This is a genomic window from Trichloromonas sp. (genome assembly GCF_034006665.1).
Taxonomy (GTDB): Bacteria; Desulfobacterota; Desulfuromonadia; order Desulfuromonadales; family Trichloromonadaceae; genus Trichloromonas.
The window spans coordinates 1-115343 of sequence record NZ_JAVESI010000003.1 but is presented as its reverse complement, the minus strand read 5'-3'; the positions used below and the strand labels follow the sequence as shown (position 1 = coordinate 115343).

At 61.6% G+C, this 115343-nt stretch carries 95 protein-coding genes, 3 tRNA genes, 1 other RNA gene and 1 riboswitch (1 of these 100 running past the window's edge); of the genes, 63 read left to right on the top strand and 36 right to left on the bottom strand.

The window, feature by feature from the left end; all coding sequences use genetic code 11:
• From RBR25_RS02550 to RBR25_RS02515, 8 genes are all read right to left on the bottom strand, one after another.
• A protein-coding gene (locus RBR25_RS02550; protein WP_432817955.1) for a DEAD/DEAH box helicase crosses the window boundary here: on the bottom strand, positions 1-901 show its 5' portion. It extends 374 nt beyond the left edge of the window; the window shows 901 of its 1275 coding nt (coding positions 1-901); its start codon is at positions 899-901; the stop codon falls past the left edge of the window.
• A 12-nt stretch (positions 902-913) separates the two neighbouring features.
• Positions 914-1528 carry a phosphoribosylanthranilate isomerase gene (locus RBR25_RS02545; RefSeq protein WP_432817954.1) on the bottom strand — a complete coding sequence of 205 codons (615 nt, stop codon included), beginning with the start codon at positions 1526-1528 and terminating at the stop codon, positions 914-916.
• Positions 1529-1580: 52 nt separating this feature from the next.
• On the bottom strand, positions 1581-2933 hold the full coding sequence (locus tag RBR25_RS02540) for a TrpB-like pyridoxal phosphate-dependent enzyme (RefSeq protein WP_432817953.1): 1353 nt from the start codon (positions 2931-2933) through the stop codon (positions 1581-1583).
• Positions 2934-3011: 78 nt separating this feature from the next.
• A complete protein-coding gene (trpC, locus tag RBR25_RS02535) occupies positions 3012-3812 on the bottom strand; it encodes an indole-3-glycerol phosphate synthase TrpC (RefSeq protein WP_432817952.1) in 801 nt (266 codons plus the stop codon).
• A 40-nt stretch (positions 3813-3852) separates the two neighbouring features.
• Positions 3853-4902 (bottom strand): anthranilate phosphoribosyltransferase, encoded by a 1050-nt coding sequence (gene trpD, locus RBR25_RS02530; RefSeq protein WP_432817951.1) that lies wholly within the window; start codon positions 4900-4902, stop codon positions 3853-3855.
• Between the two features lie 23 nt (positions 4903-4925).
• Entirely contained in the window at positions 4926-5492 is a 567-nt protein-coding gene (locus tag RBR25_RS02525; protein ID WP_432817950.1) for an anthranilate synthase component II, read from the bottom strand.
• Between the two features lies 1 nt (position 5493).
• Positions 5494-6975: an anthranilate synthase component I gene (gene trpE / locus RBR25_RS02520; RefSeq protein WP_432817949.1), complete on the bottom strand. Its 1482-nt coding sequence runs from the start codon at positions 6973-6975 to the stop codon at positions 5494-5496.
• A 146-nt stretch (positions 6976-7121) separates the two neighbouring features.
• The gene (locus RBR25_RS02515; protein ID WP_432817948.1) at positions 7122-7976 is read right to left on the bottom strand and encodes a hypothetical protein; all 855 of its coding nucleotides are present in this window, start codon (positions 7974-7976) and stop codon (positions 7122-7124) included.
• 198 nt (positions 7977-8174) lie between these two features.
• On the opposite strand from RBR25_RS02515, the gene RBR25_RS02510 reads away from it, so the two are divergent.
• Positions 8175-9182, top strand: coding sequence for a DUF3187 family protein (locus RBR25_RS02510; protein ID WP_432817947.1), 1008 nt, complete (start codon positions 8175-8177; stop codon positions 9180-9182).
• Positions 9183-9301: 119 nt separating this feature from the next.
• Here the strand turns inward: RBR25_RS02510 and RBR25_RS02505 are convergent, their stop codons facing one another.
• From RBR25_RS02505 to RBR25_RS02495, 3 genes are read right to left on the bottom strand one after another with little or no spacing between them, the layout of a single operon-like run.
• Positions 9302-12022: a hypothetical protein gene (locus RBR25_RS02505; RefSeq protein ID WP_432817946.1), complete on the bottom strand. Its 2721-nt coding sequence runs from the start codon at positions 12020-12022 to the stop codon at positions 9302-9304.
• A 32-nt stretch (positions 12023-12054) separates the two neighbouring features.
• Positions 12055-12906 carry a cytochrome c3 family protein gene (locus RBR25_RS02500; RefSeq protein ID WP_432817945.1) on the bottom strand — a complete coding sequence of 284 codons (852 nt, stop codon included), beginning with the start codon at positions 12904-12906 and terminating at the stop codon, positions 12055-12057.
• Positions 12907-12921: 15 nt separating this feature from the next.
• A complete protein-coding gene (locus RBR25_RS02495; RefSeq protein ID WP_432817944.1) occupies positions 12922-14151 on the bottom strand; it encodes a hypothetical protein in 1230 nt (409 codons plus the stop codon).
• 566 nt (positions 14152-14717) lie between these two features.
• Here RBR25_RS02495 and RBR25_RS02490 point away from each other — a divergent pair.
• Positions 14718-14978: a cytochrome b5 domain-containing protein gene (locus RBR25_RS02490; protein WP_432817943.1), complete on the top strand. Its 261-nt coding sequence runs from the start codon at positions 14718-14720 to the stop codon at positions 14976-14978.
• A gap of 38 nt (positions 14979-15016) precedes the next feature.
• Here RBR25_RS02490 and RBR25_RS02485 read toward each other — a convergent pair whose 3' ends face one another.
• Positions 15017-17056 (bottom strand): ATP-dependent helicase, encoded by a 2040-nt coding sequence (locus tag RBR25_RS02485; protein ID WP_432817942.1) that lies wholly within the window; start codon positions 17054-17056, stop codon positions 15017-15019.
• A gap of 136 nt (positions 17057-17192) precedes the next feature.
• On the opposite strand from RBR25_RS02485, the gene RBR25_RS02480 reads away from it, so the two are divergent.
• Positions 17193-17321, top strand: coding sequence for a hypothetical protein (locus RBR25_RS02480; RefSeq protein ID WP_432817941.1), 129 nt, complete (start codon positions 17193-17195; stop codon positions 17319-17321).
• 159 nt (positions 17322-17480) lie between these two features.
• Here the strand turns inward: RBR25_RS02480 and RBR25_RS02475 are convergent, their stop codons facing one another.
• Positions 17481-18398 carry a TIGR01212 family radical SAM protein gene (locus RBR25_RS02475; RefSeq protein ID WP_432817940.1) on the bottom strand — a complete coding sequence of 306 codons (918 nt, stop codon included), beginning with the start codon at positions 18396-18398 and terminating at the stop codon, positions 17481-17483.
• Positions 18399-18564: 166 nt separating this feature from the next.
• Here RBR25_RS02475 and RBR25_RS02470 point away from each other — a divergent pair, with 166 nt between their 5' ends.
• The 7 genes from RBR25_RS02470 to RBR25_RS02440 all read left to right on the top strand — a co-directional run bounded on the left by RBR25_RS02470 (position 18565) and on the right by RBR25_RS02440 (position 31711).
• Positions 18565-20208, top strand: coding sequence for an ATP-binding protein (locus tag RBR25_RS02470; protein WP_432817939.1), 1644 nt, complete (start codon positions 18565-18567; stop codon positions 20206-20208).
• Positions 20186-20548, top strand: coding sequence for a response regulator (locus RBR25_RS02465; protein WP_432817938.1), 363 nt, complete (start codon positions 20186-20188; stop codon positions 20546-20548). The genes RBR25_RS02470 and RBR25_RS02465 overlap by 23 nt, the downstream gene beginning before the upstream one ends.
• A 21-nt stretch (positions 20549-20569) precedes the next feature.
• Positions 20570-23089, top strand: a complete 2520-nt coding sequence (locus tag RBR25_RS02460; RefSeq protein WP_432817937.1) for a sugar phosphate nucleotidyltransferase — start codon at positions 20570-20572, stop codon at positions 23087-23089.
• Positions 23090-23153: 64 nt separating this feature from the next.
• A complete protein-coding gene (locus RBR25_RS02455; RefSeq protein ID WP_432817936.1) occupies positions 23154-25274 on the top strand; it encodes a glycoside hydrolase in 2121 nt (706 codons plus the stop codon).
• Between the two features lie 74 nt (positions 25275-25348).
• Positions 25349-26389 (top strand): galactose-1-phosphate uridylyltransferase, encoded by a 1041-nt coding sequence (locus tag RBR25_RS02450; protein ID WP_432817935.1) that lies wholly within the window; start codon positions 25349-25351, stop codon positions 26387-26389.
• Between the two features lie 118 nt (positions 26390-26507).
• On the top strand, positions 26508-31430 hold the full coding sequence (gene glgA, locus RBR25_RS02445; protein WP_432817934.1) for a glycogen synthase GlgA: 4923 nt from the start codon (positions 26508-26510) through the stop codon (positions 31428-31430).
• Between the two features lie 50 nt (positions 31431-31480).
• The gene (locus RBR25_RS02440; protein ID WP_432817933.1) at positions 31481-31711 is read left to right on the top strand and encodes a hypothetical protein; all 231 of its coding nucleotides are present in this window, start codon (positions 31481-31483) and stop codon (positions 31709-31711) included.
• Between the two features lie 163 nt (positions 31712-31874).
• On the opposite strand, the gene RBR25_RS02435 is transcribed toward RBR25_RS02440, so the two are convergent.
• Positions 31875-32807 carry a multiheme cytochrome-associated LysR family transcriptional regulator gene (locus tag RBR25_RS02435; RefSeq protein WP_432817932.1) on the bottom strand — a complete coding sequence of 311 codons (933 nt, stop codon included), beginning with the start codon at positions 32805-32807 and terminating at the stop codon, positions 31875-31877.
• A 299-nt stretch (positions 32808-33106) separates the two neighbouring features.
• Between RBR25_RS02435 and RBR25_RS02430 the strand changes: the two genes are divergently transcribed.
• The 4 genes from RBR25_RS02430 to RBR25_RS02415 all read left to right on the top strand — a co-directional run bounded on the left by RBR25_RS02430 (position 33107) and on the right by RBR25_RS02415 (position 37698).
• Complete coding sequence (locus tag RBR25_RS02430) at positions 33107-34117, top strand: GSU2203 family decaheme c-type cytochrome (RefSeq protein ID WP_432817931.1); 1011 nt, start codon at positions 33107-33109, stop codon at positions 34115-34117.
• Positions 34118-34132: 15 nt separating this feature from the next.
• Entirely contained in the window at positions 34133-36487 is a 2355-nt protein-coding gene (locus tag RBR25_RS02425; RefSeq protein WP_432817930.1) for a GSU2204 family CXXCH-containing (seleno)protein, read from the top strand.
• 145 nt (positions 36488-36632) lie between these two features.
• Positions 36633-36920, top strand: a complete 288-nt coding sequence (locus tag RBR25_RS02420; protein WP_332925399.1) for a HesB-like selenoprotein — start codon at positions 36633-36635, stop codon at positions 36918-36920.
• 172 nt (positions 36921-37092) lie between these two features.
• Entirely contained in the window at positions 37093-37698 is a 606-nt protein-coding gene (locus tag RBR25_RS02415) for a 50S ribosomal protein L11 methyltransferase (RefSeq protein WP_432817929.1), read from the top strand.
• A gap of 276 nt (positions 37699-37974) precedes the next feature.
• On the opposite strand, the gene RBR25_RS02410 is transcribed toward RBR25_RS02415, so the two are convergent.
• Positions 37975-38958 (bottom strand): serine/threonine protein kinase, encoded by a 984-nt coding sequence (locus RBR25_RS02410; protein ID WP_432817995.1) that lies wholly within the window; start codon positions 38956-38958, stop codon positions 37975-37977.
• 186 nt (positions 38959-39144) lie between these two features.
• On the opposite strand from RBR25_RS02410, the gene RBR25_RS02405 reads away from it, so the two are divergent.
• From RBR25_RS02405 to RBR25_RS02395, 3 genes are all read left to right on the top strand, one after another.
• Positions 39145-41289: a hypothetical protein gene (locus RBR25_RS02405; RefSeq protein WP_432817928.1), complete on the top strand. Its 2145-nt coding sequence runs from the start codon at positions 39145-39147 to the stop codon at positions 41287-41289.
• A gap of 211 nt (positions 41290-41500) precedes the next feature.
• Entirely contained in the window at positions 41501-42085 is a 585-nt protein-coding gene (locus RBR25_RS02400) for a hypothetical protein (protein ID WP_432817927.1), read from the top strand.
• Positions 42075-42905 carry a class I SAM-dependent methyltransferase gene (locus RBR25_RS02395; RefSeq protein WP_432817926.1) on the top strand — a complete coding sequence of 277 codons (831 nt, stop codon included), beginning with the start codon at positions 42075-42077 and terminating at the stop codon, positions 42903-42905. The genes RBR25_RS02400 and RBR25_RS02395 overlap by 11 nt, the downstream gene beginning before the upstream one ends.
• Before the next feature lie 18 nt (positions 42906-42923).
• Here the strand turns inward: RBR25_RS02395 and RBR25_RS02390 are convergent, their stop codons facing one another.
• Positions 42924-43226 carry an HNH endonuclease gene (locus RBR25_RS02390; protein WP_432817925.1) on the bottom strand — a complete coding sequence of 101 codons (303 nt, stop codon included), beginning with the start codon at positions 43224-43226 and terminating at the stop codon, positions 42924-42926.
• A 172-nt stretch (positions 43227-43398) separates the two neighbouring features.
• On the opposite strand from RBR25_RS02390, the gene trkA reads away from it, so the two are divergent.
• Positions 43399-44751 (top strand): Trk system potassium transporter TrkA, encoded by a 1353-nt coding sequence (gene trkA / locus RBR25_RS02385; RefSeq protein WP_432817924.1) that lies wholly within the window; start codon positions 43399-43401, stop codon positions 44749-44751.
• Positions 44752-46194, top strand: coding sequence for a TrkH family potassium uptake protein (locus tag RBR25_RS02380; RefSeq protein WP_432817923.1), 1443 nt, complete (start codon positions 44752-44754; stop codon positions 46192-46194).
• Positions 46195-46467: 273 nt separating this feature from the next.
• Here RBR25_RS02380 and RBR25_RS02375 read toward each other — a convergent pair whose 3' ends face one another.
• The 7 genes from RBR25_RS02375 to RBR25_RS02345 form a co-directional block, all read right to left on the bottom strand.
• Complete coding sequence (locus RBR25_RS02375; protein ID WP_432817922.1) at positions 46468-47115, bottom strand: response regulator; 648 nt, start codon at positions 47113-47115, stop codon at positions 46468-46470.
• A 48-nt stretch (positions 47116-47163) separates the two neighbouring features.
• The gene (locus RBR25_RS02370) at positions 47164-47385 is read right to left on the bottom strand and encodes a hypothetical protein (RefSeq protein ID WP_432817921.1); all 222 of its coding nucleotides are present in this window, start codon (positions 47383-47385) and stop codon (positions 47164-47166) included.
• Between the two features lie 102 nt (positions 47386-47487).
• Positions 47488-50745: an AAA family ATPase gene (locus tag RBR25_RS02365; protein WP_432817920.1), complete on the bottom strand. Its 3258-nt coding sequence runs from the start codon at positions 50743-50745 to the stop codon at positions 47488-47490.
• 194 nt (positions 50746-50939) lie between these two features.
• On the bottom strand, positions 50940-51734 hold the full coding sequence (gene pgeF, locus RBR25_RS02360; RefSeq protein ID WP_432817919.1) for a peptidoglycan editing factor PgeF: 795 nt from the start codon (positions 51732-51734) through the stop codon (positions 50940-50942).
• Entirely contained in the window at positions 51731-52750 is a 1020-nt protein-coding gene (locus tag RBR25_RS02355; RefSeq protein WP_432817918.1) for an RluA family pseudouridine synthase, read from the bottom strand. The genes pgeF and RBR25_RS02355 overlap by 4 nt, the downstream gene beginning before the upstream one ends.
• Positions 52751-53020, bottom strand: coding sequence for a hypothetical protein (locus RBR25_RS02350; RefSeq protein WP_432817917.1), 270 nt, complete (start codon positions 53018-53020; stop codon positions 52751-52753).
• Between the two features lie 130 nt (positions 53021-53150).
• Complete coding sequence (locus RBR25_RS02345) at positions 53151-53894, bottom strand: HAD family hydrolase (protein WP_432817916.1); 744 nt, start codon at positions 53892-53894, stop codon at positions 53151-53153.
• A 178-nt stretch (positions 53895-54072) separates the two neighbouring features.
• On the opposite strand from RBR25_RS02345, the gene RBR25_RS02340 reads away from it, so the two are divergent.
• The 5 genes from RBR25_RS02340 to lipA all read left to right on the top strand — a co-directional run bounded on the left by RBR25_RS02340 (position 54073) and on the right by lipA (position 56937).
• Positions 54073-54669, top strand: coding sequence for a helix-turn-helix domain-containing protein (locus tag RBR25_RS02340; RefSeq protein ID WP_432817915.1), 597 nt, complete (start codon positions 54073-54075; stop codon positions 54667-54669).
• Between the two features lie 221 nt (positions 54670-54890).
• Positions 54891-55553, top strand: coding sequence for an isoprenoid biosynthesis glyoxalase ElbB (elbB, locus tag RBR25_RS02335; protein WP_432817914.1), 663 nt, complete (start codon positions 54891-54893; stop codon positions 55551-55553).
• Between the two features lie 26 nt (positions 55554-55579).
• Positions 55580-55738, top strand: a complete 159-nt coding sequence (gene rd / locus RBR25_RS02330) for a rubredoxin (protein WP_432817913.1) — start codon at positions 55580-55582, stop codon at positions 55736-55738.
• Between the two features lie 13 nt (positions 55739-55751).
• Positions 55752-55943, top strand: coding sequence for a ferredoxin (locus tag RBR25_RS02325; protein ID WP_432817912.1), 192 nt, complete (start codon positions 55752-55754; stop codon positions 55941-55943).
• A gap of 109 nt (positions 55944-56052) precedes the next feature.
• The gene (gene lipA / locus RBR25_RS02320; protein WP_432817911.1) at positions 56053-56937 is read left to right on the top strand and encodes a lipoyl synthase; all 885 of its coding nucleotides are present in this window, start codon (positions 56053-56055) and stop codon (positions 56935-56937) included.
• A 196-nt stretch (positions 56938-57133) separates the two neighbouring features.
• Here lipA and RBR25_RS02315 read toward each other — a convergent pair whose 3' ends face one another.
• From RBR25_RS02315 to RBR25_RS02305, 3 genes are all read right to left on the bottom strand, one after another.
• Positions 57134-57580: a hypothetical protein gene (locus tag RBR25_RS02315; RefSeq protein ID WP_432817910.1), complete on the bottom strand. Its 447-nt coding sequence runs from the start codon at positions 57578-57580 to the stop codon at positions 57134-57136.
• 139 nt (positions 57581-57719) lie between these two features.
• The gene (gene metX / locus RBR25_RS02310; protein WP_432817994.1) at positions 57720-58841 is read right to left on the bottom strand and encodes a homoserine O-acetyltransferase MetX; all 1122 of its coding nucleotides are present in this window, start codon (positions 58839-58841) and stop codon (positions 57720-57722) included.
• 96 nt (positions 58842-58937) lie between these two features.
• Positions 58938-59070, bottom strand: a riboswitch (SAM riboswitch).
• Between the two features lie 266 nt (positions 59071-59336).
• Positions 59337-59780 (bottom strand): RrF2 family transcriptional regulator, encoded by a 444-nt coding sequence (locus RBR25_RS02305; protein WP_432817909.1) that lies wholly within the window; start codon positions 59778-59780, stop codon positions 59337-59339.
• Positions 59781-59950: 170 nt separating this feature from the next.
• Here RBR25_RS02305 and gluQRS point away from each other — a divergent pair, with 170 nt between their 5' ends.
• The 28 genes from gluQRS to RBR25_RS02165 all read left to right on the top strand — a co-directional run bounded on the left by gluQRS (position 59951) and on the right by RBR25_RS02165 (position 86924).
• Positions 59951-60886 carry a tRNA glutamyl-Q(34) synthetase GluQRS gene (gene gluQRS / locus RBR25_RS02300; protein ID WP_432817993.1) on the top strand — a complete coding sequence of 312 codons (936 nt, stop codon included), beginning with the start codon at positions 59951-59953 and terminating at the stop codon, positions 60884-60886.
• Positions 60874-62088 (top strand): MFS transporter, encoded by a 1215-nt coding sequence (locus RBR25_RS02295; protein WP_432817908.1) that lies wholly within the window; start codon positions 60874-60876, stop codon positions 62086-62088. Before gluQRS ends, RBR25_RS02295 begins: the two co-directional genes overlap by 13 nt.
• Positions 62089-62142: 54 nt before the next feature.
• Positions 62143-62940: a hypothetical protein gene (locus tag RBR25_RS02290; protein ID WP_432817907.1), complete on the top strand. Its 798-nt coding sequence runs from the start codon at positions 62143-62145 to the stop codon at positions 62938-62940.
• 443 nt (positions 62941-63383) lie between these two features.
• On the top strand, positions 63384-64631 hold the full coding sequence (gene rho, locus RBR25_RS02285; protein ID WP_432817906.1) for a transcription termination factor Rho: 1248 nt from the start codon (positions 63384-63386) through the stop codon (positions 64629-64631).
• A 135-nt stretch (positions 64632-64766) separates the two neighbouring features.
• Positions 64767-64976, top strand: a complete 210-nt coding sequence (rpmE, locus tag RBR25_RS02280) for a 50S ribosomal protein L31 (protein ID WP_432817905.1) — start codon at positions 64767-64769, stop codon at positions 64974-64976.
• 141 nt (positions 64977-65117) lie between these two features.
• Positions 65118-65807, top strand: coding sequence for an FAD-dependent thymidylate synthase (gene thyX, locus RBR25_RS02275; protein WP_432817992.1), 690 nt, complete (start codon positions 65118-65120; stop codon positions 65805-65807).
• Positions 65808-65872: 65 nt separating this feature from the next.
• Positions 65873-66940, top strand: a complete 1068-nt coding sequence (prfA, locus tag RBR25_RS02270) for a peptide chain release factor 1 (protein ID WP_432817904.1) — start codon at positions 65873-65875, stop codon at positions 66938-66940.
• 2 nt (positions 66941-66942) lie between these two features.
• Positions 66943-67833, top strand: coding sequence for a peptide chain release factor N(5)-glutamine methyltransferase (gene prmC / locus RBR25_RS02265; RefSeq protein WP_432817903.1), 891 nt, complete (start codon positions 66943-66945; stop codon positions 67831-67833).
• Entirely contained in the window at positions 67826-69079 is a 1254-nt protein-coding gene (gene murA / locus RBR25_RS02260) for a UDP-N-acetylglucosamine 1-carboxyvinyltransferase (protein WP_432817902.1), read from the top strand. The genes prmC and murA overlap by 8 nt, the downstream gene beginning before the upstream one ends.
• A gap of 82 nt (positions 69080-69161) precedes the next feature.
• Entirely contained in the window at positions 69162-69824 is a 663-nt protein-coding gene (hisG, locus tag RBR25_RS02255; protein ID WP_432817901.1) for an ATP phosphoribosyltransferase, read from the top strand.
• A 58-nt stretch (positions 69825-69882) separates the two neighbouring features.
• Positions 69883-71175 (top strand): histidinol dehydrogenase, encoded by a 1293-nt coding sequence (gene hisD / locus RBR25_RS02250; protein ID WP_432817900.1) that lies wholly within the window; start codon positions 69883-69885, stop codon positions 71173-71175.
• Positions 71176-71228: 53 nt separating this feature from the next.
• Complete coding sequence (gene hisB, locus RBR25_RS02245; protein WP_432817899.1) at positions 71229-71819, top strand: imidazoleglycerol-phosphate dehydratase HisB; 591 nt, start codon at positions 71229-71231, stop codon at positions 71817-71819.
• Position 71820: 1 nt separating this feature from the next.
• Positions 71821-72441 (top strand): imidazole glycerol phosphate synthase subunit HisH, encoded by a 621-nt coding sequence (hisH, locus tag RBR25_RS02240; RefSeq protein WP_432817898.1) that lies wholly within the window; start codon positions 71821-71823, stop codon positions 72439-72441.
• A 76-nt stretch (positions 72442-72517) separates the two neighbouring features.
• Positions 72518-73249: a 1-(5-phosphoribosyl)-5-[(5-phosphoribosylamino)methylideneamino]imidazole-4-carboxamide isomerase gene (gene hisA / locus RBR25_RS02235; protein WP_432817897.1), complete on the top strand. Its 732-nt coding sequence runs from the start codon at positions 72518-72520 to the stop codon at positions 73247-73249.
• 54 nt (positions 73250-73303) lie between these two features.
• The gene (gene hisF, locus RBR25_RS02230; protein WP_432817896.1) at positions 73304-74071 is read left to right on the top strand and encodes an imidazole glycerol phosphate synthase subunit HisF; all 768 of its coding nucleotides are present in this window, start codon (positions 73304-73306) and stop codon (positions 74069-74071) included.
• Between the two features lie 97 nt (positions 74072-74168).
• Positions 74169-74861 (top strand): bifunctional phosphoribosyl-AMP cyclohydrolase/phosphoribosyl-ATP diphosphatase HisIE, encoded by a 693-nt coding sequence (hisIE, locus tag RBR25_RS02225; protein WP_432817895.1) that lies wholly within the window; start codon positions 74169-74171, stop codon positions 74859-74861.
• A gap of 55 nt (positions 74862-74916) precedes the next feature.
• On the top strand, positions 74917-75360 hold the full coding sequence (locus RBR25_RS02220; RefSeq protein WP_432817894.1) for a GatB/YqeY domain-containing protein: 444 nt from the start codon (positions 74917-74919) through the stop codon (positions 75358-75360).
• Positions 75361-75371: 11 nt separating this feature from the next.
• Complete coding sequence (locus RBR25_RS02215; RefSeq protein WP_432817893.1) at positions 75372-75899, top strand: CvpA family protein; 528 nt, start codon at positions 75372-75374, stop codon at positions 75897-75899.
• A 19-nt stretch (positions 75900-75918) separates the two neighbouring features.
• Complete coding sequence (locus RBR25_RS02210; protein ID WP_432817892.1) at positions 75919-78282, top strand: endonuclease MutS2; 2364 nt, start codon at positions 75919-75921, stop codon at positions 78280-78282.
• Complete coding sequence (dnaG, locus tag RBR25_RS02205; RefSeq protein ID WP_432817891.1) at positions 78279-80096, top strand: DNA primase; 1818 nt, start codon at positions 78279-78281, stop codon at positions 80094-80096. Before RBR25_RS02210 ends, dnaG begins: the two co-directional genes overlap by 4 nt.
• A gap of 62 nt (positions 80097-80158) precedes the next feature.
• A complete protein-coding gene (gene rpoD, locus RBR25_RS02200) occupies positions 80159-81916 on the top strand; it encodes an RNA polymerase sigma factor RpoD (RefSeq protein ID WP_432817890.1) in 1758 nt (585 codons plus the stop codon).
• 51 nt (positions 81917-81967) lie between these two features.
• Positions 81968-82043 (top strand) — tRNA-Ile (locus RBR25_RS02195).
• Positions 82044-82148: 105 nt separating this feature from the next.
• Positions 82149-83279 carry a Nif3-like dinuclear metal center hexameric protein gene (locus RBR25_RS02190; RefSeq protein ID WP_432817889.1) on the top strand — a complete coding sequence of 377 codons (1131 nt, stop codon included), beginning with the start codon at positions 82149-82151 and terminating at the stop codon, positions 83277-83279.
• A gap of 57 nt (positions 83280-83336) precedes the next feature.
• Positions 83337-84047: a zinc ribbon domain-containing protein gene (locus RBR25_RS02185; RefSeq protein WP_432817888.1), complete on the top strand. Its 711-nt coding sequence runs from the start codon at positions 83337-83339 to the stop codon at positions 84045-84047.
• A gap of 47 nt (positions 84048-84094) precedes the next feature.
• An RNA gene (gene rnpB / locus RBR25_RS02180) (RNase P RNA component class A) lies at positions 84095-84490 on the top strand.
• 85 nt (positions 84491-84575) lie between these two features.
• Complete coding sequence (locus RBR25_RS02175) at positions 84576-85106, top strand: hypothetical protein (protein ID WP_432817887.1); 531 nt, start codon at positions 84576-84578, stop codon at positions 85104-85106.
• A 68-nt stretch (positions 85107-85174) separates the two neighbouring features.
• Positions 85175-86206 carry a TIGR00730 family Rossman fold protein gene (locus RBR25_RS02170; RefSeq protein WP_432817886.1) on the top strand — a complete coding sequence of 344 codons (1032 nt, stop codon included), beginning with the start codon at positions 85175-85177 and terminating at the stop codon, positions 86204-86206.
• A gap of 127 nt (positions 86207-86333) precedes the next feature.
• Positions 86334-86924 (top strand): Slp family lipoprotein, encoded by a 591-nt coding sequence (locus tag RBR25_RS02165; protein ID WP_432817885.1) that lies wholly within the window; start codon positions 86334-86336, stop codon positions 86922-86924.
• A 94-nt stretch (positions 86925-87018) separates the two neighbouring features.
• On the opposite strand, the gene RBR25_RS02160 is transcribed toward RBR25_RS02165, so the two are convergent.
• The 8 genes from RBR25_RS02160 to RBR25_RS02125 form a co-directional block, all read right to left on the bottom strand.
• On the bottom strand, positions 87019-87879 hold the full coding sequence (locus RBR25_RS02160; protein WP_432817884.1) for a cytochrome c3 family protein: 861 nt from the start codon (positions 87877-87879) through the stop codon (positions 87019-87021).
• A gap of 44 nt (positions 87880-87923) precedes the next feature.
• Positions 87924-92516 carry a cytochrome c3 family protein gene (locus RBR25_RS02155; protein WP_432817883.1) on the bottom strand — a complete coding sequence of 1531 codons (4593 nt, stop codon included), beginning with the start codon at positions 92514-92516 and terminating at the stop codon, positions 87924-87926.
• 201 nt (positions 92517-92717) lie between these two features.
• On the bottom strand, positions 92718-92942 hold the full coding sequence (locus RBR25_RS02150) for a DUF2835 family protein (protein ID WP_432817882.1): 225 nt from the start codon (positions 92940-92942) through the stop codon (positions 92718-92720).
• A gap of 2 nt (positions 92943-92944) precedes the next feature.
• Positions 92945-93829, bottom strand: coding sequence for an SDR family oxidoreductase (locus RBR25_RS02145; protein ID WP_432817881.1), 885 nt, complete (start codon positions 93827-93829; stop codon positions 92945-92947).
• A 17-nt stretch (positions 93830-93846) separates the two neighbouring features.
• Positions 93847-96492, bottom strand: coding sequence for an aminopeptidase N (gene pepN, locus RBR25_RS02140; protein WP_432817880.1), 2646 nt, complete (start codon positions 96490-96492; stop codon positions 93847-93849).
• A gap of 177 nt (positions 96493-96669) precedes the next feature.
• Complete coding sequence (gene fusA, locus RBR25_RS02135; protein WP_432817879.1) at positions 96670-98736, bottom strand: elongation factor G; 2067 nt, start codon at positions 98734-98736, stop codon at positions 96670-96672.
• Between the two features lie 77 nt (positions 98737-98813).
• Positions 98814-99602 (bottom strand): GPMC system MBL fold metallohydrolase, encoded by a 789-nt coding sequence (locus RBR25_RS02130; RefSeq protein ID WP_432817878.1) that lies wholly within the window; start codon positions 99600-99602, stop codon positions 98814-98816.
• On the bottom strand, positions 99599-101977 hold the full coding sequence (locus tag RBR25_RS02125) for a methyl-accepting chemotaxis protein (protein WP_432817877.1): 2379 nt from the start codon (positions 101975-101977) through the stop codon (positions 99599-99601). The genes RBR25_RS02130 and RBR25_RS02125 overlap by 4 nt, the downstream gene beginning before the upstream one ends.
• A 554-nt stretch (positions 101978-102531) precedes the next feature.
• On the opposite strand from RBR25_RS02125, the gene RBR25_RS02120 reads away from it, so the two are divergent.
• From RBR25_RS02120 to RBR25_RS02090, 7 genes are all read left to right on the top strand, one after another.
• Complete coding sequence (locus RBR25_RS02120) at positions 102532-104040, top strand: leucyl aminopeptidase (RefSeq protein WP_432817876.1); 1509 nt, start codon at positions 102532-102534, stop codon at positions 104038-104040.
• A 227-nt stretch (positions 104041-104267) separates the two neighbouring features.
• The gene (locus RBR25_RS02115; protein WP_432817991.1) at positions 104268-104468 is read left to right on the top strand and encodes a cold-shock protein; all 201 of its coding nucleotides are present in this window, start codon (positions 104268-104270) and stop codon (positions 104466-104468) included.
• Between the two features lie 253 nt (positions 104469-104721).
• On the top strand, positions 104722-106305 hold the full coding sequence (serA, locus tag RBR25_RS02110; RefSeq protein WP_432817875.1) for a phosphoglycerate dehydrogenase: 1584 nt from the start codon (positions 104722-104724) through the stop codon (positions 106303-106305).
• A gap of 57 nt (positions 106306-106362) precedes the next feature.
• Positions 106363-107649, top strand: a complete 1287-nt coding sequence (locus RBR25_RS02105; protein ID WP_432817874.1) for an ATP phosphoribosyltransferase regulatory subunit — start codon at positions 106363-106365, stop codon at positions 107647-107649.
• A 22-nt stretch (positions 107650-107671) separates the two neighbouring features.
• On the top strand, positions 107672-108964 hold the full coding sequence (locus RBR25_RS02100) for an adenylosuccinate synthase (protein WP_432817873.1): 1293 nt from the start codon (positions 107672-107674) through the stop codon (positions 108962-108964).
• A 77-nt stretch (positions 108965-109041) separates the two neighbouring features.
• A tRNA-Lys gene (locus RBR25_RS02095) sits at positions 109042-109117 on the top strand.
• Positions 109118-109169: 52 nt separating this feature from the next.
• Positions 109170-109247 (top strand) — tRNA-Glu (locus tag RBR25_RS02090).
• A gap of 152 nt (positions 109248-109399) precedes the next feature.
• Here RBR25_RS02090 and RBR25_RS02085 read toward each other — a convergent pair.
• Positions 109400-110470, bottom strand: coding sequence for a type IV pilus twitching motility protein PilT (locus RBR25_RS02085; protein WP_432817872.1), 1071 nt, complete (start codon positions 110468-110470; stop codon positions 109400-109402).
• 54 nt (positions 110471-110524) lie between these two features.
• Positions 110525-112303: a DUF4388 domain-containing protein gene (locus RBR25_RS02080; RefSeq protein ID WP_432817871.1), complete on the bottom strand. Its 1779-nt coding sequence runs from the start codon at positions 112301-112303 to the stop codon at positions 110525-110527.
• Here RBR25_RS02080 and RBR25_RS02075 point away from each other — a divergent pair.
• The 4 genes from RBR25_RS02075 (at position 112302) to RBR25_RS02060 (ending at position 114864) form a co-directional block, all read left to right on the top strand.
• Positions 112302-112517, top strand: coding sequence for a hypothetical protein (locus tag RBR25_RS02075; protein ID WP_432817870.1), 216 nt, complete (start codon positions 112302-112304; stop codon positions 112515-112517). The two genes, RBR25_RS02080 and RBR25_RS02075, sit on opposite strands and share 2 nt — an antisense overlap.
• Positions 112514-112966 (top strand): ribonuclease HI, encoded by a 453-nt coding sequence (gene rnhA, locus RBR25_RS02070; RefSeq protein ID WP_432817869.1) that lies wholly within the window; start codon positions 112514-112516, stop codon positions 112964-112966. Before RBR25_RS02075 ends, rnhA begins: the two co-directional genes overlap by 4 nt.
• A gap of 24 nt (positions 112967-112990) precedes the next feature.
• The gene (locus RBR25_RS02065) at positions 112991-113404 is read left to right on the top strand and encodes a CoA-binding protein (RefSeq protein ID WP_432817868.1); all 414 of its coding nucleotides are present in this window, start codon (positions 112991-112993) and stop codon (positions 113402-113404) included.
• Positions 113405-113526: 122 nt separating this feature from the next.
• Positions 113527-114864 (top strand): DUF3422 family protein, encoded by a 1338-nt coding sequence (locus RBR25_RS02060; RefSeq protein ID WP_432817867.1) that lies wholly within the window; start codon positions 113527-113529, stop codon positions 114862-114864.
• Positions 114865-115343 lie beyond the last annotated feature (479 nt).

Sequence of the window (115343 nt, the reverse complement as noted above, 5' to 3'; positions counted from 1 at the left end):
CCAGGAAGGTCAGCTTGCCCTCCTTGAAATCAGCGAGGATGCGCATCCGCTTATTCTGGGCGATATCCCCGGAAATCACCGCCGCCTTGAGGTCGTTCGCCTTGAGACGCTCGGTGAGGTGCTCGGCCTCTTTCTTGGTGTTGACAAAGATCAGCACCCGCTCGGCCTCCGCTTCCTTCCTGAGCAGACCGAGGAGCAGAGGGAATTTTTCCCGGCGGGCGGCATGATAGAGGATCTGTTCGACCCGTTCGGCGGTGACCTGCTCGGGCAGGATCTCGACCTTCTCCGCCAGATCCATGAACTCGTAGGCCAGCTCCGTCACCCGCTGGGACATGGTGGCGGAAAAGAGCATGGTCTGGCGTTTTTCAAAAGGCGGGAGCTTGCGCAGGATGTAACGCAGATCCTTGATGAAACCCATGTCGAACATGCGGTCGGCTTCATCGATGACCAGCGCTTCGATGCGGTCGAAGGTGAAGACCCGCTGTTTGGCGTAATCGATGAGTCGCCCGGGCGTGGCAACGATGATATCAACACCGTCCTTCAAGGCCTGGCGCTGCTTGTCATAGTCCATGCCGCCGAAGATCGCCTGTACCTTAAGGGGGCAGTGCGCCCCAAGTCCTTTGGCATCCTCGACGATCTGGACCACCAGCTCCCGGGTCGGCGCCATGATCAGGGCGCGGGGATTGTTGCTGGTGCGTTTGCCGCTGGCCAGCAGCCGGGTAAAGAGCGAGATGAGAAAAGCGGCGGTCTTGCCGGTGCCGGTCTGGGCCTGGGCCGCCACATCCCGGCCGGTGAGGGCGATGGGAATGGTCTCTTCCTGCACCGGGGTAAGTTCGGTGAAACCGACCTCGGCGACCCCCTTGAGGACCGCTTCGGGCAGATTCAGTTCGGTAAATTTCATGGGTTCCTTTCGTTAAAGAGCGGCGCGTGCATTCCGGATGAATGCCGCGACCCGCGCCGGATCCTTGCACCCCGGGGCACTTTCGACGCCGCTGGAAACGTCGACGCCGTAGGGTCGCACCCGACGGATCGCCTCGCCGACGTTCTCCGGATTGAGTCCGCCGGCGAGAATGACCGAACGCTCGACGGCAAGACGGGCCGCCAGCTCCCAGTCGCCAAGTTTGCCGGTACCGCCGTAACTGTCCGGATGCCAGGCATCGAGCAAGAGCGCCGAAACCGCGTAATCCCCGATGCCGGCCAGGCTCTCCTCCCCCTTGACCCGCAGCGCCTTGAGCACCCGATGGGGGGGGAAGAGACAGGCATCCGGCCCCTCGTCGCCGTGCAGTTGGATGACATCCAGGCCGCAGAAGTCGACAATCTCGCGGACGATTTCCGGTCGCTCGTTGACAAAGAGCCCGACCGTGGTCACGAAAGGAGGCAAGGCGGCGACGATCGCCCGCGCCTGCTCCCGGGTGACGCAACGAGGACTTTTTTCATAGAAAACCAGTCCCAGCGCATCCGCCCCGCAGGCGCAGGCCTGCAGGGCGTCATCGATACGGGTGATACCGCAGATCTTGATCCTGATCATCCGTCACCCCGACAAGGGCGATCCTTGTGATCGCCCCTACGCGTACCTTTGTCTATCCCACCTTCGGCAGATGGGACAAGGATTCCTTGATGGCCTCGGCGGGATATTCGTAATCGGTGAGCTTGCCGGCGAAGTAATCGTCGTAGGCGGTCATGTCGACATGGCCATGCCCGGAAAGGTTGAAAAGGATGGTCTTCTCCTTCCCCTCCTCCTTGGCCTGCAAGGCCTCATCGACGGCGCCGCGAATGGCGTGACTCGACTCGGGAGCGGGGATGATCCCCTCGGTGCGCGAAAAGAGGACCGCCGCTTCGAAACAGCCAAGCTGATGCACCGCCTTGGCCTCAATCACTCCGGTGTTGAGCAACTGGGAAACCAGGGGGGAGGCGCCGTGATAGCGCAGACCACCGGCATGGATGCCCGGCGGCATGAAGTCGTGGCCGAGGGTGTACATCTTTGCCACCGGCGCCATCTTCGCGGTGTCGCCGTAATCAAAGGCATAGACCCCCCGGGTCAGGGTCGGGCAGCTTGCCGGTTCCACCGCCAGCACCCGCACCTGCTTGCCGTTGGCCTTGTCGGCAACGAAGGGGAAGCCGATTCCGGCGAAGTTGGAGCCGCCGCCGTGGCAGCCGATGACCACATCGGGATAATCCCCGGCGATGGCCATCTGCTCCTTGGCCTCAAGACCGATGATCGTCTGATGGAGGCAGACATGGTTGAGCACACTCCCCAGAGCGTAGCGGGTATCCTCGCGAGAGACGGCATCCTCCACCGCCTCGCTGATGGCCAGACCGAGGGAACCGCCGTTCTCCGGGTCCTTGGCGAGCATGGCGCGGCCGGCGTTGGTCTGATCCGACGGCGAGGGGATGACGTTCGCCCCCCAAAGCTGCATCATGCTCTTGCGGTAAGGCTTCTGCGCGAAGGAAACCTTGACCATGTAGACGGTGCACTCCAAGCCGAACATCTGGCAGGCCAGGGCGATGGAACACCCCCACTGCCCGGCGCCGGTTTCGGTGGCGATGCGCTTGGTTCCAGAAATCTTGTTGAAATAGGCCTGCGGCACGGCGCTGTTCGGCTTGTGCGAACCGGCCGGGGAAACCCCTTCATACTTGTAATAGATCTTCGCCGGGGTACCAAGGGCCTTTTCCAACCGGTGCGCACGAAAGAGGGGGGACGGCCGCCAGATCCGGAAGATCTCCCGCACCGGCTCGGGAATCTCGATCCAGCGTTGCTGAGAGACTTCCTGCTCGATGAGGGGCATGGGGAAGATCGGCAGCAGATCCTCCGGCTTGACCGGCTGCATCGTCCCCGGATGGATGACCGGCGCCAGCGGGCCCGGCATATCGGGGATGACATTATACCAGTATTTGGGGATACGGTCTTCCGGCAACAGGATCTTGTTCTGCATCACTCTCTCCTTGAAATGTCGCGGTAGGGGCGAATCTTGTATTCGCCCTGGGCGCCCACAGGGGGCCCCTACATGTCATTAACCCATCAGTTCTTCCAGCTTCGCGCTGATATCGGCTTCACGCATCAGCGCCTCGCCGACAAGAAAAGCCCCGGCGCCGGCCTTGAGCAACCGTTCGACGTCGGCGCGGCCATTGATGCCGCTTTCTGCGACAACGAAACGATCCGCCGGAACCAACGGCCGCAGGCGCTCGGTAACGGCGAGATCGGTGACGAAGGTGCGCAGGCTGCGGTTGTTGATGCCGATCAGTTCACAGTCCGTTTGCAGCGCCAGATCCAGCTCCGCCTCATCGTGCACTTCGAGGAGCACGTCGAGACGCAGTTCCCGGGCGCAGGCGATAAAATCCCGCAACTGGGGCAAATCGAGCATCGCTGCGATGAGCAGCACGGCGTCGGCGCCAAAGGCACGGGCTTCGACAATCTGATAGGAATCGCAGATGAAGTCCTTGCGCAAGAGCGGCAACGAAACCTGTTCGCGGATCAGACCGAGATAGTTCAGATGACCGAGGAAGAACTTTTCATCGGTGAGCACGGAAAGACAGGTGGCCCCGTGCGCTTGGTAGATTTCGGCGATGGCGACGGGATCGAAATCGGAGCGGATCACCCCTTTGGACGGAGAACCCTTCTTCACTTCGGCGATGACCGCCGTCTCTCCCGCCTCATGCATGATCCGCAGGGCGCGGGCAAAACCCCGGGGCTGGTCCTCGACCAGCTCCAGCCGTTGCTGCAGCCGCTCCATGGGAAATTTGGCCTTGGCGGCGGTCACCTCCTCGCGCTTGTGCGCGACGATTTTTTTCAAAATGTCGGGGGTATCGGTCATCGATTTTTCCGTACAAGGGGCGACCCGATGGGTCACCCGATTATTCGTTCGTCAACGCCGCCAAAGCGTCAACCTTGGCCAGCGCCCGCCCTTCGTCAATAGCGGCGCGAGCCATCTCTAAACCGGCGAGGATATCCTCGGCAGCGCCGGCGGCGACCAAGGCGAAAGCGGCGTTGAGCAACACCACGTCCCGGCGGGGGCCAGTTTCCCCCTTAAGCACACTACGCACGATTTCGGCATTACCGACGGCGTTACTCCCTTGCAAGGCGCTCATCGGGCAACGGCTGAGACCGAAGTCCTCCGGTTCAATGGTGAAAACCTTGACCTCGCCATTGCGTATTTCCGCGACCCGGGTCGGTCCGGTCAGGGTGATCTCGTCCATGCCGTCCATGCCGTAGACGACAAAGCCCCGGCGGCAACCAAGCCGGGCCAGCACTTGGGCGAGGGGTTCGACCAGCGTTTCCTGATAGACGCCGAGCACTTGGCAGTCGGCCCCGGCGGGGTTGGTCAGCGGCCCGAGAATGTTGAAGATGGTACGGATGCCGACCTCCTTGCGTGGGCCGATGGCGTACTTCATCGCCCCGTGCAGGGCCGGCGCGAAGAGAAAACCGATGCCGAGTTCGCGGATGCACTCCTCGACCTTCTCCGGGGTCACGTCCAGGTTTACCCCGAGCTTCTCCAACACGTCGGCGCTGCCGCAGAGGGAGGAGACCGAGCGGTTGCCATGCTTGGCCACCTTCACCCCGCAGGCGGCGACCACGAAGGAAACGGTCGTCGAGATGTTGAAGGTGTTGGTGCCGTCGCCGCCGGTGCCGACCACGTCGAGGATCGTCTCCTGGTCGAGGTTGATGTCCTCGCGGTCGATATCGAGGACCTTGCCGACCCGGATCGGCGTGGCCCGGTCGCGCATGACCCGGGCGGCGCCGGTGATCTCGTCCACCGTCTCCCCCTTCATGCGCAGCGCAGTGATGAAGGCGGCAATCTGCGCCGGCGTCGCCTCGCCGCCCATGATCTGATCCATCACGGCGATCATCTCCGCTTCCGTGAGATCCTTGCGCTCCACCACCTTGGCTATCGCGGCTTTGATCATTCCACTCTCCGTGCGGTGATGAATCAGCTCATCTCCAGAAAATTGTTCAGCAGTTTTTTACCCTCCAGGGTCAGAATCGACTCGGGATGGAACTGCACCCCCCAGATCGGCAGTTCGCGGTGCGCCAGCCCCATGATTTCACCTTCCGCCGTCCAGGCCGTCACCCGCAGGCAAGCGGGGAGGGTTTCCCGCTCGACAAGCAGCGAATGGTAGCGGGTGGCGTCAAAGGGATTGGCGAGACCGGCGAAGAGCCCCTGGTTGTCGTGATAAATGGGGCTGGTCTTGCCGTGCATCAGCGAGGCAGCGCGAACGATCTTGCCGCCGAAGGCCTGGCCGATGGACTGGTGGCCTAGACAGACACCGAGAATCGGGATCTTCCCCGCCAGCCGCCGGATGGCCGCGACGGAGATACCCGCCTCCAGGGGCGAGCAGGGGCCGGGGGAGACCACCAGCTGTCGGGGCGCTTTCTTTTCGATTTCGTCGACGGTGATCTTGTCGTTGCGGTACACCTCCACCTCGGCGCCGAGTTCTTGAAAATACTGGACGATGTTGTAGGTGAAGGAGTCGTAGTTGTCGATCATGAGGAGCATGTCAATTCAGCCCCTTTCGCGCCATGGCGATGGCGGACATGGCGCCTTGCGCCTTGTTGACGGTCTCCTGATACTCGGCGGCGGGATCCGAGTCGGCGACGATCCCCGCCCCGGCCTGTAAGTGGATGCGGCCGTCGCGGATGACCAGGGTGCGGATGGCGATTGCCATGTCCATGTTGCCGGAAAAGGAGAAGTAACCGACGGCGCCGCCGTAAACCTCTCGCCGGCAGGGCTCCAGTTCATCGATGATTTCCATGGCCCGAATCTTCGGCGCGCCGGAGAGAGTGCCGGCGGGAAAGGTGGCGCGAAAGACGTCGAAGGCGTCACGCCCTTCGCGCAGGGTGCCGCGCACGTTGGAGACGATGTGCATGACGTGGGAATAACGCTCGATCACCATCAGCTCGCTGACCTCCACCGAGCCGGTGCGGCAAACCCGGCCGAGATCGTTGCGGCCGAGATCAACGAGCATGATGTGCTCGGACCGCTCTTTGGGATCGGCCAGCAGTTCCGCCTCCAGCGCCAGATCCTCTTCGGCGGAAGCGCCGCGGGGCCGGGTGCCGGCGATGGGGCGCACCTCGACCTGTTCCCCCTCCTTGCGCACCAGCACTTCGGGGGAGGCGCCGACCACCAGGGTCTCGCCGAAACGCAGGAAGAACATGTACGGGGAAGGATTGATGGTGCGCAGGGCGCGGTAGATGTCGAAGGGATCGGTCGCGCCCAGGGGACCGGAAAAGCGTTGGGACAGCACCACTTGGATGATGTCGCCGGCGCGGATATATTCTTTGCAGCGCTCCACCGCCGCCATGAATCCCGCGCGTGTGAAGTCCGATGCCATGGCCGGCGGCTCGCTGAAAACCTCGGCGGCGTGACGGGGCAAGGGCGCACGCAACTGCTCAATCAGTTCATCGATCCGCGCCACCCCCTGCCGGTAGGCCTCGGCCGGATCGACGCCGGGAGCCAGATGGATGTTGCACACCACCTTGATCTTCTGGCGCATATTGTCGAAAATCAGCAGCTTTTCCGTGAGCAGAAAGCACGAGTCGAACGCGCCGATGCGGGCGGGGTTGGCGTCGGGCAGCTCCTCGACGAAACGCACCATGTCGTAGCCGAGATAGCCGACGGCGCCGCCGAAGAAGCGGGGCAGGCCGTCAATGGACACCGGCCGGTAGGGGGCGAGAAAGGCCTTGAGCTCGGCCAGGGGATCGGCGCACTCTCCCGCTTGGATGGTGCGGCCGTCCTCCAGCACTTCGTAATGCGTCCCCCGACTGCGGAAGACCCGCCCCGGGCCGCTGCCGAGAAAGGAGTAGCGCGCCCACTTCTCTCCCCCTTCGATACTTTCCAGCAGAAAGGAGGTCTTGCCGTCATCGATCTTCTTGAAGGCGGAAACGGGGGTTTCCATATCGGCCAGAATTTCCCGGTAGATGGGAATCAGGTTCCCCTGCGTGGCCAGGGCGGCGAACTGCTCGGAGGAAGGGAAGTACATCGGGACTCCGGATATCCGCCGTCGGTACTTCCAGCGGGGATAAGTGAGAAAAAAGTGGCGTAATCTACCATGCCCCTTCCCGAACCGTCAAGGATCAAGCCGGGGCCGACGATGGCGGCGGAGAAGAGCGACACCGCCATCATTCATCATTCAAGTTCCCGGCTCTTGCCCCATTCGGAAAAGCCCCAGGACTGGAAACGGGGAACCCAGGGGGAAGGCTCTCCGGCGGCCGGAAGTTCTCCGCGCGGCTTGTCCCAGTCGTCATCCGCCAGGGGTTGATTTGCGACCGACGCCGGCTTCGCAGCGGGAGTAGCCGAAGCCGATGACGCCGGACTCGCGCCGTCGCCCGGGGCAACCGTCGCCGAGGTGGTCAGTGCGGAGGCCGGGAGTGCAGGAGTGGAAACAACCTCCGTAGTCGGCCCCTGGGAAGGGGGGACAGCGGATACGGTTCCGACGGCGCCAGACGGTGTCGACGCGGCCTCTACCCTTTCGGGCTCCAGCATGGCGGGCTTCGCTACGGAACCGGCGTCAAGCGGCTGAGACGTCGTCACCGGCGCCGGAGCGGCGGCTGCCTGGGCCTGTTTCTTCCACACCCCGGCGAAAAGCGCCTTTACCCCCTGACGGGGGTTTTCCGACGGGCCTAGGTAATAGCTCGATTCGGCAACCAGGGCCTGATCCACCGCTTTGTAGAAGCGGGTATGCAAGCTCTTCGGGCGCATGTAGGTCTTGCCGGACTCATCGATATCCAGCGCCTCGACGACGGCGAGCTGCACATCCACCTGCGCCTCGGAAGATTCGGCCGGCAGTACTACCCGATAGCCCATCCCCTCCAGTTCCTCCCGCGCCGTCGCCACCAACTCGGAATAGGCTTCATCCGGCCCCTGCAGCGACACCGTCGAAACCGTGCTCCAGTCGAAGCCGGGACGCACCCGGGCATGCCAGGAGGCGCAACCGCTCAAAACGATTACCAAGGCAACAAGCCAAAATCGACGCATACGCATGGGCAACTCCTTGTTCAGGGGGATAAATCAATCCTTCAGAGATTAACGTGAGCGGGGGCGCCATGCAACGATTAAAGAGCGCTCCGCTCCCGCCCCCTTTTGTTTTGACAGCGCGGGAGGGCTGCGTTAAAACAGGCCTTGGCATTGAACAGGCCGCAAGTTTCATCCCTTTCCACCCCAAACCGAAGGCATCGACTCATGATCCCTCGCCGCATCCTGCCCTGGCTTGCCCTGCCGTGGCTCCTTCTCGCCGGCTCCGCGTGGAGCGCCGATCTTGCCATCAGCCCCTTCCAGACCGGCAACCGCGCCCCCATGACCCAGATTTTCGGCCTGCCGACCCCCGGCCATGCCCTGCTGCTCCCCCCCGGCGAACACGCCGCCGAGCTCGCCCTGGATACGACGCAGAACTACACCCACAACAGCAGCGGCGATGAGAGCGCCTTCTTCGACGGCGAAACCTACCGTTTCAACCTCAACCTGCGCCGGGGCCTGACGCCGCGCTTCGAAGTCGGCCTCGATGTTCCCTACCTGATGCACCGGGGGGGCTTTCTCGACGGCTTCATCGAAGGCTGGCACGACACCTTTACTCTGCCCCAGAACGGCCGCGACAGAGCATCCCGCGACCGCCTCCGTTACAGCTACATCCGCAATGGCAAGCAGGAAGTCCTAGTCGATGATCACGCCCAGGGACTCGGCGACATCCGCCTCAATGCCGCCTGGCAGCTGACCCGCTCCACCGGGGGCGAGCCTTGGGGAGCCGCCCTACACGCCGCCCTTAAACTTCCCACCGGCGACAGCGATGATCTGCTCGGCAGCGGCAGCACCGACCTTTCCCTTTGGCTCTCCGGCAACCGCACCTGGCTGCGAGAAAATTCCGCCGTCGCCCTTTTCGGCAGTTGCGGTTTCATGGGTATGACCGACGGCGACGTCATCGAAGAAAGACAGCGCAATCTGGTCGGATTCGCCATGCTCGGCGGCGGCTGGCGTCCCTGGTCGTGGTTGGTCCTCAAGCTCCAGATCGACGGCCACACCCCCCTCTACGACAGTGACCTCAAGGAACTCGGCGATCCCGCCGCCCTGCTCACCGTCGGCGGCGACCTCGCCCTCGGCAACAAAACCGCCCTGGAGATCGGCGTCAGCGAAGACATCGCCACCGAAACCGCCCCGGACGTCGTCTTCCGCCTCGCCCTGCGCAGCCGCTTCTAGAATCCCCCCTCCCCCCGCCTTCCACTACAGCAGAACAAACAGCGCCTGTCCACGAGACCCTAAAAAACCGGGCCCCTTCTGGGGCCCGGCATTAAAAACCACCTTATCCACTTTGATTGCTAGGGGCGAGTGGTCCCCAGATAGGCTGCGGCTTCGCCTGTGACGTTGATCGTCCCGTCGAGAACCCCGTTATCGAGGAAGTCGATCGAGTCGAAGATCAGGCGTTTGGTGTAAAAGCGGTTATGGGCGTAAGCCCCCGGATCATGCTCAAGCAGGTTGTAGTTGAAGGCCGCCCCCATCACGTCCTTGCCCTTGCCGGGATAAACGCCTTCCCAGTTCTTAAAAGCGGTCGTGGTTCCGGGAACGTAGAAGTAGGGATGAGAAGGTTTGAACTCGATCCCTTTGACCAAAAGGGCCTGATTCAAGGCTTCGAGAGCGGCGTGGAACTCTTCTTTTTCCAGTTCCAGATCTTCCGGGGTCAACGCGTAGTCACCGGCATGACAGCTGACACAGACTTCACTGTTGATGGCGGTAATCACGCCCTCGTCATTTTTGTCGACGACTTCCCAGGTGTGATTGGCGGAGCTGCCCATGTGACAGGCGGCGCAGGGGCCGGCATCGCTCACCGCCGGGTCCGCCGGGTCGGAGATTCCGACAACGTCATGTTTATAGTAGGCCGGATTCGCGTAACTCGGGCCGTCATACTCATAACCACCGGCCGCAAAGACGGTTGCGCCGGCTGCCAGGTAGTGAGAGTTGATAAAACTCAGGCTGGCAAAGTCGCCGGTGCTCAACTTGATGCTGTCCCCGCTTTCGCGGGCGCCGTGGCAACGCACGCAGAGATTGGAAACACCGACATTCGGGAAGGCTTGGGTGGCACCGTTGCTATACGTAGCGGTGAATGCCGGAGCCGCCAGAACGGCACCGGACGCGATGTCGGTATGGCAGCCGGTACAGCGCAACACTTCGCCCGGCAGACCCGCATCTGCCGCTGCGAAGACATTGGCCGTATTGGCCTCGTCACCCAACCGAACCACAAAGCCGGTCGCGGTATGACAACGCTGGCAGGATGCACGGCTTGCGGAACGCCAGTCATAGTGCATCCAGGCTTCACCGAGGACGTCGCCGTGAGCCGACTCGGCGAACTGATCGACAATTAAACCGTTGGTGACAAATCGGCTGCCATCCGGAATAGGGTTGGCGGCATGGCAGTCACCACAGCCGACGTTGTAAACGGTAGTATCGGTTGTATAGTTGGCCTGCACCAGAGCGGCACCTCCATGGTGCTTCTCTTCGATGCTATAGGCAAGGGCGGCGTTGGCCGTTGCCAAAAGATCGACCGTCTCGGCATCAATGGTGAATGTGCCATTGCCGTCAATTACACCGTCAGCCAGGAAGTCGATGGAATCGACGACCAGTTTGAGGGCATAGTTGGCATTGTGGGCATAGGCGCCCGGATCGTGTTCAAGCAGGTTGTAGTTGAAGGCCGCACCCATCACGTCCTTGCCCTTGCCGGGATAAACGCCTTCCCAGTTCTTGAAAGCGGTCGTGGTTCCGGCGACATAGAAATAAGGATAGGCTGTCTTAAACTCGATGCCATTGGCGAGAAGAGCCTGATTCAGGGCTTCGAGAGCCTCGTGGAAGCTTTCCTTCCGCTCTTCCAACCAGGAGGCGCTCATATTGCCATGGCAGGCAGCGCAAGCATTGGTGGAGACAGCGGTAATAACGCCGGCGGCGTCTTTCTGAACCACCTCGAACTTGTGCGGATCGGCGCTGGTCATGTGACAGGTCACGCAGGGACCTTCGTCACCAAATCGGCTCACGTCGCCGTGGCGCCCATGCTTCGCGGGGCTATCCCAACCGGTATAGTCCTGACCTGAAAATTCGTAACCCGCCTCGCCAAAAATCATGCCACCTGCGGCAAGGTAGTGCGAGTTGATAAAGCTCAAATTAGAGAAGTCCCCGGTTGACGCCGCAAGGACACCTCCGACTTCACGGCCGAGATGGCAACCCATACAGATATTGGAATTCCCGGCGTCAGGGTAATTAACCGTTACAGTGGGAGAGCCGGTCGGAGAGCCGGCATAGACTTCAGTAATAGCACCAGGGGTATACAGCGCACCGGTACTTACATTGCTGTGGCAGCCCCAACAATAGAGCAGCTCATTCTGACCTGCTGCAAGATACGAGAAGTCGTTGTTTGCCGCGGAATAGGTTGCCGGACTCAACAGGAAATTGACAGCTCCGGTTGTCGTGTGGCAGCGGGCGCAGGAAGCACGGCTTGGCGAATCCCAGTCATAATGCCCCCAGACCGTTTCCGTATCGGGCGCGTCCGTAGCGATGCGGCCCGCATGGCCGGATTGGGACCACTGCTCGTTGATCCCACCGGCGACGACATCATGAGCATCCCCATGGCAGTCGCGGCAGCCCTCGGACTCGACATCCCGCATGACATAACCTTCGACAACCGTGGCCGTGGCGGGATCGTCTCCGTCATGCCGCGCCAGGGAAGCTTCATCTGCGTGACACACAGCGCATTGACCTTCAAGGCTCGGCGAGGGGTAAGGAATCGGTCCGATCCCCCGATGGGCGCCGCCGTTGCCGTGGCAATTTTCGCAGCCGACGCCTTCCGTATTGTGGATTGAAGTGGTCCAGTCAGCTAAAACGAAAGCCACATTATTACCATGACAAACAATACAGGAATCGCTCCCAACCGCTTGGGGCTGGGTGTCGGTCGGCGTCACCGCGCTTCCTCCTGAACCTCCGCTGCTCCCACAGCCCCACAACGAGGCGGCCGCCAAAGTAGCAACCAACAGGAAAAACCATTTCGAACGCATCATCTACCTCCTTTGGTTGGTGAACAGGTTGTGCGTTAATGACACTTGCGGCAGGTACGGCCATTGCTGGCTTTCTGTAGGGTTCCCTTCATCTTGTCCCAATCCTTGGGATGGGGGTTGAAGCCGACGACCCCGCCTCGGGCGCTGTGGCACTTGAGACAGACGTCGCCCTCGGGATGGCAGGCCTGACAGGTGGCCAGGCTGCGGCGGGCCTCGCGGGCATGGCCGACGGACCAGGAGTGGAAATCAGGAGCGACGGAACTGCCGAGGTGGCATTGGTCGCATTGGGTGCTAGGGCTCATGCCGGCGTGGATCGCTTCTACATCGGGGTTGTCGAAGCCCAGCTCGAAGCTGCGCCGGTGCGAGGGGCTGCCGATGTCGCCGCCGCGCATCTGGAAGCGGTCGTGGCATTCGTTGCAGTAATCCGGCTCGTGGCAGCTGGAGCAGAGGTTCTGATCGGTGCGGGCGGCGATGGGGTGAGTGACGTGGAAATCGCTGCGGTGCACGTTGACCATGTTGTTGGTGAAGGCGCCCTGCTCGTGGGAGAAGCCGGCCTTGTGGCAGTCGAGGCAATCGCTCTGCTCGTGGCAGGCGTTGCAGTCGATGGCGTTGCCCTTGGCTTCGGCGCGGTGGTTGAGCGCCCAGAGCGGCCCGTGGGTCTTGGGCGCGGGCAGGCTGAGACCGCCGACCTCTTCTTGCCCGTGGCATTCGAGACAGACGGCGATTTCGGGGATGATGGAAGGCGCGCCGGCAACGTGGCAGGCCGCGCAATCGCCGCCGTCGACGTACTCCTTGACGTGAGCCTCGTGGTCGAAGCCCGCCGCCCAGGCCAGCAGCGCGCCGGCGGCCAGCAGCGGGATCAGTGCGAATAATATTCTGCGGGTCATAGAGGATGCTCCTTGTCAGAAGAGAAGGTTCAGACGCAGGGTGCCGCGATTGTAGTAATCCCACAGATCGCTATCCACCCGCTCGATCTTGCCTTCCAGGTTGAGCGTATCGGTCAGGCGCCAGGAAATATCAGCCCAGTAGCGGCGACTGGTGGTGTCGTCGCTGTCGGTATCGCTGTCGAAATAGTCGATCTCCCGTTCCAGCACGTCGAGATTCATGCCGAGCCCGGCCTCGAGCGCTTTGGTGAGGCGATAGGCGCCGCGCACCTTGAAGCCCTTGAGATCCTGACCGTCATCGTCGATGCGGTAGACGCCGGTGAGATAGCCGGAGAAGCTGCCGGTGCGCAGTTTCTCGATCCCCGCCTCGAAGACGTCGGCGTCGGAGAAATCTTCATAGATCTCCCGGACGTAACGGCCGAAGAGCTGGATGTCGCGGCGGATATTGTAGGTGACTTCGGCGAGCACCTCTTCGTATTCGGCGACGGCGAAGACCGAATAGATCGAGGTGGAGGAGAAGACCGGCAGACTATAGAGGTATTCGAGGCGGGCAGTCAGGGGGAAGTCGAAGCGGTATTTACCGCCGACCTGGGCATAGCTGAGCCGCTCGGAGAGGATGTCCCACTGCAGTTCGTTGTAGAGCCAGAGCTTGCCGCCCAAGTCGTAACTGGCGTCGAAACCAAGCAGTTCCTGGCCGAGCAGACCTTCGTCCCACTTCTGCAAATAGCTCAGGGAAAGGTCGAGGCTGTCGAAGAAGTTGCCGGAAACCTCGACGCCGGTGACCACGTCCTTGGCGCTGTAACCCTGGTAGTAGCTGACGTCCCCACCGCCGAAGACCTTGATCTGGTAGTCGTCGAGCAGGGTGTAATTGAGGGAAAGACCGTCCATCAGCGAGGCACCGGCGGTGGTGGAAATGAACTGGCGGCCAAGGCGGAAATCGAAGCCCTCGAAGAGGTCTTTCTTTTCGAGATAGGCGTAATAGAGGCGGCTCTTGATGTTCTCCTCGTCGCGCAGATCGTTGCCGAGCCGACCGTAGGCCTTGAAGTTGTAGCCCTTGGCGCCAAGATCCTTCGCATTCAGTTGCAGGTACTGGTACACCGGCAGCGAGGTCTCCTCGTTGGCCGAGTCATACCATTCGAGCACGGTACTTGCCCGACCGGAAACCGAGGCTGCCGCCGCCGGATCGGCCGGCCACAGGGCCAGCGGCACCAGCAGCACGCCCATCAAAAATCCTTGCCAGACTCTCATGCTACCTCCTGTCTACATGATTTCGTGGAAAACTCCGGAAGCGGAACCAGCCTCCCAACCGATCACCGCCGCCGATGCGAACCGGGTTTAAAAAAGAGCGAAAAGAAATATCACTTTTGTACAAAATGCATCCGACGCACCAAAAGTATTTTTATAAGGAATTTTTCATAAACAATATCGGTATATTAGCTTACTATCTAGCAACTTTTCTGGATATTTTAATAATTGGATTGAAATCTAAGCCGCCAGTTTCACGACAAAATTCAGAATCATCAAAAATTTGGTTGGTAAGTTTTTCGCTAAAGTTTCTTCGGCATGCCCGCGAAAAAAATCCCGAGCATTTATCCAAACCCAAAGATAGCCAATCGACAATGTGCGGATGACAAGCAAATGACGGCATAGGTTCAGTTAAAAGACCGAACCGATGACCGGACCCTGAGCTCCAGATGAAAAACCGGCAAGCGTCCGGGCTGGCAATCCGCCGATTCCCGGCTATGCTTTAATACAATGGTCGGTCCGGAGACTTTCATCCGGAGACAGGCAAATCCATTTCAGGAGGTGTATTTATGACCAGGGAAGAGCTGGCGAAATTTGACGGTCGCGAGGGCCGTAAGGCCTATGTGGCGGTAAACGAGAAGGTCTATGACGTGAGTGACAGCCCCTTGTGGCAGGGAGGGGATCACCAGGGGATGCACCAGGCGGGGGCGGATCTGACCGAGGAACTGAAGTCGGCGCCCCATGTGCGGGCGGTGGTGGAACGTTTTCCGGTGGTCGGTCATCTGGAAGAACCGGAACCGCCGAAAAAGAAGAAGTGGGGGATTTTTTGAGAGGAACGAAAAAGGGCGGCCTGCAGACCGCCCTTTTTTCATTCCCCTAGCATCGCCTTCATATTGGCGAAAAAGTTCGAGGCCATCTTTTCCTGTTCGGCCTCGCCGGTGACGGGCGGGGTGTCGCCGGTCTGGCGGTCAAGAAGTTCGGCGGGGATCTCTTCGAGAAAACGGCTCGGCACCCGGGGCAGGGGCTTGCCGTACTTCTTGCGGGCGGCGGCGTTCAAGAGCAGCAGGTGATGCCGGGCGCGGGTGATGCCGACGTAGCAGAGACGCCGCTCCTCCTCGATATCGAAACTTTCCTCGATCGACTTTTTGTGCGGCAGGTATTCCTCTTCCATCCCGACCATGAAGACCACGGGAAATTCCAGCCCCTTGCTCGAATGCAGGCTCATCAGGACGACGGCATCCTGTTGCAGTTTCTTCTCCTTGCCGTCGCGATTGAGCTGGTCCTGATCGAGGAGCGAAACCTTGTCGAGAAATCCGGCCAGGCTCGGCTTCTCTTCCCTCTCCACGTAGGAGGCCATGGCGTTCACCACCTCCTCGACGTTGTCGGCGCGGCGGCGGGCCTTCACCGGATCGTCGGTGCCCCGGTAGATTTCATCCTCCAGCTTGATCTCGGCGAAGAGTTCCCGGGCGGTGTGAGCCAGGTCGCGGCTGCGGGCGAAGGATTTGCGGTAGCGCTCCAGCAGAGCAACGAATCCGGTCACCTCCTCCATCGTCTTATCGCCGAGTTCCGCCACCCCGGTCGGGTCGGCCAACACCTCCCAGAGGGGACGGCTGAGTTCGGCCGAATGGCGGATGAGACGGTCGGCGCTGGTTTCGCCGATGCCCCGCTTGGGATAATTGAGAATCCGCAGCAGGTTGACCTCGTCGCGGGGATTAACGAGCACGCGCAGGTAGGCGATGGCGTCCTTGACCTCCTTGCGGTCGAAGAACTGCTGCCCGCCGATGAGCACATAGGGGATGTTCTCGTAGCGCAGCTGTTCTTCGAAGGCCCGCGACTGGACGTTGGTGCGGTAGAGGATGGCGAAGTCGCGATAGGCGAGGTGGTGCTTGAAGCGCTCGGCGTGGATGCGTTCCATCACCAGCCGCGCCTCGTCCTCCTCGTCCTCGCAGCGCAGATACTCGATGCGCCGCCCGGCATCGCCCGCGCTCCACAGGGCCTTGTCCTTGCGCTTCTTGTTGTTGCGGATAACGGCGTTGGCAGCGGCAAGGATAGTGCCGGTGGAGCGGTAGTTCTGCTCCAGGCGGATGACTTTTGCGCCGGGGAAATCCTTTTCGAAGTCGAGGATATTGCCGAGATCGGCGCCGCGCCAGCCGTAGATCGACTGATCGTCGTCGCCGACCACGCAGAGGTTGCGGTGTTTCCCGGCCAGCAGCTTGAGCAGCAGGTACTGGGCGGCGTTGGTGTCCTGATATTCGTCGACCATCAGGTAACGGAAGCGTTCCTGGTACTTCTCCCGCACCTCGGGGAACTCGTGCAGCAGGCGCACGGCGAGCATGATGAGGTCGTCGAAGTCAACGGCGTTGAAAGCCTTGAGCGCCTTCTGATAACGGGGATAGAGCGCGGCAACAAGGGTGGAGTATTCGTCCCCTAGCCGGGGGACGAAACGCTCCGGCGGCACCAGGCGGTTCTTGGCGTCGGAGATGATCCACAACAGGCGCTCGGCATCAAACTTCTTGCCATCGATCACCAGCTGCTGCATCAGATCGCGCACCAGCCGGGCCTGATCGGCGGTGGCGTAGATGGAAAAATTCTTCTTGTAGCCGAGGCGCTCGATATCCTCTTTGAGCATGCGCACGCAGAGGGCATGGAAGGTGGCGACGACCATCCCCTTGGCTCGCTTGCGGCCGACCTCATCCGTCACCCGCTCCTGCATCTCGCGGGCGGCCTTGTTGGTGAAGGTGACGGCCAGGATGCTCTCCGGGGAAACGCCGCGCTCACCGACCAGATAGGCGATGCGGCTGGTGATAACCCGGGTCTTGCCCGAACCGGCCCCAGCTAAAAGCAAAAGCGGCCCCTGGTCGTGCCGGACCGCTTCCTGCTGCTGGGGGTTGAGCATGGAAAGGTTCATAACGTCCGTGATTGGTGATGGGTGGCGGAAGGGCGCGGCGCACGATAAATACCATGAAAAGAAAAAATCGCGCAAGGCGAGGAATGAATTAATCTTCCCTTGATTTCACTCCGGACCCTGGTGTAAGGTGCGCGCCATGTTCAAAACCGTCGTCATCCTCATCAGCATCGTCTGGGCTTCGCTCCTGCTCATCTCCTGGGGCGGCACCAGCGCGTCATCCCCCGCAGCGAACCCGGTCGGCCTTCAGGACAGCGTCAAGCCCTGAGGCCCGTCCGACTTCGCGCCCGGCCCCGGGTCGCCCGAGGCGCAGGGAAACGTCTAGCCAATCCCCCATTTCCGTCTATTACCCCGTAAGGGCGCGGTTTGCCGCGCCCTTTCCATATCCGTACGCCGTCATCAATCTCGGGCGATCCGGAAAGCGCTCTTACGTCGGCCACCGTGATTTCGCTCCCTGCCGCGTATCGCGCCGCTCCAGCTCGGCGTCGATGGCGTTGAGCACTTCCCATTTGTTCAGCGACCAGAGAGGGGCCAGCAGCAGGTTGCGGGGACCATCGCCGGTGAGGCGGTGGATGAAGGTCTGCGGGTGCAGCCGTTCGAGGAAGTCGACGGCGAGTCCGACGTACTCCTCTTGGCCGAGTATGGTGATTTTCCCCTCTTCGTAGAGCTCACCTAAGGGCGTCCCTTTGAGCACATGCAGCAGGTGGATCTTGATGCCGTCGACGCGCAGCCGCGCCATTTCATCGGCGGTGGCGAGCATCGCCGCGCGATCCTCCCCGGGCAGGCCGAGGATGACGTGGACGCAGACCTTCAAGCCTCGCGCCTTGGCGCCTTCGTAAGCCTTGAGAAAAGCGGCGTAATCGTGCCCCCGCCGAAGAAAGTCGAGGGTCACGTCATGGCGGCTCTGTACGCCGATCTCCAGCCAGAAATCGGTGCGCCGGTGGTAGTCGGCGAGCAGATCGAGGACGTCGTCGGGCAGGCAGTCGGGACGGGTGCCGACGGCAAGGCCGACAATACCGGGCACCGCCAGGGCCTCGTCATAGAGGGCACGCAGACGTTCCCGCGGGGCGAAGGTGTTGGAAAAGGGCTGGAAGTAGGCGATGAAGTGCCGCGCCTTGTATTTGCGGATCATCACCTCCTTGCCCTGCTCAAGTTGCGCAGCCACGCCTAGAGCGCGGTCGATGCCGACCGCGCCGGAGCCACCGGGGTCGCAGAAGATACAGCCCGATCCGGCCCGGCCGAAGGCGCGGTTGGGGCAGGAAAAACCGGCGTCGACGGAGATCTTGTGTACCCGGCCGCCGTAAACTTCCTTGAGGTGTTCGGAAAAAACCCGATAGCGTTTCATGCCAGCACTATGCCACCGGCGCCGCGATCAAGGCAAGAGCCTTCCCTGATTCGGAACCGGGAAATCCCCAATGAGATTTAATCTTCCATTGCATCAGCCACCATTATTGATATAATTCGTCATGATTTTTTGTAATCTTTCTCTTGCCCTCCCGCCAGGAGATCCCGTGCCTTCAGGCTGCTGCTGGAACAAAGAAATCATTTCTCCCGACGAATGCCGCTTTCTGCGACCCGGCGACGAGGAACTGCTCTTCAACCGCAAAAAACGGTTTCTGACGCGTTGCCTGGAGTGCCCCGACTTCCTCGAAGAGTTGCGGCACCTGAACGGCGGCTCAAACGGGCTCCCCGCCTTCTTCTTCTACGCCATCGAAGAAGTGCTGGCCTTGCGTGCCGAGATTCACCGCCTGACCCAGCAGGCCGCGGACCGCACCCGGGAAATCCGTTTTTTGCATGAAGTCAGCCAGATCCTGCAGACCTCAGTTTCCTTGGATGAGGTTCTCTCCATGGCGCTGACCGCCATCACCGCCGGCAAGGGGTTCGGCCTGAACCGGGCGATTCTGCTGCTGGTCGACAAGGATCGTCAGACCCTCAAAGGGCATATCGCCGTCGGCCCCCGCAACCGCGAGGAAGCCGGACGCATCTGGCACGAGATCGAAAGCCACGACTACTCCCTGCAGGATATGGGGCAGATCCTGCGGGAACAGAAGATGGCGGTGGAAAAGGAGAAGTTCCGCGACCTGCTCGCCATGATCTCGGTGCCCATGAGCCACGCCGACCATCTCTTCATCGCCACCCTGAACGAGCAGCGGACGCGGCACATCCGCAATCTCTGGGAAGAGCCGGGGATCGAGTGCCGCCAAGCGGAAGCCCTCGGCGTCGGCGAACTGCTGCTGGTGCCGCTGGTCAGCAAGAATCGCCGCATCGGTCTGCTGCTCGCCGACAACATCATCAACGGCCGGCCGATCACCGCCGAAGACGTGCAGTCGCTGGAGACCTTCGCTCTGCCCGTGGCCTTCGCCATTGAACGCGCCTCCCTCTACGAGCGCCTGCAAGAGGAGCTGGAAAAGATCACCGAGGCCAACAACCGCCTGCGCGAGCAGCAGGAGCTCATCGTGCGCATGGAAAAGATGGCCCTGGTCGGCAAGATCGCCTCGAACATCTCCCACACCATCCGCAACCCGCTGACCATTATCGGGGGATTCGCCCGCAGCCTGCTCAAACACACGCCGCCGGATGACGCCAAACGCTGTCACATCGAATCGATCATCCGCGAATCCCGGCGCCTTGAAGAGGTGCTGCAGGAAGTGCTGAGTTATTCCGAGTCGCTGCACCCGACCCTCGACTGGTGGGACGTCAATCAGCTGATCACCGGGGTCTTCGCCGGCATGCGCGACGACCTGGAGATGAACCGCATCACTTACCGCTTCGATCTCGAACCGAACCTGCCCAAAGCCAAGCTCGATTTCAAGAAAATCGCCTACTGCCTGCGCGCCCTGATCACCAACGCCATCGAGGCGATGCCCAGCGGCGGCGAGATCGTCGCCCGCAGCTCCCTGCACGACGAGCGCATCCATATCGCACTGACCGACAACGGCCCCGGCATGAGCGAGGAGACGATCCGCACCGTGACCGCCCCCTTCTTCTCCACCAAGGATTCGGGGAGCGGCCTAGGGCTGTCGCTATGCAAGCGGATTCTCGACGAACACGGAGCCCTGCTCGACATCGCCAGCGAGCTCGGCCGCGGCACCACCTTTACCATCAAACTCATTATCGCCAGGGAGGACAACCATGGCTCGCTTGCTGATCGTTGATGATGAACGCGATATCCGCCACCTCTACGCCGCCGAACTGGAGGACGAAGGCTACGAGGTGGAAAGTGCCGGCAGCGGCGCCGAAGCGGTGGAAAAGCTCAATCACCAGCACTTCGACCTGGTCGTGCTCGATATCCAGATGAAAGGCGAGAGCGGCTTGCAGCTTTTACAGAAGATCGTCAAGGAGCGCACCGATCTGCCGGTCATCCTCTGTACCGCCTTTTCCTGCTACAAGGAGGATTTCTCCTCCTGGCTGGCCGACGGCTATGTCGTCAAGAGCTCCGATCTGTCCGAACTGAAGGGGGAAATCGCCCGAGTCCTGAAGAAAAAACTATCCTGAAACGGCGGGAGGCCAATCATCATGAAAGCTGTCATCATGGCGGGAGGCTTCGGCACCCGCATCCACCCCCTGACCATCGACCTGCCCAAGCCGATGATCCCCCTCTACAACCGGCCGATCATGCTGCACATCATCGAGTTGCTGAAGAAGCACGGTATCAATGAACTGATCCTGCTTCTCTACCACCAGCCGATGATCATCAAAAACTTCTTCGGCGACGGCAGCGAATTCGGCGTGCGCATCACCTATGTGACCCCCCTGGAAGACTTCGGCACCGCCGGCGCGGTAAAGATGGCGGCGAAACATCTGGACAAACGTTTCATGATCATCAGCGGCGACCTGCTCACCGACTTCGACCTGTCGCAGGCCATCGCCTTCCATGAAGAACGCCAGGCCAAGGCGACTCTGACCCTGACCTCGGTGAAAGATCCTCTGCAGTTCGGGGTGGTTATCACCAACAAGGAAGGCAAAATCACCAAATTCCTGGAGAAACCGGGCTGGGGTGAGGTCTTCTCCGACACCATCAACACCGGCATCTATGTGCTGGAGCCGGAAGTGCTGGACATGATTCCCGAAGGGGAGAACCGCGACTGGTCCAAGGATATCTTTCCGCAGATGCTCGCCAACGACGACGCCCTCTACGGCTGCCGCCTCGACGGCTACTGGGCCGACATCGGCAACACCGATTCCTACCTGGAATCCTGCCAGGACATCGCCGAAGGACGGGTCGCCGTCAATCTCATGGAAAAACCCGTGGCCCAGGCGCGGGAGGGGGTCCGGCTGTACCTCGGCGACGAGGCGAGCTACGTCGACGACGAGAACACCTCCTTCAAGGGGATGGTCGTCCTTGGCGCCAATACCCAAGTGGTGGGCAAGGCACGCCTGAGCGACTGCGTGGTCGGTCGCAACTGCATCATCGAGGACGGTGTCGAACTGAAGAACGCCATCCTTTGGGACAACGTCTATGTGAAGAAGAACAGCACCATCCACGGCGCCGTGCTCTGCGACAATGTGCGCGTCGGCCAGAAGGTGGTGGTTGAGGAGGGCGCGGTGGTCGCCGAGGAGACGACCATCGGCGACGAGGCCCTGATCAAAAAGGATGTGAAGATTTGGCCGCGCAAGGTCATCGAAGGGGGAGCGACGGTCACCACCAACCTGATCTGGGGCGAAAAGTGGCGCAAGAGCATCTTCGAGGGGGCCATTGTTCGCGGCCTGACCAACGTTGAGCTCACTCCGGAATTCGCCGCCAAGCTTGGCGCCGCCTACGGCTCGATCCTGCCCAAGGATTCCTTCGTCCTCTCCGGCCGCGACGCGATCCGCTCGTCGCGCATGCTCAAGCGCTCCTTCGCCGGCGGCCTGCTTTCGGCCGGGATCAACGTCCGCGACACCAAAATGATTTCCCTGCCGGTGCTGCGCTACAAGCTCACCACCTTCGGCGAATCGGGGGGCATCCACTTCCGCCAGTCGCCGGAAGACCCCATGGCCACCGATATCCTCTTCTTCGACGCCGAGGGGATCGAAATCTCCTCGGCCACGGCCAAAAATATCGAGCGGATCTTCTTCAAGGAGAACTTCCGCCGCGTGCACTACACCGATCCCGGCGGCATCTCGGAGATCCCCCGCATTTACGACTACTACCACGAGGGCTTCCTCCATACCCTCGACCGCAAGGCCATCGCCCAGGCAGCCCCTAAAGTTGTGGTCGACCTCAACCATTCCTCGGCCGGCGAGGTGCTGCCGGCGCTCCTCAACGAACTGGGCTGCGAGGTCATCGAGCTCAACTCCCAGGTCACGGAAAACTTTGTCGGCAAGGGTCCCGAACAGGATGCCAAGGCCATGGATCAGCTGTCGCGCATCGTTGTCACCCTCGGCGCCAAGGCCGGTTTCTGGATGGGCTCATCCGGTGAGCGGCTGGTGCTGGTCGATGAGTGTGGCCAGGCCCTCTCCAACACCGAAGCGGTGACCACCCTGGCGGCACTGGTCTGCAAGGCCGAACGGGAGGGAAGTCTGGTGGTGCCGATCTCGGCCCCCTCGGCCATCGAGCAGTTGGCGGCGGAAGCCGGTTTGCAGGTCAAGCGCACCAAGACCGATCCCCGCTCCATCGTCGAATCGGCCAAGGAACGCCAAGTGCGTTTCGCCGCCTCAATGGACGGGCGCTTCGCCTTTCCCTCGTTCCAGTACAACTTCGACGCTCTTTACGCCGTCGTCAAGATCCTGGAACTTCTGGTGCGTACCGGCCAGACCCTGGGGCAGGCCCGGCAGATGCTGCCGCGCCGTTTCTACGAGCACCTGGAAGTCTCCTGCTCCCAGGAGCTCAAGGGGGGCATCATGCGCAAGATGAGCGAGGATTCCGTCGACCTCGAAGCCTCCTTCATCGATGGCGTGCGCATTCAGCTCAACCAAGACTGGGCACTGGTCCTCCCCGACCAGTACCGACCGGTCACCCACATCATCGCCGAGTCGGCCGAACTGTCCAGCGCCCGCCGACTGGTGGAGAGCTACCGGCTCAAGGTCGAAAAATGGAAACAAGAACTCCAGTAGGGATGCCCACAGGTAAACGGGCCGGGATAAAGTCCGGCCCGTTTACCGGATTGGAACGCCGCTCATGAAACCCTTACGCGTCGCCATCCTCTGGCACATGCACCAACCGGACTACCGGGATCCGGTTTCGGGCCTGACCCTCCTCCCCTGGACCTATCTCCACGCGGTAAAGGATTACGGCGAGATGCTCAAGACCGCCGCCGAGGTACCGGGTGCGCGCATGACCTTCAACCTGGTGCCGACCATGCTCGAACAGCTGGCGCGCTACACTGACGGCAGCGCCCGGGATCTGTGGATCGAGGCGGCCGCCAAGCCCGCCGGTCAGTTGAACGACGAGGAGCGCGCCCTGATTCTGCGGCAGTTCTTCTCGGTGCATGGCGACCGCCACATCCAGCCCTTCCGCCGCTACCGGGAGCTGGCCCGGCGCCGGGGGACCAGCCCCGAGCCCGATCTCCACGCCTTCTCGGAGCAGGATCTGCGCGATCTCCAGGTCTGGTTCCTGCTTTCCTGGTCGGGGCATCACCTGCGCCGGGAATCCGCCTTGCTCAAGTACCTGCTGGTCAAAGGGGAAAACTTCACCGAGGAGGAAAAAACCCAGCTGCTGGCTCTCTACGCCCGCCAGGTGGAGGAGGTTGTCGAGCTCTACCGAAACGCGGAGGGAAAGGGCGACATCGAGGTCTCTGTCACCCCTTACGCCCACCCGATCCTCCCCCTGCTCTGCGGCACCGCCGTCGCCCGCGAGGCGACCCCCGGCATCCAGCTGCCGACGGCGGCCTTCAAGCACCCCGAGGACGCCCGTCTGCACGTCCGCCTCGGCCTCGATTTCATCAGCGAAAAACTGGGCGCGAAAAAACGCGGCATGTGGCCTTCGGAAGGCTCGGTGAGCGAGGAGGTCATCCGCATCCTCGCCGAGGAAGGGGCGGCCTGGGCCGCCTCCGACGAAGGCATCCTGGCGCGCAGCCTTCCCGGCGGCCTCGCCGACCGGCGCCGTCTCTACCGACCCTATTCCTACGCCGGGCTGCCGTTGCTCTTCCGTGACCGCAATCTCTCCGATCGCATCGGCTTCATTTATGCCCACTGGAGCCCGGAGCGGGCCGCCGCCGATCTCATCGAACAGCTCAAGCGGGTCGCCACCCTTGCCCCGGACGGATTGATCCCCCTCATTCTCGACGGAGAAAACTGCTGGGAGCGCTACCAAGACAACGGCCATCCTTTCCTCATCGCCCTCTACCAGGGGCTGCTGGCGGAGCCCTCGCTGCGCATGGTCACTGTCGGCGAGGCGCTGGCGGAAATGAAACCGGAGCCCCTGCCGAAGCTGGCGGCGGGATCGTGGATCAATTCGAACTTCTGCATCTGGATCGGCCATCCCGAAGAGAACACCGCCTGGGACCAACTGGAGCAGGCACGCCGCGAGGTTCTCGAAGCAACCGGCCTGACGGTCCCCGACGGCCGTGGCGGCAGCCCCCTGCCGGAGACGCTTATGCACCTGCTGCGCGCCGAGGGGAGCGACTGGTTCTGGTGGTACGGCGACGACCACTCCACCGATCAGGCGGACATCTTCGATCTCCTCTTCCGCCGCCATCTCGAAGCCCTCTACCGGAAAGCGGGACTCCCCGTTCCCGCCCATCTCTTTCAACCGATCAAGCCGGGGCGAACGACTAAGACGGTCACGGAACCGACCGCCCTCTTTACCCCGCTCATCGACGGCCGCGTCAGCGACTACTTCGAATGGCTGGCCGCAGGCAGCGCCGACCTGGGGACGACGGGCGCCATGCACACCGCCCACCACCGGGAATTTTCCGTGCTGCATTACGGCTACGACCGGGAACGCCTTTATCTGCGTCTCGATCCGGAAGAGGATCTCCGTGCCCTGCTCGGTTCCGACGGACACCTGGAGATCCGTTTCGGCGAAGAGGCCGAGGGCATCGCCCGACTCGTTCCCGGCGGGAGCCTGCGCCTGAGCAACGGGGAAGGCGCCCACCTCGCCGACGGGGCCGCCGTCTGCGCCCGCATCGTCGAACTGGCTATCCCCCTGAAACCCCTGGCATTGGTACCAAATGCTCCACTGATTCTCTCCCTCCACCTCTTCAAGGGGGGGGAAGAGACCGCCCGCTGGCCCGCCGAGGGGCCGTTGCGCCTCCCCTACCGGGGGGAGAGCCTGGAGCTGGACGACTGGTTGATTTGACGCTCACCCCGCCCGTTCCTCGGGCACCCTCCCCCGCTGGGCGAGGGAGAACATAGTTTTGAAAGGATCAGCTCTTGTCGGAATTACGCTGGGATCCCCTGAAAATGAGCTGGGTCGTTATCGCCAACGAACGGGGCCGCCGGCCCCGGGATTTCATCCTTGAGCGGGAGACCGTACATCTGGCCGCCTGCCCCTTCTGTAGCGGCAACGAAGCCAAAACCCCCGGCGAGCTCTTCGCCGTGCGTCCCGGCGGCGGACCAGCGAACGGCCCGGGCTGGAAGGTGCGGGTTATCCCCAACAAGTACCCGATTCTGCGCATCGAGGGACAGCTCGAGAAGAGAGGGGTGGGCCATTACGACACCATCAACGGCATCGGCGCCCATGAGGTGATTATCGAAACTCCCGATCACGACCGTCATCTCGCCGACCTGTCGGTGGCGGAGATCACCGACGTGCTGCGCGCCTACCGCGCCCGAATGCTTGACCTGCGCAAGGACGGCCGTTTCCGCTACCTGCTGATCTTCAAGAATCACGGCCTCGAAGCGGGAGCCAACATCCCCCACTCCCATTCCCAGCTCATCGCCGTGCCGGTGACGCCGACGGTGGTCGCCACCAAGCTCGCCGTCTGCCGGGAATATTACGAACGCAAGGAACGCTGCCTGATCTGCGACCTGACCGCCCAGGAACTGGCGGACGGCCGGGGGGTGGTGCGCGATGACGGGGATTTCGTCGTCTTCGCCCCCTTCGCCTCCTGCCACCCCTTCGAGCTGCGCATCGTCCCGCGCCGCCACGGTCACGACTTCGGCCTGCTCGACGACGGCACCCTGGCCCTGCTGGCGGAAACCCTGAAAGACACCCTGCTGCGGCTGCGGGCGGTGCTGCGCGATCCCGCCTACAACTTTGTGCTGCACAACGCGCCCCCCATGCACCCGCGCCTGGGCAAGCCCGACTACTGGAGCTCGCTTCCCTACGACTATCACTGGCACATCGAACTGGTACCGCGCCTGATGCGCCCCGCGGGCTTCGAGCAGGGAACGGGCTTCTACATGAACCCGGCACCGCCGGAAGCCGCTGCCCGCTTCCTGCGTGAAGCCGACTTGACCGTATCCCTCTAGGTTCGCCCACGGCGGTCGGCAGGCGTCCACAGCCTCTTGTTCGTTATTCCGTTCAGAACGCCTTCATCACCCCGCCGCATACCGAAGACCGCTTCGCGCCGGGGATTAAGGATCGACCATGACCCCAGGCCAGCCCCTCCCCTATTTTCCCCTCTCCCTGCAAGTCGCCGCCGAAGCCTGGCAGCGCCTGGAGCTGAATCCGAAAAGCGTCCTCACGGCCTCCGAGCGCCGGCTTTTCGAGATCCGCCGCATCGCCGAGTCCCTCCGTCGCCACGCGCCACCGGAGCACCCGCCCCGGGCCGGGGAACTCAACCTGCTGGCGCTGCTCAACCGCGCCCTGCGCCATGTCGCCGGTCGCTATCTGAAACAGCGCAGCTGCCGGGTGACGGGCAGCGCCGTCGAACTGGGCGGCGTCGCCAAGCCGATACCGGAGCTTCCGGCGACTCTCAAGCATCTGGTAGAACTCTTTCCGCCGGCGGCGGTCTGGCTCGGCGCCGACCCGAAACGCTATCTGAGCGGTCCCCAGGGCGAAGGGCGACGCCGCGAGAGCCTGATCGAACTCTTCATCCTGGCGGTGCAGAACGGCAACCCTGCAGCCCGTATCTACCGCCCCCTCTTCGCCGACGATGAACTGGCGCGGCGAACCGCCTATCGGCAGGTTCTCTCCGGACTCGACAAGGAACTGGGAAAAATCGCCGTCCCGGGGCTTTTCGGCGGCACCCTGCTCGATCTGCTCCTCGCCCCCGTAAAGGCCGCGCCCCATTCCCTGACCGGACAGCTCGGTTTCATCCAGCAGCAGTGGGCGGGCATCATTCCCGAGGATCTGCTGCACGAGTTGGAAGTGGCCTTCGCCATCCTCCACGAAGAAGAGCTGCAACGGGGCTTCGGCACGGGCGGCCCGCTGCCGGTGCCGACGTTCGGAGGAACAGCGGAGCATGAAGTCGAGGCCTTCTCCCCCGACACCGACTGGATGCCCAAGGTGGTGCTTATCGCCAAAACCATCTACGTCTGGCTCGACCAGCTTGGCAAACGCTACCAGCGGCCGATTCACCGTCTTGACGACATCCCCGAGGAAGAACTCGACCGCCTCGCTCGCTGGGGTTTCAACGCCCTCTGGCTGATCGGCCTCTGGCAGCGCTCCCCCGCCTCGCGGAAGATCAAGCGCATCTGCGGCAATCCCGAGGCCGAAGCCTCGGCCTATTCTCTCTTCGATTACGCCATCGCCGACGATCTGGGCGGCGACGAGGCCCTCGCCCGTCTGGAGGAACGCTGCCTGCGCCGGGGCATCCGCCTCGCCAGCGACATCGTCCCCAACCATACCGGGCTCGATTCCAAGTGGATGCGGGAACATCCCGACTGGTTCATCCAGCTCGATCATCCCCCCTACCCGGCCTACCAGTACCACGGCCCCGATCTTTACGACGATCCCGACGTCACCGTGCAGATTGAAGACGGCTATTACGATCACAGCGACGCAGCGGTCGTCTTCCGCCATCAGGATCACCGCACGGGCCGGGTGCGCTACATCTACCACGGCAACGACGGCACCCACATGCCCTGGAACGACACCGCCCAGCTCAACTACCTGCTCCCCGAAGTGCGCGAAGCGATGATCCGCACCATCATCGGCATCGCCCGCCGCTTCCGGGTGATCCGCTTCGACGCCGCTATGACCTTGGCCAAGAAGCACTTCCAGCGCCTCTGGTTTCCGCTCCCCGGCGGCGGCCAGGGGGTACCGTCGCGGGCCGAGCACTGGCTGGCCAAGGAGGCCTTCGACGCCGTCTTCCCGGTGGAGTTCTGGCGCGAAGTGGTCGATCGGGTCGCCGCCGAGGTGCCCGATACCCTGCTCATCGCCGAGGCCTTCTGGCTGATGGAGGGCTACTTCGTCCGCACCCTGGGGATGCATCGGGTCTACAACAGCGCTTTCATGAACATGCTCAAGCGCGAGGATAACGGCAAGTACCGTCAGGTGCTGGGCAACATCCTCGAATTCGAGCCGGGCATTCTCCAGCGCTTCGTCAACTTCATGAACAACCCGGACGAAGATACCGCCGTCGCCCAGTTCGGCAAAGCGGACAAATATTTCGGCGTGGCGGTGATGCTCGCCACCCTGCCGGGGCTGCCCATGTTCGGCCACGGCCAGATCGAGGGGTTCGAAGAGAAATACGGCATGGAATACCGTCGCGCCTACTACGACGAGGTGGTGGACGAGGCCTTCGTGCGCCATCACGAGGCACAGATCTTCCCTCTGCTGCGCCGCCGTCATCTCTTCAGCGGCGCCGAAAACTTCGAACTCTTCGACTTTTTCCATGACGGCCGGGTCAACGACAACGTCTTCGCCTACAGCAACGGCGTCGGCAACGAGCGGGCGCTGGTGATCTATCACAACCATTACGGCGACTGCGAGGGCTGGCTGCGCAACAGCCTTCCCCGTCAACGGCCGGAGAGTGAAACGCCGCGCTCGGCGAATCTGGCCGCCGCCCTCGGCATCCACACGGGGGCACGCTGGTACTGCCGCTTCCGCGAGCATCGCAGCGGCCTTGAGTATCTGCGTTCGGGGGATGAGCTGGCGGCGAACGGCCTCTTCTTCAGCCTCGGCCCCTACCAGTACCGGGTCTGCCTCGACATCACCGCCATCTACGACGAAGACGGCGCCTGGGGGGAACTCTACCGGCGCATCGGTCACACCCCGGTCGCCGATCTCGACCGGGAACTGCGCAAGATCCGCTTCCGCCCCGTCGGCGACGCCTTCCGCGCCCTGCTCGAAAGTGCCCTGCGCCAGCCCTTGGCGGTAACCCTTACCCGGGAAGCGGCGGAACTGGAGGAACATCCCGACTACCGGGAATTTCTGGCGCGCATGACCCGTTTCGTCGAGACCCTGGCCCACTTCGCCCAGCCCCTCCCCCCCGCCGAGGCGGTACTTGCAGCCATTCGTCGCCAACTCGACGACCTGCGCCTGCTGACCCGCCTGAGCGGCAAGCGGCCGGAGGAGAATCTTGCCCTGGCCGGCCTGCGCCGGATTCTCACGGAAGAGTTGCCGACCCGTGTCCTTCTTCCCTTTCTGCTGCTGCGCCAGCTCGGCGGGCTGTATCCCGGCAACGAGGCAAGCCGCCGGGGCGCCGCCTGGATCGAGGAATATCTCCTCGGCGACGCCCTGCAGGAGACCCTGGCCGACGCCGAGGCTCCCGCCATCCGGCAACTGGTGACCCTGCTCGTGCGCTATCAGGGCTTCTGGCTCCCGGGACGACGCCGCCGGCCTTTCGGCGAACTGCTCGGCGAGGGGACGGTACGGAATTATCTTCTCGTCCATTGGCACGAGGGCGTAGAGTGGTTCAACCAGGAGCGTTGGGACAGCCTCCTCGACGGCCTGCTCGTCGCCGCCGCCTGCAGCGCCGTCCAGACCCTGAAAGAGGACCGGCCCGAGCTGCTGCACTGGCTGACCCGGCGCGTTGAAGAGCGTACCGCCGCCCGCCAGTGGGCGCGGGAGGCGGGCTTCCAGTTGGCCGAGCTGTTACGCCTCTGCGCCCCCCAGGCGGCCCCCGTCCCGACGCGCAAACCGGGTAAAAAACTAAAAATTCTGATGATCGCATCGGAGGTCACGCCCTTTGCCAAAAGCGGCGGGCTAGCCGACGTCGCCGGCTCTCTCCCCCGGGCGTTGCACGCCCTCGGCCACGACGTGCGCATCATCATGCCCTATTACCGCGCCATCGCCCGCCGCGGCGATGCGAGGCGCATGAACCTGACGAGCGCCGTCATCCCCCTCGACGGCACCCCGCTTCAGGCCGCGCTTCATCAGGGAGAGCTCGACGGGGTGCCGGTCTACTTCGTCGAGCAGGCCGACCTCTTCGACCGCGACGGGCTCTACGGCGGCGCCGAAGGGGACTTCTGGGATAATGCCCAGCGTTTCGGCTTTTTCGACCGGGCGGTGCTGGAACTGCTGCCGCGCCTCGGTTTTAAGCCCGACATCCTTCATCTCAACGACTGGCAGACCGGCCTGATCCCGGCGCTGCTGCGCACCGAGTACCACAATGATCCCTTCTACGCCGGGGCCGCCACGCTTCTGACCATCCACAACCTCGGCTATCAGGGGCTCTTCGGCGGTCAACACCTGGAAACCCTCGACCTCGATCCCCGCCTCTTCGGGATCGACGGCCTCGAATATCACGGCATGCTCTCCTTCCTCAAGGCCGGCCTGACCCAGAGCGACCTTCTGACCACCGTCTCGGAAACCTATTGCCGGGAGATCCAGACCCCCGAGATGGGGATCGGCTTCGACGGCATCCTCCGGGCGCGCAAGGACGACCTTTTCGGCATCGTCAACGGCCTTGATCCCGGGCAGTGGAATCCGGCCGTCGATGCGGTCCTGCCCCAGCCCTATGACGCCGACCGCCTCGCCGGCAAGGCCCACTGCAAGAAAGCCCTGCAGGAGGAACTCGGTCTCGCGCCGGAGCCGCATACGCCGATCATCGCCATGATCACCCGCCTGGCGACACAAAAAGGGCTGGATATCGTCGAGGCCGCCTGGAACGGGATGCTGCGCCGCCCGGTGCAGTTCGTCCTGCTCGGCACCGGCGAGAAGGAGCACATGGAGCGCTTCGAGCGCCTGCGTCACCAATATCCGGGGCGGGTTTCCATCAACCTCTCCTTCGACGATGACCTGTCGCGGCGCATCTACGCCGGGAGTGACCTCTTTTTGATGCCGAGCCGCTACGAGCCCTGCGGCCTCGGCCAGCTTATCGCCCTACGCTACGGAGTGATCCCCATCGCCCGCCGCACCGGCGGGCTGGCCGACACCATCATCGATCCGGAACAGGACTGGACCCGGGCCAACGGCTATCTCTTCGACGCGCCCACGGCCGCGGCCCTGCTCCACACCCTCGACCGCGCCCTGGGCCTCTACAAGCGCCCCGAGGACTGGAACAACATGGTCCGCGCCGGCATGCGTCAGGATTTTTCCTGGGAGCGCTCCGCCGAACGCTATCTCGACCTCTACCGGCGGGCGCTGGCGAAGCGGCGGGAGAAACATCAAGGCAACCCCTGAAGTCCCTGCGGGAGTGATTTTCATCCTTCGGCAAAGCTGGCATTCTATCCATGAAAAAAGAACAAGCACCGGAAACCGATAACCGTCTGTCGGGCCCCGCCCACGAAACGACGGAAACGGCCCCATGGGCCGGCCGCTTCCCCGAACTGGCGGAAATCGAACGGGAGGTGGCGACGCGCATCAGGGACAATCAGCGTTTTCTCGATCGTTTCATGGATGAGGACTTCACCGAAGACGAAGAAGATCAGGCAGAGGAGGACGGCGATTTCGAAGAGATCTAATTTCCGCCGCCGCTGTCGGGTTCTCCTCGCAGCTCTCCCCGGCCTTGCCTGATTACAATTCGCTCGGCAACGGCTCCTGCATATCGCCGCTCAATACCCAACGAACGACGCCGCGCCCGGTTCTCCGGTGCGCGGCGTCGTTCGTTGGGTATTGAAACCAGGGTCAGGGTAGCGCCAGTACGTCCGTATGCCGACACCCACAATCACTGAAGAGAGTCTGCAAACTACCGATGAAGTTGTCGATGAGGGTATTTTCGCTCCGCTTAGTAAGATGGAACGCGGCGCGGGAACGAATATGACTGAAGCCTTGGACATAATGGGCGCGCAGCCGACCATCGAGGAGGTAGCTCCGCACGAGACTACGCGAGACGAAGGCGACTCCGCAGCCGTCAAGAACCGAGTCGATGCACAGGTGCAGATCGTCGGAAATCACGACCCGCTTGAAATCAGTTATGTCATGTCCGAGTCTGGCGAGATTCTGTCGCAGCAGGTTGCGCGAGCTGCAGCCGTCCCGACGGGCATAGATGGGATAGTCGAGGAGCGCGCCGATCTCCAAGGGAGTCTCCGGAAGCTTTAGGGACAGGGCACTGATGAAAACCAGCTCGTCGTCGGGAAGGGGATAAATGACGAAGGGTTCCTGGGGAAAGTCCTCGCAATACTCGATCACCGCCAGATCGTATTCCTTGTCTTGAACGCCGCGGATGGCCTCAGCCGGCTGCTTGAAGATGAATTTGAGATCATGGACATCAGCATTATGCAACACGAAATTGCTGAGAATACGCGGCAGATAGGCCATGCCGAAGGTCGGCGTACAGCAGATCGAAAGCCGTTTTTCTCCTTTGAAAGAACGCAAACGATCCTCCAACTCGCGCTCTTTGGCAAGAATCTCCCGGGACTTCTCCAGCACCAAAAGCCCCGCCCCGGTCGGTTCCAACTGCACCCCGCTCCGGTCAAAGAGCTGGTGGCCGTAGTGTTCTTCCAGAAATTTGATGCGCTGAGACACCGCCGACTGGGTAATATGCAACGATTCCGCGGCTTTGGAGAAACTTCCCGTTTCACAGACCATGACTAGAGTCTGATAGTACCGTGTTTCCATGCCTCTTCTCCCCGTGCGTCGTTCAGTACGCTCCCGAACGGCGAATTATAAGACAAAAGACATGCCCAATCCACAACAAAACGAGAATATATGAATACATTGTAGAATTTCTGCTAATAGGGAGCATAAGAAACATTCGCTTTACCGGAAATACCTCGCTGAGTATGGTGCTTTTGTTAAAAATTGCGTAATGAATACCGGAAAGGAGGCTGTAAATACCCGCAAGAGAACCGCATAAGAGAGAGGAAAAACAAGTCCAAGACAAACCCAAGTCAAGGAGAGGAGTGAAAGGAGAGATCATGCCAAAGACGTCGCGACACCATGCCCGATGGCTGGTGCGGCTGCTTCCCGTGTTGCTGCTGCTGGGGGCCTGTGCCACCGGTGCCATCCGCGAGAAGTTGTTGACCCTGCCGACCATCGAGGGCGCCACCTACGTCGGGGAAGAAACCTGCGTCGAGTGTCATGAGGACAAAGGTGCCTCCATGGCCCACAACATTCACGGACGGCTGGCCGATTTCGAGTACATGGGCGGGCAAAAAGGATGCGAATCCTGCCACGGCCCCGGCAGCCTGCACGTCGACGGGGAAGGGGACACGGAGAAGATCCTCAACCCGGCGACCCTCACCGCCGATGAATCGGCGGCGATCTGCGCCCTGTGCCACACCAGCGGCAAGCTCATGGACTGGACCCACGGCGAACATGCCCTGGCCGACCTGAGCTGTAGCGATTGCCACACCATGCACGGCCATGAAAAACCGCTCAAGGCCAACCTGAAACAGGAAGACCCCGCCCTTTGCTACGGCTGCCACCAGGAGCAGATGGCCCAGAGCAACTTCCCCTCGCACCATCCGGTGAAGGAAGGAAAGATGAACTGCTCCAGCTGTCACAACGCTCACGGCGAACTGCTCACCGACGAGCGCAAAAACGACCTCTGCCTCAACTGCCACAGCCGTTACCAGGGGCCCTTCGTCTTCGGACACGCTCCGGTCGAGGATGACTGCACCATCTGTCACGATCCCCACGGCTCGGTCGCCAACAATCTGCTGGTGCAGAACGAGCCCTTCCTCTGCTTGCAGTGCCATGAAGGTCACTTCCACGTCCTGCGGCAGTCCAACTACACGGTTCCCGTGCCCGCCGCCGGACAGACGGCAACCACCCCCGCCCAACAAGCGACTGCCGATATCGTCAACGTCCATGGGCAGGAAGGTTTCCAGACATCCTTCGGCACCAAATGCACCACCTGCCACAAAGTGGTGCATGGCAGCGATTATCCGTCCCAGCCGCTCAGCGGCCACGGCCTGACCCGTTAACTCAAGGAGGAAGAAATGAGGCAACCCTGCCATTGGCTGCTTGCATTGCTGTCCGTCCTGGCCTTGATGACGACAACCACCCTGGCTTTTGCCGAAGAGAATCAAGAGAAGCTCTTCGGCGGCCATGTTGAGGTCGGCGCCACCGGGATAGACACCAAGGACAACGCAGCCCGCGTCAACGAATATGTCCGAGGCCGCTCTGATGACGGCCTCAGCTTCGCCCCGAAGCTCTTCGTCGAGGGGGATCTGGGTGAACATTCGGCATTTGAGCTCGAAGCCGACGTCAACGGTCCCCGCGACCAGCAATTCAACATGGAACTGGATGCCGCGCGTATCTTCCGTCTCGGCTTCGACTACCAGGTACTGGAACACTGGAAGGACCACGAAACCCTCGACCAGATGGGCGCCACCGGTCGGGACGATATCGGAGGCTCGCAGCCCAGCGTCACCACGGACAAGATCTTCGCCAACCTTCCGGCCGGCGCAAGTGTCGGCGGGGGCACTTTGCCTGTGGGGTACGACCCGCTCCAGGAATACACTGAGGAGATGTCCAACGATTATCTGGTGACCCGCCGTGAACTCAAGAGCGAAGCGGCCCTGGTCATCCCGGCCCTGCCCAACGTCATCTTCCATGCCGGCATGCGCATCGAAAAACGTCAGGGCATGGAGCAGGCCATCGGCATGACCAAGTGCGACAGCTGCCACGTCAGCGCCGTCGACAAGAAGATCGACGAGGTCACCGAGGACTACGCTTTCGGCGCCACCGGCAAGTTCGGGCTGCTCACCGTCGACTACGAATACCTCACCCGCACCTTCTCGGAAAGCGGTTCAACCCCTTCCCGCTACTTCGAAGACGCGACCAACCCGAGCGCTGCTTATCTTCTGCTTTATGAAAATGATAACTATGCCTTCGGCCGCACGCCTGATTCGGAAAAGGACAGCCACGCCATCAAGGCCCGTATCGACCTGCCCAAGGACACCAGCCTGAGCGCCAGCTACGTCAAATCCGACATCGAAAGCTCGAAGAGCCAGACCCAAGGGGAATACCTGCTTCTTGACGGCAGCACCCTGGAGAGTGAATTTGAATCCGTCGGCACCAAGCTGGCGACCAAGTTCGGCAAAAACCTGCGCCTCTCTTTGCGCGGCAACATGTATGACATTGATGTCGACGGTAATGAAATCTATTACCCCGCGCGGGATGCCGCCAATTCCGCCGCAGCCGCAGCCGCCTGGCCGGGAACGGACACCAACGCCTGGAACTCGGCGGAAGCCCGCGAGGTCAAGGAAGTCGGTGCCGATCTCGTCTACCGTGTCGCTCGCGGCACCACCCTGCGTCTCGGCTATGAGTTTGAAGAGGTGGATCGCGACGAGGAAGAACTGCTGGATACGGACACCCAGACTCTGAAAGCCTCGATCAAGACCCGGCTGAGCAAGACTCTTTCCGGAAATTTGAGCTACCAGTACCAGAATATCGACGATCCTCTGCCTGGTGCTGAAGTCGGTATCGCCCAAGGGGCCGGCACCCAAGATCCGCTTGGTTCAGGACTCTGGTACTACAATACGGCTGACTTCACGGCGAATCCAGCTACGCCAACCTGGTACTGGTCTGAAGTCTATCCCAATCGCCAATTGGAATCGACCAACCTTCCCGATGAAGTGCACGAGGCGAAGCTTTCCACCACTTGGGCGATCAGCACCAACAAGGCGGCGACTCTCTTCGCTCGGGTGCGCCAGGCGGAAAACGACGATGTGGAGTTCGAACAGACCACCTATGTCCCCGGGGTCAGCCTCTGGTACGCGCCTAACGGCAAGATGAACCTGACCATGGCTTACACCTTCAACCGGCAGGAAACGGAAAACCGCATGTGCGTCGGCTGGTACCATGGCTGAGCGAACGACGTCTCGTCGGGCCAGTTTGGCTCGATCTGCAACACTGCTGAATACAACACCGACGTCCACACCATCGCGTTCAACCTGGATTACCAGGCGACCGAAAAATTGAAGATGAATGCCGGCTTCACCTACAACCGTGCCAAGAGCAGCTGGGACTGGGATTTCACTGAACGCGCCCAGATGTCCACCGAACTCAATCCGACAGGGGTGCTGGCCAACAGCGGAGTCGAAGCGCCCGGGGCTTATGCCTCGGTCAATTACGATACCTGGGAGATGAACAACGAGGTGGACGAGTATTCCGATCTCGCCTACCAGCAGTACCAGTTCACCCTGGGCGGCACCTATGATTTTACCGACGCCTTCTACACCTCGGCTACGGCGACCTACGACATCTTCCGTTCCAAGGAAGCCTATGTCTACGGCGACGAAGACGGCGAGGCCTACTACGCCTATCTTGGCTTAGGCTACCGTTTCTAGAAGCGATCTAATTTTCTATCTGTTATCGGGCCCGGCTGCGCAAGCAGCCGGGCTTATCTTTATCCCGGAGCAAAAAAACACGAGCCTTGACATCATTGTTATATTCGCATATTGTTATGTCAAACGGACCAACAAGGAGACTGCCATGAAAATCACCGAGAGCGCCCGCGAGACACTGCAGGAGCTGCTAAAAAAGAACCCGGGCAAGGCTGTTCGGGTCGTTTTCCAGGGCTTTGGCTGAGGGGGCCCCCGTCTGGGGTTGGCTCTGGATGAGCCGAAAGAGAATGAAAAAGGGATCAAGGTCGGCGATATCGAACTCTTCATGGAAGAAAGTATTCTGCCCTTTACCGAGGACCAGCTGATCGACTACGTGGATAACTGGTCGGGCAAAGGCTTCGTGGTCGCCCCGGCCTACGGTTCTTCCTGCTGCTGATGATGATTCCATAAATTCATGTGAAACGGCGTGTCTCCCCAGCGGGAAACACGCCGTTTCCGTCCCCCCCACCCCGCCGTACCCCCTTTTCGTTTTGGCCTTTTACCGCCGCCTTTGTTATGATGCCGGGGTTTTAATAAAATTTCACGGTTTTCATAAACAAGGAGGACGCATGTCGGGCCGCATCTTCAAACCTTTTCCGGTGGGCGCCTTCACCATTATCCCCGCCGGGTTTTCCACTCCCGAGCCTTGCGGCATCCCCCTGATCCTCGGCCGCAAGGGCGCGTTCGGTTCGGGTGAGCATGAAACAACCGCCTCGTGCCTGGAACTGTTGACGACCATCCCCAGCCTCAAAGGCTGCCGGGCCTTCGATCTCGGCACCGGCACCGGCATCCTCGCCCTCGCCGCCTCCCGCCTCGGCGCCGCCGCCATCACCGCCCTCGACCTGGAATGGCCGGCGGCCCTCTCCTGCGCAGAGAACGCCCGGCTCAACGGTCTCGAAGACCGGATTTTCACCATCTGCGGCGAACTCAACGCTGTCGCGACGCGGCCCTATGATCTGGTCATGGCCAATATCTACGCCGATATCCTCCTCCCCCTGGCCGACCGCCTCGTGGAACTGACCCGGCCTGGCGGTTATCTGCTCCTCTCCGGCATCCCCCTGCAGGACAAGTTCGACATCGAGCGCCGTTATACCCGCCTCGGCTGCACCGTCGCCGACAGCCGCATCCTGGAGGATTATGCCAGCTTCCTGCTGCAACGCCCGGCGACTCCTTAAAACCTCCGGCCCACTCCCCGCGGCAAGGAAAAGGATCATGAAGTTCGAAATCGCCACGCCATTGCTTCTGTTGACCCTGACCCTGAGCGGCTGCGCCACGCCATCGAAACCCTGGAGAACATCCAATCCGCCAAAGGCAGCTTCCTCAGCTCGCACCCCTTGAACAAGGCGCGGCTGGACAATATCGACCGGGAAATCAAACGATTTTAAAAACACAAGGGGATAGAAGCAGCAGGGGACGACCGTTCGGCAACGGACTGCCCCCTTTTTTATTGCTCAGGGCATCGGCAAGGGCGGTTCGTTGAGCGCGGCGAGTTGTTCGCGGAGATGGAGGATGTGTTCCCCCCAGTAGCGGATGGTGTTGAACCAGGGGAAGTGGACGGGAAAGGCGGGGTCGTCCCAGCGGCGGGCGAGCCAGGCGCTGTAATGGAGCAGGCGCAGGCTGCGCAACGCTTCGATCAGACGCAGTTCGGCGGGGCGGAAATCGTTGAATTCGCAATAGCCTTCGAGCAGTTCGGCGAGTTGGGCACTCTGCCGGAGGCGGTCTCCGGAGAGCATCATCCACAGATCCTGTACCGCCGGGGCCATGCGCGCGTCGTCGAAGTCGACAAAGTGGGGCGCCTCGTCGCGCCAGAGGATGTTGCCGACGTGGCAGTCGCCGTGAGTACGGATGCAGCGGGCATCGACCTCTTTACTAAGGGCGTCGATGCGATCGAGCAGGTCGGCGGTGATGGCCAGATAGTTGGCACGATATTCCGCCGGCATGAAGCGCTCGGCGATGAGCGCCGCGCTGTCGCGACCGAAGCTCTGGCAGTCGAGATGGGGCCGCTCGCGGAAAGGACGCAAGGCGCCGATGCGGTGAATGCGCCCGAGCAACCGGCCGAGAATAAGCAGATTGTCAAGGTTGTCCAGTTCCGGGGCGTGCCCGCCTTTGCGCGGGTAGAGGGAAAAACGGAAACCGGCGAAATGAAAGAGACTCTCCCCGCCATCGTCGCGCCAGGGGGCAACCACCGGCAGTTCGTGTTCGGCCAGCTCGAAGCAGAACTGGTGCTCTTCGCGGATCTGTCCGTCGCTCCAGCGTTGGGGCCGGTAAAATTTGACGATCAGGGGCCGGTCATCCTCGATGCCGACTTGATAGACGCGGTTTTCATAGCTGTTGAGGGGAAAGGTGCGGCAGTCGCAGCGAAAGCCGAGGCTTTCCACGGCATCCATGACCAGTTCATGGGTGAGTTTCCGAAAGGGATGAGCATTTTCTCCCAACATGAGGGCTCCTGGAAAGGGTTCTGCGCAGCATAGCACCTTTGAAGCCGTCCGGCCCAGGGTAAAGGCGACCGCCGCCGCAAGGCGGACTTGCATTCATGCGGCACTTTGGGGATGATAGGAACAGTAAGCGCGCCGCGATCTCCGGCTCATCAGCCGCCCAACCCCGAACAGGGCAGGTTCACAATGGAAATCATCCCCCCGGCCTCCGTCCCCCTGATGCCCCACGAAGTTCCGGCCGTCACTCCGGTCTCGCGGGAAGAGCGGCAGCACGACTTGCTGCTGCATCAGATGATCCGGGCGACGGTTGAAGAGGAAGGGCAGGAAAAGGCGCTGCTCAACTTCGGCGAGCGCAAACTCTGGGTGGAGACCGGCACTCCCCTGCGCACCGGGGACACGGTCAACCTGCAGGTGGTGGAAAACGACAACCGCCTCGGCTTCCGCCTCATCCCCCCGAACTTGCTTGAACGTCTCGGCCAATCCCTGCATCTGCTCGACAAGCAGCTCGACCCCATGGCCCTGCTGCCCGCTCTCATCGAGGGGCGGGAGCCGGGGAGCACGAACCTCGACCAGAAGACCCGCGACGGCCTCGACCGCCTCTTCAGCCTGCTGCGCCGGGCGCCGGCGGAACTCGACGGCCAGGCCCTGCGGGAGATCCCCCAGCGTCTGGGACTTGGACATGAGGCGCAACTGGGCGCGGGGCAGACCGAGGCCGCCCGCGAAACCCTGAAAAACGCCCTCGGCCGACTTCAGCAGGGCCACACCCAGCTGCGTCAGTCCTTGAGCGAGCACTTGGAGCCACTCTTCGCTGCCCTGCGTACCCTTCCGGAAGAGCTGGCCACCCCCCCAAGCACCACCACCCGTCCGACAGGAGAAGCGCCCGCCCTCGCCGCCCTGTTACGGCCGCTGCTGCGCCTGGCCCAATCCCAACCGGAAGCACCCGCTAGTCCCCAAACCTCCTTCACGACGTCGGAAACGCACCCCGACGCCGCCCGGACCGCAGCCCTCGCCCGGGAATTTTTCCAGGCGCTTGGGAACTATCTGCGCCCCTTCTCCGGGCAGACCGCTGCGCCGCTGCACCGCCTGGAGGAAGCCGCCCGTGCGCTGGCGGCGCCGCCGGGAGAGCCCGAGGCCCCGGTGCTGCGCGAGGCCGCCCAGCAATTCTGGAACCGGCTATCGGCCGCTCCGGCAAATGCTCCGGCCGCGCCCGAAATCGAACAGACCCTGACCCGTCTGGCCGAGCAGCTGCTGCATCCGGCACAAGCCATGGACGGAAAATTTTTGCGGAATCTCCCCCGCCAACTCGGCCTGCCCACCGAAGGGCGGGAAAATGCGGCCCTCGCCGATCGCCTCGACCGCCTCGCCCAGGGGCTCGGCCGGCTGCCCGAAGCCCTGCGCACGCCGGAACAAATCGGAGCCTTTCTTGATCGCCAGCCCGCGGATTTGGCGGCGGTGCTGCGGCCACTCTTCCGCTTCGCCGCTTCCGGTCCAACTACGACAAGCGCAACGTCTCTCCCGGCAACCGCCGGCACGGCGCCGGCCGCCAATATGCCGATTCTTCCACCGAGCGAGGTCGCCGTCACCACCCAGGCCTTTGTCACAGCCTTGCGCGACTACCTGCGCCCTTTCGCGGAGGTGACCGAGATGCCCTTGGCAAGGATCGAGCAGCAACTGGCCCTGCTGCCGCAAATGCCGCCGTTCCCCTTTGATCAGGCCCTGGCGGCGCTCGGCCAGAAAGCCACGGGCAAAGATCTGCTCGGCGCCCTCTTTCATCTGCTGCGCAGCACGCCGGAGCGCCTTGTCGAAGGTTCGGCGGAAAACCTGACCCGGCAACTCATTGAAACCCTCGGCAAAACCCTCTATCAGGAACTCGACCGCGGCGAACAGCGTCAGGAGGAGAACCTACGCCACCTGGAACTCTGGCAGCTCTGCCGATCGCGCCTCGGGGAGAGCGACGGGACCTTCGTTCCTCTGCCCCTGCCCTTCCTCGAAAACGGCTATCTTGTCGCCCGACGCCGGGAATCGCCCGAGGAAGGGAACGCGCCAGGAGGAAGGGAAACCTTTACGCTTTCCCTCTTTCTCGACCTGCGTAAACTGGGCTTTGTGCAAATCGATCTTCTCTATCAACAGCAGGAACTGTTCGTGCGTTTCCATTGCCAGGATACGGAAGCGGCTCAGGCCTTTTCCGCCGCTCGGGAGGAACTTGGCGACAGCCTCGGCGGCATTCCCCTCGCAACCGTCGCCGTTGGCGTCGGCGCGGAAAGCCCCGACCGGGCACTGATCCGCGAGATCATCCCCGCCGAGCGCAGTCTGCTCGACGCCCGCGCCTGATTTCCTGGGATTTCCGCCCGCGCAGCGGCCCTCATCCTCGCCCTCTGCACGCCCGCCGCCGCTGCCGGCGACGACGGTTCCCTGACCTCGATAATCCCCGAATGCGTCACTTGTCCATTTACAGCCGGGCACCGAGGGGTTAGAATGTAGTACTGTGAATTTGGATGCTATGCCTTGAGAGAGTACAACTCTTTCCCCAGAGGAGGGAACCATGAAAATATTGCCGTCGCTACTGTTCTTGCTCTATCTGCTGCTTGCTACCGGACTCGCCCAGGCGGAGGTGGACAACGATCCCTTTTCAACCTTCGCCTTTGGCGAAGCACCCCGGGGGGACATGCTCTGCACCGCCGGCCCCTGCGCCGTCGGAAAAACCGCGCTGTTCCATCGCACGCCGACCCAGGCGGTGGCCTACTACAAAAAATCCAGCGACCTGACCCACATCGGCGGGATCGAGATTTCCGCTCCCGTCTACACCTATTACCAGGAAGAACTCTTTCAGGTCTTTTTCAAACTTCTCGGTCCCGCGGAAGCAGGGGAACACCTAGTCGACACCTTCATTGACGCTCTAGGCGGAGACGACGCGGCGACCTTGCTTCATGATGAATTCGCTGCCGACGGCCCGGGCGAGGCCTACCACGACCAGGTTTATCTGCTGGATAACGGCTACTTGATCAGCGCCCGATGCACCCAGGAGGAGGGCCGCTGGCAGCCCCCCCATATCAGCCTCTACGAGCCGCGCCGCATGAATCAGGTGCGGCTGGCCTTCAACCCCGACTACCGACCCCATGGATACTGAACCGTACGATTTCCAGCGCTGCAAACTCTGTGGGGCGGCGGCCGCCGCCCCGCGCTACCGCCTGAAAGCCACGACCATTCAGGTCTGCGCCGCTTGTGATTTCCACTTCATCACCCAACTTGATGTCATGCCCGGCGACCAGCCGGAAACGGAAATCCGCACCCTTGACGTGGTCGCCTGGAACTTCATCGAAAAACAGCTCAAAAAAAATCGCCCCCAACTGGAGCGGCGACTGGACCTAGTTGCTCACCACACCCCCCTGCACGAGACGGAATGCCTCGATATCGGCGCCGGCGTCGGTCTCTTCGGGCATTTGCTCGAAGGGACCGGGGCGATCCCCTTCGGCATCGAACCGCAGCTTGTCTTTCGCCAGTTCGCGGAGGAAAAATACCGCTTGCAGCTGCGCGCCGAAACCATCGATCACCCCTACTGGCAGGAACGTCATGCCGGGCGCTTCGCGGTGGTGACCCTCTGGGACACCTTGGAACACCTCAATTTTCCCGTGGAGACACTGCGCGACGCCATCCGGGTCATGCGCCCCGGTGGCCTGCTCTTTCTCGACACCCCCTCGCGAGACTCCCTCTACTACAGGATCAGCGAGTGGTCCTATCGCCTCAGCAACGGCGCCAACCCCCTCTTTCTCAACTCCCTCTATTCCCCCAAACCCTTCCGCCACAAGCAGATCTTCACCGTCCGGCAACTGACGGAACTGATCGAAAGACTCGGTCTGGAGCTTGTCGAACTGAATCGCTCGGGCGCCCTCGACTCCAGCAACAAAATCGTTCTCGTAGCGAAAAAACCGGAAAAAGCCAGCGCCTGACCAGGGAATGTCCAAAAACTACTCGGTATTCTCCCGTTGCAGGCCGGCGAGGTACTTCTCCCATTCCATGGGCAGCAGGTTTTTTTTCTGGTTATTACAGCTCTTGCAGGCCGGCACGCAATTGCTCTTGGTACTTTTACCACCGCGAGAGACGGGCACCAGATGGTCGAGAGTCAGATCTTTCGGCGCCACCTTCATTCCGCAGTAATGGCAGATGCCGCCGGCAATGCGGTTCTTCCACCAGCGGCTTTGGCGCAGTTCACGGGCCTTTTCCCGCTCGCGGCGCTCGTCCTCTTCGGTCACATCAAAAAACGGCTCCATGGTTTTCCTCTTTGTTGAACACGTTGCTGCATTGTAGTCAAAGGCACCCGTGCGGGCAAGGCCCCCCCAATGCTTTTGTCAAGTCTTGCGCATTTTTTCGTTTTGTGCGATCTATCAGGCATTTCGAAACGCTCCATAGTGAACCATATTCCGCCGGGAAACGTGCATTTCTATGAAAATTCTGATTGTCGGCGTCGGTCAGGTCGGCTACTTCCTCTGCGAGCGCCTTGCCTTCGAAGGACACGAAGTCACCCTGATCGACCGCAACCCGGAGTATCTCGGCAAAGCGGCGGACCGGCTCAATGTCCTGGGGATTCACGGCAACGGCGCCAGCGCCGAGGTCCTGGAGCAGGCGGGGATCAAGGACGCGGATATCTTCATCGCCGTCACCGACCTCGACGAGGTCAACATCCTCGCCTGCCTGCTCGCCCGGGAATATCAGGTGCCGACCCGTGTCGCCCGGGTGAAGAGCATCGAATACACCGGACAAGGAGCGATTCTTTCCAAGGAGAAACTCGGCATCGATCTGCTCATCAACCCGGACGACGCCGTCGCCGAGGAGATCGTGCAGATCGCCTGCCGCGCCGGCGCTTTTGACGTGGCCGAATTCGCCGAAGGGCAGATCCAGTTTCTCGGCTACCGGATCAACGAGGGCAGTCCCCTGTGCGACCTGACCCTACGGGAATTGGGAGAGGTTCGCGGCATCTACCGCTTCGTCATCACCGCCATCAGCCGCGCCGGGCAGACCATCATCCCCCGGGGCGACGATCGCATTCTCGCCGGCGACAGCATCTTCATCGTCGCCCACCGCAAGGATCTGCCGGCCATTCAATATCTGCTGCAACAGCAACAGGGGAAGAAACGCGGCGGCGCCCGAGCGTTCATTCTCGGCGGCGGCAACATCGGCCTGCACGTCGCCCAGGAACTGGAAACCATGGGCTTCGCGGTACGCCTCATCGATCAGGATGAAAAACGCTGCGAGCGCCTAAGCGCCAAACTCAATCGCACCCTGGTCATCAACACCGACGGCACCGATATCCGCACCCTGCTTGACGAGGGAGTGGAAGGCGCCGACATCTTCATCGCCGTTACCGACAACGACGAAAGCAACATCCTCTGCTCCCTTCTCGCCAAGCAGCACGGCGCACAGCGCAGCCTGTCCCTGGTCAACAAGCCGGAGTTGCTCAATCTCGCCCCCTCCCTCGGCATCGATGCCTGCGTTTCTCCCCGCCAGGCCGCCGCCGGAGCCATCCTCAAATACGTACGGCGCGGCGGCGTCATCTCCCTGGCGGCCATCGAAGGAAGCAACGCCGAAGTCATGGAGATTCTGGTCAAGCCGGACAGCAAAAAAATCGACATCCCCCTGCGCAAGCTGCATTTCCCCGCCGGGGCGATCATCGGCGCGGTGATGCACGGCGAGACCTATACTATCCCCACCGGGGACTGTCATCTGCATGCGGGGGATCGCGTCGTTATCTTTGCCCTGCCCGAAGCCCTGGGAAAAATCGAAAGGTTCTTCGAGTAGATGAACGCCCTGGCCACGCTGCGCATTCTCGGCGCTCTGCTCCTCTTTCTCGGCGGAGCCTTGTTGACGCCGATTCCCTTTTCCCTCTATTTCGCCGACGGCGCCGCCGATGCTTTTCTGCTCTCTTCCAGCACCTCCCTGGCGGTCGGTCTGTTGCTCTTCAAGGGCTGCCGGGGCGGCACGGAATTCTCGGTACGGGAAGGCTTCGCCATCGTCACCTTCGGCTGGCTTTTCTACGCCCTCTTCGGCGCTCTTCCCTTCGTTCTGAGCGGCGCCATCCCTTCGCCCCTAGACGCCGTCTTCGAAACCATGAGCGGTTTCACCACCACCGGCTCGACCATACTCAAGGTGATCGAAGGGTTGCCGGAGAGCATCCTCTTCTGGCGTGCCCTCACCCATTGGCTTGGGGGAATGGGGATCATCGTCCTCTCCCTGGCGATCCTGCCGATGCTCGGGGTCGGCGGCATGCAGCTCTTCAAAGCCGAGGTTCCCGGTCCCACCGCCGATCGCCTTAAACCCCGCATCCAGGATACCGCCAAACTCCTCTGGGGGGTCTATCTGCTGCTCACCGCCACCCAGACGCTGCTGCTCATGCTCGGCGGGATGAACTTTTACGAAGCCCTCTGCCACGCCTTCGCCACCCTCGCGACTGGGGGCTTTTCCACCCGCAACACCTCGGTGGCGGCCTACGACAGCGCCTATATCGACGGCATCATCACCCTCTTCATGTTCCTCGCCGGGATCAACTTCTCCCTCCACTATCATGCCCTGCGCGGGCGGCCCCGGGAGTTTTTCCGCAACGAAGAGTTCCGTCTCTATCTCGCCATCACCTTGGGCGCCATCGCGGCCTTGGTCTATTTCAACCAGGGAACGGCCTACGCCTCGCTGCCGGAAAACCTCCGCTACAGCGCCTTCCAGGTCGCCTCGATCCTGACCACCACCGGCTTCGGCACCGCCGACTTCGAACTCTGGCCATTGCCCGCCCAATTCCTGCTGGTGCTGCTCATGTTCGTCGGCGGCTGCGCCGGTTCCACCAGCGGATCCGTAAAGGTGGCCCGCATCCTTCTCCTGTTCAAACATGTGCGCAACCAGCTTTTCAAGCTCATCCACCCCAAGGCGGTGCGCTTGGTTAAACTCGGAGAAACGCCGGTGGACCGCGACGTCATGCAGGCGATTCTCGGTTTTTTTGCCCTCTATTTGGGGATTTTCGTCGGCGCCTCGCTGCTCATGACCGCCACCGGCATGGACATCCTGTCGGCGGCGACCGCCGTCATCGCCACCCTCGGCAATATCGGTCCGGGACTCGGTTCCGTCGGGCCGATGGATAACTTCGCCCACGTCTCTTCCTTCGGCAAAGGGGTGTTGACCTGCTGCATGCTCCTCGGCCGACTGGAACTCTTTACCGTCCTGGTACTGCTCTTTCCCTCCTTCTGGAAAAAATAACCCGGTAACAGAACCGCTCATCGCGCATAAAAAAAATGGCGCGCAACGTAAGTTACCTCACGTCGCGCGCCATCCCCTCCTGCGGATAACGCCAAAGCGGCCCGAAAGCCAATTTTAATCCGGTTCATGCAGCCTGGTTTCCGGGAAGAGAGACGGAAACTCCCGAAACAAACCCTTAATCTGCCGGACAGGTCAATCTTAAGTCATTCCGTCTCTTCAATACAATCCGGAGTATTGTGTATTTTTCTGTGGGGAAATCCCTGATTTTTTCGATTAGGCGCTGGTCATCCCCTCGCGTACCGCATACTTGACCAGATCGGCGAAGGTCTTCAGCCCCAGTTTCTTCATAATCCGCGCCCGATGGGTTTCGATCGTTTTCGGACTGAGCCTGAGATGGTCGGCGATATCCTTGGACGAGAAGCCGTCCACCGCCAGTCGCAGCACCTCTTCCTCGCGGCGGCTCAGCAGCAGCCCGGCGGCGCCGCCGTCGGCGTGGGCCGGCGCGATCAGATCCTCAAGCATAACCGAGGTGATACCGGGGCTGAGGTACATCTTCCCGGTGACAACCGCCTGAATGGCTTGAATCAGTTCACCGAAGGCGGCATCCTTGACCACATAACCCCGGGCACCGGCCTTGATCATCGACAGCACCGTCTGCCGGTCGGTAAAGCCAGAGAGGCCAAGGATCCGGGCACGGGGCTGGGTAGCGAGAATCTTGCGGGTCGCTTCAATGCCGTTGAGCCCGGGCAGGCGCACATCCATGACGATCACATCGGGACGCAGTTCGGCGGCAAGACGCACCGCTGTCTGACCGTTACCGGCGATGGCAAGAATCTGCATGTCGCTGCGCTGATTGAACATCTGGCGCATGCATTCGTGAAAGATTTCGTGATCGTCGACGTAGAGAATCCCCGTACTCATGGGCGGCTTTCCGTCATGTTAGAGCGTCCCGAGGAGACATTCCCCCCTTCAAGGCAGGGCATGAAAGGGAAGAGGAACCGGCTCGCCGGTGGGTAACAGATCGCTTTCCTGGGGCTGACGACCCTCGGCCAACTGACGATAAAGGGTGCAGTGGCTACAGAGCTCCCCCTGACAGTAAAGCGCCACCAGGTTTTTCCAGGTGCGGCTCGTCCGGCGGCCATAGTTGGCAAAAAATGCGCAACGTTTCACATAAGGACAGGATTTTCCCATTGCCGCTCCTTCAGATGAGCATTTTGGTCATTTACTTTTTCACCATACAGCAACCATCTGACAAATTTCTTACCGCTTGCTCATTTCTTCAGCTCCCTTTTTTCACAAGCCCTCGTCTTTTTCCAACCGCGTTGCCCAGAGAGACTCGACGATGGCGGTGATTTCATCGGGATCGTAATCGGCCCGAGCAAGGGCCTTGCGGTACTGTTCCAGAACCCGCCGCGCCCCTGCCGGAGAACAGTTTCGGCTGTGCAGGTCATACAGAGCCCGGACCAGATCATGCTGGGTAGGATCGACGCGCAAGGCTTCATTGAGAAACTCGATGGCCTCGCCGTCGCGGCCCTCGGCGACCAGAAGCTGCCCCCAGACCAGCGCCCCCTGAAGGTAGAGACGTTCCAGTTTCGCCCGCCGCGCCAGCAGCTGCTCGTCCTCGGCCGCGACCTGGCTCAGATATCCCCCCCTCCAGAGGCGCAGGGCGCGATGGAGATGGTTTCCCGCCTGCCAGTCCCGCCCCCGGCGAAGCAGACGCAAACTGGTCAGGATTTCTTCGGAAAAATCTGCGTCGTCGAGATGACAGTTGTGCAGGGCCAAGACGCCGCGTTGGAGGGCGAGGTAGTTCTTGGCGGAAAGGGGATGGCAGGCGGCATCAAGCACCCGCCGCAAGCGGGACAAAAGAGTATCGAAACTGGCCCGCGACCGGTCCGCCGGACTCTCCGGCCAAAGCCCATGCTGCATCCGCTCTTGGGGAAGCGACTGATCCTTCGCCGCCAAGAGCAGTGCCCAGAAGGTCCGCTGCGCCGGGCTCCAAACCCCGTCCCGCAGTTCCATGCGGGAATCGAGGCGCATCACCAGCGGCCCTAGGGTTCGAATGCACAGCCGGGGCAACATCTTGCCTTTGTCGAGCAGAACCAGGTCGAGCTGGCGGGCGGCGATGGCGCGGGCGGTTTCGACCTCCATACCGAGACGGCCGGCGGCTGCCAGGAATTCCTGCAACAGGGTCGGCGTGGCCAAGTAGAAATGATACAGATGATTGTCCCGAAGCCCAACCATGGCTCCCCGGATATCCTCGGCGGCCTCGGCGGCGCGCCCGAGGGAAAGGCGCAACAGTCCGCGGAAAGCCAGGGCGCCGATCCGCGTGAAGTGTTCATCGAGACCTTCGCAGATCCGGATGGCCTCTCCGAGAAGAAGTTCAGCCCGCTCCGGCTCGCCGATGCGGGCACAGGTCGCGCCGAGAATCATCCGATTGATCGCGGTAAAGAGGCGTCCTCCGGCCTCGTCGCGCAGGGCCAAGGCTTCATCAACCGCCGCCAGGGCTTCCGTCCGACGCTCCGCCTGGGCCAGAAGAAAGGCTTGGTATTGGCGATACATGCCGCGCAGATGGGGGTTGCCGGCAGCGTAACTCGAGTCCAGACCCATCTGGACAAAGGTCATGGCATCCTCAAGGCGTCCCTCGGCAAGAGCGATATCGATGTCGAGGACCCAGAACAGCGGGCCGAGGGTGGTCTTGACCAGCAGATCGCGGCTGAAAGCCTCTTCAATGACGGCGCGCCGACGGTGGTAGTTGACGAGATCCCCTTGCAGACTGAGCAGGTTAAGCTGCATCAGTCGCAGAAAGAGGCGATGCAGGGAACTGACCCGGGGGTTGGCGATCAGGCGTTGGGCCTCTTCGGCCTTGACGAGGAAACTCTCCCACTGCCCCCGCACCGCGTAGTGATACCCCTGGATAATGGTAATTCCCGCCAGCAGATTGTCGTAACCGTATCTTTTTGCCAGATCTGAAGCGCGAACGGCGTGGCGCGGCACGGCTTCGCCGTCGCTGTAAAGAAAATAGTGTCCCGTCGCCAGGGCATGAGAAACCTGAATAAGCATGACCGGCGGCAGCGTCGACTCCATGTCGGCCAAAAGCGTTTCGGCACGGTCGAGAAGCGGAACAATACAATTGAAACGGCCATCGATGAACACATGAAAGAGGACAAGCTGGGCCGAAGCCAACAGCTCCCCGCGTCCTTCTCGGTTTGCGGAAAAACATTTCCGGGCCTGTTCCAGCAGGGCATAGGCCTGATCCGGCTGGCTTTCCATCAAGCTCATACCGTAAAAAAAGGCGAAGACGGCATGCTTGCCCATGACCGCTTCGGGAACCGTTTCCAGGGCCGTTTCCAGGGTTTTCAGCCGGTTTTTCCCCAGCAGGTCCAAGCCGTAATCCTTAAGCAGCGCCTCACAGGCAACATAATCCCGGGCTTCGGCGAAACAGGCCAAGGCCTCCTCGATCCGGCCCTCTTCGAGATACCAGCGTCCGCCGCACGCCGGCACCGCTCGCCACTCCTCCGCGGAGAGTTCGCGCTGCGCCAGCTGGCGCAGCCTGTCGCGTAAAAGATGATGCAAAACATAGGACTGGCCATCCGCTCCGGAGCGCACAAAGAGGTTGAGCCGAGCGAGTTCGGCCAGGGTCTCCGGCATGCCCCCGTCGCCGGCCACCCGAGCGATGAGCGGCAACGGCAGCTCGTCAAAGTAGGCGAGACGCAGCAGGCCGTGTCGTCTCTGACGATCAAGGCCGCCGAGAACTTCGTCATCAAAGAACTCCTCGACCTGTTCCCACCCCTGACTGGCCATTCCGTGCAACCGGTCGCGCACGGCATTTTCCCCGAAACGGGCCAGAGTCTGCCCGATCAACATCAGACCCAAGATCCAGCCTTCGCTACGGCGCACCGCCAGATCCAGAATCTCGCCCGCCGGAGCCAGGGCAAAAAGCCGATCGTAGAGTGCAACCGTCTCCTGTCGGTTCAGGGCCAACGCCTCATTATCCAGAATCAGTAGACGTTTTTTTTCCAGGGGCAGCGGCAAAGCCCAGCGGGAGAGGCCCAGAACCCGGGCATCACCGGGCAGAAATTGGAGCAGGGAAGAAAAGAAGGTGAGACTGGGAGGGGCGCCATCGATCAGATGCAGATTGTCGAAAACCAGAAAAAATGGGCTGGAAAGAAAACCGGAAAGCGCGGCGGTGAGCAGCTCGGCGGCCCGGCCCGCATCGCCGGAAGACAACTCCCCCTTGTCGAGCATGGCTTCCAGAAGCGAAGCGCGAAAGTCCGGCAGCGCCTGCCGCAGAGCCTCAAGGAGCGCGGCACAGAAGACGAGCGGATCACGATCTTCCTCCTCAACCTGAAACCAGACAAAGGGCGCGGCACATTCCTTCAGGGATTCGCACGCCAGGGTGGTCTTGCCCTGTCCGGCCCGCCCATAGAGGAAAAAGATCCGCCGGCCACGCGTGTCGGCCTGACGCAACACCGCGAGAATCCGGTCCCGCGGCAAATGCCGAGACGGGTCGAAAGTCGGCGGAGTGAACTTGCCGGCCGCGAAACGTCGCATCGAAAGATTCTGGGCGGGCAAGAAAAACCTCTCTTTGTTCGCGGTAAAAATGGCCGGGAAACATAAGGGAGATTTCAATCTAATGCAGACTGGTCCTTATGCACAATAGGGGAAAACAGGTATTTTTCTGTGGGGAATTTACTGAATCCGCCGGCGCTTACCACGCCGGCGGAGATTCGGCAGGGAGCGGAAGATCAAGCAAGGAGAACGAAACCCATCTGGCGACCGGTCTTTCCGCCATCCCGGCGGTAGGAGAAGAGCATTTCGCGATGGCAACAGGTGCATTCCTCAGCCACGTCGACGGCACTTTCCGGCACTCCCGCTTCAGCCAGTTGCAACAGGCAGGCGCGGCGCAGATCAAGATGCCATTTGCCCAAAGACACCTCGTCAGCGATGTCTTCCCAATGGCCGGCACCGGCCCGGAAAGCCTCGCGCACCTGGCGGTCGACCTCATATTTGTGCGCGCCGATCCCGGGTCCAACGGCGGCTGAAAGGTCCGCCGCCCGGCAGCCGAAGCTTGCGGCCATGGCCTTTACCGTCTTACCGATGATCCCGCCGGCGGCCCCCCGCCAGCCGACATGAACCACGCCGGCAGCCCGCTTGAGCGGGTCGTAGAGAAGCACCGGGAAGCAGTCGGCCACCAGGACGCCGATCATCATGCCCAGCTGGTTGGTGATCACCGCATCGCATTCCACCTGCAGAAAGTGGGAGAGATCGGCGTTCGGCTGATCGACCACCAGCACATCGGTGCCATGCACCTGTTTCACCGTCAGCAACTGATGGGGCTGCAAATCGAAAGCCCGGGCCAGAGTCGAACGGTTGCCCTCCACGTTGTGGCGGGGATCATCGGTATTGAAACCGAGGTTGAGCGAATTGTAAGGAGCACGGCTGATGCCGCCGTTACGGGTGGTGAAACCGGCACGGACCCCGGCGGCCTCCCCCCAGACGGGTTGCAGATAATGAAGCTTTCCCTGTTTGACGAGTTTCATGACGGAAGGGATTCTCCAAAGGAAAGAGCCTGTTCCGCCGGATCGACGGAGAGACGGTATTTGTTGTCGAGATAGGCGACGAGTTCGGCCAGTTCCGGGGGAAGCGGGCTTTGAAACTCCAGGTAGGCGCCGCTTTCCGGGTGTATAAAACCGAGCAGTCGGGCATGTAGAGCCTGGCGCCCCAGAGCCCGGACCATGGCGCGCAACTCGGGGTCGACCAGCGCCTTGCCCCGTTGGCTGCCGCCGTAGACCGGATCGCCGACCACCGGCATGCCCAACTCGGAAAGATGCACGCGGATCTGGTGGGTGCGCCCCGTTTCCAGAGCCAGTTCCACCAGAGCCAAACCGTCGGCGACATAGCGGCGCAAAACCCGCCAGTGGGTGACGGCGCGCCGCCCGGCGCGGCTTTGCGTACTCATCTTCTTGCGCTGGAGCGGATGCCGGCCGATGGGGCGGTCGATAGTCCCGGACGCGGCGGTCGGCAGTCCGTGGATCAGGGCCAGGTAGCGGCGGGTGATGGAATGGACCTTGAACTGGGCGGCCAGATGCTGATGAGCGGCGTCATCCTTGGTCGCCACCATCACCCCCGAGGTGTCCTTGTCGAGGCGGTGGACGATCCCCGGCCGCAGTTCCCCGCCGATCCCCGCCAGGTCGCGGCAGTGATGAAGCAGGGCGTTGACCAGCGTTCCCTCACGATGACCGGCGGCCGGATGTACCACCAGACCAGCCGGTTTGTCAACCACGATCAGGCGCGAATCCTCATAAAGAATCGTCAGGGGGAGATCCTGGGGCTGGGCGGCGACGGGCTCCGGCGGCGGGATCACGACCGTCACCGCCTCCCCCCCCCGAAGACGAAGGCTGGGTTTGACCGGCTTGTCGCCGAGCCGGACCCGGCCGTCGTCAATCAGGATTTTCAACTGGGAACGGGAGAGTTCCGGTAGCTGTTCCGCCAAGAAGCGATCGAGGCGCTCGGCCGAGCGCCCGTAAGGAAAAAGCAGTTGGCGAAGGGACTCCATCTACCAGATGGGACTTTCGATCTTGCCAGCCTGCTTGATCATGACATCGACAAGAGCCCGATCGAAAAGATGGTCGGAATTCTCCATATCGGGAACGATCCGACTGCGGAAGTGTTCACGCCCCTCTTCGATCTCTTCGGAAAGCAGATCGAAAATCGTGTCTTTCATGATTCCTTCGCGGACCTTGTCCTGATTGTAGAGGGCGATGTCCGAAACAATCGCCCGCGCCAGTCGGAAAGCCAACTCCGGATTATCCACAAGCCTCGCCATGAAATCCTCCCCACCCTGGAACTAAAAGTTGAGTTATCGCCGTCGCGGCGTGCCCGTGGGCCGGAGGATGCCGCCGACCTTCACGCAACTCTTCGAAACACCAGCAGATTAGCCAAAAAAGCGAAAACTGTCAATGACCCCCGACAGCGCCGAGACGATCCACAAGCCGGCACAGGTCCGCCAGACTCCCCCGATAGTCGGCGCGGAAGGCACCTTGCAGACGATCGATCAGCCAGGTATCGGCGAGAAAGGTCGGGACGCCAGCCCGCCGCGCCGCCAGATCGAGCTCGGTATCGTTGCCGATCATCAGACAGCGGTCGGGCGCTAACCCCATGCGTTCGAGAATATCGCTGAAATAGCCGGGATGGGGCTTGCAGTAACGGCTGTTTTCGTAGGTGGTCACCAGTTCAAAGGGATAGTCGACGAATCCGCCCCAGGCCATGCGCGCTTCGATGACCGCTCGGGGGAAGACCGGATTGGTCGCAAGAACCACCCGCAGGCCAGCTCGGCGACAATGCTCCAAAGCCGCCCGGGCCAAAGGGTGGGGACGCACCAAGGGGGCCAGAGCGGCAAGTTCCGCATCACAGTAGACGGCAAGCCGCCCCTTGAAATCTTCTCCGTCGATCCCCAGGGGTGCGGTCACCCGCTCCAGAAAAAAAGCCTCGTTGCTGCCTGCTCCGTCCTCTCGGCGCAGCAGCTCCAGGGTCGTGGCAAGAAGCAGTTCGGCGAAGTTCTCCGGAGGCGCCAGGTCGGCGAAATAGCCGGCGAGACCCCGGGTGTAGGCCGGGATAAAGCGGCGCATCTCCACATCCAGGAGGGTGCCGTCCAGATCGAACCAGACCCCTTCGATCCCGCCATGGTGAAAACGGTCCATCGCTCCCCTTCGCCGCCGGTGGGCGGCGGACTTTTCTGTCGAGGATAACACAAAGGGGGCCAACCCTGGCCGGAAAAGATCCCCGCTGCGGAGGGAGCACCCGCCCAGTCCCCATAAAGGCCTTGACTTGCCGCCCAGCCCGGGGTAGAAACTTAAAAAAAACAATGGGGTAGCCACCATGGAAAATATTCGGGAAGAGGTCAAGGAGTTACAGATCGGCTTCAAGGTGCGGCGCCTGCGCCAGGAGCGGCGCATGACCCTGCAGGATCTGGCCGATGTCACCGGCCTTTCCAAACCCCTGCTGTCACAGATCGAAAACGAGCAGGTCATCCCCCCCTTAGGCACCCTGCTACGCATCTCCAAGGCCTTCAAGGTCGGACTGCACTCCTTTTTTCAGGAAGAAGGGCATAACGAAAAGTGCATCCTCACTCGCTCCGGTGAAAGTCGGCGCATGTACCGTCGACCGGGAGAGGAGGAAGTCCCGCCCCCCTACGCCTACCACTCCCTGGCTTTCGGCAAGAAGCACCGCAACATGGAACCTTTCCTGGTCGAATTCGAACCGCGCCAAGAGGCCGAGGGCTTGCAGGTCAGCCACGAAGGGGAAGAATTCCTCTTTGTGCTGGAAGGCGCTCTCGAATTCCATTACGGCGACCGGGTCATGACCCTCGCCCCCGGCGATTCGGTTTACTATGATTCCACCGAACCCCACGGTTATGTCGCTATCGCCGACGCCCCGACCCGAGCGGTGGCGGTCATCTATTCCAAAGGGGGCTAGGTCGGCCCGCCCACAGCTTGACATTCCCGGCACTTCTTCTACCCTTTAAGCTGGACGTCGGTACATAGGGGCGGGACTCCTTTATCCCGCCCGCTTCCCCGTCAGGGCAACGTACCGTCCGGTTCTCCATTCCCAGCAAAGCAGGCTCCGCCACCGACCGTCCCAGCGTGTCGGCCAGGGGCCGCGTCCTATCGATTCGAGCGACAAGGAGGTTACTGATCATGGCAAAAGTAGGCGTAATCCTTTCCGGCTGCGGGGTGTACGACGGCAGCGAAATTCACGAGGCGGTTATCACCCTACTGGCCATTGACCGGGCCGGGGCCGAGGCGGTCTGCATGGCTCCGAACATGGAACAGATGCATGTCGTCAACCATCTCACCGGCGATGTCGCAGCCGGCGAAAAACGTAACGTCCTTGCCGAATCGGCCCGGATCGCCCGGGGCAAGATTCGCGACATCAAAGACGTGAAGGCGGCGGACATCGACGCCCTGGTTCTCCCCGGCGGCTTTGGCGCCGCCAAGAATCTCTCTAATTTTGCCGTTAAAGGAACCGAGTGCGAGGTACATTCCGAGGTCAGCCGCCTGATCCGCGAGATCCTGACCGAGCGCAAGCCCCTAGGCGCGATCTGCATCTCCCCGGCAATCGTGGCCCGGGTGCTCGGCAGCGACAAGGTCACCCACAAGCTGACCATCGGCAACGATGAAGGCACCGCTCAGGCCCTGACCGCCATGGGCGCCGAGCATGTCAACTGCCCGGTGACCGAATGCGTGATCGACAAGGAAAACAAGCTCGTCACCACCCCGGCCTACATGCTGGCGGGGCACATCAGCGAAGCGGCCGAAGGGATTGAAAAGGCCGTCAAGGCTCTGGTCAAGATGATCTGACCGGGCTTATCCCGAGGAGGAAGTCCATGGCATCCTATCGTTGCGTCATCTGCGGTTATGTCTACGATCCCGCCGAAGGGGATCCCGGCAACGGCGTCCCTCCCGGAACCCCTTTCGCCGAACTGCCGGAGCACTGGGTCTGCCCTCAGTGCGGCGCCGGCAAGGAAGATTTCGAGCCCGCCTGAAAAGGAGGTCGAGATGGCCAGAATTCCCTATGTGGATCAGGACGCCTGCATCAGCTGCAACCTCTGCGCGGATACTCTGCCCGATGTTTTCCGCATGAACGACGACGGGCTCGCCGAGGTCTACGACCCCAAAGGCGCGAGCGAAGAGGCCATTCAAGAAACAATGGATGCCTGTCCCGTAGCCTGCATCCACTGGAAAAGCTGACTTCATCGTCAAGAACCGGACGAACCACAGCAGGGCCCGACCCGGAACATCCCGGGCCGGGCCCGCCTAAAGCCTCGTTCTTCCTGCCTCTCCAACCTCCGGATTCGCCATGTCCCTCCCTCCTCCCCGCAAGCCTGACTGGCTCAAGGTCCGCCTGCCGAGTGGCCCCAATTACGCCCGCATCGACCGCTACCACCGAGAAAGAGGATTGAACAGCGTCTGCCGGGACGCTGCCTGCCCCAACCAGGGGGAGTGCTGGAACCTGGGCACCGCGTGCTTCATGATTCTCGGCCACCTCTGCACCCGGGGCTGCACTTTCTGCAATGTCGGCCGGGGAGAGCCCCTCCCCCCCGACCCCGAAGAACCGGCTAGGGTTGCCGCCGCCATTGCCGAACTGGGTCTGAAATACGCCGTCGTCACTTCCGTCACTCGGGACGATCTGGCCGACGGCGGCGCCAAAGAGTTCGCGGCACTGGTGGTCGAAGTCCGCCGCCAGGCGCCGAGCTGCCGGATCGAACTGCTGATTCCCGATTTCGCCGGTGATCGCGACGCCTTGGCAAAGGTGGTCGAAGCCGCCCCCGACCTGATTGGCCATAATCTCGAAACGGTGCCGCGCCTTTACGCCGATGTCCGCCGGGGCGCCGACTACCGCCGCTCGCTGCGCGTACTCGCCGAAATCCGACACCTCGCCCCCGACCTGCCGCTGAAATCCGGGCTCATGGCGGGACTCGGCGAAAGCGCCGAGGAACTCGTCGCGGTCATGGCCGATCTGCGCGCTGCCGGTTGCTCCCTGCTGACCCTCGGTCAGTACCTCTCCCCCAGCCGCCGCCACCATCCCGTCACCCGCTACCTGCCCCCGAAAGAGTTTGCCGCCCTGCGGGAAAGGGGCCTGGCCCTTGGTTTCGCCGAGGTGGTCGCCGGGCCGCTGGTGCGTTCCTCCTATCACGCCGAGCGCCAGTTCAACACCGCCTTCCCTACGCCCAACGATCCCTGAAGCCCTTTTTCTCCTGGACATGCCGGTAGTCTGAAACGGTCGGATACGACGATGCTCTTCCCCCGTCGCGTCATCAGGGGATCGACGCTCACGTGGCGGTGGAAGTTCTGGAGGGGAGAAAAACCCTAGAAAGAAACCGAGGCGCTGCAGCAGGCATTGCCGGGGAAATGCGCAGATTGCGAAGAAGGGATTATTTTCAGTTGGGGCCGAGGGTGGGAACCAGAGAGGCCGTTGCCGTCCGCTCCGGTGTGTAACGCCGGTAGGAGCCGGTGACTTCTTCCTGAATGCGGGTCGACTCCTTGATCTGGCGCAGGATTTCGAGAAAGGCGTGGCGCTCCCAGTCGCCGCCGTCGAGATTAATGCGCTGGGGGTTCTTCTTGGTGGTCATGGCTCGATTGCGCCCCTCGGTCACCAGAAGCAGCCAGGCATCGGCGATTCCCTGGTCGATGATCGTCTCGGGACGAAGCCGGTCCTTATCGACCAGCAGAATCCGCGCGGCAAAGAGTTCAGCCACCCGACGGATCACCGGGCCGTGGGCGACGAGAACTTCGGCGGTGCGGCGCGCCTCGGTGGTATCGACAAAGAGCGCCACCTTGGCGCAACCAAAGCGTTCGTAATCAACCAGAGCCTGAGCCTGAAGCATCCCGTCACCTCCCTGTAAAATCCCGCCCGCGCCGCAAGACTCCATGCTATCGCGATATTTCCCCGGCGCAAGCCGCGCTCGCCATTTTCCCACCGTAAAAAAAACGGGAACTCCCCGTTCCGGCAACGGAAAATACGTCTCAGGCGAGGGACTGGAGAAACTCGACAACTTTGGGGGTGAATTTTTCCGGCTCGACGAGGAAGGAATCGTGGCCGTAATCGGAATTGATGAGGTGATAGGCAACCGGTTTGCCGAGTTTTTTCAGCGCCGTCACCACCTCCTCGGTCTGGACGGGGGTGTAAAGCCAGTCAGAGGTGAAGGCAAACCACAGGGAGGGACAACGCAACTGGTCGAGGGCTTCTTCCAGGCTCTTGAAATCCCAGGCCACGTCGTAAAGATCGAGAGCCTTGGCCAAATAAAGGAAGGAGTTGGTGTCGAACCGGTCGACAAAGCTGGCGCCGTTATAATCGAGGTAACGCTCAATCTCGAACTGGCCGAAAAAATCGAACTGACCGTGGCGGGCGGAAAAACGCCGACCGAACTTGAGCTGCATGGAAGTATCGGAAAGAAAGGAGATATGCCCCACCGCCCGCGCCAGAGCGAGACCGTCGGCGGGGGGATGCTCGGGCTTGTAACTCCCCTTCTTCCACAGAGGATCGTTGAAGATCGCCTGCCGCGCCAGGGCGTTCAAGGCGATGGCCATGGGCGAGGTGCGACCGGTGCCGGCGATGGGGATAATCGAACGGACCATCCCGGGGTAGAGAATACTCCATTCCAGAGCCTGCATGGCCCCCATGCTGCCGCCGATGACAGTAAGCAACGAGTCGATGCCGAGCCGGTCGAGGAGCAGTTTCTGGGCACGAACCATATCGCGTACCATGAGTACGGGAAAGGTCAGATTATAGGGTTTGCCGGTGCGGGGGTTGATGCTGGTCGGACCGGTCGAGCCTTTGCAGGATCCGATGACGTTGGAACAGAGGACGAAATAGCGGTCGGTGTCGAGAACCTTGCCGGGACCGATCATATCGTCCCACCAGCCCGGCTTGCGGTCGTCCGGAGAATTTTTCCCGGCGGCATGGGCGTCGCCGGTCCAGGCGTGCGCCACTAGGACGGCGTTGGAGCGATCGGCGTTGAGCTCGCCGTAGGTTTCGTAGGCGATGGTCAACGGACCGAGCAACCGGCCGCTCTCCAGTCGCAGTTCGACATCGAACTCGGCGAACTGGGTTGTCACGATGCCCACGGAATCCTTCAATGCCACCATCCCGGCGGAAGTCCGCCCCATGGAAAGGGAAAAAGCCCCTACCGAAATGACGGGAAGGGGCCTTTACATGCGGAATCTCGCACTTCTTTGGCTCCGTCCCCATCTTTCCCGCCTGCGCGATGCTTCGGCGGGAAGGATTTAGCACCTGCCACCCGCCTTTGCATCAGCTTCGGCGAATCGGTTGCTGTGGCTTCGCAGGGCCTTCTCCCTCCACCACTCTCGATAAAGACGTCGTGCTATGCACGTGTTGGGAAGAACTCTAATAAAAAAACCGGCCCCTTGTCAAACGGAATCCGGCCGCAAGACCGGTTTGACTCACACTCCTCGGAAGCGTATAATACTATCAAAAGATGATTAGGGGCCGCTGGACGCAGCCGCCCCATTTGCCCTGGGTGACTTACCCTCCTGGTCTCCAGGGTTTTTTTTGCGAAAAACGGCCGCCTTTCCTTGTTCGGAGGGGCGGCCGTTCAATGTTTTTTGGGGAACAGAGGGAAGTTATATCTTTTGCGCTTTTTTCAGATTTTCCAGATTGCACAGTTCTTGCTGGGCCAAATGGGCAAAATTGTAACGCTTTAGAATGGCCGTCATCTCATCGCGCACCTCTTTCCAGGCACCATGCACCGGACAGAAGGGGGTGCGCCCGCAAAGGTTACCGTCGGAGAGGCACTCGTTGAGATAGAGAGGCCCTTCCTGGGCGACCACAACATCGAAGAGCGTCACTTCGACGGGATCTTTGCGCAGATAAAAACCGCCCCCCACGCCCCGCTGCGACCCGACAATGCCCTCCTTGATGAGCGGTTGCAATATCTTGGTGAGAAAAGCGGGAGTGATATTCTGGTGACTGCAGATATCTTTTTTATAGACGATTTCCCCGCGTGGCTGGCGAGCCAGGTAGAGCAGGGCGCGAATGGCGTATTCCGTTGCGCGGGTAATAATCACGGGGCCTCCGATAGCTAACTTAGTTTGTTAGAGTAACCTTACTGCATCAGCTTTGTCAACATTAAAGACCGGGGATGTCCGATTCATGAATGCCGCTTCAGACAACCTTGACAGCCCGACAGGGGTCGGGCATGATCCCTCCATCCCCGACCACATCCCGGATTCGCGCCATGCCCCCTGCTCCATCCGCCACAACTCCCGTCGGCCGTTTCGCGCCAAGTCCCACCGGCCCTCTGCACTTCGGCTCGCTCCTCACCGCCGTGGGCAGTTACTGCCTGGCCCACCAGGCGGGGGGAAGCTGGCTGCTGCGCATCGAAGACCTGGATCCCCCGCGGGTCGTCCCCGGCGCCGCCGATCTGATCCTGCGAACCCTCGACACCCTGGCGCTGCACTGGGACGGTGAGGTTCTCTATCAGAGCCGGCGATCGGCCCGTTATGCCGAAGCCCTAGCGATTCTGGAACAAAAGGGCCTGATTTACGGCTGCGCCTGCTCCCGCAAGGAGATTCTGGCCAGCGCGCCCCATCCCGGTGAGGAAGGCCCGATCTACCCTGGCCACTGCCGCGCCGGGCTGGCTCCCGGACGCTCCCCCCGGGCCTGGCGTCTGCGTGTTCCGCCCCGCTCCATCATCCTGACGGACGGTGTCCGCGGCCGGATCATCCAGCATCTGGCCGAAGACGTGGGGGATTTTGTCATCCGCCGGGCTGATGGACTCTTCGCCTACCAACTGGCGGTGGTGGTGGATGATGCCGACAGCGGCGTCACCCAGGTCGTGCGGGGGCAGGATCTGCTGACCTCGACACCGCGCCAGATCTATCTTCAGGAATGCCTCGGCTTCCCCCATCCCGACTATATCCATCTTCCCCTGGCCCTGGCCGACGACGGCGAAAAAATCAGCAAGCGCCACGGGGCCGTCGCCGTCAGCCGAGAAGGAGGTGGCAGACTGATCGCCGCGGCCCTGCGTTTTCTCGGCCAGCCCTTCCCTGAGGAGTGGGCAGATGCCCCGGCGGCGGACGTGCTGCGCTGGGGAGTCGCCCACTTCAACCTGAGTCGGGTACCGAAAACATCGCAACCGCTCCCGGAAAGCGTGCGGGCATGCCTCTTCTGACCTCGAATCTTTGCAAACCTTCACGCAAATGGCGGATCTTCGCAATCCTGGCGAGCTTCTACATCGTCGCCTATTTCTACCGGGTATCGGCGGCGGTTATCGCCGAGGATCTGCAGCGGGATCTCGGCCTCAGCAGCGAACAGCTCGGGAACGTTTCCTCGGCCCTCTTCTACGCCTTCGCCTTCACCCAGCTTCCCCTCGGTCCGACCCTCGACCGCTACGGATCCCGGCGCGTCATTTTCATCCTGGGGTTGATCACCGCCCTCGGCGCCGTGCTTCTGGCCGGGGCGCACGGATACTTCGGGGCGCTGATCGGGCGGGCGCTGATCGGCCTGGGCACCGCCTGCGTACTCATGGGTTCGCTGAAAATCTACACCGCCTGGTTCGAACCGCGTCAGTTCGCCACTCTCGCCGGGGCGCAGATCGCCCTCGGCAACATCGGCAATCTGCTGGCCACGGCCCCCCTTGCCTGGGCCGCCGCCACCTTCGGCTGGCGTTCAACCTTCATGGCGGCAGCCCTCCTCACAACCCTCTTTGCCCTGGCGGTACTGATGATCGTTCGGGATACTCCCGAGCCAAGCATCGGAAACTCCCGAACGCCGCTCTTCTCCGGCTGGGGCACACTGGTGCGCACCCCCTCCTTCTGGCTGCTGGGGCTGCTCGCTTTCTTCTGGTACGGCGGCTATATGGCGGTCCAGGGTCTGTGGGGCGCGCCTTACCTGATCCGGGAATTGGGGCAGACCCCCGGCGAAGCAGCCCACCTGCTGTTCTTTACCGCCGTCGGCTTCATTCTCGGCTGTCCCTTGGCCGGACGTCTCTCCGACCGGCTGCTGGCCTCGCGCAAAAAGGTGCTGCTGGCCGGACAACTGGGCCTGCTTCTGCTGCTGGGCCTCTTTTGCGGCCCCCTGGCCCGTCTTCCTGAGGCCCTGCTTCCGTGCGTCTTCTTCCTTTTCGGCCTCTGCGTTTCGACCGGTCCGATCCTTTACGCCCAGACCAAGGAACTCTTTCCCGGCCCCCTGGCGGCCACGGCCATGACCTCGATAAATTTTTTCGTCGTTATCGGCGCGGCGTTGACCCAGCAGATCATGGGATATATCATGCGGGACCAGGACGATTTTCAGCGGGCTTTCGCCTTCCCGACCCTGGGGCTGACCCTGGCCTGGCTCGGCTACCTCTTCTGCCGGGACACCCGTCCCCGTTAGCCTCCCGACCCGCTCCGAAAAAAACGCGCAGATGAAGAACCGCAAGGAGGAAAAATGATGTCTAGATGGTTATCAATCGCAATGGTTGCGGTACTGCTGGCTGGCTGCGGCGGAAAATCCTTTACCGTCCCCAAAGCCGAATACCGGGAGAAGGTCCGAACCCTGGGAGTGCTGCCACTGATGGTCGACGAGGGCTCGACCATCAGCCATCCCGATCGGGAAACGCTGATCGGCCTGCTGCATCAGTATAACGCTTCGACCCGCGACCTGCTGATCAGCCTGCTCAAGGAAGACAAACAGTATTTCGATGTCCGGGCGATTGCCGGCGATCCCCGGGAGATGTTCGGCCGTCTGGTGATCGGCCAGAATCCTCGGGGTCGGGGAGACGAGGAGCACATCGGATACGTCTTCAATGCCGCGGAAATCGCTCCGCTGATCGAAAGGAATGTGGTCGACGCCATTCTGGTGGTGATCTTCAACGGCGTCGACCGCGATGAGAAACGCTGGGACCGCACCAAACTGACCTATCTGCGGGCCGATTACAACGTCATCCTCGCCAGCGCCATGGTTCTGACGGCGGACGGCCAAGTGCTCTGGGAATTCCACGGCAAGCCCGGCGAGAGCTTTCTGCCCCTCCAGTACCCGGATTTCGACGAAGCCCATTACAACAAGACCGAAGAGGTAAAAATCCGCTACATCTCCCTGGCCGGACTGGAACGCACCCTGGCGGAACGCGCCGACGGCATGTTCAGCAGCGCCTCGGGTCCGTTGCCCTACCACAGGCTCTACGAACAGCTGGCAGCGGAGCTCGACCCGGGGATGATCAATCCCCTGCGCAACCAGCCCAAGTAGCCCCTTTCCGTTCCAAGCTCCGGGAAAGGTCCGTTTTCACCGAAAAAACGGACCTTTCCCGGAACAAACGTATTGACAGTTCCCACCCGATGGTTGTAAATAGCTTCAGCAGCTTTTTCATCCCTCCCGCTGCTCGGCCCATCCAACCAGTTCGAAACGATTCCACATACAGTTCAGCCCTTGCCATCGATTGCCCCTTGACGCAGATCCTTATCGTTTTTTTGCCCGGCGTGACAACCCTTGCGTTTTCTCTACATCCGGCACGCGCCGCCCGACAAAGGCTTATCCTACCAATCCACGCCTGAAACCGTGCTTCCATCACTACCCGCCCCCGAAGATCGACCTGCCGGATTCCGCCAGGGTCGCCACCCCTCCATCCGGACCCGCGCGAACGCGGCAGGCTCGGTGGATCGCCATCTGACGGAGCCCTCCGAGGAGACCCCATGAACCTGAAGGAACTAAAAGAGAAAAAAGCCACGGAAGTGGCCGGCATCGCCAAGGATCTGAAGATCGAAGGCGCGGCGGGGATGCGGAAGCAGGATCTCATTTTCGCCATTCTCAACGCCACGGCGGAGAAAAACGGAGCCATCTTCGGCGAAGGGGTGCTGGAAATTCTCCCCGACGGTTTCGGTTTTTTGCGCGCGCCCGACGCCAACTACCTGCCGGGTCCCGACGACATCTACGTCTCCCCTTCGCAGATCCGCCGCTTCAACCTGCGCACCGGCGACACGGTTTCGGGGCAGATTCGTCCGCCCAAGGAAGGTGAGCGCTACTTCGCCCTGCTCAAGGTCTCCGAGGTCAATTTTGAAAACCCGGCGGTGGCCCGGGAAAAAACCCTTTTCGACAACCTGACCCCGCTCTATCCGGAGAAACGCCTGATCTTGGAGACGACCACGGACAACCTGCCGATGCGCGTCGTCGACCTCGCCACCCCTATCGGCAAGGGTCAACGCGGCCTGATCGTGGCACCACCGCGCACCGGAAAGACGATGCTGTTGCAGAACATCGCCAACTCCATCACCACCAACCATCCGGAAGTCTATCTGATCGTCCTGCTCATCGACGAGCGCCCGGAAGAGGTTACCGACATGCAGCGCAGCGTCCAGGGGGAAGTGATCTCCTCAACCTTCGACGAGCCGGCGACCCGTCATGTCCAAGTGGCGGAGATGGTCATCGAGAAGGCCAAACGCCTGGTCGAGCATAAACGCGACGTGGTCATCCTCCTCGACTCCATCACCCGCCTGGCGCGGGCCTACAACACCGTGGTACCGCCTTCCGGAAAGATCCTCTCCGGCGGCGTCGATTCCAACGCCCTGCACAAGCCCAAGCGCTTCTTCGGAGCGGCGCGCAATATCGAGGAAGGCGGAAGTCTGACCATCATCGCCACCGCCCTGGTCGATACCGGCAGCAAGATGGACGAGGTCATCTTCGAGGAGTTCAAGGGGACCGGCAACATGGAACTGGTTCTCGACCGGCGCCTGGTCGACAAACGCACCTTTCCGGCCATCGACATCAACAAGTCGGGCACGCGCCGCGAGGAACTGCTGGTCGACCGCACCAGTCTCCAGCGCACCTGGCTGCTGCGCAAGGTGTTGACCTCTATGAATGTGGTGGACAGCATGGAATTTATTTTGGAAAAGCTCGGCGAAACCAAGAGCAACCAGGAATTCCTCGACTCCATGAACCAGTAGCCCCCTCCCCATCTTGCCGGCAGTAAGTGTTCCGACAAAAAACTTGCAATCTGCTGCCAAGGGTGCTAAATAGGTAAACTTCGTTTTTACCCCAGCATATCCGCCTGTACTAGCCAGGCGCCAAGGAGACGATTCATGAAAAAAGGTATCCACCCCAAATACGAGAAAGTCACGGTCACCTGCCATTGCGGCAACACCTTTGAAACCCGGTCGACCAAGAAGGGCGGCGAGATCGTCACCGAGATCTGCTCCCAATGCCACCCCTTCTTTACCGGCAAGCAGAAGCTGGTCGACACCGCCGGTCGCATCGAGCGCTTCCGCAAGAAATACGGCCAGGGAAAATAGACTTCCCCAGACGGCCCCCGGGCCGTCTCTTTTTTTGATGTTCCGCGTTCGTGGCCATCCGCTGTGCCCGCCGCATCTGTGGGTGCGTGCGGGTTTCTGTGTTTTACCGTCGCCAGTTGAAGGTTGTCGCGCCCCATGGCTTTGCTGGTCCAGTTGCTGACTCACACACCCGACCCCGAAAAGGTGGTGGCCGCCGCCGCCCGGCTCTGCTATTCATCCGCCTCCATCGACAGCCTGCTGGAGCAGGGAGCGAAGGAACGAGAGGCTTTTCTTGCCAAAATTCTCTCCCTGGGGCACCTCTCGGTCCTCGAACATGTCACCTTCACCTTCGGCATCGAAGGGATCAGCCGGGCCTGCTCCCATCAGTTGGTTCGCCACCGGATCGCTTCCTACTCCCAGCAGAGCCAGCGCTACGTCTCCCTCAAGGATCGTCTGGAGGCGGTCGTTCCGGCGAGCATCGCCGACCGGCCGGAACTGGCGGCGCGTTTCCAGGGACTGCTCGACGAAGCGCGGCAGGTCTATGGCGAACTGCTCGAAGCCGGCATTCCCGCCGAAGATGCCCGCTTCGTGCTCCCCAACGCCACCGAAACCAAACTGGTCATGACCATGAACGCCCGGGAACTGCTCCATTTTTTTAGCCTGCGCTGCTGCCGAAGAGCACAGTGGGAAATCCGCGCCCTGGCGACGGAAATGCTGTTCGCGGCGCGACGAGCGGCGCCGGCGCTCTTTGTCGATGCCGGCCCCGGTTGTCTGCGCGGCGCCTGCCCTGAAGGCGCCATGACCTGCGGCGAGGCTACGGCGGTCCGCCGGGAATTTCAGAATTTATCGTAGGGGCGCTGCTTGCCGCGCCCAGGGCAAGTTGTAAATCTACCCCCTACCGGAATTTGTAATCGTCTATGTTTACCAAGCTCGAAGAAGTTGTTGACCGGTTTCGTGAAATCGAAGGATTGATGTCCGATCCGGCGCTCATCGCCAACCAGGAAAAGTTCCGGGCTCTGACCAAGGAGCACGCCGAACTCGCCGAGGTGGTTGAGACCTATGGCCGGTACTGCAAGGTCTGCGAGGAGATCGAAGGCAACCGCGAACTCCTCAAGGAGAATGACGAGGAGCTGCGCGCCCTGGCCAAGGCCGAACTCCCCGACCTGGAAGCCCGCAAAGAGGATCTCGCCCAAGAGCTCAAGGTGCTGCTGCTGCCCAAGGATCCCAACGACGGCCGGAACATCATTCTTGAAGTCCGGGCCGGCACCGGCGGCGACGAAGCGGCCCTCTTCGCCGGCGACCTCTTTCGCATGTACAGCCGCTACGCCGAAGGACGGCGCTGGAAGGTGGAGATCATGAGCTCCACGGAATCGGAAGCCGGGGGCGTCAAGGAGATCATCGCCCTAATCAGCGGCGAGAAGGTCTACTCGCGGCTCAAGTTCGAAAGCGGCACCCATCGGGTACAACGAGTTCCCGAAACCGAGGCCCAGGGGCGGATTCACACCTCAGCCTGCACCGTCGCGGTTCTCCCCGAGGCGGACGACGTCGATGTCGATATCAACCCGTCCGATCTGCGCATCGATGTCTACCGCGCCTCCGGCGCCGGGGGGCAGCACGTCAACAAGACCGAATCGGCGGTGCGCATCACCCACCTGCCGACGGGCGTGGTCGTCTCCTGCCAGGACGAAAAGTCCCAGCACAAGAACAAGGCCAAGGCGATGAAGGTCTTGCAGTCGAAAATCCTTGATGCCCGGGTCGCCGAACAGCAGGCCGCCCAAGCCGCTGACCGCAAGAGCCAGGTCGGCAGCGGCGACCGCAGCGAGCGCATCCGCACCTACAATTTTCCCCAGGGGCGCTGCACCGACCACCGCATCGGCCTGACCCTATACAAGCTCGACGCCATCATGCAGGGGGATCTGGACGAAGTCATCGACGCCCTGACCACCCACAGCCAAGCCGAGGCCATGTCCGGCCGGGAGGTCTGAGTTTGGCCGAGACCTGGACAGTCCTCAAGGTGCTGCGCTGGACCGCCGACTACTTTCGGGAAAAAGGGATCGACGGCGGCCGCCTCGACGCCGAGGTGCTCCTCGCCGACACCCTTGGGCTGGATCGTGTCGGGCTTTATCTTCAGTTCGACCGGCCCCTGTCCGCCGACGAATTAACGGCCTACCGGCAACGGGTGACACGGCGCGCCCAACGGGAACCTCTCCAGTACATCCTCGGCGAAACCGAGTTCTGGTCCCTGCCCCTGCGGGTCACCCCCGAGGTGCTGATTCCCCGAGCCGACACCGAAGTGCTGGTGGAAGAGGCCCTGAAAAAAATGACGGGTACCGTGACGATTCTTGATGTCGGCACCGGCAGCGGCGCCATCGCCATCGCTCTGGCCCATGAGCTGCCGGAAGCGCGGATCGAGGCGGTGGATATTTCCCCGGCGGCCCTGGCCTTGGCCGAAGAGAACGCCCGCCGGAACGGCGTCGCCGAACGGATAACCTTCCGCCAGGCCGACCTCCACCGGTTGGCGGGTGGCCCTTACGATCTGGTGGTCGCCAATCCACCCTACATTCCACCGGCAGAGATGGACGGGCTCATGCCCGAGGTGCGGGAGCACGAACCCCATCTCGCCCTGCGCGGCGGCGATGTCGACGGCCTGGCCGCCTACCGGGCATTGGCAAAGGCCTCCGCAAACCTACTCAAAACCAACGGCTGGCTGCTGGTCGAGGTCGGTAGCGGACAGGCCGAAGCGGTGCGGCGGCTTTTCACCGACACCGGACTGGATGAATGCTACGCGCGGGACGATTACGCCGGGATCCCCCGGGTGATCGGCGGCCGCAGGCGGCAGAAGACGGATTCATCAACCACGAGGGGATGTCTTGGATAAACTGATCATCAGGGGGGGGCGCAGGCTGGCCGGAGAGGTGACGGTGAGCGGTTCGAAAAACGCCGCGCTGCCGATCCTCTTCGCGACGATTCTCGCCCCCGGGCGGCACGAAATCCGCAACGTTCCGGCGCTACGCGACATCAACACCAGCATCCGCCTGCTTGAAACCCTCGGGGCGCACGTGGAGGGGCGTAGCGGCACGATAGGGGTGGACACGACCGGCATAGACCAGGTCGAGGCGACCTACGACCTGGTCAAGACGATGCGTGCCTCGGTTCTGGTTCTCGGCCCCCTGCTGGCGCGCTTCGGCCGCTCGCGGGTCTCTCTCCCCGGTGGCTGCGCTATCGGCGCCCGGCCGATCGACCAGCACCTCAAGGGGCTGGCGGCGATGGGAGCGGAAATCCGCCTCTCCCACGGCTACGTCGAGGCCGAGGCCAAATGCCTGCAAGGAACGCGTATCCATTTCGATCTTTCCACCGTCGGCGGCACCGAGCACATGCTGATGACGGCGGCCACCGCCAAGGGGGAGACCATTCTGGAAAACGCCGCCCGCGAGCCGGAAATCGCCGAACTGGCCGAAGTGCTCAACGGCATGGGCGCCAGGATCGAGGGAGCGGGGACCGATACCATCCGCATCCTCGGCGTGGAACAGCTCACGCCCATGAATCACCGGGTCATGCCCGATCGTATCGAAGCCGGCACCTTCATGATCGCCGCGGCGATCACCGCTGGGGACATACGCATCCGCGACATGCGCCTGGAACATCTGGATGCCCTGACCTTCAAACTGCAGGACGCCGGCGTCGAGGTGTTCAGCCGCAGCCACGCGGTGCAGGTGCGCGCCCCGGAGCGGATCCGGCCGGTCAACATCAAGACCCGCCCCTACCCCGGCTTTCCCACCGACATGCAGGCCCAGTTCATGGCCCTGATGTGCCTGGCCGACGGGGCCAGTGTCATCAGCGAAAACATCTTCGAAAACCGCTTCATGCACGTAGCGGAATTGCTGCGTTTCGGCGCCGATATCGTCATCGAAGGAAATTCGGCGACGGTCAAGGGGGTCCGCCGGCTCTCCGGCGCCCCGGTCATGGCGACCGATCTGCGCGCCAGCGCCTCGCTGGTACTAGCCGGCCTGGCCGCCGACAACACCACGGAAATCTCCCGCATCTACCACCTCGACCGCGGCTACGAACGCATCGAGGATAAGCTCAAGGGCCTGGGCGCCGATATCGAGAGGGTCAAGGAATAAAACGGCATAAACAGTGATCAGTGATTGGTGATCGGTTTAAAACTGAACACTAATCACCAGTCACTCGTCACGGGGTTTAAACATGAGTGATTACATTACCTTCGCCCTACCCAAGGGGCGGATCATGCAGGATTCGATGGAGCTTTTCGCGCGGATCGGCATCACCTGCCCGGAAATGGAAACGGGGAGTCGCAAGCTGGTCTTCGAGAATCCGGAGAGCAAATTCCGCTTCATAGCGGTGCGCGCAACCGACGTGCCGACCTACGTGGAATACGGCTGCGCCGACATCGGTGTGGTCGGCAAAGACACCCTGATGGAACAGGGTAAAGATCTTTACGAGCCCCTCGACCTCAAATTCGGCTATTGCCGGATGGTGGTGGCCGAGCCCAAGGCGCTGCGCCAGGAGGAAGATCCGGCCAACTGGTCGAACATCCGGGTAGCGACCAAATACCCCAATGTTACCGAACGCTATTTCGCCGCCAAGGGGATTCAGGTCGAGCTCATCAAGCTCTACGGTTCCATCGAACTGGCGCCTTTGGTCGGGCTTTCCGAGCGCATCGTCGATCTCGTCTCCACCGGCGCGACCTTGCGGGAAAACGGCATGGTCGAAGTCGAGACCATCGCCGAAATCACCACCCGGCTGATCGTCAACCGCGCCAGCCTCAAGACCAAGCATCAACGCATCACCAAAATCATCGAAGATCTGGAACAGATCATCGGCGATGAAGTGAGGCTTTCGAAATAAAGCGGTTCGACTTCAGCCTTCAGTCTTTAGCCTTTTTCCTTTCACCTGGATTCTACCCATGATTCAGACATTGCGTTTTTCCGATCCCGGTTTCGCCGAGGCCTTCCGCAAGATCGAGGAACGGGGCGAGACGGCGCCGGCCGGCGTGGTCGAAACGGTGCAGGCAATCATCGCCGATGTCCGCACCCGGGGCGATCAGGCGGTCTTCGATTATACCGTCCGCTTCGATCGGTTGGAGCTGACCGCCGCGACGGTGGAAGTCCAAACCGAGGAAATCGATCAGGCCCTGGCAACGATTTCCGCCGAATCCCGCGCCGCCCTGGAACTCGCGGCGAAACGCATCGCCGATTATCACCGCAAGCAGAAGCAGGAAACCTGGATTTCCACCGACGAAGCCGACGTGCTGCTCGGCCAGATGGTGCGGCCGCTGGATCGTGTCGGCATCTACGTCCCCGGCGGCAAGGCCGCCTATCCGTCGTCGGTGCTGATGAACGCCGTCCCCGCCAAAGTCGCCGGGGTGGCCGAAGTCATCATGGTCGTGCCGATGCCCGGCGGCGAGGTCAATCCCTTCGTGCTGGCGGCGGCGCGCATCGCCGGTGTCGACCGCATCTTCAAGATCGGCGGCGCCCAGGCGGTCGCGGCTTTGGCTTACGGCACCGAGAGCATTCCCAAAGTCGACAAGATCACTGGGCCGGGGAATATCTACGTCGCCACGGCGAAGCAGCTGGTCTTCGGCAAGGTCGATATCGACATGATCGCCGGTCCCAGCGAGATCCTGATCATCAACGACGGTAGCGGCGTCCCGGCGCACCTGGCCGCCGATCTGCTCGGCCAGGCCGAGCACGACGAGTTGGCCTCGTCGATCCTTATCACCACCGACGAAGATTTCGCCCGGCAGGTCGCCGACGAAGTTGAAAAGCAGTTGCGGCAGCTCTCCCGGGAAGCCATTGCCCGCCCGTCCATCGACCGCTACGGGGCGATCATCTTGGCGCAAGATCTCAACGAGGCCATCGACTTCTCCAACCGCATCGCCCCTGAACACCTGGAATTGGCGGTGGACAACCCCTTCGAGATCCTTCCTCGCATCCGTCATGCCGGGGCAATTTTCATGGGCCACCACACCCCGGAAGCGGCCGGCGACTACCTCGCCGGGCCCAACCACACCCTGCCGACGGGCGGTACGGCGCGCTTCTTCTCGCCCCTATCGCTGGACGATTTCGTCAAGAAGTCGAGTATCGTCTCCTTCTCCCCGGCAGGGCTTGCGCGACTTGGCAAAGAAATCGTCCACATCGCCGAACTCGAAGGCTTGCAGGCCCACGCCCGCTCGGTATCGTTGCGCCTGGAAAAATAGGCTTTCACCTCCCCCTTTTGGTACATAGGGGAGACCCGTAGAAGGAGGTTCGCATGTCCCGCAGCGCTACCATCGACCGCCGGACCAAGGAAACCCAGATCCAGCTGACCCTCGAACTGGACGGACGAGGGGAGTCGAACATCGCCACTCCCGTTCCCTTCATCGACCACATGCTGACCCTGCTCGCCCGCCACGGCTTTTTCGATCTGACCGTCGCAGCTCAGGGGGACATCGAAATCGACGCCCACCACACCGTGGAGGATCTCGGCATCTGTCTCGGCGAGGCCTTCAAGCAGGCGCTGGGCGACAAGGCCGGAATTCGCCGTTTCGGCCGCGGGACCATGCCCATGCACGAGGCTCTGGCCTCGGTAATCATCGACTTTTCCGGGCGGCCCTTTCTGGTTTTCAACGTCGATCTGCCCAAGGCCAAGGTCGGCAATTTCGACACCGAACTGGTCGAGGAATTTTTCGTCGCCTTCTGCAACCATGCCGGGGCCAACATTCATGTCAATCTGGCCTACGGCAGCAACCTGCACCACATCATCGAGGGGATTTTCAAGGCCTTCGGCCGCGCCCTCGATGAAGCGACCGGTTTCGATCCCCGCATCCAGGGCGTGCTCTCCACCAAGGGGAAACTCGAATAGCATGATTGCCATCATCGATTACGGCATGGGCAACCTACGCAGCGTGCAGAAAGCTTTCGAAAAGGTCGGCTTTGCGGCGAAGGTCACCGCCGATCCCGCCGAACTGCAAAAAGCCGAAAAACTGGTCCTGCCCGGCGTCGGCGCCTTCAAGGATTGCATGGACAACCTGCGCGGGGGGGGGTTCATCGAGCCGATCCGGCGCCATGTGGAATCGGACAAACCCTTTCTCGGCATCTGCCTCGGTCTGCAACTGCTCTTTTCCGAAAGCGAGGAGTTCGGCCGTCACCAAGGGCTGGGGATCATCCCCGGCAAGGTGGTCCGTTTCCCCGGCGACCTGCGCCTGAACGGCGAGGAACTGAAGGTGCCGCACATGGGCTGGAACCAGATCCGGCTGCGTCAGGATGCACCGCTCTTCCGGGGCGTGGCCGACGGCAGCGCCGTCTATTTCGTACACAGCTATTACGTAATCCCCGACGACCCGACCGTGATCGCCGCCGTTACCGACTACGGCATCGAGTTCTGCTCGGCGATCCGCCGGGACAACGTCATGGCCGTCCAGTTCCACCCCGAGAAGAGCCAGCAGATCGGCCTGCGGATTCTGCGCAATTTCGGGGAGATGTAAAATCGGCCTCTGCGTGCTCAAGTGAGCGAAGCGAACGGGCGAAAGACTGTTCTTACGATTTAAAGGATAAATTCGCATGCTCGTCATACCCGCCATCGATCTGAAGGAAGGCCGCTGCGTCCGTCTGGAGCAGGGGCTGATGGAGAAGGACACCGTCTACAGCGACAGCCCCGCCGCCCAGGGCCGCATCTGGCAGGAGCAGGGAGGGGAACTGCTGCACATCGTCGATCTCGACGGCGCCTTCGCCGGGGTGCCGCGCAACAAGGCGGCGATTGAAGCCATCGTCCAGGCCATCGACATCCCCACCGAACTCGGCGGCGGCGTGCGCGACCTGGCCACCATCGAGGCCTACCTCCAGCTCGGTATCGGCCGGGTGATCCTCGGCACCGTCGCCAAGGAGAAGCCGGAACTGGTCCAGGAAGCCTGCCGCCTCTTCCCTGGTCGCATCGTCGTCGGCATCGACGCCAGCAACGGCTTCGTCGCGGTGCGCGGGTGGGCCGACGTCACCGAGAAGAAGGCAACGGAGATGGCCAAGGAGATGGAAGGGTTCGGCGTCGAGGCGATCATCTATACCGACATCGCCCGCGACGGCATGATGCAGGGGCCGAACCTGGAAGCGACCCGCGCCCTGGCCAAGTCGATCAGCATCCCGGTGATCGCCTCCGGCGGCGTCTCCAGCCTCAAAGATATCGAAAATCTCCTGGCCATCGAGGATTCCGGCGTGGTCGGCGTCATCACCGGCAAAGCCATCTACAGCGGCGCCCTCGATCTGCGGGCGGCGGTAGCGCTGACCAAAGGCCACAAATAATCGTCCGCCCTTGTAAATCAGGGACGGCGTTCTTACCTTGGGTACATTGACATCATGCTGAGTAAACGCATCATCCCCTGCCTCGACGTCAAGGATGGCCGGGTGGTCAAGGGGGTTCAATTCGTCGAGTTGTGTGACGCCGGCGACCCGGTGGAGGCCGCCGAAGCCTACGACGCCCAGGGTGCCGACGAACTGACCTTTCTCGACATCACCGCCTCCAGCGACAAGCGCGCCATCATTCTTGAGGTGGTGGCGCGCACCGCCGAGCGGGTCTTCATGCCCCTTACCGTCGGCGGCGGGGTGCGGGAGATCGCCGATATCCGCAACCTGCTCAACGCCGGGGCGGACAAGGTCTCGATCAACACCGCCGCCGTGCATCGCCCCGAATTCGTCCGCGAAGCCGCCGAGCGCTTCGGCTCCCAGTGCATCGTCGTCGCCATTGATGCCCGCCGGATGCCCGGCTTGGACCCGGTCCGCTGGGAGGTCTACACCCACGGCGGCCGCAACGGCACCGGCATCGACGCCGTCGAATGGGCGGCACGCATGGAAGGCTACGGCGCCGGCGAGATCCTGCTCACCTCCATGGACAAGGACGGTACCAAGGACGGCTACGACATCCCCTTGACCCGCGCCGTCAGCGATCGGGTCAAAATCCCGGTGATCGCCTCGGGCGGCGTCGGCAACCTCGAACACATCCGCGAAGGGCTGGTCGAAGGGGGCGCCAGTGCCGCTTTGGCCGCCAGCATCTTCCATTTCCGCGAGTACAGTATCGGCGAGTGCAAGGAATATCTGCGCAAGCACGGCGTGCCGGTGCGTTTATAAATACAAGTCGTCAGGGCGCACCGCGTGCTCCCTCTCTTATGCCGTCGTCACTGTTCCGGACGCACAGCAGTGCGCCCCTTGCCATAAAGGTTGTCCTATGTCCCTTTCATCACAGCTCAAATTCGACGCCCAAGGCATGTTGCCCGCTATCGCCCGCGACGCGGCGACCGGCGAGGTGCTGATGCTCGCTTACATGAATGCCGAGGCGGTCGATCTCACCGTCGCTACCGGCAAGGTCCACTACTATTCCCGCTCGCGACGCAAGCTGTGGATGAAGGGGGAGACTTCCGGCCACATTCAACAGGTGCGGGAAATCCGCTTTGACTGCGATGCCGACTGCCTGCTGCTCACCGTCGAGCAGACCGGGGCGGCCTGTCATACCGGCCATCACTCCTGCTTTTACCGGATCTGGGACGAAAGCGGCGCGCACACCATCGGCGAAAAGCAGGTCGACGCGGCGGCCATCTACGGTCGCCAGGATATCCTCGACGCGGTTTATCACGTCATCCAAGAGCGCCGTCAGAACCCGACGGAAAAATCCTATGTCGCTTCCCTCTTCGCCAAGGGATTGGACAAGATTCTCGGCAAGATCGGCGAGGAAGCCACCGAAACCGCCGTCGCCGGCAAGGGGGGCAATCCCGAAGAGGTGGTCTACGAAACCGCCGATCTCTTCTTTCACACCCTGATCCTCCTCGGCTACTACGATCTGCCGCCGGAGCGGATCTACGCCGAACTGCGCCGCCGCTTCGGCATAAGCGGCATCGAAGAGAAGGAAAGCCGAACCAAATAAAATCAGAGGCGCAAGGCGATCTTAAAGCTCTTTTCGCATGCAAAAGGAACCGACCATGAGTCTGCAAGAACAACTGAACACCGCCATGAAAGAAGCTATGAGGGCCAAGGATTCCCTGCGGCTCAATGCCATCCGCCTGGTCAAGAGCGCGATCAAGAACAAGGAGATCGAAGCGCGACAGGAATTCGACGATCAGGCGGTGATCGGCGTCCTCTCCTCCCTGGTCAAGCAGCGCCGGGAATCGGCCCAGGTCTATCGGGACAGTGGCCGGGCCGATCTGGCCGAAAAAGAGGAACGGGAAATGGCGGTGATCCAGGAATTTCTGCCGCAGCAACTCAGCGAAGTAGAGATTAAAGCCATCATCGAGGCGGCGGTGGCGGAAACCGGTGCAGCCTCGGCCCGCGACATGGGCAAGGTGATGAAAATCGTCACCGCCAAGACCGTCGGCCGCGCCGACGGCCGGATGGTGAGCGAGCTGGTCAAGGCCCGGCTGGCCTGACGGACAGCGGCATGAATGGCGTTGACATCGCGATCCTCGGCATCCTCGGGGCCTTTCTGCTCAAAGGGCTGCTCCGGGGACTCCTCAAAGAGCTCTGTTCTCTCATCGGACTGCTGCTCGGGGCGTTTCTGGCTTTCCGCTTTCACGCGCCTTTGGCCGAAAGCCTCGCCCAGTCCTTCAGTCTGCCGCTGCCGGCTTGCGTCATCGCTGCCTTTCTCCTGGTTTTTCTGGCCACGGTGCTGCTCTTCGCGGTCCTCGGCTACCTCCTGTCGAAGGTCGTCAAGCTCCTCTTTCTCGGCGGCTTCAACCGCGTTGCCGGGGGGCTTTTCGGCTTGGCCCAGGGAGCCCTGCTGCTGGCCGTGGTCCTTTTCGGCGTTTCCATGATCCAGCTTCCCGGCCCCATGGGTCGCCTGCTGGAACACTCCGAACTGGCTCCCCCCTTCGTTCAGTTCGGAGAAAAGATTTTCAAGGGGAGCGTCACCGTCCTGGACGCCCACAAGGGACAGCCGCCCGCGACGAAGGACAAAACCAAAATCTGAGAGGGATGCCGGCTAACGCATGATCGAAGCGAGCCTGCGGGTTCTCGAATACGACAAAATTACCCAACTGCTGGCCGGGTTCACCCTGAGCCCACCGGGCAAGGATCGCGTCCTTGCCCTGACGCCTCTGGCGGAGCGGTCGGAGGTGACCACGGCCCTGGCCGAGGTCACGGAGATGATGGCGCTTCTCACCGCTCAGGGACGCCCGCCCCTGAGCGGCTGCCGTGACCTACGCGAACCCTTGCGCCAACTGCACGCCGAAGGCACCTTCCTGCTTCCGGAAGTGCTCCTCGATGTGCTCTCCAGCATCGAGGCGGCCCGCGACACCCGCAACTACTTCGGCGATCGGGAGCGGGCGCCGCTTCTCGCCGAACGAGCAGCCCAGCTCGAACTGCTGCGCAACCTGCAACAGGAAATCCGCCGGAGCATCGGGCCGCGAGGGGAGATCCTCGACGGTGCCTCCTTTGAGCTCGGCGATCTGCGCCAACAGCTCCGCCAACTGCGCGGGCGCATCAAACGGGTGCTGGAAGACCTGCTCGCTTCGGAGAAGCTGGCCGGGGCCTTTCAGGAGCGCCTCATCACTGAGCGCAACGGTCGCTACGTGCTGCCGGTAAGGGCCGATCATCGCGGCCAGGTCAAAGGCTTCATCCATGATGAATCGGCCAGCGGCCAAACCCTCTTTGTCGAGCCGGTGGCGGTTCTGGAGTGGAACAACGAGCTGCACAGCCTGGCGCGGGAGGAAAAGCGGGAAGAGGAGCGCATTCTCCGCCGCCTCTCGGCCCAAGTTCGGCGGGAGGCGGAAAACCTGACGCGCAACCAGGAGCTGCTTGCCCACTTCGACCTGCGCTCGGCCGCCGGGCTCTTCGCCCGCGCCTGCGACGCCGTAGCACCGCACCTGACGACGACGCCGCTTCTCGAACTGCGCCAGGCGCGCCATCCGCTGCTGCTCTTTCATCCCGATGGGCGCCGACGCGAGCAGCCGGTGACGGCGGTCGACCTGCTCCTCGGCGAGACGGCGGATACCCTGGTCATCAGCGGCCCCAACACCGGCGGCAAAACCGTAGCGCTCAAGACCATCGGCCTGCTCGCCCTGATGGTCCGCTCGGGGCTGCCGATCCCCTGTCATCCCGACAGCCGCATCGGACTCTTCGACCGGGTCTTCGCCGACATCGGCGACGAACAGAGCATCGAGGAAAACCTCTCGACCTTCTCCGGACACCTGCGCCGCATCGGGCGCATTCTCGAAGAAGCCGACGGCAATTCCTTGGTACTGATGGATGAAGTCGGCACCGGCACCGACCCCGCCGAAGGCGGAGCGCTGGCTATGGCGATTCTTGACAGCCTGCGCCGACGGGGGGCGCGGACGGTGGTGACCACCCACCTGAATCTGATCAAGGGCTATGCCCATCTGCAAGCGGGGGTGGAAAATGCCGCCGTCGAGTTCGACCGGCAGACTTTGGCGCCGACCTACCGGCTGCATTACGGCATCCCCGGCGCCAGCAACGCCTTCACCATCGCCCGCCGACTCGGCATCCCCGAAGAGGTCCTGGAGCGCGCCTCGACCTATCTCGGCCAAGGGGAACGGGAGGGGTTGGAACTCCTTGAAGAACTGAACCGGCTACGCAAGGATCTCGACCGGGAACTGGCCGAGGCGACGACGCTGAAACGCCGGGCCGAACAGGAACGGGAAAAACGCCGAAAACTCCTGCACGAACTGGAAGAGCAGAAGCGCAAGCTGCTCGATCAGGCGACCCGACGCGGCGAGCAACTGGTGCGGGAGGCGGAGCGAAAGCTCAAGGAGGTGCTGCGTGAGGCCGGGTCCGCCGCTGTCGGCGCCCGCAGCCAAGCGCAGCTGACTGCTGAACTGCGCGAGGTACGCACAGGACTGGCCGAGCTGAGCCCGGAACCGGTGCGCCGAGGCAAAGCCCCCCGTGAGGTGCAAATCGGCGAATTGCTGCGCATCCCCGCCCTGAACGCCGAGGGGGAAGTGCTGCGACGGGACGGCGAGAGCGTCGAACTGTCAATCCAGGGGAAAAAGCTGCGGCTCCCCTTGCCCCAACTCGAAGCCTTCAGCCCCCGGCGCTTCGCCCGGCGGGGGGAAGGGAAGGTACGCGGCCGCATTGAGCGGGAAGGCTTTTCCCCCCGGTTGCTGCTGGTCGGCAAACGAGTCGAGGATGCCCTGCTTCTGCTGGACCGCTTTCTTGACGACGCCCTGCTCCACAACCAGCGCCAAGTCGAGGTGGTGCACGGCAGCGGCGAGGGTATTTTGCGTCGGGCAGTGCGGGACTTTCTCGGCGGTCACCGGGAGGTTAAGGCTTACCACGCCGCCGATCTGCCCCAGGGTGGGGATAATGTGACCATCGTCGAACTGAGGAACGGATGACGGGACAGATCGCCGAAGAGACCATCCGCGAAATCCGCGAGCGTACCGACATTGTCGAGGTCATTTCCGCCTACGTCGCCCTCAAACGTTCCGGGCACAACTACCTCGGCCTCTGTCCGTTTCACGGCGAGAAGACTCCGTCCTTCAACGTCAACAGCGCCAGGCAGATCTTTCACTGCTTCGGTTGCGGCGTGGGCGGTGACGTCTTTTCTTTTCTCATGCGCATGGAGGGGCTGGCTTTCCCCGAGGCGGTGCGCAAACTCGGCGAGCGAGTCGGCATCCACATCGAGGAAGGGACCCTGAGCCCGGCCGCACAGAGGCGCCGCGAGGAACGAGAGCGTCTGGCGCGGATGAACGAGGTCGCCTGTGACTACTATCACCAGATTCTGCTCGACACCCCGGAAGGGGCGCCGGGTCGCCAGTATTTGCGCAAACGCGGCTATGATGGCGAGACGGCGCGGGCTTTCAGGCTCGGCTTCGCTCCGGAGCGCTGGGACGGCCTCGCTGAGCATCTGGCGCGCAAAGGTTTCGACGTCGGCGAGGCCCGGGAACTGGGGCTGATTCGTCCGGGAAAGGAAGGCCGCGGAGATTACGATCTCTTCCGCAACCGCCTGCTCTTCCCGATCATCGCCCTCGACGGCAAGGTCGCCGCCTTCGGTGGTCGAGTGCTCGACGAGCGCCTGCCCAAATATCTGAATTCGCCCGAATCACCCCTTTACCACAAGAGCCGGATGCTCTACGGCCTGGCCCAGGGACGCGAGGCGATGCGCAAGAACGACACGGCGATCGTGGTCGAGGGCTATTTCGACCATCTCGCCCTGCACCGGGCCGGCTTTGCCAACGCCGCGGCGACCTGCGGTACGGCTCTCACCGAAGAACATGGGCGGCTGCTGCAGCGCTACGCCAAAAAGGTGCTGCTCCTCTTCGACCAGGATCGCGCCGGACGCAAAGCGACTTTCCGCGCCATGGAGGTGCTCCTTCCCCTCGGCCTTTCGGTGGCGGCGGTCGCCCTCGACAGTGGTGATGATCCCGACTCCTTCCTGCGCAAAGCCGGGCCCGAGGCCTTCGCCGAACGGCTGAATCAGGCACGGCCTGTGCTTGAGGTCTATCTCGATGCTCTTTTCGACGAGCAGGGGGAAGACATCGAGGGACGGGCGCGGGCCACCGAGGAATTCCTGGCCCGGCTCAAGCTGCTGCCGAGCGAGATCGAGCGCGGCCTGTACTTGGGCAACTTGGCGGAACGCACCGGTCTGGCCCGGGATTTGCTGGAGAAAAGGGTTGCCCAAGCGATCACTCCGGTCGTGCCGAAGCCTCCCCCTCCACCGCCGTCCCCCCCCGCCGCCGTCCATCCGGCCATTCCGACCCATCGCGGCGGGCCGGGGCCGTCCCGGGAGATCAAAGCCCAGGACTGGCTGCTGCGGTTGCTGCTCGCTGACGCCGCCGTGCGCGCGGAAGTCGTCGCCGAGGGGATCGGGGAACTTTTTCTCGATCCCCACCGGCAGCAAATCGCCGAAAGGATCATCGCCCGTAGCCGGGAAGAAGAAATATTGACCGAATCGCTCCTGTTTGAGTGCCTCGATGAAGAGCATAAAGCGATTTTATCGGGTATTCTTGTCAAAGACGAAAAAGCCTTCGCCGAGGAACGCCCGCGCATCCTTCAGGATTGCCGCCGGGCGGTCTTCGCGGAGGCGCTGAAACGACGCATCCGAAACCTCGACGAGGAGATCCGCCGGGCCGAGGCGAAGGGCGAGAGGGAACGCGCGGCCACCTGCCAGGCCGAGCGCCTGCGCCTCAGCCGAGAATTGAAGAAATAGCAACGGGAACAAACCAGAAGATTCCACCGGTTCATCCGTGAACCCAGAGGGGAAGCCAACGCATGTCGAAAAAAACCAGGGTTGAAGAAGTTCAGCAACTGATCGATCTGGGCAAGGAAAAGGGCTTTCTGACTTACGACGAGGTCAACGACGCCCTGCCGGCGGACATGGTCTCTTCCGATCAGCTCGAAGATGTCATGAGCATGTTCGGTGACATGGATATCGAGGTCGTCGACACCGAGCAGAAGATCTCCCTGCGCAAGGGGCCGGCTTATGAAGATGGCCTCGACGAAGAAGAGGAAGGGGAGGAAGAGGAATTCGAGGCCGGCACCCTCGGTCGCACCAGTGATCCAGTGCGCATGTACCTGCGCGAAATGGGTCAGGTCTCCCTTCTCACCCGGGAAGGGGAGGTGGAGATCGCCAAGCGCATCGAGGAAGGGGACGCGCTCGTCGCCCGGGTTGTCATGAAGACTCCGATCGCCTTCAAGGAAGTCATCACCCTGGGCGAGCGACTTGAGCGGGGGCAGATCAGCGTTGCCGAAATCACCAAGGATTACGAAGAGGAAGAAGGCAGCGAAGCGGAAGAGAACCAGCGCCAGCGGCTGATCGGGCTGATCGGTCAGATCCGCGAACTGGATGTCCGCTTCATGGCGGTCAAGGAACAGATGGCCGGCGAGATCGCCAAGGAAGAGAAGAAGGCTCTTGACAAGGAATGCAAGGAAATCAAGGTCGAAACCACCGAACTGTTGCGGCAGATCCGCCTGAAGGATTTCCAGATCGCCAAAATCGTCGACCGCCTGAAGGAACTGGCCGAACAGGTCAAGAAGGGGATGGCCGAGGTCGGCGCCTGCGAAAAGGAGCTTGATCGCCCGCACAAGGAAATCAAACGCCAGCTCAGGCGCATGCGCAAGTGCGAGGAGGAAGCGCGCAAGGTTTCGGAGGAACTGACCGTTCCCATGGAGACCCTGCTGGTCATCGAAAAACGCCTGAAGAGCGCCCAACGCAAGTTCAAGAAGGTCGAGGAAGAATCAGGCTTCGCTCCCGAGGAACTGCTCGAATCCCTCAAGGAGGTGCACAAAGGAGAATGGCGGGCCAAGTCGGCGAAAACCGAACTGGTCGAAGCCAACCTCCGCTTGGTCGTCTCCATCGCCAAGAAGTACACCAACCGCGGCCTCCAGTTCTTGGACCTGATCCAGGAAGGGAACATCGGCCTGATGAAAGCGGTGGACAAGTTCGAATACCAGCGCGGCTACAAGTTCTCCACCTACGCCACTTGGTGGATCCGTCAGGCGATCACCCGAGCCATCGCCGACCAGGCGCGCACCATCCGTATTCCGGTGCACATGATCGAGACCATCAACAAGCTGATCCGCACCAGCCGCCAACTGGTGCAGGAAATCGGTCGCGAGCCGACCCCCGAGGAGATCGCCGAGCGCATGGAGCTCCCTTTGGAGAAGGTGCGGCGGGTGCTGAAGATCGCCAAGGAGCCGATCTCCCTGGAGACGCCTATCGGCGAGGAGGAGGACTCCTCGCTGGGGGATTTCATTGAGGACAAGGGGGTGGTTTCCCCCCTCGAAGCGGTGATCAAGGGGAACCTTTCCGATCAGACCGCCCGCGTCTTGTCGACCCTCACCCCACGGGAAGAGAAGGTGTTGCGCATGCGTTTCGGTATCGGCGAAAAATCCGATCATACCCTCGAAGAGGTTGGCCAAGACTTCGCCGTCACCCGCGAGCGCATCCGCCAGATCGAAGCCAAGGCGTTGCGCAAACTGCGCCACCCGAGCCGGGCCAAACGCCTCAAAAGCTTTGTCGAAAATTGATTTTTTTTCTTGACGGAAGCTCTTCGCGCGCCTAAACTGATTTTTCGTTTTGGGCCTATAGCTCAGTTGGTAGAGCCACCGGCTCATAACCGGTTGGTCCCAGGTTCGAATCCTGGTGGGCCCACCACCATAGGAAAGCGATGAGACGACTGCTCATTTTCACATATCCTCGCTACTGAACACGAAGAGTGCAACGATACCCAGGTTGCACTCTTTTTTTTCCCGAAGTGCCATGACCCAGCCATCCACCACCCGCTTGCAGGATCTGACCGGACTCCTGCACAAGCTCTACCCCCCTTTTCTCGCCGAGGAATGGGATAATGTCGGGTTGCAGGTCGGGGATCCGGGCATGCCGGTGGAACGCATACTGGTCGCCCTCGACCCCACCGAGGCCACTCTCGCCGAAGCCCTGCGTCGGGGCGCGCAGGCTCTGGTCTGTCACCATCCCCTGATTTTCCGCCCTCTCAAACGCCTGACCCCTCAGGACGAAACCGGCCGGATTCTCTTCCGGGCGGTGCGCGAGGGGATTGCGGTGCTCGCCGCCCATACCAATCTGGATCGCGCCCGGGACGGCCTCAACGACTGGCTGGCGACACGCCTCGGTATTCTCGATCCGCAACCTTTGGAAGCCGGGGCCCCGGGCGATCTGCTCAAGCTGGTGGTCTTCATTCCCGCCGGTTACGAAGACCGCATCGCCGAAGCGTTGCACCGTGCCGGAGCCGGCCATATCGGCAGCTATGACCTCTGCGCTTTCCGGGTGGCCGGGACCGGCACCTTCCGTCCCGGAGCCGGAAGCACCCCCTTCATCGGGCGGGCGGGAGAGACCGAAGAGGTCAGGGAGATCCGACTGGAAACCATTCTCCCCCGGGAACTGACCGCCAAGGTTCTGGAAAAGATGCGCAAGTCCCATCCCTACGAAGAGGTCGCCTTCGATCTCATCCCTCTCGCCAACAGCCGACCGGGCATCGGTCTGGGACGGATCGGCCGACTCGCCACGCCCCTGCCCCTCGCCCAGTTCGCCGACCGGGTCAAGGAGAAGCTGAACGCTCAGTCCCCCCGGGTTGTCGGCGACCTGGCCACGAGTATCGCCAAAGTTGCCGTCTGTGGCGGCAGCGGCGCCAGCCTGCTGCATGAGGCAGCGCACCAAGGGGCCGATGTGCTGGTGACCGGCGACGTGAAATACCACGAGGCGCGCAACGCCGAAAGCCTCGGCCTGGCTCTTGTCGACGCCGGGCATTTCGCCACCGAGCACCTGATGGTCGACGCCTTGGCGGAACGCCTGAAACAGGCGGCGCGGGAACAGCGCCTGGAACTCATTATCGACACAGCCGAAGGGGAAGCGGACCCGTTTCAGAGGGTCTGATTCCCTTTTTTCTTAGACATTGCCAAAGCCCCGAGCGGGCACAGTGGAGGATGTACGGTGCAAGAAAAGATCAGACTGCTTAAAGAGTTGCAAGCCATCGACCAGGAACTGCAAAAGGTTTGCCAGGGGCGTCAAGCCCTGGAGAAGGAGCAGGCCTCCCTGGGCTCGGAGACGGACCGGATCCGGGCCATGATCGAGAGCCTGACGGCCGAACTCGACAAGCTTCGGGAAGAACGCAGAACCCTGCAGTTGGCTCTGGAGCAGGAAGAACAGAACATCCGCCGCTCCGAAGGACATCTGCCGTCGATCAAGACCCAGAAAGAGTATGTCGCGGTCCTTAAAGAGATCGACACGGCCAAGAAGCTCAACAAAGACTTGCAGGATCGCATCCAAACCAAGGACGGAGAGATTAGCAACCTCAGTCGCGACCGTGAGGAAAAGGAACAGGAACTCGCCGAACTGCAAGCCAAGGTCGCCGATCGTCTGGAGGAAATATCCCAGTTGCTGGCCGAATACGACGCCCAGACCGGCACCCAGATCAACGACCGCGACAGCCTCTTCGATCAGTTACCGGTTTCGTTGCGCAAACGCTACCAGCTGCTCTTCGAGCGCCGGGGCGGACTGGCCGTGGTCGAGGCACGCAACGGCACCTGCTCGGGCTGCAACATGCATCTGCCGCCGCAGCTCTTCAACAACCTCTTCACCGTTCAGGAGATTCAGAGCTGTCCCCATTGCAACCGTCTCCTCTATGTAAAGGTACTGATGTAACGGCCGCACTACGTCGTTGCGGCAAGATCAGACACAAAAAGATGGTCGGAGAGAACCAGGCGATCGCCGCTTGCCAAAGTTATCGACTTTGGCAGGGGGAGGAAAGTCCGGGCTCCGCAGGGCGGGATGGTCCTTAACGGGGACCGGGGGCGACCCCAGGGATAGTGCCACAGAGAGCAGACCGCCTGCCTAAGCCAACGGCTTAGGCAGGTAAGGGTGAAAGGGTGAGGTAAGAGCTCACCAGATCCGGCGGTGACGTCGGGTGCTAGGTAAACCCCATCCGGAGCAAGGCCTAATAGGGGAGCGCTTGAGGACGGCCCGTCCGAAGCTCCCGGGTTGGCTGCTTGAGGGCGTCGGCAACGGCGCTCCTAGAGGAATGATCGTCGCCCCGCCGAGGGTAACCGATGCGGGGAACAGAACCCGGCTTACAGGTCTCTCCGGCCATCTTTGTTCGCTTTCGGCGGCATGTCCCCAGGGACATGCCGCCGGTTTTCGTCGTACCCTTCCCCTTTTCCCGGAAACGATTCCATGACCGATCCCCAACGCTGGCAGGACTGTCTCACACGCATACGCGACGAATTCGCCGCTCTGCCCATCATCGAGCGGGACTGGATAAGGGACAATCTGCGCGCTATTCATGCCCAACAACGGCGACTGCACGATTTTTTCGAGGCGGCGGACGGCGGACGCCATTGCGCCACCTGCGCCGGAGCCTGCTGCGCCCGGGGGCGCAATCATCTGACCCTGGTCAACCTTCTCGGCTATCTAGCCGCCGACGAAGAACCGCCGACACCGGATTTCACCGTCACCTGTCCCTTTCTCGGGCCCGCAGGCTGCCGTCTCGATGTCTCCCGACGACCATTCAACTGCGTCACCTTTCTCTGTGACGTGGTGGAAAACGCCTTGGATGAACCCAGCCGGAAGGCCTTCTATCAACTGGAGGCCGAAGTGCGCCAGATCTACGAAGCTTTCGACCGACGCTATGCGGGATCGAGCCTGCGCGGCCTGTTGATCCGCGCCGAACGGCTCGGCAACCGTGCTTTTCTTGCGCGACTCTAATCGGGCTGTGCTAGAATAATAACTTATGTAATTCCCCGCAGCCATGCAATTTCAAGGAGATGGACCCCATGGACTTGAGTTTTACCCGGACCAACAACGAAATCGACCAGATGATCGACACCCTCATGAACAAGGTCGGCGTTCACCATCCGGAAATGATCCGGGAAATGATCGTCAGTGCCCTCAAGGCCGGGCAGGAGACGGATTACCTGGCCGACCTCAAGCTGATGCGCACGACCATGAAGGAAATGCGTTACACCAACAAGATTTTCGGCCCCTACCGGGACCGCAAGAAGGTGACCATCTTCGGGTCGGCCCGCACCGAGCCGAGTGAGCCGATCTATCAGAAATGCGTCACTTTCGCCCGGATGCTCGCGGAGCGGGGCTATATGGTCATTACCGGCGGCGGTGGCGGCATTATGCAGGCCGGCAACGAAGGGGCCGGAGCGGATAATTCCTTTGCCGTCAATATTCGCCTGCCCTTCGAACAGGAAACCAATCCGGTCATGGCGCAAGCCAAGAATGTGGTCACCTACAAATACTTTTTCAACCGCAAGGTCGCCTTTCTCAAGGAAGCCGACGCCGTCGCCCTCTTCCCCGGCGGCTTCGGCACCCTCGACGAAGCGATGGAGACCCTGACCCTGGTCCAGACCGGCAAGAACCCGCCGGTTTCTTTAGTACTCATTGATGATGACAAGGGGGATTACTGGGAAAACCTCTTCGATTTCATGAAAAAGACCCTGCTCAAAAAGGGCCTGATTTCCGGGGAGGACTTCAGCCTCTTTTCCATCACTCGTGATCCCGTCGAAGCGGTCCAGCACATCGACAATTTCTACCGTGTCTACCATTCGAGCCGCTTCGTCCGCGACCTGCTCATCATTCGTCTGAACCATCCCCTGACCCATGAACAGGTGGCTACTTTAGAAAGCGAATTCAACGAAATCCTCAAATCGGGCACCAACCTGCGCATGTGCGGTCCGCTTCCGGAAGAGATCGACCAGCCCAACCTGCTTGGTCTGCCCCGCCTGGCCATGCACTTCAACCACCGCAGCTATGGTCTGCTCAAGGCCTTTATCCGCCGCATCAATACCTTTGTCTGAACTTCCGGCAAGGATTGACGCCCGCCAGACGGCCGCTAAACTGTAAAAGATCAGGGAATCCGTGATGGGAAGAATATCGTAAATCTTGCCGTTGCTCCGGCAAAGGAAACTGGATAAGGAGATTGCCATGCGAGGACTGTTACTGCTGGGCCTTCTCTGCCTGTGGCCGCTGTTTTTTTCCGGTTGTGGTCACCACGTTCTCTCCAGCGAGGCGCTGGAAACCGTTGATCCCTTGGTCGACTATGGCCGGGTCAAGGCCGATCCTGCCGCGTACCAGGGTAAAACCCTGCTTCTTGGGGGCTTGCTGGTGGAAACCCGGGTGGTGCGCGAGGGGACCGAACTGGAAGTGGTGCTCTTCCGCCTCGACCGTTGGGGACGTCCCTTGAAAATGGAGGATCAGGGCGGTCGTTTCATCGCCCGCACGGGCAGCTTTCTCGACCCGGAAATCTTCAAGGCCGGGTTGCATGTGACCTTGACCGGCACTCTGGAAGGGGAGGAAGTCCGCCCGCTGAAGGGGATCGACTACCGCTACCCGCTCTTCACCATCGGCGAGATCTATCTCTGGCACGCCCCGCAGGGCTATGCCTATCCCACTTACTATTCCCCGGCTTACCCCTGGGGTGGCCCCTATTACGACCCTTTCTGGCGCCCCTACGATCCCTTCTGGCCCTCCTACAACCCCTACTGGATTCATCGCCCCGCTTGGCGCTATCGCTAACTGGTTCCAAATCGACATCTTCCGCAAAAACGAGAACGCCCCCCCAAGTTCGATGCCTTGGAGGGGCGTTCTCGTTTCAATGTTTATCGAGGATTCATGGATTGGTCAGGGAAAGCGAATGGGGATCGCCATGACACTCCGTACACCCCTGGAAGCCTTTCAGCAATTCGGGATTATGCGGCCCATTTCCGTGGCACTGCTGGCAGGCTGGAACATTGCCATGCTCATGGGCGTGGCAGTAGACACAGGTCAGTTCGCTGTGGGCTTTTTTACTTTCGGCCATGAGCTTGGCCGGTTCGGTGTGGCAGCCCGCGCACAAGGCATTTGGAACCTGGTCATCATAAGCAATGACCAGCGGCTTGTGCGGCTCGTGGCAGGTCACGCAGCCAGCGTTGTCCTGATAAGGGGTATGCGGTTCGGGGTGACAAGCATTACAGCCGGGCTTGTAGCCGTGCTGCTGGGAATGGCAATCGTTGCAGGCCATTTCGCCGTGGGCGCTGGGATGGGCTTGAATGAGATCCGCCACCGGGGCATGGCAGCGGGCACATTCCGCCGCCAGCTTATCACCGCCGGCAAGGCTGGCAATGGGAGCGTGCGCCTGCTGATGACAGGAGAGACATTCAGGGTAGGCGTCGTCATGGACGCCGGCGTGGCAATCGTTACAGGCCGGCACCCGGTCTTCCCAAGCCACACCAGGCGTAAAAGTATGGAATTTGTGATGACATTCCCGGCATTCCAGCTGATGTAAGCCGCCCTTGTCGCGAATGGTGTTGAAAATTTCCACGTGGCACTTGCCGCACTCGGCGGTATCCATCTTCTCCAGTTCCTGCAGGTAAGCGGCCGCGCCGTCCCCCGGTGTCAGAGGCCGGGGGGGCTCCGCCCCGACGGATCGGTCGGGCAGAGCCAGCGCCAGGACCAAGAGGGCAAGGGACAGACAACGGACCGCTATCTTCATAAAGGGATTCTCCTTCCTTGTGACACGGTTTCTGGAACAACAACTCATTGCGCCCTCCAGTTGGCCAGATTATGCGGATTGACATGGCACTTGAGACAATCCGGGAACTTGTTATGCAGCCCCGCTTCATGGGGCTGGCCGTGGCAGTCCTCGCAGCGCATGGCCGAACCGTGCTCACCCTGGTGACAGGAGACACAATCGAGCTCCCGATGTTTGGCCGGGGAAGCGGCCAACATCTCGTTCACCTCGCCGTGGCAGGCGGCACAGTGGACCGACGGCAACCCCTCGGTAAAGTTCATCGCCGTCGGCGTGTGAGCTGGGTGACAAACCAGACAGTCGGCATTGGTCATCTCCGGACTGTGCGGCGCATGGCATTCGGCGCAGTCCTTTTTGCCGCCATGGGTAGGATGGCAGAGGGCGCAATCGACCTGAAGATGCTTGCTCGGCTTGGCCTGCATCGCCTGATCAACCTCACCGTGACAACTCAGGCAGGCAGCCCGGGTTTCCTGGGCCTGGCTGAAATCGAACTCCAGCGGCGCATGCGGAGCGTGGCAGTTGAGACAGTCGCCGACCAGGTAATGGCTGTTCGCCTCGGGATCGTGACAGGTCACGCATGCGGGCATCACCCCTTCGGTCTGGGGCGGATGGGCCTTGTGGCAGTCGACACAGGTCACCTCCGTCTTGTGCGCCATCCCCTTCTCATCGATGGTCTTGGCCACCTCACCGTGGCAAGAGGAACAATGGGCCGGATTGACTTCCCGGGCAAAGGCGATGTCCGTCGGTTTGTGTGGCGAATGGCAACGCAGGCAGTCGGCATAGGTCATCTCCGGTGTATGACCGGTATGACAACTCAGGCACTCCTTGAAATCGCCGTGCTTTTCATGACACTCCCGGCAATCCATCGCCGAATGGGCCGAGGGATTGAATTCCATAAAGCGCCCGACCTCGGCGTGACAGGAAACACAGACCGGCTTGACCTCTTTGCGGCTGTCGAGATTGAGCTCCAGGGGCGCATGGGGATCATGACAGGGTGTGCAGGGCTCGCTGGTGTAATGAAGCTTCTGCAGCCGGGGATGACAGGTACGGCAACTCAGGATCGTCTCCTGGCCATGGGGTTTATGGCTGGGGTGACAAGCGGCACAGGTCGTTTTCTCTTTGTGCGCTCCCCCCTTCTCGGCGATCTTGGCGGCCTCTTCGCCGTGACAGGAACCACAGAGCGCTCCCGACACTTCCTTGGGATAATTCAGGGCCGTCGGCTGGTGAGGCGTGTGGCAACGCAGACAATCGTCGTAACTCATGCCCGGTGCGTGCGGCTCATGACAACCGAGACAGGAAATATACTCGCCATGGACCTCATGACACTCGTTGCAGTCCATCTTGGTGTGGGCACTGGGCAAGGACTGGAGCTCCACATCGATAGCGGGATGGCAGGAAATACAGGCCGGCTTGACCGGTTCCACCGCCTTCAGGTCGATGGCCAGCGGGCTATGCGGCGGATGGCACTGGGCGCAGCCGCCAACATTGAAATGCGGATTGTCCGCGGGGACATGACAGGTAGCACAGGAAATGAGCGCGGCGACCCCCGCCTCGGGATGGCTGGCATGGCAGTTGGTGCAGCCGACCCCTGGATGGCGAGCATGGCAGTCGGCGCAGCTAATCTCCGTCTTATGGGCACCGCCCTGCCGGTCGAGATCCGTCACTTGGGAGGCATGACAGGCGCCGCAAAGAGCCGTGGAAGGATTGCCGGAGAAATCGACGATGGTCGGCTTGTGCGGCGCATGGCAGCGCAGACAATCCTCGTAAGTCATCTGCGGACTGTGCGGGCCGTGGCACTCGAAGCAGGACAGAGCCTCGCCATGTTTGGGATGACACTCGTTGCAGCCCATCTCCGAATGGACGCTGGGGAAGTCGATAGTCTCTTTGCCAGGGCCTTCGTGGCAGGAGACACAGGCTGGACGCACATCACGGATACGGCTGAGATCCTTGACTTCCGGCGCGTGGGGGTGATGGCACTTGACGCAGTCTTCGACGGCGAAGTGAGCCGACTCGGACGGCGCATGACAATCGGCGCAGGCCGGTACCGCCCCGTGCTCCTGATGGCAGCCGCCGCAACCGACGGCCTGATGCTTGCCGCCGGCCTTTGCGAGAAGCGCGGTCGGACCCTCGTGACAGGCGCCGCAGAGGTCGGCTTCGATCTTGGCATCAAAAGCCAGGGCGGAAGGGGCATGAGGAGGATGACACTTCTGGCAATCCTCCCGGGTCATCGACTCGGAATGCGGTTCGTGACATTCACGGCAATCAGGTAGATAGCCGTGTTCGGCATGACAATCGATGCAGGCCTGGCGGCTGTGAGCATCCCCCGTCTTGTCCATATCCGCTTTCGGTTGGGCATGGCAGGTGATACAGGCGGCGCCGACGTTGGCCATCTCCGCCAACGGTTTGGCCAGGGGCGAGTGCGGTCCGTGGCAGGACTGACAATCCTTCAGGGCAAAGTGAGGATTGTCCTCGGGGGCATGACATTCGGCACAGGCCAGCGGCTCGCTGTCCTTGACCGGTTTATGCCTGGGATGGCAGGAGGAGCAGCCGACCTTATCCAGATGCGCGCCGCCTTTGGCCTTCAGTTCCTCCACCACCGACGCATGGCAGGCGTCACACAGGTCGGGGGCAACCTGCTCCGGATAACGAATAGCCATGGGATTGTGGGGATCATGGCAGGCCTGACAGTCCTTTTCCCCCATCTTGTCGTCATGGGGAGGATGGCAACCAAGGCACTGCGGCGTGTCTTCGCCGTGGGTGAGGTGACACTTGGTGCAATCGAGGTTGTCGTGACGATTGGAAATCCCCTCAGTCACGGTGACGATCCCTTCGTGACAGCTGAGGCAGGCCTCCTTGACCGCGCCGGCCTTGACGAAATCGAGCTCCAGCGGGCGATGGCCGTGATGGCAGGACGCACAGTTGTTGAGCGCATAATGGGGCTTGTCGGCCGGGGCGTGGCAAGAGGCGCAATCGACCTGGGCCTTCTCCCCATTGGCCGGGTGCCGCAGGTGACATTCCTGGCACTCCACCTCCGACTGGTGCTTGCCGCCATGGCGCTTGAATTCGTCAATGACGCCGCCGTGGCAGGTAGCGCAGGCCGGCTCAGGATCCTTCATTTCCGACAGGGGCTTGGCCAGAGGCGCATGTGGGGCATGGCAGGAGGCGCAATCCTTAAGGGCGAAATGGGCCCGCTCCGTCGGCGCGTGACAATCGGCGCACGCCGGAATATCGCCGTGTTTGGCATGGCAGCCGGCGCAGCCGAGTTCCTTGTGCGCTCCCCCCTGCGTGATCAGTTCCGTCGTCGGGCCTTCATGACAGGCGCCGCAAAGCTCCGGAGCCACCGATTCATCATAAACCAGCCCGGCAGGCGCATGGGGCGAATGACAGGCCAGGCAATCCTTGGCGGTCATCGACTCGCTGTGCGGTTCGTGACATTCTAGGCAGGATTTGGCTTCGCCATGTTTGGTATGGCAATCACCGCACCCGCCGAGACTCTCCTTGTGCATGGCGCCGGAAGTCTCAAAGGTGGTGACCGTCTCTTCATGGCAGACGGCGCAGGAACTGGCGGGGACATTGGTACTGATCGCCGCCGCCTGCGGCGCATGGGGGGCATGACAACCGACGCACTCCTGGTTGCCCATGGTCGCCTTATGCGGTTTGTGACAATCAAGGCAGGCCATCGCCTCGCCGTGGCGGGGATGACAAGCGACGCATTCCATCAGGGAGTGAGCGCTGGGGGTCTTCTTCATCTCCTCACCCGGACCGGGATGACAGCTGACGCAGGCTTCGCGGGTATTCTTCATCTCGGCCAAGGGCTTGGCCAGCGGCATATGGGGATCGTGGCAGCCAGTGCAATTCTTGACTGCGAAATGTTTATTCTCCTTGGCCCCATGACAATCGGCGCAAGCCGGCGGTTGGCCCGTTTCGGGGGGATGATATTTGTGACATTCGGAACAGTTGCCCATGTCGCGATGGGCGCCGCCGTTTTTCTTCATGGCACTGACGATGGCGCCGTGGCAGCTGGCGCAGGCTTCCGGCGGCTGGGTCAGATCCATCTTGACCGACTTGGGGTCGTGGGCCGGATGGCAACCGAGGCAGTCCTTCTGGCCCATCTCCTGACTGTGCGGCTCATGACACCCGAGGCACTGGGGCATCTGGGAATGGATGACATGGCACTCGTTACAGTCCATTTCGGCATGGGGATTGGGGCCGGTCTTCGGCGGAATCGGATCGGCGTGGCAGCTGGCGCAGACTTCCCTGGACGACTTCAGGTGGGAGAAATCGACATCCAGCGGCTTGTGCGGGTCATGGCAGGAAGCACAGTCGGGCAGGGTGTAGTGCTGCGAGGCCGCGGGATCGTGACACTCGGCACAATCGCTATAGGGTTTGCGCCCCTCCAGGGGATGGCCGACATGGCAGCCGCGACAGCCGACCTCCTGGTGCGCACCCCCCCGCGCGGCCAGATCCTTGCCTTTGTCATCATGGCAATCGACGCAGTCCCGGGGGATTTCTCGAGGGTTCGCGGCTTGCGCCCAGATTCCCGAGCCGGTCAACAGCAAACCGGCAAAGAGGCAGGTTAAAACGGATTTCAACATCGGCATAGACTCCTCCCCTATTTCGTAGCTCAACACCCGGCGGCAACCACCCCTGTCGCCTGCCCGGCGCCTTTGTCCTTCTTGTTGTCGCCGCGCCTACGCACAGCATCGCGCGCAATAGAATGCCACACAAAAGAAAAAATTAACACTATTAAATACAGTATACAGTATACACGACCCAAGGACAGGTTTCTGGCGCAAACCCTCCTAGCCGCTTATGCGCCGCAGTTCCACCAGACGCAGATGGGCGTCGAAGCGGATCAGGAAACGGCCGTGCACCCCCTCCCGGGTCACGAAGGGACGCAGGCTCGCCGCCGGAAAACGCAGGCAGCTGCCGTCGTCGGCGGTCACCGCCACCATCGTCGCCCGGCCGCGATAGTAGCGCAGCAGCTCCTCGGGCCGCACATGCAACGTGAAGCGAGCCTGAGGCATGGTCAGCTCCCGGCGAGGCTCGCCGGCAACCCTTCGGCCAGAGTCGGATAACGCAGCTTGACCCCGAGGCGCTTGAGCATACGGGTATTGTCCATGCGCCGCGATTCGGTCAGGTAGGAAATCATCAGCGGCGTCATTACCCGCCTTGCCTCCTCCAGGGAAACCAGGGGTGGCCGAGGGAGACCGACCCGCTCGGCGACAGCCAGGAAATATTCGGTCATGGTGCTGGGATGACCATCGCTGACATTGAAAATTTCCCCCGCCTCCCCCTTCTCGGCGGCGGCAACACAGACTTGGGCCAGGTCGTCGGCGTGAATGCGGTTAGTCGTCGCCGACTCTTCCAGGCGCAACAGGGGATGACCGTCCGCGAGACGCGAAACGGGAATCCGGCCGGGGCCGTAAATGCCGGTAACCCGCAGAATGATCACGGCAACTCCCTGTTCCGCGCCCCAGAGCAGTAGGGTCTGTTCGGCATCAACGCGGCGCTTGGCCCGGGAGGTCTGGGGATTGACCGGGGTCTCCTCGCTGACCACCGCGCCGCCGCAATCGCCGTACACGCCGCTGGTGCTGATATAGACCAGCCGCCGCGGCGCACGCCCGCCGCTTGCAACGGCGCAGAAGTTGCGGACCTTGGGATCGGTGATGCCGCCGCCGGGAGGCGGCGCGAAGTAAAAGACCAGCGCCCCGGAGGTGGGCAAATCCCGCAGTTCCTCCAGGTCGTTGAGATCGGCAACCAGCGGTCGGATACCGGTCCCGGCGAGCATTGCCGCGCTCTCCTCGCCGAAGACCACCCCGGCGACCTTGCGCCCCGCAGCCGACAGCAAACGTCCAACCCGACGACCGATGTCGCCGCAGCCGATGATCAATGCGTCCTTATCATTCTCCATGAAAACCTTTTTCCGAGTCAGGCAAGACTCTTCGAGGCGATTTCGTAACAGTCCGGGGACAACCCCTCGGTCGCCAGAATCCGTTGCAACTCCATGCCCATCAACTCCTGACGCGGCGGGTCATAACGCCGCCAGCGGCTGAGGGCGCCGAGCAGGCGGGCCGCCACCTGGGGGTTGAAGGGATCAATGGCCAGCACCTGATCGGCGCAGAAGCGGTAGCCCTCCCCGCCGACGGCGTGAAAGCGCGCGGGATTCCCCTGACAGAAGGCACCGATAAGGGAGCGCACCTTATTGGGATTGCGGATATTGAAGGCCGGATCCGTCATCAGACGGCGCACCTCGTCCAAGGTCTGCGGGCGTCGGGAGGTCGCCTGCAGCAGGAACCATTTGTCCAGCACCAGGGGATCATCCGCCCATTGTTCGCGGAAACGCGCCAAGGCCTTGTCCCGACGCGGGCCATCGCTGTTGGCCAGACAGCCGAGGGCAGCCAGGACATCCGTCATATTGTCGGCGGTCTCGAACTGCTCCAGACACAGAAAGAGGGAGTCCGCATCCTCCCGGCTCATCAGGTAGGCAAGACAGAGGTTTTTCAAGCTACGCCGGCCGATGGCCGCCGGTTCCGGACGATAGGGGCCGGTCTCCCGGCAACGGCGATAGACCCGGAAGAAATCATCGGGCAGTGCTTCGGCCAGATGCCGACGCAGCCCCTCCCGCGCTTGATGAATGGCGGCGGGGTCGATGACCTCCAGCTGCTCACCAAGATAGGTCTCGGTGGGCAGAGTGAGGGCGAGGGCGAGAAGCGCCGGATCACTCTCCTGGTCATTCAATGTTTTATGAAAAGCCGCGATAAAGAGGGGGTCAAAAGCCTCCGTCCGGCCGTCGGAGATCGCCGCCACCTGCCCCAACAACACATCGCAGGCCAACTGCTGGCCGGCTTCCCAGCGGTTGAAAGGGTCACTGTCGTGGGCCATGCGCAGGGCCAGATCGGCCCGGGGCCAGTCGCCGCGCAGCCGCACCGGGGCGGAAAAGCCGCGCAGCAGCGACGGAACCGGCCGCTCCTTCAGGTCGACAAAACGGAAAATTTCGCATTCGCGCCGCACATCGAGCACCCGCGTCCCGGCTCCAACCGCAGCCGCCTCTCCGGCCAGGCGCAGGGAGAGGTCACGGCCGTCGGGACCGAGCAGACCGAGTGCCAAGGGGATGTGAAACGGCTCTTTCAGCGGCTGTCCCAGCGTCGCCGGGCAGCTCTGCCGCACTTGCAGTTCGAAGGTCTTGCTCGCGGCATCGTAAGCGGTTTCGATCTGCAATTCGGGAGTTCCAGCTTGGCTGTACCAGCGGGCGAATTGGGAAAGATCGATCCCGCCCGCCTCGGCCATGGCCCGCAGAAAATCGTCGGTGGTCGCCGCCTGCCCGTCATGGCGCTCCAGATAGAGACGCAAACCCTGGCGAAAGCGTTCGGGACCGAGCAGGGTGTGATACATGCGGATGACCTCGGCCCCCTTGTTGTAGACCGTGGCGGTGTAGAAGTTGTTGATCTCCACATAGGATTCGGGGCGCACCGGATGGGCCATGGGCCCGGCATCCTCGGGGAACTGGCTGTTGCGCAGCAGGCGCACGTCCTCGATGCGCTTGACCGCCGCCGAGCCCATGTCCGCCGAAAACTGCTGGTCGCGAAAGACCGTCAACCCCTCCTTGAGGCTGAGCTGGAACCAGTCCCGGCAGGTGACCCGGTTGCCGGTCCAGTTGTGGAAATATTCGTGGCCGATGACCCCCTCGATCCCTTGGTAGTCGGCGTCGGTGGCGGTCTCCGGGCGGGCCAGCACGTACTTGGAGTTGAAGATGTTGAGTCCTTTGTTCTCCATCGCCCCCATGTTGAAATCGTCCACCGCCACGATCATGTAGACATCCAGATCGTATTCCAGACCGAAAACCTGCTCGTCCCAGGCCATGGCCTTCTTCAGGGAGGCCATGGCGTGCTCGCACTTGCTCCGGTTGCGTGCCTCGACATAGAGGCGCAGGGCGACCTCGCGCCCGGAGGCGGTCGTAAAACGGTCGGCGATCTCGACCAAATCCCCCGCCACCAGAGCGAAGAGATAGCTGGGCTTGGGGAAGGGATCGTCCCAGCGGGCGAAATGGCGCCCCCCCGCAAGCTCCCCCTTCTCGACGAGATTGCCGTTGGACAAAAGGACCGGATAGCGCCCGCGATCAGCAACAAGGGTGGTGGTATAGCGGGCGAGCACATCGGGACGGTCGGGAAACCAGGTGATTTTGCGGAAACCCTCGGGTTCACATTGGGTGCAGAAGTTGCCGCTGGAGGTGTAGAGGCCTTCGAGGGAAGCGTTGTCCTGGGGACGGATGGCGGTTTCGATCTGCAGGGTGAAGGTTTCGGGGACCGCCGGAATCGTCAGGGTTTCTTCGGCGATCCGATAGTCGCTTTCGCCAAGCTCCCGGCCGTCGAGACGCAGGCCGAGCAGTTCCAGATCGCGACCGTAGAGGGTGAGAACCGGTGCCGCAACGGCAGCAGGATTACGCCGCAGATTCAGCGTGGCGGTAACCAGAGTGCGGGCATCATCGAGATCGAAACGCAGATCAACGGTATCAACCAGGCAAGTCGACGGCGCATAGTCCTTGAGCCGCACTTCCCGGGGGCGCGAGTGAGACATAAAACTCCTTCTCTTCTGGGCAAACGGAGCCGCCGCCAGGCGCTACAGCAGGCGCCGTCAGGGCATTTCATATTAAAAGCTCATGAACGGAGGGCAAATATAACAACTTTTTATCAGGCTGACCACGGAAACTTTCGTTCCGCCGCACCCCGCAAAAACGCCATGGCAACCGAAGCGTCACTGCAATCCGAAACGTCTCAGCACCTCAGGGGGGGCATCGTCATGATGGGAGAATTCCATGGTGAAGGTTCCCCGTCCCTTGGTGGCGCCGCGCAGTTCCGTCATGTAGCCGAACATCTCTACCAGCGGCACGCGGGCGCGGATCACCTCCAGTTCCCCCCGGCTCTCGATGCCGTCGATGCGCCCGCGCTTCTGTTGCAGAGAACCGAGCACCTTGCCGGCGTAATCGCCGGGAGCCAGAAGTTCGATAGCCATAACCGGCTCAAGAAGCAGCGGCCGCCCCTCCCGGGCGGCCAAGGCCAGGCCCCGCTGGATGGCGGCACGCAGCCCCGGCTCGGTGGTCAGACCCGGTACGAAGGGGGCCTCGACCAGCTCGACACGCAGATCAGTGAGGGGATAGCCGACCACCAGCCCCGCCGCACAGGCCGCTTCCAAGCCCTGCCGGGCCGCTGCGCGCAACTCCGGTGGCAGCATGCAGCCCTCCTCGGGGGGAAGGACAATCCGTAGTCCCTCCCCCCGGGACAGGGGGGTTAAGCGCAGCAAGACCTCGCCGTCCTGTACCTTCCCTTCCACTTCCCGGTGAAAGTGTTCGCGCCATTCCACCTCCCGCCCCAAGGTTTCACGGTAGACCACCTGCGGCCGGCCGGTCTTGACCTCGACCCCGAAATCACGCGCCAGGCGGGTGGTCAGCACCTCCAGGTGCAGTTCCCCCATGCCGACGAGAATGGTCTGCCCGGTCTCCTGGTCCTCCCGCACCCGGAAAGTGGGATCCTCCCATTGCAGCTTCTCCAGGGCCGGCGGCAGCTTGTCCCGATCGTCCACCCCCTTCGGCTCCACCGCCAGGGAGACCACCGGCTCGGGGCAAGTCAAACCGGCCAGCAGCAGGGGATGCTCGACGGCGCAGAGGGTGTCGCCGGTGAGCACACTTTTGAGCCCGGCAGCGGCGACGATGTCCCCGGCCCCCGCCTCGTCGAGGCGCTCCCGACGGTGGGCGTGCATGCGAAAGAGCCGGGCAACCTTCTCGTGACAGCCCCGGGTGCTGTTCCAGACCGCATCCCCGGCCCGGAGTCGCCCTGAATAGATACGCAGGTAGGTCAGTTTGCGTCCTTCATCGGCGAGCACCTTGAAGGCCAGAGCACAGAAGGGACCGGCAGCGGCGCTGGGCAAAAACTCTTCCTGCTCCGGGTGGAGCGGATGCCGAGCGAGCACTGGCGGCAGGTCGAGGGGCGAGGGCAGGAAAGCACCGACGGCGTCAAGCAGCGGCTGAATCCCTTTGTTACGCAGCGCCGAGCCGAGAAGAACGGGATAAATCCGGCATTCCAGGGTGCCCCGGCGCAGCGCTGCGCGTAATTGAGAGGGATCGATCTCCCGGCCGTCGAGAAAATCGGCGAGAATGCCGTCGTCGAAATCGGCCGCCGCCTCGACAAGAGCCTCCCGGGCCGCCCGGACTTCTTCCCGCAGATCCTCGGGAATCGTTTCGGCATGCACCGTACTCCCCAGATCGGTCTCGTCAAAACGCAGCAGCCGCTCGTCAAGCAGATCGATCACCCCGGCGAAAGCCCCTTCGCACCCCAGGGGCAGTTGCAGCAGGACGGGGCGGGCGCCGAGCCGCTCCTGCATCTGTTCCAGAACCGCCCGGTAATTGGCGCCGATGCGATCAAGCTTGTTGATCAGGCAGATGCGAGGCACCCGGTAACGATCCGCCTGACGCCAGACCGATTCACTCTGCGGCTGCACCCCCTCGACGGCACTGAAGATGGCCACCGCGCCGTCGAGCGCCCGCAGGGAGCGCTCCACTTCAATGGTGAAGTCGATATGCCCGGGGGTGTCGATGAGATTGATCCACAGCTCCCGCCAGCGGCAGCTGGTGCTGGTGGCGGTGATGGTGATCCCCCGTTCCTGTTCCTGGTCCATCCAGTCCATGGTCGCCGAGCCGTCATGGACTTCGCCCATGCGGTGGATCTCGCCGCAGTAGAAGAGAATCCGCTCGGAAACGGTGGTCTTGCCGGCGTCGATATGGGAAATGATGCCGATGTTGCGTACCGTGCGTTGCTCCAGATCCATGATCTCACCCCAAGGAACTATAATGAATTTAGGTGATTATACCTATTGACCGGGGCACGGCAAGAGAAAAGGGGGATTCAGGGCGCGGGCAGGAAAAAGCGCAGGCTCTGGCCATCGTAGGCCAGCTCGGTACCGGGGGGGAGAAGCGAAGCGTGGCGGCTGTAATCGACGTCGTGGCTGAGATGGGTGAGGATGGTACGTCCCGGGCCGAGCCTTTCGGCCACGGCCAAGGCCTGGGAGATACTCAGGTGGCTGAGGTGGGGACGAAAACGCAGGCCGTCGATGATCAGGATATCGATCCCGGCGAGCAGCTCCATGGTCGCCTCGGGGACGAAGCTGCAGTCGGTGAGGTAAGCAAAGGGGCCGATGCGGTAACCGAGGGAGCGCCCCGGACCGTGGATCAACTGCAGAGGCAGGATCGGCAGACCGAAGAGGGAAAAACCGGCGCTGATTTCCCGGGCGCTCAGGCGGGGACGATAGCCGGGTTCATCGCCGCTGTCGAAGATGTAAGCAAAGGTGCGCCGCAGTACGGCGAGATCCTCGGCGCAGGCATAGATGGGAATACCCGCCCCCGAAGCCAGGTTAAAGGGACGCAGATCATCGATGCCGTTGACATGATCGGCGTGGGTGTGGGTGAAGAGCACCGCATCGATATGGGTGATGCCTTCGCGCAGCGCCTGCTGGCGGAGATCGGTGGAGGTGTCGATGAGGATGTTGCGGCCGGCGGCGCTGACCAGAATGCTGCAGCGGGTGCGCTGGTTACGCGGCTCCCGGGAACGGCAGACCGGGCAGGTGCAGGCCGGCACCGGCACACCGGTACTGGTGCCGGACCCAAGAATAGTCACGGTGACGGCGCGTTCGCTCATGCCTTGAACGCGCCGACCTCTTCGTCAAGAGCGTCGGTCTGCCTGGTCAGGCTTTCCACTACCTGATTGAGCTCCGCCGCGCGCAGGGCGTTGTTTTCGCCGACATCGCGCAGACGGGCGACCGCTTCCAGAACCTGGCGAACACGGTTGGTCTGCTCGCGGGTTGCCTCGTCGATGCGCTCGATCATCAGACTGATATTTTCCATGCTGGTATTGATCTGCCGGCTCCCCTTGGCCTGCTCGGAAGCACTGAGCTTGCCGTGGGAAGCAATGGAACGCATCGATTCGGCGGCATGGGCCAACTGCTGGGCCCCCGCCGTCTGCTGCTTGATGGCCGAGGAGATCTGCCCGAGCATCGAGGCGATCTGATTGATCGAGCCGGTGATCTGCTGACTGCCACGCGCCTGCTCCTGGGTGGCGCGAACGATGCTGCGCACCTGATCCGTCGCCTTGAGGGTACTGTTGCGGATCTTTTCCAGGGCCTCGCCCGCCACCCGGGACCGGGACACCTCCTGATGAACCCTTTCGCTGCTGGCATCCATCGCCTTCACCGCTTCCTTTACCCCGCTCTGGAGATTACCGATGATGCCAGCGATTTCCCGGGTCGAAACGGCGGTACGCTCGGCCAGTTCGCGGATTTCGTCGGCAACCACCGCAAAGCCCTTGCCGTGCTCGCCGGCCTGGGCGGCGATGATCGCGGCATTGAGAGCCAGAAGGCTGGTTTGATCGGCGACATCATCGATGACGTTGAGGATCTTGCCGATAGCGCTGGACTGGTGCCCGAGGTCGCGGATCACCAGACTCGCGCCGTCCACCATTTCGCGAATGGCGCCGATCCCCTGGATGGTGGTATCCACCGCCTCCTTGCCCATCTGCGAATCGGTGGCCGCTTCCTCGGAGAGACGGCTGGTCATTTCCGCATTCTCCTCGATCTCCTTGATGGCGGCATCCATTTCGGTGATGGAGGAAGCGGTCACTTCCGTGGAGGCAGAGAGGATCTCCACATTCTCCATGATCTGCTGGCTCGACACCGACATCTCGTTGATGGAACTGGAAACCTCGTCCACCGTGGCAAAGAGGTTTTCCATCTGCTCGGCGATCTCCTCGATGGTCGAGCCGAGTTCCAGCGTCGCCGAGGAACTCTCCTCCACCGCCGTGACCAGGCTTCCGGTGCTCTCGGCGATGCCGCCCAGGGTCTGCTCGATCCCTTGGATCGCCGCATGGCATTCCTCGATGGAGCGGGAGGAGTGGTTCACCCCCTCGTTGACCTGCCCGGCCGATGAGCGGATGCGCTGGGCGGCCCCGCCCAGGTCGGCGCGGACCACCTGAATGCGCCGCACCATCTCCTGCAACCGGCCGAGGAACTGGTTGAAATTGACCGCCAGGGCGCCGACCTCATCCTTTGCGGCAACTTCCAGGCGGCTGGTCAGGTCTCCCGCCCCCTCGGCCATTCCCCTGAGGCTGCCGACCACCGCCGAAAGAGGACGAACGATGCTGCGGGAAATGCCGATACCGACCACCAGAGCCAAGGCGCCGACCCCGAGGAGAATACCGAGGAAGAGGTTGCGGGTCTGCTGCCGAGTCGCCACCAGTTCCGAACGATCGAGGGCCAGAATCAGGCCCTCCCCCTCTTCGTTGAGGGGGAACGAATGGATGCTGTAGGACGTCTCCCCGAAAGTCGCCAGCCAGCTTTCGCGCCCCTGATAATCCTCGGCGTGCAGCTCGCGCAACGCGTCGAGGGAGGTTCTGATCATGCCGGAACGGCTGTAAAAGGCCAGGTCCGAACCGGCGATCCCCTTGATTTTCTTGGCGTAGTCATCGTCGAGAAAGACCGCGCCGAGGAGATAGCCGATCGGCTTGTTGTGGAAAGTTATGGGGGAAATGGTAACGATGGCGGGATAGCCGGCAATCTGGTCGATGCCCTTGGCGCCGCGGTTGGCCAACGCCGACTGGACCACGGCATGATCCTTGAGCGGCTCGATATCGAGCCCTTTGTGATGTTCATGGACGCTGCTGCGCAGCAGGTCGCCTTCGGCACTGAGAACCTGCAACAGGTCGAAATGGAAAACTTTCTGGGCATCTTCGATGATCGTGCCGATATCGAGCATCTCCTCAGGGGAACTGGCGAAGTAGATGGAATTGACCAGGTCCGCGGTCTGGCTGGTGAGCCGTACATAGTTACCGGCTTCATTCTCCGAATAGTCGATGGTGTTGCGGACAAAGCCCGCCAGCTCGTCAGCCCGCTGCTCAAGGTTTCTCTCAAACTGGCGGGAAACCGAGTTCAGGAGGATGAGCAGGGCAATCATCATCGACACCACGGAAAGGCCGATCAGGGCGAAGAGGATTTTCCAGCGCAGGCTCGTCGAAGTGAACATCGCGACACTCTCTCTTGTCTTTGGTAGCGGAAGAACGGGACTGGCAGCGGCCCGGCATGTCCTTCCCCAGGGATAGTCAGATCCGCCATTTCCCTCAAAATAGCACTTTTCAAGAGCCACGGGCAACGGCTAATCCCGGTCGGGAAGGGGGGATTGTTTCGAAGCGACCGGGGCTTATCCGAAGGCACACAACCGAAACGGTTCCGTCAAAAAACATACGTAATTAGCAAGATCCATTCCTTTTTTCGCCAACCGGACGGCCCTTGCGCATCCACCAGGGCCCCGCGCATTCCCCTTTCCCCTTCCATATCGATCAGCCTCTTTTTGAAAAACACCGGGAAGCAGTGTCGGAATAAATGTCGGGCGCTGGAAAAAACATGGAAAAACTCCTTGCTCGTCGTCTTGTAACGATTTGACGCCGATGGTCAAAATCGCGACACCACCCGGGTCAAAAAAGCCGACCATGGTGGGCGCAGATCAGGCCAAGCGATTGAAATGCAGGCGTTGGACCGCTAGAATGTTCAGAATTCTGCCTCTCCAGGAAAGGATCCATCATGCAGATTCGCGTCAGCAGCGGCACGCCGCTGAAACTGAAAACTCCATGCTTGATCATCGGCGTGCATGAAAGCGCACGCCCGGCGCCCGGCGAACTGGAACTCGATACCCATCTTCCCGGGGCGATCACCCGCGCCTTCCGCGATCACGAGTTTCGCGGCAAGAAAGGGGAGAAGCTGCTGCTTCACACCCCCGACCTTCCCGCCGAACGCGTTCTTCTCCTCGGCCTCGGTCCCGCGCGCGCGCAAAGCCTCGATCTGCGCCGGGAACTGGCGGGAGCCGCGGCCTTTCTCCAAGAACGGAAGCTGCGCGCCTGCACTCTCGACCTCGCCAGCCTCCCCCTACGACAACTGACGCTGGGCGCCCTTGCCCAGCTCGCCGGTGAAGCAATCCTCCTGGCCGGATACCGCTTCTCCCGCTACCGCACCGAAAAGTCGGACGGTGTCGACTCCAAACCTCTGCAACTGACCCTGTGTGTCCCCCGACGCGACCAGATCAAGGAGGCCGCAACAGGAGCCGCCGCCGCCGAAGCGATCTGCCGAGGAGTCTTTCTCGCCCGCGACCTGGTCAACGAGCCGGGGAATGCCAAATCCCCCGAGGAACTGGCACGACGGGCCCGGGTACTGGCCGAGGAGACCGGCCTCGACTGCACCATTCTCGACCGTCGGGAACTGGAAGAGGAGGGCTTCGGCGCCCTGCTCGGAGTCGCCCAGGGGAGCGTTCGCGAACCGCGGCTGATCGTCCTGCACTACCGCGGCGCGGAAGAAACGGAGCCGCCCATTGCCCTCGTCGGCAAGGGGGTGGTTTTCGATGCCGGGGGCATCTCCCTGAAACCGGCGGAGAAGATGGACGAAATGAAGATGGACATGGCCGGCGGCGCGGCGGTCCTCGGTACCCTCGCGGCAGCGGCGCGATTGCGGTTGCCGGTCAACCTGGTCGGCCTTGTTCCAGCGGTGGAAAACCTCCCCTCGGGAAGTGCCATTCGCCCCGGGGACATCCTTACCTCCCTCTCCGGAAAGACCATTGAGGTTCTCAACACCGACGCCGAGGGTCGCTTGATCCTCGCCGACACCCTGACCTACGCCAAACGCTTCGCTCCCCGGGCACTCATCGACCTCGCCACCCTCACCGGCGCCTGTATTATTGCCCTGGGGCATGAGGCGAGCGCCGTTCTCGGCAATCACGACGGCCTGGTCCAGGCCCTGCGCAATGCCGGCGAGCGTTGCGGCGAACGGCTCTGGCCGCTTCCGCTCTGGGAGGAACACGGCAAGCTCCTCAAGAGCGAAGTAGCCGATCTCAAAAACACCGCCGGACGACCGGCGGGGACCATCACCGCCGCGGCGTTCCTGCAAGTTTTTGCCGAGGGTTGCCCCTGGGCGCACCTCGATATCGCGGGGACGGCCTGGGAAGGGAAGGGGGCGCCCGGCCGTCCCCCCGGGGGGACGGGGGTCGGCGTACGCCTGCTGGTCGAGTACCTGCGCGAGAATCCACGCTTGGGGAAAAAATAACCTTCCTGCGAACAGTCCCGGATTTTCACATGAAAAGGGCAAAAAACACGGTTGCCAGCTCGGTATTTCTGTGCTAGCGTTTCTGCCAAGTTCCGGAAGAGCAGGGCCGTGCCTCGCCAGAGCAGCCGCCCGACCCCGCGCGAGGGTGGATGATCGCGGGTTTTGGGCGTCCGGGACTTGCTATTTCAACACCGGTCGCCCGGAAAGACAAAAAGGAGCACAGGAAGATGGCACAAGGAACGGTCAAGTGGTTCAACGACGCAAAAGGTTTCGGCTTCATTCAGCAAGATAACGGCCCCGACGTATTCGCCCATTTCTCGGCGATCACCGGTGAAGGCTTCAAATCCCTGGCCGAGGGCCAACGGGTTCAGTTTGACGTGATTGAAGGCCAGAAAGGTCCGCAGGCCGCCAACATCGTCAAACTCTGATAACAGACTTCTCCGTGACTCAAAAACTCCGCGAAAAACTTCGCGGAGTTTTTTTATGCCGGCAAGACTTCCGTCCGCCCCCCCCCTTCCCGCCCCTCTCCCATCCGGCTATCTTGCTGTTTTAGCTTTTATTTCCCAACCCTGAGGGATCCCGGTTTGACCTTGACAGAATGGGCAGGGCTTGCTACCGTACCTCTTTGGAAATGCCCTGGAGCCACCTGCCATGCCCGCCAAACAACCCGGAGTGGAAACCATGAAGGTCCTCGTAACCGACAAGTTTTCCATGGAAGGCTTGAAAATATTTGAAAACGCCAAGGTCATCAGCCTTAAGTACCGTCCCGGCATGACCGAGGAGGAGCTTCTGGCGGCCGTGGCCGACGTCGATGCCCTGGTCGTGCGGGGAGGAACCCAGGTAACCGAGGCGGTCTTTGCCGCGGCCTCCCGGCTCAAGGTGGTCGCCCGCGCCGGCATCGGCGTGGAAAACATGGATCTGACGGCCGCCAACACCAAGGGGGTGGTGGTCATGAATACCCCCTTCGGCAGCACCACGACCATGGCCGAATATACTATCGCCATGCTCCTGGCCCTGGCCCGGCAGATCCCCCAGGCCTACTGCGCCACCCGCGCCGGGGAATGGGACAGCTACAAATATCTGGGGCTCGACATCGCCGGGCGCACCCTCGGCGTCATCGGCGCCGGCAAGATCGGACGCATGGTGGTCGAGAGAGCTCTCGCCCTGCGCATGCGGGTCATCGTCCACGACCCCTACATTTCCGAGGAACTGGCCCGGCAACTCGGCGCCGAGCTGGTGGAATTCGACGATCTCCTCGCCCGCTCCGACTTCATCAGCCTGCACCTGCCTCTGAACCTCGAAACCGAGGGGATCATCGGCGCGGAAGCTCTGACCAAGGTCAAGCGCGGCTGCTATATCATCAACTGCGCCGTCGGCCGCTTGATCGATGAGGACGCCCTGGCCGAGGCACTGCGCGACGGTCGGGTCGCAGGAGCGGCCTTGGATGTCTTCGCCAACCAGCCGCCGGGCAAGGACCATCCCCTGCTGCAGCTCGACCAAGTAATCGCCACACCGCAGTTGCGTGCCGCCACCCGCGACGCCCAGATCAACGTCACCGTCCAGACCGCCCATCAGGTCGTCGACTTTCTGCAGAAGGGAATTGTCGTCAACGCCCTCAACGTCCCCGCAATCAATGCCGAGATGCTGGTCCTGATCCGCCCTTATGTGCAACTTGCCGAGCGCCTCGGCATCTTCCAGGCACAACGATGCGGCCGCGGCATTACCCAGATATCCATTGAATATTCCGGAGCGGTGACCGCCTACCCCATCGAGCCCTTAACCATGGCTCTGCTCAAGGGGATCCTGACGCCCATGGTCGGCTCTTTGGTCAATTTCGTCAATGCCGCCCAGCGTGCCCGAGAACGGGGAATCCGCGTCACTGAAGCCAAAAGCAACATGGCCGAAGGCTTTTCCAACATGATTCAGGTCAAAGTCACCGGTGAGAGCGGCGAACACTCAGTATGCGGAACGGTCTTCGCCGCCGACGATCAACGCATCGTCCGAGTCGACGGCTATCAGGTCGAGGCCCTTCCCGAAGGACATATCCTGATCCTGCACAATGACGACCGCCCCGGCGTCATCGGTTTCGTCGGCCAGACCCTGGCCGATCACCAGATCAACATCGCCATGATGAATCTTTCCCGCCGCAAGATCCAGGGCAAGGCCATCTCCTTGCTCAATGTAGACAGCCGGATTCCCGATGCCGTCATCGACGAGTTGCGGCGTAACGAGCATATCCTCTCCGCCGTTCAGGTACAGATCTAAGCGGCTGCGGAGAGGCACCGCCACGAAAAGAACAGCGCAAAAGGACCGCATACAACTATGAGTGTCGACAATCCCTCGCTTGAGGCCATTCTGCCCAAGGGGGTCAAGGATTTTCTTCCGATCAAGGCCGCCAAGATCGAGTTTCTGCAAAACACGTTACTGGCGATCTTTTCCCGCTGGGGCTGCCGCCCCATTGTCCCCCCATCCCTGGAGTATCTCGAAGTTCTCGAGCGGGGCCTGGGTAGTGGACTGCGGGACAAGACCTTCCGCTTTGACGACCGGCAGAGTGGCAAGCTGGTCGCCTTCACCCCCGATATCACCCCGCAGGTGGCCCGGATCGTCGCCACACGCATGAAGGATGTCCCCCTGCCCCTGCGTCTCTGCTACTGCGGACGGGTATTGCGTCACACCGAACAGCAGGTCGGCAAGGACCGGGAGATCTTCCAGGCCGGGGTCGAGATGATCGGCCTGGAAAGCCCGGAAGCGGACGCCGAGATGATCGCCATGGCGGTGGAATGCTTGAAGGCCCTGGGCGCCGTGGAGTTCACCATCGACGTCGGCCAGGTCGAATTCTTTCGCGGGGTCATGGCCGACCAACGCCTGCCCGCTCCCCTAGCCGCGGAGCTGCGCGGTGCCATCGCCCGCAAGGACAGTTCCGGCCTCAAGACGCTGCTGGAAACGGCGCCCCTGGATGACCGCGCCCGCGAGGAGATTCTTGCCCTTCCCCGCCTCTTCGGCGGTCGGGAAGTGCTGGATAAGGCAGCGCACGTGGTGACCAACGACCGCTCGCGCCGGGCGCTCGACAACCTCGTCACGGTTCTTGATATCCTCACCGTCTACGGCGTCGAGGAACACGTTACCTTCGACTTGGGCGAACTGCGCGGACTCGACTATCACACCGGCCTGACCTTCCAGGGGTTTCTCAGCGGCATCGGCCGGGCGGTCTGTCTCGGCGGGCGCTACGACAATCTCACCGCCCGCTACGGCTATCCGGCGCCGGCGACCGGTTTCGCTTTCAATCTTCTCAACCTCCTCTTCGCCCTCGATCATGAATTGGACGCCGTTGCCGCTTACCAGACCGACGTGCTGATCTTCCAGTCCGGCAGCAACAAGCAGTGTGCCCAGCAGCTCGCCAGGGCCTTGCGAGCCAAGGGATATTCGGCGGCCCGCGACATCATCCCCCGGGGGTTGGATGAATCCATCAGTTACGCACAGAAGATGAATTTCCGTTTCATCCTCTGTGCCGGCGAAAATCGCGAGGAGCTTCAGCTCATCAATCTGGCCGACCAGTCGCGTCGCACACTGGCTTACCAGGAGATCCTCGCCGAGGATTTTGCTCTTTAATCCATCAGGAGACAACTCAGACATGGCCAACGTAATCGTCGTAGGCGCCCAGTGGGGCGATGAAGGAAAAGGCAAGGTCGTCGACATCTACACCGAATACGCCCAGGATGTCGTGCGCTATCAGGGGGGCAACAACGCCGGCCACACCCTGGTGGTGGGCAACGAAAAAACCGTGCTCCATCTCATCCCCTCCGGCATCCTGCACGAGGGCAAACGCTGTATCATCGGCAACGGCGTAGTTCTTGATCCCAAGGTCTTCCTTGAGGAAATCGACCGGCTCAAGAAGAAGGGCTACCTGAAGAACGACAGCCAGCTGCTGGTAGATGCCAACGTCCACATCATCATGCCCTACCACAAGGCCATCGACATCGCCCGGGAAAGCAATTCCGGAGCCCGCAAGATCGGCACCACCGGGCGCGGCATCGGTCCCACCTATGAAGACAAGATCGGCCGCCGCGGCATCCGCTTCATTGATCTGCTGCACCCGGAAATCTTCGCCCGCAAAGTCAGGGAGCTGTTGCCGGAGAAGAATCTCATTCTTGAAAAACTCCTCGGCGGCCATCCCCTCGACGCAGAGTCGATCATCAGCGAATACACCGCCTACGGCAAGATCCTCAGCAAATACCTGGGGAACGCCTCCAAGCTCCTCAACCAGAGCATCGCCGAAGGCAAGAACATCCTGTTCGAAGGCGCCCAAGGAAGCCTGCTGGATGTCGATCACGGCACCTACCCCTATGTCACCTCCTCCTCGACCATCGCCGGCGGAGCCTGCACCGGCACCGGTGTCGGACCGCGTTTTATCGATGCGGTGATCGGCATTTCCAAGGCCTATGTCACCCGCGTCGGCGAAGGACCCTTCCCCACCGAACTCGACGATGAGATGGGGGAAAAGCTCCGCCAGATCGGCCAGGAATTCGGCGCCACCACCGGCCGTCCCCGCCGCACCGGCTGGTTCGATGCCGTGGCCTTGCGCGAAGCGGTCCGCACCAACGGGATGACCGGCCTGGCCATCACTAAGCTGGACGTGCTCAACGAACTGGAGACCATCAAAATCTGCACCGCCTATTCCTATCGCGGGCAACTCCTTGAAGATTTTCCGCAGGATCTCGAAGTCCTCAAGGAGTGCAAACCGGTTTACGAGGAGATCGAAGGTTGGAACGCCTCCCTGGCCGAGGCCGATCATCTCGAAACCCTCCCGAAGAAGGCCCAAGACTATCTAAAAAAACTGGAACAGGTCACCGGCTGCCCGGTGGTGCTGGTCTCCGTTGGACCGCGCCGCGACCAGACGATTCAAGTCCAGAATCCTTTTGCCTGAAAAAAGCTTTTTTCCCAGAAAGCACAAAAAAAGGTTGACGGAAAAAACAAAATCCTCTATAAGTTGACTCCTCTTGTGAGCCGGTAGCTCAGTCGGTAGAGCATCTGACTTTTAATCAGATGGTCGTGGGTTCGATCCCCCCCCGGCTCACCATTTAAAAAACAGTATCCTGCGGGGACATCTCTCGCGGGGGCTTGAAGTTCAAGTCCCTATCGTCTAGCCCGGCCCAGGACACCGGCCTTTCACGCCGGCGACGGGGGTTCGAATCCCCCTGGGGACGCCAATCTGAGAAAAAGCCTCTTCGCTTGCGCGAAGAGGCTTTTTCATTTTGATCTTGGAAATTCAGATATTGAAGCCCCGCCGAAGGCACATCGGCGGGGCTTTTTCCCATGACATGATGAATAATCGAGCCGGGATGAAGCGATCTCTTAGCAACTAGGTGGTGAACGTCAGTTTACGCTCCAGATCCATGGAACGGGAAACTCGCTTGGCCTCGTTTATGGTGATGACGTCCTTCTTGCACAGCTCGATCAAATGCTGGTCCATGCTCTGCATGTGATACTGGGCACGCCCCTTTTCGATGTTCTGTTCGATTTCGTCGAGACGCCCCTCGCGGATGCAGGCCTGGATGGTGGTGGTGGAACGCATGACTTCCACCACCGGCAGGATATTTTCGCCGCTTTTGTCCTTGATCAGGCGCAGGGAAATGATGGCGACGAGGATGTCGGCAAATCGTTGGCGAACGATTTCCTGAGCATCGGGGGGGAAGTGTCCGATCACCCGGTTGATGGTCGAGGCAGCGTTCTGGGTGTGCAGGGTTGAAAAGACCAGATGTCCGGTTTCGGCCGCCTTGATGCAGGCATCGATCGTCTCAAGATCGCGCATCTCGCCGACCATGATGACATCCGGGTCCATGCGCAGGGCGGCTTTCAAGGCACCGCCGAAGCTCTCCGTGTCGATTCCAACTTCACGCTGGATGATGCAGCTCTTGCTGGAAGCAAAAAGGAATTCGATGGGGTCTTCGATAGTAATGATGTTGTAGCTGTATTTTTCGTTGATCAAGCGCAGCATCGACGCCAGGGTGGTCGATTTGCCGTTGCCGGTGGGACCGGTGACGAGAATCAGGCCATTGGGCGCCTTGACGATCTCTTCGAGAACCGGGGGCAGTTTGAGTTCCTGAAAGGAACCGACGGTGGGCGGGATAACCCGCATGACCACGCCATACACCCCCCGTTGCCGGAAGATGCTGACGCGAAAACGCCCGCCGTTGGCAAGGGCATAGGAAGCATCGCTCTCCTTCAAGGTATCGCCCAACGGCCGACCGTTGTGTTCAAGGATACGTTTGGCGATGAATTCGGTGTCCTCGGCAGTCAGGGGCGGCAACTTGGAACGCAGCAGCTGGCCGCGCGCCCGGAAAAAGGGGGGGTTGTCCACTTCGAAGTGCACGTCGGAAACCCGTTTTTCGAAAGAGATTTCCAGAATCTGGTTCAGAGTTTTGATATCCATGGAGACATTCCCTTCAGCGAACTGAGATCTCGCGCTGAACAAGAAAAGAACGGGCTAGCGGCCGCTGGTCTTTTCCAGTTGCCGTCGATAAATGGCGTTTTCGAGCACCAGCCCGGCTTGGGCGGCCAGCACCCGCAAATAGTCAAGGGGGACGGCGCGCACGGCCTCATCGCCGAAATCCCCGTAGATGACGGCAATCACCCGTCCGCGACCGACAATGGGCAGCAGCAGGACAGCGGAATCGCGAGGTGCGCCGAACCGTTGCCATAGAACCGTTTCCAGAGCCGTGTCGGTGATTGCCCCACAGTGGGTCCGGCCGGTCTCCAGCACCTGCCGCAGGGATCCACCGGAAGCCGGGGCCATCGTGAAGGAAGGGAGCATAACGGCTCCCGATTTCGTGCCATCGGAAAAGCCGATGCCCTTCTCCGAAAGCAGTTCGCCACCGCGCACGATCAGGGTCAAAACACGGGGATAGAACTCCCCCAGCCGTTGCAGCAGAGCATGGGAGATTTCAGGAGCATCGCACAAACCAGCGAGATCGAGCAGTTCCTTGCTGAGGTCGCTGGCAGCGAGATTCCGGCGCTGTACAAAATAATCACGCAGATAGGCCAGCAGCACTTCAAAGAACCAGATCATCGGTACGATCGCGCCGCCCGAAGCAAGTTCGCGGGGGCGGGGAATCACCGCGAGGACGCCGTCCTGATAGGACTGCAGGACAAAATCCCCATCCTGCTCCACCGCCAACTGCACAATCGGCAGTTGCGGAAAACGCATCCGCTTCTGCCGACGCAGGCTCATCAGGTCCAGAGCGCTCCACCCCGGCAGCTCTTCGTCGGGAGCGCCCAGCATCAGCACAGGCACCATCCCCTTGCACAGGGACTGTTCCAGGATCAGGTCGAGATCCCGTTCGTCATCGGTGATAAAACTGAGGATGTCGAGCGATTTACAAATGGTCATAACACCGTGCCGAACCAGCCGATCACGGCCGCAGAAAACCACCCCCCGACTCCCGCCGGCAAGTTCACCTCCTTGCGCGGGCGCGAGCCGGGTAAAAAACTCGACCATGCGTTCCCGCTCGTCGCCGGCAGCACTTGGCCAGAGTTCATTGAGCAGTTTGCGGTGAACCGCGGCGGGATCGATCAGTTCGATACTCGCGAAAACGTCGGGAATTTTCCGTTCCAACTGATCGATATCCCCTAGGCCCAGGTCGTCGGCCGACAAGTCCACTGCAGTGTCCCCCACCGCAATACCCGCCGGGACAAAAGCGGTATCAAGCGCCGTCTCGTCTTCCCATACCGCCACAGCCTCTTCACCGTCGCGGCTCTCCTCGTCGAAGATGCGCAAAGCATCCATCAGCACCCGCTGGGTATCGAGATTGATTTCCTGATGCAGCATTTCCGGGAAATAGCGGTATTCATCGGAAATCACCGCGCTGTTCACATCAAGGATGAACGTTCCCTTGGTCCAGCGCAGCATCTCCACTACGGTCATCTCAATCAGGGAACGTAACCCCCGATAAGCGTCCTCCTTTTTCAGCCCCCCCTCCTCGATGAGGGTGGCGACCAGCGGCTTGCGCCCGGCGCCGGCGTCTTTCTGACCGGTCAGCGCGGCATCACAGACCTCACGGGAGATCGCGCCCATATCCACAAGGATCTTGCCGATACGCACACTGGTGTTGGCATGATTGGCGCTGGTGATATAACCCTCATTGAAGACCAGCTGGCATTCACCACGGCCGCCGCGCACACACAGGGTACCGGTCTTGCGGGTGGAATGCAGGAGCTGGATGACATCAACGATGGGCAAGTGTTCCAGTTCGCCGGAAAAGGACATGATTAGCCTCGGGGAAAAGCGGGAAAAGAAAAACAACTTGATGCGCGCCGTGGCGTCGCGGGCCATTCTCACACAATTTAATGCAAACCCATGGGCATTGCAACAACGGCAACGGGAAAGACGGAAGGAATACCCCTTGCACTGGTTTTGCCCGCCGGCCTGTGCTATGCTGACCGCCGTGTTGTGGCTATTTGATCAATCCAGGAAATCATGACCTCCGAACCGTGCGTTGAAATTTTCTCCGATGGCGCCTGCAGCGGCAATCCCGGCCCTGGCGGCTGGGGTGCCCTGCTTTGCTACGGCCGAACGGTCAAGGAGCTTTCCGGCTACGCTCCCGAAACAACCAACAACCGCATGGAATTAACCGCCGCCATCGAAGCTCTGGCCGCGCTCAAACGCCCTTGCCGGGTACGCCTGACCACCGACTCGGAATATGTCAAAAAGGGCATTACCGAGTGGATTCACAGCTGGGTTCAACGAAGCTGGAAAAATTCTCAGAAGAAAGATGTCGCCAATCGCGACCTGTGGGAGCGTCTACTGGAACTCACCCGCCGCCACGAGGTGGAATGGTGCTGGGTGCGCGGTCACGCCGGACATCCTGAAAACGAACGCTGCGACGAACTGGCCCGGCAAGCCATCGCCCATGGTCGTTCCACCTCCTGATCTCTATCAACAAGGAGTTATCCCATGACCCAGACGATTGATCAGCAAATTGCCTCTTTTCTCGAATCCCCCGCTTACGGCGTTGTCGGCGCGTCCCCGCGGCGGGACAAGTACGGCAACATGGTTCTGCGCTGCTACCTGCAGAAGGGGCGCACGGTGATTCCTGTCCATCCGGCGCAAAAAGAGATCGAAGGCCTCCCCTGCGTCCCCTCGGTCAATGAGCTGCCGGAAACAGTCCACAGCATCTCCGTCATCACCCCGCCTTCGGTAACCGAGAAAGTAGTGCAAGCCGCCATTGCCCGGGGCGTGATCCGCAATATCTGGATGCAGCCCGGAGCGGAAAGTCCCGCGGCGGTCGCGGCCTGTCGCGAAGCCGGCATCAATGTCATCGCCGACGGCAGCTGTGTGCTGGTCGTTCTTGGCTTTCACGATCATTGATTGGCCATCGGCCTGGGGTTCGTAGGGGGAAACCCTAGGCTGAACAGGCAGACCTTCTTCCCAGTCGTCACCCATCCGCCTCGACTCCGCGGACACACGCCGCGACGGAGACCTTAGCCTTCATGTCCCTTGCCGAAGCCGCCCCCTCCCCGCCCTTTGTCCTCCACCCCCTGCGCGAGGCGCTCTATGACGAGCTCCATGCCCGCCCTTTTCACGTGGTGGCGACCCCACAAAAGCTGACCCATCTGGCCTTTCGCGCAACACCTGCCGAGCTCGACCGGTCCTTCAGCCAACTGCTCGATCTTTGCAGGCGCTACAGCGTCAATCAGCCAAGTGCGCAAACTTCCTTCTTTCTTCAGAATTTCGGCCAGTTTACGGTGCGCTGGGAACGGCATACGGAATTTTACGCCCTGACCTTCATGGCCCCTGATGCCCCGCCGGCAGAGCCCTTTGCCGAACCGATCCTGGATCTCCTGCCCCAGGATTGGTTGCACACATTGCCCGGACAGGCGGTCGCGGCCTTTCACCTAGCGGTGGAGGGCGCCGACGTTCCTTGCGACACCAGCACCCTCTACCGCTACTTCGAAGGGCAGAAGCTGATCCTGAGCCTGCCGAAAAAGGGCAAAGCCCAGCTCTGCACCGCCTTCAAACTTCACGGCGACGGTTTCGGCCGTTTTCATATCCGCAATCTTGGTATCGACGACTACCAGATGGGACGCTTGGTGCAACGGGTTATCGAACTAGAAACCTACCGCCTGCTGGCCCAGCTCTCGCTCCCTATCGCCAAACGTATCTCCCCCGAGTTAAATGACCTCGACCACAGCCTGACCTCGATCCTGACCAGCCTGTCAACCCTGGAGAGCACCCGCGAAGAACGTCAACTCCTCGATAACCTGTCGCAACTGGCCGCCCGCATTGAAGCCTTTCGCAGCGAAACCAACTATCGCTTCGGCGCGACCCGCGCCTATCATGACCTGGTCCTCAGCCGGGTGCAGAACATCCGCGAAACCGAGGTCGAGGAACATATGTCGGTCCATGAGTTCCTCAGCCGTCGCCTAGTTCCGGCCTTGCGCACCTGCGAGTCGGTACAGACCCGCCTGGAGGATCTCTCCCGGCGGATCGAACGTGCTGGCGACCTCCTCCGCACCCGGGTCAACCTGACCATGCAGGAAACTAACAAAAGCCTGCTTGCATCCATGGACCGGCGGGGTCGGTTACAGTTCCGCATGCAGGAGACGGTGGAAGGATTGTCCGTAGCCGCCATCAGCTATTATATGGTTAGCTTGACCGGCTATCTCTTCGGCGGCTTACCGCTGTCCCGCTGGGGAGTGGAGAAAGGGGTGCTCATGGCCGCCGCCGTTCCCGCCATCGTCGGCCTGGTCTGGTGGTTGACGCAACGGATCAAACACCGGCTTATCAAGGATCCCTTCGAACGCAAGACAAATCCCCCCCACGGATAAAATTTCCCCAAAACCCTCCGGAACAAGTGGTGACTTCTTTTATGACGAAACTTTTCATCTGGTCGCAGCACTGATGAAAGCCTGGCCTTCGGAACCGACATTGGCGATACCATAGGCAACCCCTTCCGGCACCACCCAGCATGGTTCCAAGTTCGACCTCAGCCGACGCATTCCCAAGAAATCGCCCTCCCTTCAACTGTAACCTAGATATGATCACCAACATATCTGGCCACACACACCAGAAAGGGGTATGTGAGTGGGGAGAACGGCCAAGCCAATACGGACTGATCCTCGGAGAAGGCTATCGTATCTTTGTCGTGGTGAAATCTAGGCGGCATGAACGACACCCATGAATCGAGTAGGGTGAGGCGAGCAGATCAAGCTCGCCTCATCCCTCTCACAGAACCGTACGTACGGGCCTCGTATACGGCTCCTGTCCATTCTTCCCCTCAGTACGTCTGAGGCAGGTACCCGGTTTG

Excerpts from the sequence above, each read along its gene's own strand:
- RBR25_RS02545 (WP_432817954.1), bottom strand. The coding sequence starts at position 1,528 with ATGATCAGGATCAAGATCTGCGGTATCACCCGTATCGATGACGCCCTG.
- RBR25_RS02540 (WP_432817953.1), bottom strand. The coding sequence starts at position 2,933 with ATGCAGAACAAGATCCTGTTGCCGGAAGACCGTATCCCCAAATACTGG.
- trpC (WP_432817952.1), bottom strand. The coding sequence starts at position 3,812 with ATGACCGATACCCCCGACATTTTGAAAAAAATCGTCGCGCACAAGCGC.
- trpD (WP_432817951.1), bottom strand. The coding sequence starts at position 4,902 with ATGATCAAAGCCGCGATAGCCAAGGTGGTGGAGCGCAAGGATCTCACG.
- RBR25_RS02525 (WP_432817950.1), bottom strand. The coding sequence starts at position 5,492 with ATGCTCCTCATGATCGACAACTACGACTCCTTCACCTACAACATCGTC.
- trpE (WP_432817949.1), bottom strand. The coding sequence starts at position 6,975 with ATGTACTTCCCTTCCTCCGAGCAGTTCGCCGCCCTGGCCACGCAGGGG.
- RBR25_RS02515 (WP_432817948.1), bottom strand. The coding sequence starts at position 7,976 with ATGCGTATGCGTCGATTTTGGCTTGTTGCCTTGGTAATCGTTTTGAGC.
- RBR25_RS02510 (WP_432817947.1), top strand. The coding sequence starts at position 8,175 with ATGATCCCTCGCCGCATCCTGCCCTGGCTTGCCCTGCCGTGGCTCCTT.
- RBR25_RS02505 (WP_432817946.1), bottom strand. The coding sequence starts at position 12,022 with ATGATGCGTTCGAAATGGTTTTTCCTGTTGGTTGCTACTTTGGCGGCC.
- RBR25_RS02500 (WP_432817945.1), bottom strand. The coding sequence starts at position 12,906 with ATGACCCGCAGAATATTATTCGCACTGATCCCGCTGCTGGCCGCCGGC.
- RBR25_RS02495 (WP_432817944.1), bottom strand. The coding sequence starts at position 14,151 with ATGAGAGTCTGGCAAGGATTTTTGATGGGCGTGCTGCTGGTGCCGCTG.
- RBR25_RS02490 (WP_432817943.1), top strand. The coding sequence starts at position 14,718 with ATGACCAGGGAAGAGCTGGCGAAATTTGACGGTCGCGAGGGCCGTAAG.
- RBR25_RS02485 (WP_432817942.1), bottom strand. The coding sequence starts at position 17,056 with ATGAACCTTTCCATGCTCAACCCCCAGCAGCAGGAAGCGGTCCGGCAC.
- RBR25_RS02480 (WP_432817941.1), top strand. The coding sequence starts at position 17,193 with ATGTTCAAAACCGTCGTCATCCTCATCAGCATCGTCTGGGCTTCGCTC.
- RBR25_RS02475 (WP_432817940.1), bottom strand. The coding sequence starts at position 18,398 with ATGAAACGCTATCGGGTTTTTTCCGAACACCTCAAGGAAGTTTACGGC.
- RBR25_RS02465 (WP_432817938.1), top strand. The coding sequence starts at position 20,186 with ATGGCTCGCTTGCTGATCGTTGATGATGAACGCGATATCCGCCACCTC.
- RBR25_RS02460 (WP_432817937.1), top strand. The coding sequence starts at position 20,570 with ATGAAAGCTGTCATCATGGCGGGAGGCTTCGGCACCCGCATCCACCCC.
- RBR25_RS02455 (WP_432817936.1), top strand. The coding sequence starts at position 23,154 with ATGAAACCCTTACGCGTCGCCATCCTCTGGCACATGCACCAACCGGAC.
- glgA (WP_432817934.1), top strand. The coding sequence starts at position 26,508 with ATGACCCCAGGCCAGCCCCTCCCCTATTTTCCCCTCTCCCTGCAAGTC.
- RBR25_RS02440 (WP_432817933.1), top strand. The coding sequence starts at position 31,481 with ATGAAAAAAGAACAAGCACCGGAAACCGATAACCGTCTGTCGGGCCCC.
- RBR25_RS02435 (WP_432817932.1), bottom strand. The coding sequence starts at position 32,807 with ATGGAAACACGGTACTATCAGACTCTAGTCATGGTCTGTGAAACGGGA.
- RBR25_RS02430 (WP_432817931.1), top strand. The coding sequence starts at position 33,107 with ATGCCAAAGACGTCGCGACACCATGCCCGATGGCTGGTGCGGCTGCTT.
- RBR25_RS02415 (WP_432817929.1), top strand. The coding sequence starts at position 37,093 with ATGTCGGGCCGCATCTTCAAACCTTTTCCGGTGGGCGCCTTCACCATT.
- RBR25_RS02405 (WP_432817928.1), top strand. The coding sequence starts at position 39,145 with ATGGAAATCATCCCCCCGGCCTCCGTCCCCCTGATGCCCCACGAAGTT.
- RBR25_RS02400 (WP_432817927.1), top strand. The coding sequence starts at position 41,501 with ATGAAAATATTGCCGTCGCTACTGTTCTTGCTCTATCTGCTGCTTGCT.
- RBR25_RS02395 (WP_432817926.1), top strand. The coding sequence starts at position 42,075 with ATGGATACTGAACCGTACGATTTCCAGCGCTGCAAACTCTGTGGGGCG.
- RBR25_RS02390 (WP_432817925.1), bottom strand. The coding sequence starts at position 43,226 with ATGGAGCCGTTTTTTGATGTGACCGAAGAGGACGAGCGCCGCGAGCGG.
- trkA (WP_432817924.1), top strand. The coding sequence starts at position 43,399 with ATGAAAATTCTGATTGTCGGCGTCGGTCAGGTCGGCTACTTCCTCTGC.
- RBR25_RS02380 (WP_432817923.1), top strand. The coding sequence starts at position 44,752 with ATGAACGCCCTGGCCACGCTGCGCATTCTCGGCGCTCTGCTCCTCTTT.
- RBR25_RS02375 (WP_432817922.1), bottom strand. The coding sequence starts at position 47,115 with ATGAGTACGGGGATTCTCTACGTCGACGATCACGAAATCTTTCACGAA.
- RBR25_RS02370 (WP_432817921.1), bottom strand. The coding sequence starts at position 47,385 with ATGGGAAAATCCTGTCCTTATGTGAAACGTTGCGCATTTTTTGCCAAC.
- RBR25_RS02365 (WP_432817920.1), bottom strand. The coding sequence starts at position 50,745 with ATGCGACGTTTCGCGGCCGGCAAGTTCACTCCGCCGACTTTCGACCCG.
- pgeF (WP_432817919.1), bottom strand. The coding sequence starts at position 51,734 with ATGAAACTCGTCAAACAGGGAAAGCTTCATTATCTGCAACCCGTCTGG.
- RBR25_RS02355 (WP_432817918.1), bottom strand. The coding sequence starts at position 52,750 with ATGGAGTCCCTTCGCCAACTGCTTTTTCCTTACGGGCGCTCGGCCGAG.
- RBR25_RS02350 (WP_432817917.1), bottom strand. The coding sequence starts at position 53,020 with ATGGCGAGGCTTGTGGATAATCCGGAGTTGGCTTTCCGACTGGCGCGG.
- RBR25_RS02345 (WP_432817916.1), bottom strand. The coding sequence starts at position 53,894 with ATGGACCGTTTTCACCATGGCGGGATCGAAGGGGTCTGGTTCGATCTG.
- RBR25_RS02340 (WP_432817915.1), top strand. The coding sequence starts at position 54,073 with ATGGAAAATATTCGGGAAGAGGTCAAGGAGTTACAGATCGGCTTCAAG.
- elbB (WP_432817914.1), top strand. The coding sequence starts at position 54,891 with ATGGCAAAAGTAGGCGTAATCCTTTCCGGCTGCGGGGTGTACGACGGC.
- rd (WP_432817913.1), top strand. The coding sequence starts at position 55,580 with ATGGCATCCTATCGTTGCGTCATCTGCGGTTATGTCTACGATCCCGCC.
- RBR25_RS02325 (WP_432817912.1), top strand. The coding sequence starts at position 55,752 with ATGGCCAGAATTCCCTATGTGGATCAGGACGCCTGCATCAGCTGCAAC.
- lipA (WP_432817911.1), top strand. The coding sequence starts at position 56,053 with ATGTCCCTCCCTCCTCCCCGCAAGCCTGACTGGCTCAAGGTCCGCCTG.
- RBR25_RS02315 (WP_432817910.1), bottom strand. The coding sequence starts at position 57,580 with ATGCTTCAGGCTCAGGCTCTGGTTGATTACGAACGCTTTGGTTGCGCC.
- metX (WP_432817994.1), bottom strand. The coding sequence starts at position 58,841 with ATGGTGGCATTGAAGGATTCCGTGGGCATCGTGACAACCCAGTTCGCC.
- gluQRS (WP_432817993.1), top strand. The coding sequence starts at position 59,951 with ATGCCCCCTGCTCCATCCGCCACAACTCCCGTCGGCCGTTTCGCGCCA.
- RBR25_RS02295 (WP_432817908.1), top strand. The coding sequence starts at position 60,874 with ATGCCTCTTCTGACCTCGAATCTTTGCAAACCTTCACGCAAATGGCGG.
- RBR25_RS02290 (WP_432817907.1), top strand. The coding sequence starts at position 62,143 with ATGATGTCTAGATGGTTATCAATCGCAATGGTTGCGGTACTGCTGGCT.
- rho (WP_432817906.1), top strand. The coding sequence starts at position 63,384 with ATGAACCTGAAGGAACTAAAAGAGAAAAAAGCCACGGAAGTGGCCGGC.
- rpmE (WP_432817905.1), top strand. The coding sequence starts at position 64,767 with ATGAAAAAAGGTATCCACCCCAAATACGAGAAAGTCACGGTCACCTGC.
- prfA (WP_432817904.1), top strand. The coding sequence starts at position 65,873 with ATGTTTACCAAGCTCGAAGAAGTTGTTGACCGGTTTCGTGAAATCGAA.
- hisG (WP_432817901.1), top strand. The coding sequence starts at position 69,162 with ATGAGTGATTACATTACCTTCGCCCTACCCAAGGGGCGGATCATGCAG.
- hisD (WP_432817900.1), top strand. The coding sequence starts at position 69,883 with ATGATTCAGACATTGCGTTTTTCCGATCCCGGTTTCGCCGAGGCCTTC.
- hisB (WP_432817899.1), top strand. The coding sequence starts at position 71,229 with ATGTCCCGCAGCGCTACCATCGACCGCCGGACCAAGGAAACCCAGATC.
- hisH (WP_432817898.1), top strand. The coding sequence starts at position 71,821 with ATGATTGCCATCATCGATTACGGCATGGGCAACCTACGCAGCGTGCAG.
- hisA (WP_432817897.1), top strand. The coding sequence starts at position 72,518 with ATGCTCGTCATACCCGCCATCGATCTGAAGGAAGGCCGCTGCGTCCGT.
- hisF (WP_432817896.1), top strand. The coding sequence starts at position 73,304 with ATGCTGAGTAAACGCATCATCCCCTGCCTCGACGTCAAGGATGGCCGG.
- hisIE (WP_432817895.1), top strand. The coding sequence starts at position 74,169 with ATGTCCCTTTCATCACAGCTCAAATTCGACGCCCAAGGCATGTTGCCC.
- RBR25_RS02220 (WP_432817894.1), top strand. The coding sequence starts at position 74,917 with ATGAGTCTGCAAGAACAACTGAACACCGCCATGAAAGAAGCTATGAGG.
- RBR25_RS02215 (WP_432817893.1), top strand. The coding sequence starts at position 75,372 with ATGAATGGCGTTGACATCGCGATCCTCGGCATCCTCGGGGCCTTTCTG.
- RBR25_RS02210 (WP_432817892.1), top strand. The coding sequence starts at position 75,919 with ATGATCGAAGCGAGCCTGCGGGTTCTCGAATACGACAAAATTACCCAA.
- dnaG (WP_432817891.1), top strand. The coding sequence starts at position 78,279 with ATGACGGGACAGATCGCCGAAGAGACCATCCGCGAAATCCGCGAGCGT.
- rpoD (WP_432817890.1), top strand. The coding sequence starts at position 80,159 with ATGTCGAAAAAAACCAGGGTTGAAGAAGTTCAGCAACTGATCGATCTG.
- RBR25_RS02190 (WP_432817889.1), top strand. The coding sequence starts at position 82,149 with ATGACCCAGCCATCCACCACCCGCTTGCAGGATCTGACCGGACTCCTG.
- RBR25_RS02175 (WP_432817887.1), top strand. The coding sequence starts at position 84,576 with ATGACCGATCCCCAACGCTGGCAGGACTGTCTCACACGCATACGCGAC.
- RBR25_RS02170 (WP_432817886.1), top strand. The coding sequence starts at position 85,175 with ATGGACTTGAGTTTTACCCGGACCAACAACGAAATCGACCAGATGATC.
- RBR25_RS02165 (WP_432817885.1), top strand. The coding sequence starts at position 86,334 with ATGCGAGGACTGTTACTGCTGGGCCTTCTCTGCCTGTGGCCGCTGTTT.
- RBR25_RS02160 (WP_432817884.1), bottom strand. The coding sequence starts at position 87,879 with ATGAAGATAGCGGTCCGTTGTCTGTCCCTTGCCCTCTTGGTCCTGGCG.
- RBR25_RS02155 (WP_432817883.1), bottom strand. The coding sequence starts at position 92,516 with ATGCCGATGTTGAAATCCGTTTTAACCTGCCTCTTTGCCGGTTTGCTG.
- RBR25_RS02150 (WP_432817882.1), bottom strand. The coding sequence starts at position 92,942 with ATGCCTCAGGCTCGCTTCACGTTGCATGTGCGGCCCGAGGAGCTGCTG.
- RBR25_RS02145 (WP_432817881.1), bottom strand. The coding sequence starts at position 93,829 with ATGGAGAATGATAAGGACGCATTGATCATCGGCTGCGGCGACATCGGT.
- pepN (WP_432817880.1), bottom strand. The coding sequence starts at position 96,492 with ATGTCTCACTCGCGCCCCCGGGAAGTGCGGCTCAAGGACTATGCGCCG.
- fusA (WP_432817879.1), bottom strand. The coding sequence starts at position 98,736 with ATGGATCTGGAGCAACGCACGGTACGCAACATCGGCATCATTTCCCAT.
- RBR25_RS02130 (WP_432817878.1), bottom strand. The coding sequence starts at position 99,602 with ATGAGCGAACGCGCCGTCACCGTGACTATTCTTGGGTCCGGCACCAGT.
- RBR25_RS02125 (WP_432817877.1), bottom strand. The coding sequence starts at position 101,977 with ATGTTCACTTCGACGAGCCTGCGCTGGAAAATCCTCTTCGCCCTGATC.
- RBR25_RS02120 (WP_432817876.1), top strand. The coding sequence starts at position 102,532 with ATGCAGATTCGCGTCAGCAGCGGCACGCCGCTGAAACTGAAAACTCCA.
- RBR25_RS02115 (WP_432817991.1), top strand. The coding sequence starts at position 104,268 with ATGGCACAAGGAACGGTCAAGTGGTTCAACGACGCAAAAGGTTTCGGC.
- serA (WP_432817875.1), top strand. The coding sequence starts at position 104,722 with ATGAAGGTCCTCGTAACCGACAAGTTTTCCATGGAAGGCTTGAAAATA.
- RBR25_RS02105 (WP_432817874.1), top strand. The coding sequence starts at position 106,363 with ATGAGTGTCGACAATCCCTCGCTTGAGGCCATTCTGCCCAAGGGGGTC.
- RBR25_RS02100 (WP_432817873.1), top strand. The coding sequence starts at position 107,672 with ATGGCCAACGTAATCGTCGTAGGCGCCCAGTGGGGCGATGAAGGAAAA.
- RBR25_RS02085 (WP_432817872.1), bottom strand. The coding sequence starts at position 110,470 with ATGGATATCAAAACTCTGAACCAGATTCTGGAAATCTCTTTCGAAAAA.
- RBR25_RS02075 (WP_432817870.1), top strand. The coding sequence starts at position 112,302 with ATGATTAGCCTCGGGGAAAAGCGGGAAAAGAAAAACAACTTGATGCGC.
- RBR25_RS02080 (WP_432817871.1), bottom strand. The coding sequence starts at position 112,303 with ATGTCCTTTTCCGGCGAACTGGAACACTTGCCCATCGTTGATGTCATC.
- rnhA (WP_432817869.1), top strand. The coding sequence starts at position 112,514 with ATGACCTCCGAACCGTGCGTTGAAATTTTCTCCGATGGCGCCTGCAGC.
- RBR25_RS02065 (WP_432817868.1), top strand. The coding sequence starts at position 112,991 with ATGACCCAGACGATTGATCAGCAAATTGCCTCTTTTCTCGAATCCCCC.
- RBR25_RS02060 (WP_432817867.1), top strand. The coding sequence starts at position 113,527 with ATGTCCCTTGCCGAAGCCGCCCCCTCCCCGCCCTTTGTCCTCCACCCC.